This is a genomic window from Kribbella ginsengisoli, from assembly GCF_039537185.1.
Lineage (GTDB): Bacteria > Actinomycetota > Actinomycetes > Propionibacteriales > Kribbellaceae > Kribbella > Kribbella koreensis.
Window position 1 is genome coordinate 1 of sequence record NZ_BAABAA010000012.1, and the last position, 115,343, is coordinate 115,343.

103 protein-coding genes and 2 pseudogenes (1 of these 105 running past the window's edge) are annotated in these 115,343 nt (G+C 68.3%); 49 read left to right on the forward strand and 56 right to left on the reverse strand.

Features of this window, described 5'->3' with window-relative positions:
• The 4 genes from ABD768_RS32395 to ABD768_RS32410 form a co-directional block, all read right to left on the reverse strand.
• The coding region (locus ABD768_RS32395) for a glycoside hydrolase family 19 (RefSeq protein ID WP_344846969.1) at window positions 1–621 on the reverse strand (621 nt) is incomplete at its 3' end.
• A gap of 316 nt (window positions 622–937) precedes the next feature.
• Window positions 938–2,746, reverse strand: coding sequence for an aspartate--tRNA ligase (gene aspS, locus ABD768_RS32400; protein WP_344846971.1), 1,809 nt, complete (start codon window positions 2,744–2,746; stop codon window positions 938–940).
• The gene (hisS, locus tag ABD768_RS32405) at window positions 2,743–4,101 is read right to left on the reverse strand and encodes a histidine--tRNA ligase (RefSeq protein ID WP_344846972.1); all 1,359 of its coding nucleotides are present in this window, start codon (window positions 4,099–4,101) and stop codon (window positions 2,743–2,745) included. Before hisS ends, aspS begins: the two co-directional genes overlap by 4 nt.
• Window positions 4,102–4,105: 4 nt before the next feature.
• Window positions 4,106–4,786 carry an MBL fold metallo-hydrolase gene (locus ABD768_RS32410; protein WP_343966013.1) on the reverse strand — a complete coding sequence of 227 codons (681 nt, stop codon included), beginning with the start codon at window positions 4,784–4,786 and terminating at the stop codon, window positions 4,106–4,108.
• Window positions 4,787–5,048: 262 nt separating this feature from the next.
• Between ABD768_RS32410 and ABD768_RS32415 the strand changes: the two genes are divergently transcribed.
• Both ABD768_RS32415 and ABD768_RS32420 read left to right on the forward strand, forming a co-directional pair.
• Window positions 5,049–6,275 (forward strand): DUF349 domain-containing protein, encoded by a 1,227-nt coding sequence (locus ABD768_RS32415; RefSeq protein WP_344846974.1) that lies wholly within the window; start codon window positions 5,049–5,051, stop codon window positions 6,273–6,275.
• Window positions 6,276–6,327: 52 nt separating this feature from the next.
• Window positions 6,328–7,179: a hypothetical protein gene (locus ABD768_RS32420; protein WP_344846976.1), complete on the forward strand. Its 852-nt coding sequence runs from the start codon at window positions 6,328–6,330 to the stop codon at window positions 7,177–7,179.
• Here the strand turns inward: ABD768_RS32420 and ABD768_RS32425 are convergent.
• Window positions 7,162–8,028 carry an MBL fold metallo-hydrolase gene (locus tag ABD768_RS32425; RefSeq protein WP_344846978.1) on the reverse strand — a complete coding sequence of 289 codons (867 nt, stop codon included), beginning with the start codon at window positions 8,026–8,028 and terminating at the stop codon, window positions 7,162–7,164. The two genes, ABD768_RS32420 and ABD768_RS32425, sit on opposite strands and share 18 nt — an antisense overlap.
• A gap of 93 nt (window positions 8,029–8,121) precedes the next feature.
• Between ABD768_RS32425 and ABD768_RS32430 the strand changes: the two genes are divergently transcribed.
• Entirely contained in the window at window positions 8,122–8,703 is a 582-nt protein-coding gene (locus ABD768_RS32430) for a TetR/AcrR family transcriptional regulator (protein ID WP_344846980.1), read from the forward strand.
• 46 nt (window positions 8,704–8,749) lie between these two features.
• On the opposite strand, the gene infA is transcribed toward ABD768_RS32430, so the two are convergent.
• From infA to ABD768_RS32525, 19 genes are all read right to left on the reverse strand, one after another.
• On the reverse strand, window positions 8,750–8,974 hold the full coding sequence (gene infA / locus ABD768_RS32435; RefSeq protein ID WP_343966023.1) for a translation initiation factor IF-1: 225 nt from the start codon (window positions 8,972–8,974) through the stop codon (window positions 8,750–8,752).
• Between the two features lie 2 nt (window positions 8,975–8,976).
• The gene (locus ABD768_RS32440; protein ID WP_344846982.1) at window positions 8,977–9,765 is read right to left on the reverse strand and encodes a GNAT family N-acetyltransferase; all 789 of its coding nucleotides are present in this window, start codon (window positions 9,763–9,765) and stop codon (window positions 8,977–8,979) included.
• Between the two features lie 204 nt (window positions 9,766–9,969).
• Complete coding sequence (locus ABD768_RS32445; RefSeq protein WP_344846984.1) at window positions 9,970–13,824, reverse strand: hypothetical protein; 3,855 nt, start codon at window positions 13,822–13,824, stop codon at window positions 9,970–9,972.
• Window positions 13,825–13,940: 116 nt separating this feature from the next.
• Window positions 13,941–14,915: a hypothetical protein gene (locus tag ABD768_RS32450; protein ID WP_344846986.1), complete on the reverse strand. Its 975-nt coding sequence runs from the start codon at window positions 14,913–14,915 to the stop codon at window positions 13,941–13,943.
• Window positions 14,890–17,280, reverse strand: a complete 2,391-nt coding sequence (locus ABD768_RS32455; protein WP_425552055.1) for a RelA/SpoT family protein — start codon at window positions 17,278–17,280, stop codon at window positions 14,890–14,892. Before ABD768_RS32455 ends, ABD768_RS32450 begins: the two co-directional genes overlap by 26 nt.
• Window positions 17,281–17,399: 119 nt before the next feature.
• Window positions 17,400–17,939 carry an adenine phosphoribosyltransferase gene (locus ABD768_RS32460; RefSeq protein WP_344847375.1) on the reverse strand — a complete coding sequence of 180 codons (540 nt, stop codon included), beginning with the start codon at window positions 17,937–17,939 and terminating at the stop codon, window positions 17,400–17,402.
• 10 nt (window positions 17,940–17,949) lie between these two features.
• Entirely contained in the window at window positions 17,950–19,137 is a 1,188-nt protein-coding gene (secF, locus tag ABD768_RS32465; protein WP_343966031.1) for a protein translocase subunit SecF, read from the reverse strand.
• Entirely contained in the window at window positions 19,137–20,906 is a 1,770-nt protein-coding gene (secD, locus tag ABD768_RS32470; RefSeq protein ID WP_344846988.1) for a protein translocase subunit SecD, read from the reverse strand. The genes secF and secD overlap by 1 nt, the downstream gene beginning before the upstream one ends.
• A gap of 82 nt (window positions 20,907–20,988) precedes the next feature.
• Complete coding sequence (gene yajC / locus ABD768_RS32475) at window positions 20,989–21,438, reverse strand: preprotein translocase subunit YajC (protein ID WP_344846990.1); 450 nt, start codon at window positions 21,436–21,438, stop codon at window positions 20,989–20,991.
• A gap of 197 nt (window positions 21,439–21,635) precedes the next feature.
• Window positions 21,636–22,688 carry a Holliday junction branch migration DNA helicase RuvB gene (gene ruvB / locus ABD768_RS32480; protein ID WP_343966038.1) on the reverse strand — a complete coding sequence of 351 codons (1,053 nt, stop codon included), beginning with the start codon at window positions 22,686–22,688 and terminating at the stop codon, window positions 21,636–21,638.
• A gap of 48 nt (window positions 22,689–22,736) precedes the next feature.
• The gene (gene ruvA / locus ABD768_RS32485; RefSeq protein ID WP_344846992.1) at window positions 22,737–23,339 is read right to left on the reverse strand and encodes a Holliday junction branch migration protein RuvA; all 603 of its coding nucleotides are present in this window, start codon (window positions 23,337–23,339) and stop codon (window positions 22,737–22,739) included.
• Between the two features lie 16 nt (window positions 23,340–23,355).
• Window positions 23,356–23,952 carry a crossover junction endodeoxyribonuclease RuvC gene (gene ruvC, locus ABD768_RS32490; RefSeq protein WP_343966041.1) on the reverse strand — a complete coding sequence of 199 codons (597 nt, stop codon included), beginning with the start codon at window positions 23,950–23,952 and terminating at the stop codon, window positions 23,356–23,358.
• A 76-nt stretch (window positions 23,953–24,028) separates the two neighbouring features.
• Entirely contained in the window at window positions 24,029–25,198 is a 1,170-nt protein-coding gene (locus tag ABD768_RS32495) for a GNAT family N-acetyltransferase (RefSeq protein WP_344846994.1), read from the reverse strand.
• 40 nt (window positions 25,199–25,238) lie between these two features.
• On the reverse strand, window positions 25,239–25,700 hold the full coding sequence (locus ABD768_RS32500; protein ID WP_343966045.1) for a hotdog fold domain-containing protein: 462 nt from the start codon (window positions 25,698–25,700) through the stop codon (window positions 25,239–25,241).
• A 33-nt stretch (window positions 25,701–25,733) separates the two neighbouring features.
• Entirely contained in the window at window positions 25,734–26,495 is a 762-nt protein-coding gene (locus ABD768_RS32505) for a YebC/PmpR family DNA-binding transcriptional regulator (RefSeq protein ID WP_343966047.1), read from the reverse strand.
• A gap of 34 nt (window positions 26,496–26,529) precedes the next feature.
• Window positions 26,530–27,123, reverse strand: a complete 594-nt coding sequence (gene pdxT, locus ABD768_RS32510) for a pyridoxal 5'-phosphate synthase glutaminase subunit PdxT (RefSeq protein WP_344846997.1) — start codon at window positions 27,121–27,123, stop codon at window positions 26,530–26,532.
• Window positions 27,120–27,680 (reverse strand): DUF6891 domain-containing protein, encoded by a 561-nt coding sequence (locus ABD768_RS32515; protein WP_343966051.1) that lies wholly within the window; start codon window positions 27,678–27,680, stop codon window positions 27,120–27,122. The genes pdxT and ABD768_RS32515 overlap by 4 nt, the downstream gene beginning before the upstream one ends.
• A 9-nt stretch (window positions 27,681–27,689) precedes the next feature.
• Window positions 27,690–28,592 carry a pyridoxal 5'-phosphate synthase lyase subunit PdxS gene (gene pdxS, locus ABD768_RS32520; RefSeq protein WP_343966053.1) on the reverse strand — a complete coding sequence of 301 codons (903 nt, stop codon included), beginning with the start codon at window positions 28,590–28,592 and terminating at the stop codon, window positions 27,690–27,692.
• A gap of 75 nt (window positions 28,593–28,667) precedes the next feature.
• A complete protein-coding gene (locus ABD768_RS32525) occupies window positions 28,668–30,023 on the reverse strand; it encodes an aminotransferase-like domain-containing protein (RefSeq protein WP_344846999.1) in 1,356 nt (451 codons plus the stop codon).
• A 275-nt stretch (window positions 30,024–30,298) separates the two neighbouring features.
• Here ABD768_RS32525 and ABD768_RS32530 point away from each other — a divergent pair, with 275 nt between their 5' ends.
• On the forward strand, window positions 30,299–31,951 hold the full coding sequence (locus tag ABD768_RS32530) for a bifunctional 3'-5' exonuclease/DNA polymerase (protein WP_344847001.1): 1,653 nt from the start codon (window positions 30,299–30,301) through the stop codon (window positions 31,949–31,951).
• Here ABD768_RS32530 and ABD768_RS32535 read toward each other — a convergent pair.
• Together ABD768_RS32535 and ABD768_RS32540 are read right to left on the reverse strand one after the other, a co-directional pair.
• Window positions 31,933–32,919: a sigma-70 family RNA polymerase sigma factor gene (locus tag ABD768_RS32535; protein ID WP_344847003.1), complete on the reverse strand. Its 987-nt coding sequence runs from the start codon at window positions 32,917–32,919 to the stop codon at window positions 31,933–31,935. The genes ABD768_RS32530 and ABD768_RS32535 overlap by 19 nt on opposite strands.
• Window positions 32,919–33,404 carry a hypothetical protein gene (locus tag ABD768_RS32540; RefSeq protein WP_343966061.1) on the reverse strand — a complete coding sequence of 162 codons (486 nt, stop codon included), beginning with the start codon at window positions 33,402–33,404 and terminating at the stop codon, window positions 32,919–32,921. The genes ABD768_RS32535 and ABD768_RS32540 overlap by 1 nt, the downstream gene beginning before the upstream one ends.
• Before the next feature lie 118 nt (window positions 33,405–33,522).
• Here ABD768_RS32540 and ABD768_RS32545 point away from each other — a divergent pair, with 118 nt between their 5' ends.
• Both ABD768_RS32545 and ABD768_RS32550 read left to right on the forward strand, forming a co-directional pair.
• On the forward strand, window positions 33,523–34,314 hold the full coding sequence (locus ABD768_RS32545) for an S-methyl-5'-thioadenosine phosphorylase (protein WP_344847005.1): 792 nt from the start codon (window positions 33,523–33,525) through the stop codon (window positions 34,312–34,314).
• Window positions 34,311–35,333, forward strand: coding sequence for an NAD-dependent epimerase/dehydratase family protein (locus ABD768_RS32550; RefSeq protein WP_344847007.1), 1,023 nt, complete (start codon window positions 34,311–34,313; stop codon window positions 35,331–35,333). Before ABD768_RS32545 ends, ABD768_RS32550 begins: the two co-directional genes overlap by 4 nt.
• Window positions 35,334–35,409: 76 nt before the next feature.
• On the opposite strand, the gene ABD768_RS32555 is transcribed toward ABD768_RS32550, so the two are convergent.
• Together ABD768_RS32555 and ABD768_RS32560 are read right to left on the reverse strand one after the other, a co-directional pair.
• Window positions 35,410–36,369 carry a hypothetical protein gene (locus ABD768_RS32555; protein WP_344847009.1) on the reverse strand — a complete coding sequence of 320 codons (960 nt, stop codon included), beginning with the start codon at window positions 36,367–36,369 and terminating at the stop codon, window positions 35,410–35,412.
• Between the two features lie 125 nt (window positions 36,370–36,494).
• Complete coding sequence (locus ABD768_RS32560; RefSeq protein WP_344847011.1) at window positions 36,495–36,680, reverse strand: hypothetical protein; 186 nt, start codon at window positions 36,678–36,680, stop codon at window positions 36,495–36,497.
• A gap of 127 nt (window positions 36,681–36,807) precedes the next feature.
• Between ABD768_RS32560 and ABD768_RS32565 the strand changes: the two genes are divergently transcribed.
• Window positions 36,808–40,560 (forward strand): S8 family serine peptidase, encoded by a 3,753-nt coding sequence (locus tag ABD768_RS32565; RefSeq protein WP_344847013.1) that lies wholly within the window; start codon window positions 36,808–36,810, stop codon window positions 40,558–40,560.
• Window positions 40,561–40,620: 60 nt separating this feature from the next.
• Here the strand turns inward: ABD768_RS32565 and ABD768_RS32570 are convergent, their stop codons facing one another.
• Entirely contained in the window at window positions 40,621–41,376 is a 756-nt protein-coding gene (locus tag ABD768_RS32570) for a class I SAM-dependent methyltransferase (protein WP_344847015.1), read from the reverse strand.
• A gap of 71 nt (window positions 41,377–41,447) precedes the next feature.
• Here ABD768_RS32570 and ABD768_RS32575 point away from each other — a divergent pair, with 71 nt between their 5' ends.
• Window positions 41,448–41,636 (forward strand): MmyB family transcriptional regulator, encoded by a 189-nt coding sequence (locus ABD768_RS32575; protein ID WP_343966074.1) that lies wholly within the window; start codon window positions 41,448–41,450, stop codon window positions 41,634–41,636.
• A 28-nt stretch (window positions 41,637–41,664) separates the two neighbouring features.
• Here ABD768_RS32575 and ABD768_RS32580 read toward each other — a convergent pair whose 3' ends face one another.
• Together ABD768_RS32580 and ABD768_RS32585 are read right to left on the reverse strand one after the other, a co-directional pair.
• Window positions 41,665–42,111 carry an SDR family NAD(P)-dependent oxidoreductase gene (locus tag ABD768_RS32580; RefSeq protein WP_344847376.1) on the reverse strand — a complete coding sequence of 149 codons (447 nt, stop codon included), beginning with the start codon at window positions 42,109–42,111 and terminating at the stop codon, window positions 41,665–41,667.
• Window positions 42,042–42,371: an SDR family NAD(P)-dependent oxidoreductase gene (locus tag ABD768_RS32585; protein WP_344847017.1), complete on the reverse strand. Its 330-nt coding sequence runs from the start codon at window positions 42,369–42,371 to the stop codon at window positions 42,042–42,044. Before ABD768_RS32585 ends, ABD768_RS32580 begins: the two co-directional genes overlap by 70 nt.
• A gap of 113 nt (window positions 42,372–42,484) precedes the next feature.
• On the opposite strand from ABD768_RS32585, the gene ABD768_RS32590 reads away from it, so the two are divergent.
• The gene (locus ABD768_RS32590) at window positions 42,485–42,928 is read left to right on the forward strand and encodes a MerR family transcriptional regulator (RefSeq protein ID WP_344847019.1); all 444 of its coding nucleotides are present in this window, start codon (window positions 42,485–42,487) and stop codon (window positions 42,926–42,928) included.
• A gap of 71 nt (window positions 42,929–42,999) precedes the next feature.
• Here ABD768_RS32590 and ABD768_RS32595 read toward each other — a convergent pair whose 3' ends face one another.
• Together ABD768_RS32595 and ABD768_RS32600 are read right to left on the reverse strand one after the other, a co-directional pair.
• Window positions 43,000–44,166: a sensor histidine kinase gene (locus ABD768_RS32595; RefSeq protein ID WP_344847021.1), complete on the reverse strand. Its 1,167-nt coding sequence runs from the start codon at window positions 44,164–44,166 to the stop codon at window positions 43,000–43,002.
• On the reverse strand, window positions 44,163–44,861 hold the full coding sequence (locus ABD768_RS32600; RefSeq protein ID WP_344847023.1) for a response regulator transcription factor: 699 nt from the start codon (window positions 44,859–44,861) through the stop codon (window positions 44,163–44,165). The genes ABD768_RS32595 and ABD768_RS32600 overlap by 4 nt, the downstream gene beginning before the upstream one ends.
• Before the next feature lie 122 nt (window positions 44,862–44,983).
• Between ABD768_RS32600 and ABD768_RS32605 the strand changes: the two genes are divergently transcribed.
• From ABD768_RS32605 to ABD768_RS32625, 6 genes and pseudogenes are all read left to right on the forward strand, one after another.
• Window positions 44,984–45,649 (forward strand): glycosyltransferase family 2 protein, encoded by a 666-nt coding sequence (locus ABD768_RS32605; protein ID WP_344847025.1) that lies wholly within the window; start codon window positions 44,984–44,986, stop codon window positions 45,647–45,649.
• Window positions 45,646–46,926 carry a DUF2064 domain-containing protein gene (locus tag ABD768_RS32610; protein WP_344847027.1) on the forward strand — a complete coding sequence of 427 codons (1,281 nt, stop codon included), beginning with the start codon at window positions 45,646–45,648 and terminating at the stop codon, window positions 46,924–46,926. The genes ABD768_RS32605 and ABD768_RS32610 overlap by 4 nt, the downstream gene beginning before the upstream one ends.
• Window positions 46,923–47,258: pseudogene (locus ABD768_RS43275) on the forward strand (MptA/MptB family glycosyltransferase); the annotation flags it as partial. The gene ABD768_RS32610 and the pseudogene ABD768_RS43275, both read left to right, overlap by 4 nt.
• 168 nt (window positions 47,259–47,426) lie before the next feature.
• A complete protein-coding gene (locus tag ABD768_RS32615) occupies window positions 47,427–48,341 on the forward strand; it encodes a glycosyltransferase 87 family protein (RefSeq protein ID WP_343966089.1) in 915 nt (304 codons plus the stop codon).
• A gap of 5 nt (window positions 48,342–48,346) precedes the next feature.
• Window positions 48,347–49,204, forward strand: a complete 858-nt coding sequence (locus tag ABD768_RS32620) for an ATP-grasp domain-containing protein (RefSeq protein ID WP_343966091.1) — start codon at window positions 48,347–48,349, stop codon at window positions 49,202–49,204.
• A gap of 79 nt (window positions 49,205–49,283) precedes the next feature.
• Entirely contained in the window at window positions 49,284–49,562 is a 279-nt protein-coding gene (locus ABD768_RS32625) for a WhiB family transcriptional regulator (RefSeq protein ID WP_343966094.1), read from the forward strand.
• Here ABD768_RS32625 and ABD768_RS32630 read toward each other — a convergent pair.
• The gene (locus ABD768_RS32630) at window positions 49,555–50,016 is read right to left on the reverse strand and encodes a hypothetical protein (RefSeq protein ID WP_344847030.1); all 462 of its coding nucleotides are present in this window, start codon (window positions 50,014–50,016) and stop codon (window positions 49,555–49,557) included. The genes ABD768_RS32625 and ABD768_RS32630 overlap by 8 nt on opposite strands.
• A 43-nt stretch (window positions 50,017–50,059) precedes the next feature.
• On the opposite strand from ABD768_RS32630, the gene ABD768_RS32635 reads away from it, so the two are divergent.
• Window positions 50,060–50,989 carry a threonine ammonia-lyase gene (locus ABD768_RS32635; RefSeq protein WP_344847032.1) on the forward strand — a complete coding sequence of 310 codons (930 nt, stop codon included), beginning with the start codon at window positions 50,060–50,062 and terminating at the stop codon, window positions 50,987–50,989.
• A gap of 28 nt (window positions 50,990–51,017) precedes the next feature.
• On the opposite strand, the gene ABD768_RS32640 is transcribed toward ABD768_RS32635, so the two are convergent.
• The 11 genes from ABD768_RS32640 to ABD768_RS32690 form a co-directional block, all read right to left on the reverse strand.
• Window positions 51,018–52,472 carry a glycosyltransferase family 87 protein gene (locus tag ABD768_RS32640; RefSeq protein WP_343966100.1) on the reverse strand — a complete coding sequence of 485 codons (1,455 nt, stop codon included), beginning with the start codon at window positions 52,470–52,472 and terminating at the stop codon, window positions 51,018–51,020.
• Window positions 52,473–52,519: 47 nt separating this feature from the next.
• Window positions 52,520–53,356, reverse strand: a complete 837-nt coding sequence (locus ABD768_RS32645; RefSeq protein ID WP_344847034.1) for an alpha/beta fold hydrolase — start codon at window positions 53,354–53,356, stop codon at window positions 52,520–52,522.
• Window positions 53,357–53,418: 62 nt separating this feature from the next.
• On the reverse strand, window positions 53,419–56,163 hold the full coding sequence (locus ABD768_RS32650) for an ATP-binding protein (protein WP_344847036.1): 2,745 nt from the start codon (window positions 56,161–56,163) through the stop codon (window positions 53,419–53,421).
• Between the two features lie 75 nt (window positions 56,164–56,238).
• A complete protein-coding gene (locus tag ABD768_RS32655) occupies window positions 56,239–56,985 on the reverse strand; it encodes an AfsR/SARP family transcriptional regulator (protein ID WP_344847038.1) in 747 nt (248 codons plus the stop codon).
• Window positions 56,986–57,090: 105 nt separating this feature from the next.
• On the reverse strand, window positions 57,091–57,264 hold the full coding sequence (locus tag ABD768_RS32660; RefSeq protein WP_343966109.1) for a hypothetical protein: 174 nt from the start codon (window positions 57,262–57,264) through the stop codon (window positions 57,091–57,093).
• Between the two features lie 64 nt (window positions 57,265–57,328).
• On the reverse strand, window positions 57,329–58,150 hold the full coding sequence (locus ABD768_RS32665) for a bifunctional allantoicase/(S)-ureidoglycine aminohydrolase (RefSeq protein ID WP_344847040.1): 822 nt from the start codon (window positions 58,148–58,150) through the stop codon (window positions 57,329–57,331).
• Complete coding sequence (gene allB, locus ABD768_RS32670) at window positions 58,147–59,490, reverse strand: allantoinase AllB (protein WP_344847042.1); 1,344 nt, start codon at window positions 59,488–59,490, stop codon at window positions 58,147–58,149. Before allB ends, ABD768_RS32665 begins: the two co-directional genes overlap by 4 nt.
• Before the next feature lie 22 nt (window positions 59,491–59,512).
• Window positions 59,513–60,628, reverse strand: a complete 1,116-nt coding sequence (locus ABD768_RS32675; RefSeq protein WP_344847044.1) for a glycerate kinase — start codon at window positions 60,626–60,628, stop codon at window positions 59,513–59,515.
• Window positions 60,629–60,759: 131 nt separating this feature from the next.
• A complete protein-coding gene (gene gcl / locus ABD768_RS32680; protein ID WP_344847046.1) occupies window positions 60,760–62,580 on the reverse strand; it encodes a glyoxylate carboligase in 1,821 nt (606 codons plus the stop codon).
• Entirely contained in the window at window positions 62,580–63,464 is an 885-nt protein-coding gene (locus ABD768_RS32685; RefSeq protein ID WP_344847048.1) for a 2-hydroxy-3-oxopropionate reductase, read from the reverse strand. Before ABD768_RS32685 ends, gcl begins: the two co-directional genes overlap by 1 nt.
• 10 nt (window positions 63,465–63,474) lie before the next feature.
• Window positions 63,475–64,302, reverse strand: a complete 828-nt coding sequence (locus tag ABD768_RS32690) for a hydroxypyruvate isomerase family protein (protein WP_344847082.1) — start codon at window positions 64,300–64,302, stop codon at window positions 63,475–63,477.
• 209 nt (window positions 64,303–64,511) lie between these two features.
• Here ABD768_RS32690 and ABD768_RS32695 point away from each other — a divergent pair, with 209 nt between their 5' ends.
• The 12 genes from ABD768_RS32695 to ABD768_RS32750 all read left to right on the forward strand — a co-directional run bounded on the left by ABD768_RS32695 (window position 64,512) and on the right by ABD768_RS32750 (window position 79,243).
• Window positions 64,512–66,044, forward strand: a complete 1,533-nt coding sequence (locus ABD768_RS32695) for a PucR family transcriptional regulator (protein WP_344847084.1) — start codon at window positions 64,512–64,514, stop codon at window positions 66,042–66,044.
• 132 nt (window positions 66,045–66,176) lie between these two features.
• Window positions 66,177–68,102 (forward strand): 2-oxo-4-hydroxy-4-carboxy-5-ureidoimidazoline decarboxylase, encoded by a 1,926-nt coding sequence (gene uraD / locus ABD768_RS32700; protein WP_344847086.1) that lies wholly within the window; start codon window positions 66,177–66,179, stop codon window positions 68,100–68,102.
• Window positions 68,099–69,583 carry a xanthine dehydrogenase small subunit gene (locus tag ABD768_RS32705; protein ID WP_344847088.1) on the forward strand — a complete coding sequence of 495 codons (1,485 nt, stop codon included), beginning with the start codon at window positions 68,099–68,101 and terminating at the stop codon, window positions 69,581–69,583. The genes uraD (ABD768_RS32700) and ABD768_RS32705 overlap by 4 nt, the downstream gene beginning before the upstream one ends.
• Window positions 69,580–71,937 (forward strand): xanthine dehydrogenase molybdopterin binding subunit, encoded by a 2,358-nt coding sequence (xdhB, locus tag ABD768_RS32710; RefSeq protein WP_344847093.1) that lies wholly within the window; start codon window positions 69,580–69,582, stop codon window positions 71,935–71,937. Before ABD768_RS32705 ends, xdhB begins: the two co-directional genes overlap by 4 nt.
• Window positions 71,938–71,951: 14 nt before the next feature.
• Window positions 71,952–72,779 (forward strand): xanthine dehydrogenase accessory protein XdhC, encoded by an 828-nt coding sequence (gene xdhC / locus ABD768_RS32715; RefSeq protein WP_344847095.1) that lies wholly within the window; start codon window positions 71,952–71,954, stop codon window positions 72,777–72,779.
• Window positions 72,776–74,068, forward strand: a complete 1,293-nt coding sequence (gene guaD / locus ABD768_RS32720; protein ID WP_344847097.1) for a guanine deaminase — start codon at window positions 72,776–72,778, stop codon at window positions 74,066–74,068. Before xdhC ends, guaD begins: the two co-directional genes overlap by 4 nt.
• Window positions 74,065–74,556 (forward strand): 2-oxo-4-hydroxy-4-carboxy-5-ureidoimidazoline decarboxylase, encoded by a 492-nt coding sequence (uraD, locus tag ABD768_RS32725; protein ID WP_343966134.1) that lies wholly within the window; start codon window positions 74,065–74,067, stop codon window positions 74,554–74,556. Before guaD ends, uraD (ABD768_RS32725) begins: the two co-directional genes overlap by 4 nt.
• Entirely contained in the window at window positions 74,553–74,882 is a 330-nt protein-coding gene (gene uraH, locus ABD768_RS32730; protein WP_343966136.1) for a hydroxyisourate hydrolase, read from the forward strand. The genes uraD (ABD768_RS32725) and uraH overlap by 4 nt, the downstream gene beginning before the upstream one ends.
• A gap of 4 nt (window positions 74,883–74,886) precedes the next feature.
• Window positions 74,887–75,792 carry a factor-independent urate hydroxylase gene (gene pucL, locus ABD768_RS32735; RefSeq protein ID WP_344847101.1) on the forward strand — a complete coding sequence of 302 codons (906 nt, stop codon included), beginning with the start codon at window positions 74,887–74,889 and terminating at the stop codon, window positions 75,790–75,792.
• A complete protein-coding gene (locus ABD768_RS32740; RefSeq protein WP_344847103.1) occupies window positions 75,789–77,141 on the forward strand; it encodes an 8-oxoguanine deaminase in 1,353 nt (450 codons plus the stop codon). Before pucL ends, ABD768_RS32740 begins: the two co-directional genes overlap by 4 nt.
• Window positions 77,134–78,384, forward strand: coding sequence for a DUF6986 family protein (locus ABD768_RS32745; RefSeq protein WP_344847105.1), 1,251 nt, complete (start codon window positions 77,134–77,136; stop codon window positions 78,382–78,384). The genes ABD768_RS32740 and ABD768_RS32745 overlap by 8 nt, the downstream gene beginning before the upstream one ends.
• A gap of 133 nt (window positions 78,385–78,517) precedes the next feature.
• Complete coding sequence (locus tag ABD768_RS32750; protein WP_343966145.1) at window positions 78,518–79,243, forward strand: IclR family transcriptional regulator; 726 nt, start codon at window positions 78,518–78,520, stop codon at window positions 79,241–79,243.
• A gap of 11 nt (window positions 79,244–79,254) precedes the next feature.
• Here ABD768_RS32750 and ABD768_RS32755 read toward each other — a convergent pair whose 3' ends face one another.
• The 3 genes and pseudogenes from ABD768_RS32755 to lplAB form a co-directional block, all read right to left on the reverse strand.
• Complete coding sequence (locus tag ABD768_RS32755) at window positions 79,255–79,539, reverse strand: hypothetical protein (RefSeq protein ID WP_344847107.1); 285 nt, start codon at window positions 79,537–79,539, stop codon at window positions 79,255–79,257.
• 103 nt (window positions 79,540–79,642) lie between these two features.
• A pseudogene (locus ABD768_RS43170) lies at window positions 79,643–80,146 on the reverse strand (LLM class flavin-dependent oxidoreductase); the annotation flags it as partial.
• A gap of 229 nt (window positions 80,147–80,375) precedes the next feature.
• A complete protein-coding gene (lplAB, locus tag ABD768_RS32760) occupies window positions 80,376–81,425 on the reverse strand; it encodes a lipoate-protein ligase LplAB (protein ID WP_344847109.1) in 1,050 nt (349 codons plus the stop codon).
• Window positions 81,426–81,492: 67 nt separating this feature from the next.
• Here lplAB and ABD768_RS32765 point away from each other — a divergent pair, with 67 nt between their 5' ends.
• The 8 genes from ABD768_RS32765 (at window position 81,493) to ABD768_RS32800 (ending at window position 91,351) form a co-directional block, all read left to right on the forward strand.
• The gene (locus ABD768_RS32765; protein ID WP_344847111.1) at window positions 81,493–82,008 is read left to right on the forward strand and encodes a hypothetical protein; all 516 of its coding nucleotides are present in this window, start codon (window positions 81,493–81,495) and stop codon (window positions 82,006–82,008) included.
• A 70-nt stretch (window positions 82,009–82,078) separates the two neighbouring features.
• Window positions 82,079–83,386 carry a SidA/IucD/PvdA family monooxygenase gene (locus ABD768_RS32770; protein WP_344847114.1) on the forward strand — a complete coding sequence of 436 codons (1,308 nt, stop codon included), beginning with the start codon at window positions 82,079–82,081 and terminating at the stop codon, window positions 83,384–83,386.
• A 35-nt stretch (window positions 83,387–83,421) separates the two neighbouring features.
• On the forward strand, window positions 83,422–84,957 hold the full coding sequence (locus tag ABD768_RS32775) for a PqqD family protein (RefSeq protein ID WP_343966155.1): 1,536 nt from the start codon (window positions 83,422–83,424) through the stop codon (window positions 84,955–84,957).
• Between the two features lie 3 nt (window positions 84,958–84,960).
• Window positions 84,961–85,428: a cupin domain-containing protein gene (locus tag ABD768_RS32780; protein ID WP_343966157.1), complete on the forward strand. Its 468-nt coding sequence runs from the start codon at window positions 84,961–84,963 to the stop codon at window positions 85,426–85,428.
• A complete protein-coding gene (locus ABD768_RS32785; RefSeq protein WP_343966160.1) occupies window positions 85,425–87,113 on the forward strand; it encodes a class I tRNA ligase family protein in 1,689 nt (562 codons plus the stop codon). The genes ABD768_RS32780 and ABD768_RS32785 overlap by 4 nt, the downstream gene beginning before the upstream one ends.
• A gap of 6 nt (window positions 87,114–87,119) precedes the next feature.
• The gene (locus tag ABD768_RS32790; protein ID WP_344847121.1) at window positions 87,120–88,277 is read left to right on the forward strand and encodes an NAD(P)/FAD-dependent oxidoreductase; all 1,158 of its coding nucleotides are present in this window, start codon (window positions 87,120–87,122) and stop codon (window positions 88,275–88,277) included.
• Complete coding sequence (locus ABD768_RS32795) at window positions 88,274–89,530, forward strand: ATP-grasp domain-containing protein (protein WP_344847123.1); 1,257 nt, start codon at window positions 88,274–88,276, stop codon at window positions 89,528–89,530. The genes ABD768_RS32790 and ABD768_RS32795 overlap by 4 nt, the downstream gene beginning before the upstream one ends.
• A 30-nt stretch (window positions 89,531–89,560) precedes the next feature.
• Window positions 89,561–91,351 (forward strand): ABC transporter substrate-binding protein, encoded by a 1,791-nt coding sequence (locus ABD768_RS32800; protein ID WP_344847125.1) that lies wholly within the window; start codon window positions 89,561–89,563, stop codon window positions 91,349–91,351.
• A gap of 74 nt (window positions 91,352–91,425) precedes the next feature.
• Here ABD768_RS32800 and ABD768_RS32805 read toward each other — a convergent pair whose 3' ends face one another.
• A complete protein-coding gene (locus ABD768_RS32805; protein WP_344847129.1) occupies window positions 91,426–92,670 on the reverse strand; it encodes a cytochrome P450 family protein in 1,245 nt (414 codons plus the stop codon).
• A gap of 233 nt (window positions 92,671–92,903) precedes the next feature.
• Between ABD768_RS32805 and ABD768_RS32810 the strand changes: the two genes are divergently transcribed.
• The gene (locus tag ABD768_RS32810) at window positions 92,904–94,205 is read left to right on the forward strand and encodes an MFS transporter (RefSeq protein ID WP_343966169.1); all 1,302 of its coding nucleotides are present in this window, start codon (window positions 92,904–92,906) and stop codon (window positions 94,203–94,205) included.
• A gap of 160 nt (window positions 94,206–94,365) precedes the next feature.
• Here the strand turns inward: ABD768_RS32810 and ABD768_RS32815 are convergent, their stop codons facing one another.
• Window positions 94,366–95,760: a hypothetical protein gene (locus ABD768_RS32815; RefSeq protein ID WP_343966171.1), complete on the reverse strand. Its 1,395-nt coding sequence runs from the start codon at window positions 95,758–95,760 to the stop codon at window positions 94,366–94,368.
• A 139-nt stretch (window positions 95,761–95,899) separates the two neighbouring features.
• Here ABD768_RS32815 and ddaH point away from each other — a divergent pair, with 139 nt between their 5' ends.
• The 6 genes from ddaH to ABD768_RS32845 are packed head-to-tail and all read left to right on the forward strand — an operon-like array spanning window position 95,900 to window position 101,243.
• Window positions 95,900–96,721: a dimethylargininase gene (ddaH, locus tag ABD768_RS32820; RefSeq protein WP_343966173.1), complete on the forward strand. Its 822-nt coding sequence runs from the start codon at window positions 95,900–95,902 to the stop codon at window positions 96,719–96,721.
• Window positions 96,721–97,059: an avidin-fold protein gene (locus tag ABD768_RS32825; protein WP_344847225.1), complete on the forward strand. Its 339-nt coding sequence runs from the start codon at window positions 96,721–96,723 to the stop codon at window positions 97,057–97,059. The genes ddaH and ABD768_RS32825 overlap by 1 nt, the downstream gene beginning before the upstream one ends.
• Before the next feature lie 45 nt (window positions 97,060–97,104).
• Window positions 97,105–97,569 (forward strand): cobalamin B12-binding domain-containing protein, encoded by a 465-nt coding sequence (locus tag ABD768_RS32830; protein ID WP_343966176.1) that lies wholly within the window; start codon window positions 97,105–97,107, stop codon window positions 97,567–97,569.
• Window positions 97,566–98,909 carry a methylaspartate mutase gene (locus tag ABD768_RS32835; protein ID WP_344847230.1) on the forward strand — a complete coding sequence of 448 codons (1,344 nt, stop codon included), beginning with the start codon at window positions 97,566–97,568 and terminating at the stop codon, window positions 98,907–98,909. Before ABD768_RS32830 ends, ABD768_RS32835 begins: the two co-directional genes overlap by 4 nt.
• Window positions 98,906–99,919, forward strand: coding sequence for an asparagine synthetase A (locus ABD768_RS32840; RefSeq protein ID WP_344847233.1), 1,014 nt, complete (start codon window positions 98,906–98,908; stop codon window positions 99,917–99,919). Before ABD768_RS32835 ends, ABD768_RS32840 begins: the two co-directional genes overlap by 4 nt.
• Window positions 99,920–99,974: 55 nt before the next feature.
• The gene (locus tag ABD768_RS32845; protein ID WP_344847236.1) at window positions 99,975–101,243 is read left to right on the forward strand and encodes an amino acid permease; all 1,269 of its coding nucleotides are present in this window, start codon (window positions 99,975–99,977) and stop codon (window positions 101,241–101,243) included.
• Here the strand turns inward: ABD768_RS32845 and ABD768_RS32850 are convergent.
• Window positions 101,228–102,253: a matrixin family metalloprotease gene (locus tag ABD768_RS32850; RefSeq protein WP_344847239.1), complete on the reverse strand. Its 1,026-nt coding sequence runs from the start codon at window positions 102,251–102,253 to the stop codon at window positions 101,228–101,230. The two genes, ABD768_RS32845 and ABD768_RS32850, sit on opposite strands and share 16 nt — an antisense overlap.
• Before the next feature lie 170 nt (window positions 102,254–102,423).
• Between ABD768_RS32850 and ABD768_RS32855 the strand changes: the two genes are divergently transcribed.
• Window positions 102,424–103,704 (forward strand): glutamate synthase-related protein, encoded by a 1,281-nt coding sequence (locus ABD768_RS32855; protein WP_344847241.1) that lies wholly within the window; start codon window positions 102,424–102,426, stop codon window positions 103,702–103,704.
• Between the two features lie 25 nt (window positions 103,705–103,729).
• On the opposite strand, the gene ABD768_RS32860 is transcribed toward ABD768_RS32855, so the two are convergent.
• Complete coding sequence (locus ABD768_RS32860) at window positions 103,730–104,545, reverse strand: AfsR/SARP family transcriptional regulator (RefSeq protein WP_343966189.1); 816 nt, start codon at window positions 104,543–104,545, stop codon at window positions 103,730–103,732.
• A 311-nt stretch (window positions 104,546–104,856) separates the two neighbouring features.
• On the opposite strand from ABD768_RS32860, the gene ABD768_RS32865 reads away from it, so the two are divergent.
• The 5 genes from ABD768_RS32865 (at window position 104,857) to ABD768_RS32885 (ending at window position 111,257) form a co-directional block, all read left to right on the forward strand.
• The gene (locus ABD768_RS32865; protein WP_343966191.1) at window positions 104,857–106,143 is read left to right on the forward strand and encodes an ATP-grasp domain-containing protein; all 1,287 of its coding nucleotides are present in this window, start codon (window positions 104,857–104,859) and stop codon (window positions 106,141–106,143) included.
• A gap of 34 nt (window positions 106,144–106,177) precedes the next feature.
• Window positions 106,178–107,533, forward strand: a complete 1,356-nt coding sequence (locus ABD768_RS32870) for a SidA/IucD/PvdA family monooxygenase (RefSeq protein ID WP_343966193.1) — start codon at window positions 106,178–106,180, stop codon at window positions 107,531–107,533.
• A 28-nt stretch (window positions 107,534–107,561) separates the two neighbouring features.
• Window positions 107,562–109,028 (forward strand): cation:proton antiporter, encoded by a 1,467-nt coding sequence (locus tag ABD768_RS32875; protein WP_344847243.1) that lies wholly within the window; start codon window positions 107,562–107,564, stop codon window positions 109,026–109,028.
• Between the two features lie 248 nt (window positions 109,029–109,276).
• Window positions 109,277–109,900: an RNA polymerase sigma factor gene (locus ABD768_RS32880; RefSeq protein WP_343966197.1), complete on the forward strand. Its 624-nt coding sequence runs from the start codon at window positions 109,277–109,279 to the stop codon at window positions 109,898–109,900.
• A gap of 97 nt (window positions 109,901–109,997) precedes the next feature.
• Entirely contained in the window at window positions 109,998–111,257 is a 1,260-nt protein-coding gene (locus tag ABD768_RS32885) for a hypothetical protein (protein ID WP_344847248.1), read from the forward strand.
• 1,198 nt (window positions 111,258–112,455) lie between these two features.
• Here ABD768_RS32885 and ABD768_RS32890 read toward each other — a convergent pair.
• The 4 genes in view from ABD768_RS32890 to ABD768_RS32905 are tightly spaced (each overlapping or abutting the next) and all read right to left on the reverse strand, a layout consistent with a single transcriptional unit that may run on beyond the window.
• Complete coding sequence (locus ABD768_RS32890; RefSeq protein ID WP_344847249.1) at window positions 112,456–113,232, reverse strand: enoyl-CoA hydratase; 777 nt, start codon at window positions 113,230–113,232, stop codon at window positions 112,456–112,458.
• A complete protein-coding gene (gene mmsB, locus ABD768_RS32895; RefSeq protein WP_343966203.1) occupies window positions 113,229–114,128 on the reverse strand; it encodes a 3-hydroxyisobutyrate dehydrogenase in 900 nt (299 codons plus the stop codon). Before mmsB ends, ABD768_RS32890 begins: the two co-directional genes overlap by 4 nt.
• On the reverse strand, window positions 114,125–115,177 hold the full coding sequence (locus ABD768_RS32900) for an enoyl-CoA hydratase/isomerase family protein (protein WP_344847251.1): 1,053 nt from the start codon (window positions 115,175–115,177) through the stop codon (window positions 114,125–114,127). The genes mmsB and ABD768_RS32900 overlap by 4 nt, the downstream gene beginning before the upstream one ends.
• Window positions 115,174–115,343, reverse strand: partial view of an acyl-CoA dehydrogenase family protein gene (locus ABD768_RS32905; protein ID WP_344847253.1) — the end only. Its footprint extends 973 nt past the window's final position; only the last 170 of its 1,143 coding nucleotides appear in the window; the start codon falls outside the window, past its right edge; the stop codon is at window positions 115,174–115,176. Before ABD768_RS32905 ends, ABD768_RS32900 begins: the two co-directional genes overlap by 4 nt.

Sequence of the window (115,343 nt, forward strand, 5' to 3'; positions counted from 1 at the left end):
ACCGAAGTACCGGCCGGCCGGGCCGTAGTTGAAGTCACCGGTCAGCTGGATGTAGCCGCGGCCGCCGTACAGGCGGGTGTCGCCGATCTCGCGGATGTTGTACTCCAGCCGCGACTCATGCACGAGGGTGGCGAGGAAGGCGGCCTTGCGGCGGGGCGTATTGATGTTGGCGTCGCGCATTGCCTGGTTGAGGGACGGCAGGCCGGTCTGGACGATCGACGGGTTGGCGATCCGGGTGCCGAACATCGCCTGGACGTCGGCGAGGGTGACGTCACCGGCGGGCGGCGGTGGGTCGGCCGGACAGTCCGGTACGCCGGGAAGCTTCGTCTCCGTGGTGTTGATGTACCCGACCGTCGCGTACCCGCCATGCGCCGGCAGATGCGCCCACCAACTGGTCGCCGCCCGCCCCGGCACGGTCACCGGGTCCCCCAACTTCTGACAGTCGACATCAACCGCGGTCGGCCCGTTGAGCACCTTCACCACCGCAGCGGAGAGGTAGGGCTCGGACCGGATGTTGAGAGCACTGGCGGTGGTCTGGAAGGCGACCGCATGAGCCGGAGTGGCGGCAACCAGGCTGATTGCCACCAAGGCCACGGCAGAAGACAACACACGCTTGAACATGAGAACTCCCGGGCGGAAGGAGGATGAGGGCACAGTGAACAACTACTACGGACAGTCACTGCACGGTCACTTTCTCACCGCCCGATACCTGTTGCTCAAGTGCGCAACAGCCCTCACATCCGCCTCACGGCGCAAGCCGCCACCTGCCCCTCCCACCGCACACCATTTGAGGGGTTAACCCCTCAAATGGTGGGTTGCCTGCCCGGATTCTCAGGGGGCAACCCACAAGGTGAGGGGTTAACCCCTCAAATGGTGCGCCGCGGGAAAGGGAAGGGGCGCCGGTGAGGGGCGCCGGTGAGGGGCGCCCCTTTCCGGGCTACTTCTGCGGGTCGGCCGCCGGCGCGGCCTTTGCTTCGCCCTTGGGTTCGGGCTTGGCGTCTACGCCGGCTTCTTTGCGTTGGGCCGGGGTGATCGGGGCCGGCGCAGCGGTGAGGGGGTCGAAGCCGCCGCCGGACTTGGGGAAGGCGATGACGTCCCGGATCGACTCCGTGCCGGCGAGGAGGGCGGTGATCCGGTCCCAGCCGAAGGCGATGCCGCCGTGCGGGGGCGCGCCGAACTTGAACGCGTCGAGCAGGAAGCCGAACTTCTCGGTCGCCTCCTCGTCGGTCAGGCCCATCACCTTGAAGACCCGCTTCTGCACGTCCTCGCGATGGATACGGATCGACCCACCGCCGATCTCGTTGCCGTTGCAGACGATGTCGTACGCATAAGCCAGCGCGCTGCCCGGATCGGTGTCGAACGTCTCCAGCGAGTCCGGCTTCGGCGACGTGAACGCGTGGTGCACGGCCGTCCACGCCCCCGACCCGACAGCGACATCACCAGCAGCCGTCGCGTCGTCGGCCGGCTCGAACAGCGGCGCGTCGACGACCCACACGAACGACCAGGCCGACTCGTCGATCAGCCCGCCGCGCCGGCCGATCTCCAGCCGCGCAGCACCCAGCAGCGCCCGCGACGACTTCACCGCACCAGCAGCGAAGAAGATGCAGTCGCCAGGCTTGGCACCGACGTGATCGGCCAGGCCAGCGCGCTCCTCCTCGGACAGGTTCTTGGCGACCGGTCCGCCCAGCTCGCCGTCCTGACCGACCAGCACGTACGCGAGCCCGCGCGCCCCGCGCTGCTTGGCCCACTCCTGCCACGCGTCCAGCTGCTTGCGCGGCTGGTCGGCGCCACCCGGCATCACCACGGCGCCGACGTACTGCGCCTGGAAGACCCGGAACGGCGTGTTCTTGAAGTACTCCGTGCACTCGACCAGCTCGAGCCCCATCCGCAGATCGGGCTTGTCGCTGCCGAACCGCGCCATCGACTCGGCGTACGTCATCCGCTGGATCGGCGTCTGCACCTCGTGCCCGGCGAGCTTCCACAGCTCGACCAGGATCTCCTCGGACAGCGCGATGATGTCGTCCTGGTCGACGAAGCTCATCTCGATGTCGAGCTGGGTGAACTCCGGCTGCCGGTCGGCACGGAAGTCCTCGTCGCGGTAGCAGCGGGCGATCTGGAAGTACCGCTCCATCCCGGCCACCATCAGCAGCTGCTTGAACAGCTGCGGCGACTGCGGCAGCGCGTACCACGAGCCCGGCTGCAGGCGCGCCGGGACCAGGAAGTCGCGGGCGCCTTCCGGCGTCGACTTGGTCAGCGTCGGCGTCTCGATCTCGACGAAGTCGTGCTTGTCCAGGACCGCACGGGCCGCCTTGTTCACCTTGCTGCGCAGGCGAAGCGCCGAGCCCGGGCCCTGGCGGCGCAGGTCGAGGTAGCGGTACTTGAGCCGGACCTCTTCGTTCACCGGCGTCGCATGGTGCTCCTCGACCGGGAACGGCAGCGGCGCGGCCTCGTTGAGGACCTCGATCTCCTCGGTGATGATCTCGATCTCACCGGTCGGCAGGTCCGGGTTCGCGTTGCCCTCGGGGCGCGCGGCGACCGTACCGACGATCTTCAGGCAGTACTCCGAACGCAGCCCGCTGGCGGCCTCCTCGTCGCGGATGACGACCTGGACGGTGCCGCTGGAGTCGCGCAGGTCGATGAACGCCACGCCGCCGTGATCGCGTCGCCGCGCCACCCAGCCCGCCAGCGTGACGGTCTGTCCGGTGTTCTCGGCCCGCAGGGAGCCGGCGGAATGGGTACGGATCACGAGTTCTCCTGAGGGGTTTCGATGCTGGGTCGTACGTCCTGCGCGGGCGGTGCCCAGGTGGCCGGGTCGGCCGGTACCTGGTCACCGCTCCTGATGTCCTTCACCTCGGCGCCGTTCTCGGTGGTGAACCAGACGAACGGAATGCCGCGCCGGTCCGCGAACTTGATCTGCTTGCCGAACTTGGCCGCCGCCGGGGCGACCTCGACCGGAATGTTGCGCGCCCGCAACGCGGCGGCTGTGCGCATCGCGTCGGCCCGCTCGTCTTCGTTGTTCAAGGCAACCAGTACGGCGGTCGGCGTACTGCGGCTGCCCTTCACCAGGCCCTGGCTGAACAACCGGGCGATCAACCGGGACACCCCGATCGAGATGCCGACGCCCGGGTACGTCGTCTTGCCGTCGCTGGCGAGCGAGTCGTAGCGGCCGCCGGAGCAGATCGAGCCGTACGACTCGTGGCCGATCAGCTGGGTCTCGTAGACGGTGCCGGTGTAGTAGTCGAGGCCGCGGGCGATCTTGAGGTCGGCGACCAGCAGGCCGGGAGCGTGCTCGTTGGCCGCCGTCATGATCGCGGCCAGCCGCTCGAGGCCCTCGTCGAGGATCTCGTGCTGGACGCCGAGTGCCCGCACCTGCTCGACGAAGGACGCGTCGGTGCTGGAGATCTCGGCCAGGCGGAGCACCTGCTTGGCGGTCTCGGCCGACAGCTGAGGTCCGGTCGGTGCCGCCGTGTCTCCCCCGCCGGTCAACAGTTGGGTGACTTTGTCCGGGCCGATCTTGTCGAGCTTGTCGACGATACGGAGTACCGAGGTGACGTCCTCGATGCCCAGGCCGCGGTAGAAGCCCTCGGGGATCTGCCGGTTGTTGACCTGGATCCGGAACGGCGGGATCGGCAGCTTGCTGAACGCGTCGGCGATCACCAGCGGCAGCTCCACCTCGTAGTGGAACGGCAGCGTGCCGTCACCGACGATGTCGATGTCGGCCTGGGTGAATTCGCGGTAGCGGCCCTCCTGCGGGCGCTCTCCACGCCAGACCTTCTGGATCTGGTAGCGCCGGAAGGGGAAGGCCAGCTTGCCCGCGTGCTCCAGCACGTACCGGGCGAAGGGGACGGTGAGGTCGAAGTGCAGGCCGAGGTCCGACTTCTCCTCGACGGGCGCGCCGAGGCGGCGTACCGCGTAGATCTCCTTGTCCGCGTCCTCGCCCTGGTTCGAGAGCCGGTCGATCGGCTCGACGGCGCGCGTCTCGATCGAGGCGAAGCCGTGCAGCTCGAACGTCTCCCGGATCACGTCGAGGAACTGCTGCTCGACGATCCGGTCGCTCGGGAGGTACTCGGGGAACCCACTGATCGGGGTCACCTTGCTCATTTTCTTATGTCTCCAGGTCCTGCAGGTAAGGGTTGGTCGCCTTTTCCCGGCCGATCGTGGTCTGGCCGCCATGACCCGGCAGGACGACGATCTCGTCGCGCATCGGCAGGATCTTGGTGGCCAACGTATGCAGCATGGCCGGATGGTCGCCGCCGGGCAGATCCGTCCGGCCGATCGACCCCGCGAACAACACGTCCCCGGAGAACAGCACCGCCGGTACGTCCTCGGGACCCAGGTACGGGGTGGTGAAGGTGACCGAACCACGCGTGTGGCCCGGGGTGTGGTCGACGGTGAACTGAAGGCCCGCCAGCTCGAGCTGCTGGCCGTCCTTGAGCTCCTGGACGTCGTCGGGCTCGGCGAAGGTGTGATTGCCGCCGAGCAGCATCCGGGCGGTCTCCTGGCTGATGCCGGCCATCGGGTCGGCGAGCAGGTGCCGGTCGTCGGCGTGGATCCAGGCGGTGCTGTCGTAGGTGCCGCAGACCGGTAGTACCGAGAACATGTGGTCGATGTGGCCGTGCGTGAGCAGCACGGCGACCGGCTTCAGCTTGTTTTCCCGGACGACCTGCTCGACTCCGCTGGTGGCGTCCTGTCCGGGGTCGATGACGATGCACTCCGCGCCCTGGCCGGTGGCGACGACGTAGCAGTTCGTGCCCCACGAACCCGCGGGGAACCCGGCGATGAGCACGACAGACCTTCCTGGAACCGACAAGGGACCTGCCAAGGCTACCGGTGACGCTGTGCTGAGTACGAACCGCATTGTTGTCTGCTTGTTTTGTGCCCGATTGTGATGGCAACCCCGTTGCGTAGCGGCCGGGAGTTTGTGATTGTTCAGTGATACGCGTGGGGACAGCTCCCGACGCGCCCGACTGCACCCTGTCGACGGTGATGAACCGGCGACTGGACAGAATGGGAACGAGCGCAGTACATACCGCCGGAAGGGGCGAGTTGTGGCCGAGGAAAGCTGGGGCCGGGTAGCCGACGACGGAACGGTCTTCGTACGGACCAAGGACGGGGAGAGAGCGGTCGGCCAGTGGCCGGATGCGAACCCTGAGGAGGCGCTCGCCTTCTACACCCGCCGGTACGAAGCCCTGGCGTTCGAGGTGGACCTGCTGGAGAAGCGGGTCCAGGCGGGCACCGTCTCGCCCGACGACGCCCGCGCCGCGGTGAAGAAGGTGACCGGCGCGATCGACGAGGCCCAGGCCGTCGGCGATCTGGACGGCCTGCGGGCCCGGCTGGACGCGCTCACCCCGCTGGTCGCCCAGCAGCGCGAGAAGAAGAAGGCCGAGCGCGCCGCGAAGGTCGAGGAGGCCCGGGACGCGAAGACGAAGATCGCCACCGAGGCCGAGACGATCGCGGCCGGCACCGACTGGCGGCACGGCGTCACCCGGCTGCGCGAGCTGCTGGACGAGTGGAAGGCACTCCCCCGGCTCGACAAGTCCAGCGACGACGAGCTGTGGCATCGCTTCTCGTCCGCCCGGACGACGTACACCCGGCACCGCAAGCAGCACTTCGCCGAGCTGTCCTCCAAGCGTGACGAGGCAGCCGTGGTGAAGGAGCGGCTGGCCGCGGAGGCAGAGTCGTTGTCCTCCTCCACCGACTGGGGCCCGACCTCAGGCCGCTTCCGCGACCTGATGCGCCAGTGGAAGGCCGCCGGCCCGGCGCCCCGCGAGGTCGACGACAAGCTGTGGGCCCGCTTCCGCAGCGCCCAGGACGCCTTCTTCGGCGCCCGCGACGCCGAACAGGCCCAGGAGAACGAGGAGCAGGTAGCCAACCTCGCCGCCAAGGAATCGTTGCTGGTCGAGATCGAGGCCATCCTCCCGGTCAACGACGCCAAGGCCGCCCGCGACCAACTCCGCGACCTCCTCGACCGCTGGGACGCGATCGGCAAGGTCCCTCGCGACTCGATGCGCACCATCGACGGCCGGCTCCGCGCCGTAGAACAAGCCGTCAAGTCCGCCGAGGACGAGGTCTGGAACCGCAGCAACCCCGAGGCCCGCGCCCGCGCCGAGGCCACCGTCAAACAACTCCAGTCCCTCATCACGGACCTGGAGAAGCAGGCCGCCAAGCACGAGGCCCAGGGCAACACCCGCAAGGCCACCGAGGCCCGCGAAGCAATCGCCGCCCGCCGAGAATGGCTAACCCAAGCCCAAAACGCCCTGACCGACTTCAGCTAGCCCTGTGGACAACTGAAAGCACAGGATGTCTGCCCTCAGACATCCTGTGCCGATGTCCTTTCCACCCTTCTTCTGCGGCCTACCCTTCACCGGCCGCCAAGCCGGCAAAAAGCTGAACTGGCTGCTCGGCGGCGGCGAGATCCGCCAATTGCTCAAAGGCGTGTACGTCGCCACCGAGACGCCCGACAGCCCAGAACTGCGAGCGGCCGCCGCCGCACTCGTCATCCCCTCCGACGGCGTCGCACGCGCCGAAACCGCGGCCTGGATCCACGGCATCCCCACCGCTGCCCTCAGCGCAGACGAGCAGGTTCCGATCCGCTGGACGAGAACCCCGGCCGAAACCGTGAACCTGGCCGGACACAAGGTGACCAGTCCGGCGGCGACAGGCGTCGAACTCGCCCTCCACCTACCCCGGCCGTTCGCCCTGGCATCGATCGACGCCCTCCTCCGCTCCGGCCGAGCAGACCGAGCCACCCTCGAAGGTCTCCTCGACCAGTACGACACCCACCAAGCCCAGCTACGCGCCCGCAACATCCTCAAACACGCCGACCCCCGCGCCGAGTCCCCCGCCGAATCCTGGCTCCGCCTCCGCCTACTCGACGCGGGCTTCCCCAAGCCCGACCTGCAGGTCCGCGTCACCGGCCCAACCCGCGACTACCGCCTCGACCTCAGCTACCCCGACCCGATCGACGGCGTCCGCCTAGGCCTCGAATACGACTCCGACCGCTGGCACTCCAGCGATCGGGACCAGGTCCGCGACGAGGAACGCCGGACCGGGTTGAAGGCACTTGGCTGGCACATCATCCCTGTCCGGCGTACTGATCTGTGGGGTTCCTATCCAGCGCTGGAGCTTGCGGTGGGGGCGTTTCTTTGTCGGTGGCCTCGGCTACCGCGGCGTTGGTGAGCCTAGGCGGGCCATGGCGCCGGACCAGAGGGCGCCTGGGTTCAGGCGGTTGGGGTGGAGGTCGAGCATGGCGTGGAAGAAGTCGAGGGCTGAGCTCGGCTGAGCGAGGAGGCGCTTGGCATCGAGCAGGTACTGGCGTGTCTGGGCGATCGTCTCGGGGCTGTCGGCGTTGGCCCGGTTCTTGTGTCCGCTGACGACGCTGGCCGGTTGTAACGCCTCCACGGTCTCCAGTGCCGCGAGCCAGGCATCGATCCCCCCGTCGGCGGACTCGCTGAGGTACTGATGGACGCCGTTGTAGACAACGTCACCGGCGACGACCAGACCGATCGACGGGACATGCAGCACCGTGGTGTCGTCGGTGTCGGAGTGGCCCACCTCGACCGAGATCAACTCCTGCCCCTCGAGCTCGAACCGATCGTCCGGCGGAACCGTGGCCAGGATCGGGGACGCGGGAATCTGGCCGGGAAACAGCTTGTCCCACAACTTCGCCCGGAACTCAGGCGAGCCGTGCTGCCGCATCATCGCGATCGTGCCGGCCGACGCATAGGCCACCGCCCCCGGGAAGCGCTCCAGCAGCGGCGCCGTACCGAACCAGTGGTCACCGTGCCCGTGTGTCGCGTAGACGTATCGCAGGTTCTTCCCGCTCGCCTCGACCCAGTCGCCGACCCGCTCGGTCTGCTCGATCGTCATCGGCGGGTCCACCAGCACCGCGTCGTGTTCGCTGAAGATCAGCGTCGTCGACAACGGCGAGAACATCCGCCGATCCCCGTTGGGAACCAACTCCGCGACGTTCTGCGGGATCGGATCGGAGATGAAGACGTCGTACGCGAGCGTGCCACCGGGAGCCATCGTGCCATCCTTAGTAGGTAGACCAGTCGATCTACTATTTATTAGATAGACTGGTTGATCTACTGTCAAGCCAGAGAGAGCGTGTACCCGCAGATGAGCCCCGCGACCGGCCCAGGACCCCGTGAACGCCTTCTCGACGCCACCCGCCGGCTGACCTACGACAAGGGCGTCGGCATCGGCATGGACGCGATCCTGAGCGAGGCGGACGTGGCCCGCCGCTCGCTGTACCAGCACTTCGGCGGCAAGGACGGCCTGGTCGCCGAGACTCTGCGCACCACCCGCACGGCCGACCTGGAGCGATACCGCGCCATACTCGACTCGGCCGGCGACGATCCGCGCGAACGGCTCCTCGCGCTGTTCGACTTCTTCACCCAGGACACCGGCAATCGGGGATTCCGCGGCTGCCGCTACACCGCCGCGGATCTCGCCCTCCCCGACCCCGCACACCCCGCTCATGCCGAGACCAGCCAGTACTACGAGCACATCAACGAGTTGCTGCTGACGGAACTCCAAGCCCTCGGCCACCCCGAGGCACAGCAGGCAGCCGATCAGATCCAGCTCGTCATCGACGGCGCGCTGATCGAGCGAGCCACCCGGCCGGGCGCACGTCCCGCGGCCGCCGCGGCGCGACTCCTCCGGCACCTCGTGGACGACTGGCGGCAAGGCCCGAACTGACCCGCCCGCGCCTGGGAGTGGTTGCCAGGCGCGGGCGTTGGGTGGGTCAGTTGCGGTAGCGGAAGGTGATTCGGCCTCGGGTCAGGTCGTAGGGGCTGAGTTCTACCAGGACTCGGTCTTCGGGGAGGATTTTGATGTAGTTCTTGCGGATCTTGCCGGAGATGTGGGCGAGGACCTTGTGGCCGTTGGTGAGTTCGACCCGGAAGGTGGCATTGCGGAGGCATTCGACGATCGTGCCTTCGACCTCGATGCCGTTGACGTTTCTGGGCATGGTCAGGCCTTTCCTGGGTGGATGGAGAGTTCGAGGGTGGTACCGGTGCGCTGAGCGCCGAGGGACTCGAACAGGGCGAGGGCGGGTGTGTTGGATTCGTCGACCTCGGCCGTGACGGCTTCGAAGCCGGCACGGTGGAGACCCTGCAGTACTCGAGTGAGAAGGGCGCGACCGATGCCGTGGCGTCGATCAGCAGCGAGAACGGCGACCAATCCGATTCGAGGACGCCGGGTTCTCGTCGCGACCCGGACAATTCCGACATACCGGCCGTCTCGGATCGCGACCGTGTACTTCGCAGGATCCATCGGTCTCGTACCGCCCTGCCAAGGCAATACCTCGGCGGGCATCGTATGCCAGCCGACGGCAGCCTCGACCTCAGCCCGAATCGCCTTGTCCACAAGGCGAAGCGGCCCTTCGTCGGCAGCGGCGATGACCACGTCCGGAGGAGCTGACCTGGCCGACAGCTCAGTCGGTACCACGAACTCGTACTCGCGACGCGACATCGTGAACCCGGCCCGCTCCCAACCAGCCAGCAGCTCGCGATCGTTCTCGTCGACAACCGTGTGCAAAAGCTCCGACCGATCGGCCACCATCGCGGCGGCGAGCCGGTCGAAGATGTCGTCGCGCCAGGTGTCGATGCTGACGAAGGTACGGCCGTCGAGCCGGCGTGAGGCGTGGGCGCGGCCGGCCACCAGGTCGTTCTCGATCGCGTGCCACTGGTTATCAGCGACTCGCGAGATCGTGACCGCGTGGGAGCCGACGCCCTGCGGTGGGAAAGGCGAAGTGTTCATAGGTGTGTTCCTTCCGGGAGTGCCGAAGATTTCTCGGGGCGCTCCCGGCGACACCTATGTCAGTCGCCCGCCCGTGACCACGAGAGGGGACGCACCCACTGCGCTACAGCGTTCATGGGTTCCCACCTCCAAGCGTGATGTCACGGACCACGGCACGGTATCAACCATGCCGTGGTCCGGCCACTTGTTTTCCCAGGCTCCGGGCTACGGACCGAAGAAGGTCATCGTCCTCCCGACCAAGCCGGACTTGTCGGCGGCGGTGCCGTAGGCCTCCAGCGGGAAGGCGAGGAAGACCACCTTGTATCCCCCGGCGAACGACAGACCGTCGGGCTGTGAGGTGTCGTCCGTGAAGGCCGCTGACGCCCCGCCGTTCGGGGTGACCTGGTCCTCGAACTCCGCGCCCAGCACCGAGTGGTCCAGCGGTACGGTGCCGATGCCGTCCGTCACCGGGTTGCCGGCGACGCCGTGGACCGCATCGGTGGCCTTGTCGTTCTGGACTTCGGTGCCGTCCCAGGTGATGTGCAGGTAGTCGTGCACGAACGCGGTCGTACCGGCCGCCTGGTCGAGGATGTCCTGGCCGGACATCAGCAGCCGCCCTGCCCCGTCCAGGAATGCCTGCAGGCGTGTCTCGTACGGCGTGATCGGCGCCGGGTACGTGTTGCCGGTGAACCATACGACGTTCCGGTGCGCCAGCAGGTAGTTCGCCGGAAGGTTGCTGTCGGCATCCAGATCCCAGGTGTCGAACGAGACACCCGCGCCGGTCAGCGCGGCGGCGTACACGGCCTGTACGTCGGGCGCGTTGCCGTCCTCGTCCACCAGCAGGGTGTCGACGGTGACCGCGATGGTCTTGAGCGTCGCGCTCGCCGAGACTCCTGGACTGCCGACCGACGTCGCCGTGACCGTCGCCGTGTTGGTACCGGTGGCTCCGGCAGGTACGGCCACCTTCACGCAGAACGTCGCGGTCGCGCCCGGCGCCACGGTGGGTGTGGACGACTGCGGCGTCGTGCAGGTGGGGTCGAAGAAGCTGACCGGATCAGTGCCGCCGGTACTCGCCAAGGTGTAGGAGTCGGGGGTGAACCCAAGGTTTCTCACCGTCTCGGTGTAGGAGACCGAGGTGCCAGGCCGGCCGCCATCGGTCTGCGTGGCCGGGGTGAGGCTCACGCCGTACGCCGGCGCGATGGGTGTGATCACCGGCGATCCGGTCGTGAACGGCCCTTGCGCCGATTCGGCCCGGATACCGTCGTTGACGATCGCCGTCGTCACGCCGGATCCGATCTTCACACTCAGGTGCACGGTGGTACTGCCACCGGCCGGAACGGTCAGACCGGTCCAGGTCGCGACACCGCGGACGTTGCTCCCGCCGCTGTCGGCGGACACGAAGGTCGTGTTCTTCGGTATCGGGTCGGTGAGCTTGACCCCGGTCGCGGCGGCGTTGCCGACGTTCGCGAGCGTGATCGTGTAGTCGAGCGTGCTCGACGGTCCGACCGGAACGTCGGCGGCCGTCTTCGTGACGACCAGAGCGGGCACGGCCGCCGAAGTGTCCGTACTCCGGAACGCTCCACGCCCGTGCGTTCCCGCGACGAGCACTCGGTGCGACGGGTCGAGGTCGAGCTGCCAGATCGCGATCTCGGGGATCCCGGAGCCGAGCGGGGCCCAGTGCCTGCCGCCGTCATGGGTGACGAACGGGCCCACATCGGTGCCGGCGTACAGCGTGTCCGCGTACGACGGGTCGAGGATGATCGAGTTGACCGGGCTGTCCGGCAGGTTGAAGCTGATGTTCGTCCAGTCCTTGCCACCGTTCGTCGTCTTGAAGAGGTGACCTGGATGGGCCGGCGTGGCGGCGCTGAATCCGGCGAACGCCGCGTAGGCGATCCGGTAGTTGCTGCGGTCGACTGCGAACTGGGTGACCGGCCGCTTCGGCAGTTGCCCCTTGTCCACCCGGGTCCACGACGGCGTGTCGCTGACCTGCGCGTCCGGACTCACGTAGACATAGCCGTCTTCCGCGCCGGTGTACGCCGCGTCGCCGCCGCCCATCCCCACCGCGGAGATGACACAGCCCCGGCCGCCGTTCGGCGCCTCGCCGGTACAGCCGCTGGTCAGGTCGCCGCTGATGGGCTTCCACCGGACGTCACCGGCCGACGATGCCTTCGCGTTGTCAGTCCGGTAGAGCCGATAGGTGCCGAGCATCAGCTGGTTGGTCTTGCGCTGGTTCTGTACCCACGGGACGTAGAAGTCGGAGCGGTCGGTCAGGTCGATCCCGGTCCTGATGTACTGGTTGCTGAAGAAGGTGAGGCCGCCGTCGGTGTACCGGTACGGCGAGATGCCGAAGTAGGTGCCGAAGACGTAGTTCGCGTCGGTCGGATCGACCAGCACCTGTCCACCATCGCCGCTGGCGACGTCGAACCAGCTGGCCGAGGCGGTCGACTTGCGGTCCGTGCCGTTGTCCTGCGTGCCACCCCAGACCCGGCCGGGGACGGTCGGCGCGTTCGCGACCGAGGTGAACTGGCCCAGCTGAAGTCCGGTCCGATGGGTGACGGCCGCGGTCGCCGGATCGACCGTCCCGTTGAGGTTCTGCCACGTCACCGCGCTGAGCGGATCGGTCGCGTTCGGGCGGCCGCCGCGGTCGCCGGAGTACCAGACGCCGCCGTCGGAGCCGATCAGGACGTGCTCCGGATGCGCCGGGTCGTAGGCGAGGGCGTGGAAGTCGGGGTGCTGGTCCCAGCCGAGGTTCTTCCAGGTCTGGCCGCCGTCGTCGGACCGGAAGATGCCGCCCGAGCCGATCGCGTAGTTGAACTGTCCGGCCGCATAGACGATGTCGGGGTTGACCGGATCGGCGACGATGACGTTGTCGTACGAGCACTGCTCGGCGCAGTAGTCCTCGACGGTGTCGTCCCCGGTGCCCGGCTGCGTGATCGACCAGCTCGCGCCCTCGTTGGTGGACTTGAAGACTCGCGCGGGCTGGTCGGTCCAGGTGAAGCCGGCGTACAGGACCGCGCCGTGACCCGCGGGATGGGAGATTCCGAGCGAGAACCGGGTGGCGGTCGAGGCATAGTCGACCGCCGGCAGGCCCGTCATGATCGGTGACCAGTGCCGGCCGGCGTCGGTGCTCTTGTAGATCGCGTCGCCCCAGAACGAGCTGTACAGGACATTCGGGTTCTGCGGGTCGATCTCGAGGTCGGTGGCCCCGTTGGACGCCGACTTCGCCACCTTGAGGATCCGCCAGCTCGTACCGCCGTCGGTGGACTCCCAGACGCCGTACCGCGAGTGGTCCGGCGGGGTGGTCCTGCGGGCGCCACCGCGGCCGCGCAGGATCGCGGCGTACAGGTGACTGGCGTTCCGTGGGTCGACGACCAGCGCCGAGGTCGAGACACCTTCGAAGAAGTCGCCCGACACGTGCGTCCAGTGCTGGCCCCCGTCGGTGGACTTCAGTACGCCGTTGCCGAAGTAGCTGTCACCGGACAACGCGCCCTCGCCGGTACCGGCGTACACGATCGCGTCGTTCGACGGTGCGACGGCCAGCGCTCCGATGGCCAGCGACGGCAGGTCGTCGGTCTTGGTGGACCACGTGCCGCTCGCCTGGTCGTACAGCCAGATGCCACCTTGGGCACCGCCCAGGATGAACTGACCGGTGCTCGGCCGGATCGCGAGGGCGCCGATGCGGCCGCTCATCGCGGTGAAGATCGGCGTGCTCCGGGTCACCTGGACGATCGGATCGGGACCCAGACCGGTCCACTGGCCGGTGAAGGTCGCCGGGCCCGGGCTCTTCGTGCGCTGCCTTCGCTGTTCCCCGGCGTTGAGGGCCGCGACAGCGCGCAGTGCGCCCGCGCGCTGGTTGTCGAGCTTCTGATCGCCTGCGGTCCGCCGGCTCATGAAGAAGAAGTCCCGCTCGAGGAACGCCTGTTCGTCCTTCTCACTCACCCGGGGCGGTCTGGTGCCCGGGATCAGCGTCGGGGTGTCGTCGACCGGCGGCGCGCCGGTCGCCCCCACTGGCGCCAGCAACAGACCGGCGACGAGTACCGCCGACCCGAGTGTTCCTACTGCGACCTGCTTCCGCCCCATAGCCATAGTGCACTCCCATTGCCGTTCCCCCGAGAGCGCGCGCAGGCGAATTTGCCTGCCTCCGACAGTTGGCACCCGGTGCGATGGGTTGTCAAGAGCACGGTGCCGGGTTCGGCTCAGCCGGAGAAGCCGGCGTGGACGTGGTCGTGGTGGGTTCGGTCGGAGAAGTAGGCGGGGCCGGAGAGTCGGTAAGGGCCGCCTACGTTGTAGGAGCCGAGGGCCTCGGCTGCCCGCATGTAGTTGGTGATGAGGGCGCGTGGGGTGGAGGGATTCACGACAGCCTGGCCGTTGATCTGCCACGTGTCGAAGGCTCGGCCTCGGGGGTGGTCGCTGGGCCGGGTGGTGCCGAAGACGTTGAGGGGGTGGCCGGAGCGGAGGACGCTGATGCCGATTCGGTAGGTCTTCGCGAGGGTGAGCATCGCGGTGAGGACGGTGTCGTGGATGTTGCCGGAGCGGATGTCGGCAGCTGAGGCGGGCGGGAGGATGATGCGGTCGTTCGCCAGGACGTGGCGGGCGGCTGCAGTGAGAGTGCGTGCCGGTGGGCCGGGTTGGGCTGGGTGTTGGGAGGTCACCCGCCAGGTGCGGCCCGATCTGGTCAGTCGTACGTCGACCGTGGTGCCGGCGGTCGTTAGCTTGCCGTTGGCAACTGAGTACGTGCGGCAGGGGACGAGGACGCTGGCGGTGTCGGCCAGCAGGCCGCCGTACTGGGCGTCGATGATCTCGACGACCGTGTTCGGGCGGGCCAGGAGCTTCTGGACGGCTTGGACGGCGGTGAGTTTGGCTTCGGGGACGAGCTCGCCGCGGCCCGGGGTCCAGGGTTTGACGGAGGGAAGGGAGGCAGGGGGCGAGCTGGGCGTCGATGCCGAGGGAGGCGCAGAAATCGAGGACGCAGGAGGTGAAGGACTCGAGGACGTCGTTGAGGACCCAGGAGGCGTCGGCGCAGGTGGTGTAGGCGCCGGAGTGGAGCTGCTGGACGGCTTGTCGGCGCTGCAGCCGGCCAGCGTGCCTGCGCCGAGGATCAGCAGGCCGCGGCGGGTGAGCTGCGGCCTGCTGAGGAAAGACCAGCTACTGGGTGACCCGGTAGACGTCAAAAACACCCTCGACCGAACGGACCGCCTTCAACACGTGCCCCAGGTGGGTCGGATCGCCCATCTCGAAGGTGAACCGGGACTTGGCGATCCGGTCGCGCGTCGTCGTCAGCGCCGCCGACAGGATGTTCACGTGGTAGTCCGAGAGGACCCGCGTGATGTCGGACAGCAGACGGGCCCGGTCCAGAGCCTCGACCTGGATCGCGACCAGGAAGACGGACTGAGCCGTCGGGGCCCACTCGACCTCGACGATGCGCTCGGGCTGGGTCTGCAGGTTCTCCACGTTGGCGCAGTCGGCCCGGTGCACCGAGACGCCGGCACCGCGGGTGACCCAACCGATGATCTCGTCGCCCGGCACCGGAGTACAGCAGCGAGCAAGCTTCGACAGCACGTCCGTGGCGCCCTTGACGATGACGCCGGCATCGCCGCGTGCGGTCCGTTTGCGCCGCTCGCGAGTAGCCGGCAACCGCAGGCCCTCGGCGAGATCCTCGGCCGCACCCTCTTCGCCGCCGTAGGTCTCGATCAGGCGCCGTACTACGGCCTGCGCGCTCACGTGACTCTCCCCGACCGCGGCGTACAGGCCGGTCACGTCGGGGTAGCGCAGTGAGTTGGCGACTGCCGTCAGCGTCTCGTGCGACAGCAGGCGCTGCAGCGGCAGGCCCTCCTTGCGCAGCTGCTTGGCGATCGCGTCCTTGCCGTGCTCGATCGCCTCGTCGCGGCGCTCCTTGGAGAACCAGTGCTTGATCTTGTTGCGGGCGCGCGGGCTCTTGACGAACATCAGCCAGTCGCGCGACGGTCCGGCGCCCTGAGCCTTCGAGGTGAAGACCTCGACGACGTCGCCGTTCTCCAGCGTGCTCTCCAGCGGCACGAGCCGCCCGTTGACGCGGGCGCCGATACATCGGTGCCCGACCTCGGTATGGATCGCGTAGGCGAAGTCGACCGGTGACGACCCGGTCGGCAGCGACATCACGTCGCCGCGCGGGGTGAAGACGTAGACCTCGGAGTTGTTGATCTCGAACCGCAGCGAGTCGAGGAACTCCGACGGGTCGGAGGTCTCCCGCTGCCAGTCGACGAGCTGCCGCACCCAGGGCATCTCGTTCGGGGCGCCGATCTCGGTGGTCGGCGGCGCGCCCACCTCGGGAGCAGGCGCGTTCGGATCTTCCTTGTACTTCCAGTGCGCGGCGATACCGTACTCAGCTCGCCGGTGCATCGAGAACGACCGGATCTGCAGCTCGACCGGCTTGCCCTGCGGGCCGATCACCGTCGTGTGCAGCGACTGGTACATGTTGAACTTCGGCATCGCGATGTAGTCCTTGAACCGCCCGGGCACCGGATTCCACCGGGCGTGCAGGACGCCGAGCGCCGCATAACAGTCGCGGACCGACTCGACCAGCACGCGGATGCCGACCAGGTCGTAGATGTCGCCGAACTCGCGGCCGCGGACGATCATCTTCTGGTAGATCGAGTAGTAGTGCTTCGGCCGGCCGGTGACGGTCGCCTTCACCTTGGCCGCGCGCAGGTCCTCGTGCACCTGGTCGATCACGGAGGCCAGGTACTCGTCGCGCGACGGAGCTCGCTCGGCCACCAGCCGGACGATCTCGTCGTACACCTTCGGGTGCAGGGTCGAGAAGGACAGGTCCTCGAGCTCCCACTTGATCGTGTTCATACCGAGCCGGTGCGCCAGCGGGGCGTAGATCTCCAGGGTCTCGCGGGCGATCCGCTCCTGCTTCTCCTGCCGCAGGAAGCCCAGGGTGCGCATGTTGTGCAGCCGGTCGGCGAGCTTGATCACCAGCACCCGGATGTCCTTGGCCATCGCGACGACCATCTTGCGGATCGTCTCGGCCTGCGCGGACTCGCCGTACTTGACCTTGTCCAGCTTGGTGACGCCGTCGACCAGCATCGCGATCTCTTCGCTGAAGTCCTTGGTCAGCTCGGCGATCGTGTAGTCGGTGTCCTCGACCGTGTCGTGCAGCAGGGCGGCGCACAGCGTCGGCGCGGTCATGCCCAGCTCGGCCAGGATGGTGGCCACCGCGAGCGGGTGCGTGATGTACGCGTCACCGCTCTTGCGGAGCTGGCCGGTGTGGTGCTTCTCGGCCGTGCGGTACGCCCGCTCGATCATCGCCAGGTCGGCCTTGGGGTGAGTCGCCCGGACGACCCGGAACAGCGGCTCGAGCATCGGCGCCCGGTTCGGGTGCCGGGTGCCGCCGAGGCGGGCCAGCCGGGCGCGAACCCGGGCCGGCGCGATCCGGGGCGGCTGCGCCGAGGGGGGCGCCGCGGGGGCTGGAGACGGCGATGCGGCGGCCACCGGGCGGCTCGCGGGAGCGCGCGGAGGATCGAGCGGCACCACGTCAGGTACCGCTGAAGTCATCGCCGGGTCTTCACCCACGTTGTTTCCCTCCGCCGACAGAGCACCAGTCTAGAGGGAAGGAACCAACGGGGCCGACACGGCCTGTGGACAACACGCCGATTTGATGTAGCCGATTGACTTCAGACAGTGACGAGCGTGTCCACGCGCTCCCCTGCCAGGCGCTCGCGCCACGGCAGGAACGACAGGTCGATCAGTACCGAGGTGGCGACCACTTCGGCACCGCAGCGGCATACCAGGCGCAGGCAGGCCTCGACCGTGCCGCCGGTGGCGAGCACGTCGTCGATCACCAGCACCCGATCACCGGGCGCGAAAGCGTCCTGGTGGACCTCGATGGTCGCCTCGCCGTACTCCAGCGCGTAGGACTCCTCGAAGGTCGCTGACGGCAGCTTGCCCTTCTTGCGGACCGGGACGAAGCCCGTGCCGAGGGCCAGTGCGACCGGGGCGGCCAGGATGAAGCCACGCGCTTCGATCCCGACCACCTTGTCGACGACGACGTTGCCGTCGGCATCGCGACCGGAGGCGGCCAGTGCCTCCACCACCTGGGTGAATCCACTGTGGTCCGCCAGCAGCGGGGTGATGTCCTTGAACACCACCCCCGCCTGCGGGTAGTCCTGGATATCGCGAATGCCGTCCTGCAGTACCTGATCCAGCGAACGCATCAGCAGCCTGTCACTTGCCACGCTTGGAGCGAGGCTTGCGGGCCGGCTGCGGGCGTCCTGCACCGCTCGTCGGCCGCACCGGGCGGCTCGAGGCAGTCGGTACGCCGGCAGTCGCGCTGGCCGCCTTGGGCCGGTCCTGCACCCGGGTGGTGTCCGCCGCGCTGGCAGCACCCGCCACCGCGCCGGCGGCGACCGGAGTACCGGCTGTCACGCCTGCTTGGGCCCGCTTGGCGAGCACCCGGCGGCTCAGGGCCTGCATGCCCGGCTCACGTTCCTTGAACATGGCCAGCAGGGCCGGAGCGATGAAGATCGACGAGTACGCACCGACGGCGATACCGACGAAGAGCGCCAGCGACAGGTCCTTCAGCGGACCGGTGCCCAGGACGACGGTACCGACGACCAGGATCGACCCGACCGGCATCAGCGCGATCAGCGTGGTGTTGATCGAGCGGACGATGGTCTGGTTGACGGCCAGGTTGGTCGCGTCGCTGTAGGTGTAGCGGTTCGACCCGGTGATGCCCCGGGTGTTCTCCCGCACCTTGTCGAACACCACGACGGTGTCGTACAGCGAGTAACCGAGGATCGTCAGTACGCCGATCACGGTGGCCGGCGTGACGTCGAAGCCGATCAGCGCGTAGACGCCGACGGTGATGAACACGTCGTGGATCAGCGCGATGATCGCCGCCATCGACGCCTTCGGCTCCCGGAAGTACGCCCAGATCACGCCGAACACGAGGATCAGGAAGACGATCAGCGCGAGGATCGCCTTGTTCGCGATCTGCGAGCCCCAGGAGGCGCCGATCTGCTGGTTGCTGACCTGGTCGGTCGGAACCCCGACCTCCTTGCCGATCGCCTCGCGGACCTTGACGATGTCGTCCTGGCTCAGCGGCTTGGTCTGCACCCGCACCTGGTTGGCGCCGATCGTGGTGACCACCGGGTCGCCGAGATCCTTGGCGTTGGTCGACTTCACCGCCGACGTGACGTCGTCGACGGTGTTGTGGGTGACCTTGACCTTCGCCTGGTACTCGACGCCGCCCTTGAACTCGATGCCCAGCGCCAGCCCCTTGGCCAGCAGCGAGCCGAGCGAGATGACGACCAGCGCGATCGAGACCGCGAACCAGATCTTGCGCTTGCCGATGAAGTCGTAGGAGACCTCGCCGCGGTGCAACCGGGCACCGATGCTTCCGAGCTTCGACATCAGACCTCGCCTCCGACGGGCTTGGGCGTGGACTTCTTCGCGGCCGGGCGGGCCGATGGTTTCATCTGACCGGGCAGCCGTTCGACGCCGAGATGCTCGGGGTCGAGACCGGACAGCTTGTGGCCGTGGCCGAAGAAGTCGGTCCGGGCCAGCAGCGTCACGATCGGCTTGGTGAAGACGAACACGACGAACAGGTCGATCAGGGTGGTCAGGCCGAGCGTGAACGCGAAGCCCTTCACGCTGCCGACCGCGAGGACGTACAGCACCACGGCCGCGAGCAGCGAGATCGAGTCGGCCGCGATGATGGTGTGCTTGGCGCGGGCCCAGCCGGTCTCCACCGACGAGCGCAGGCTGCGGCCCTCACGGACCTCGTCGCGCAGTCGTTCGAAGTAGATGACGAACGAGTCCGCGGTGATACCGATCGCCACGATCAGACCGGCGATTCCGGACAGCGTCAGGGCGAAGCCCATCGACTTGCCCAGCAGCACCACGGCCGCGTAGGTCAGCGCCGCGGCGACCATCAGCGACATCACGACGACGATGCCCAGGCCGCGGTAGTACAGGAACGAGAAGAGCACGACCAGCGCGAGGCCGATCAGGCCGGCGGTGATACCGGCGGAGAGCTGGTCGCCACCGAGCTGGGCCGAGATCGTCTCGACCGACGAGGTGTCGAACTGCACCGGCAGCGCGCCGTACTTGAGCACGTTGCCCAGGTCGCGGGCCTCGGTCTCGGTGAACGAACCGGTGATCTGCGCCTGGCCACCGGGGATCGGCTGGCTCACGGTCGGGGTGGAGATCGTCACGCCGTCGAGCACGATCGCGAACAGGTTCGACGGCGGGGGGAGCTTGGAGATCGCGGTAGTGGCCTTGAGGAACTTGTCGCCGCCCTCACCGGTGAACTTCAGGTTGACCTGCCAGTTGACACCGTTCTGCGGGATCGCCGCGGAGGCGTCGGACAGGTCGGTGCCCTTCAGGATCGCCGGACCGAGCAGGTACTTGGTCGAGAAGTCCTGGCTGCAGGAGAACAGCGGCTTCTTCTCCTCGTCCTTCGGCTTCGGCTTGTCCTTGTCGCAGGTGAACGTCGCGAAAGCGGCGGTGGTGGCCGCGTCCGGCTTCCACGCCAGCGGATCGCCGGTGACCTCGGCGCCCGGGATCGTCGACGGCGTCGGGGTGGCCGGTGTGCTCGGCTTCGCGCTCGGGGTCGACGGCTTGGGCGTCGGCGTCGGGGTGGCGGCGTGGCCCAGCACGCTGCTCCAGGCCCGGCCGTTCGGCGTGGCGGTGCTCGACGGCTTGATCGTGCTGGCCGGCTTCGGCGTCGTGCTCGGCTTCGGCGTGGCCGACGGCTTGCCGGTCGGCGTGGCCGACGGCGGCGCGGGCGGCAGCGGCTGGCCGGCCTGCTGGTCGTAGACGATCCGGAAGTTCAGCAGCGCGGTCTGGCCGATCTGCTTGACCAGCGCGTCCTGGTTGGCGCCCGGCACGGAGACGGTGATGTGGTTCTTGCCGGAGGTGGCGACCTCGGCCTCACCGACACCGGCGCCGTTCACCCGCTGGGAGATGATGTTCTTCGCCTCGGACAGCTGTTCGGCCGTCGGGTCGCCGCCACCGCCGACATTGCTGGCCGTCAGCGTGACGGTGGTGCCACCGCGCAGATCCAGGCCGAGCTTGGGTCCCCAGGTCTTGGCGATCGCCATGATCCCGAACAACAGGACCAGGATGACTGCCAGGACGATCAGGTTCCTGCCGGGGCGGGATGTCGTCGTCGTTGCCACGTCAAATTCTTCCTTGCGCTACTGGGCGCGCCCGGGCATCACCGTGATGCCCGTGCGCCGCACGCCGATAGGACGGGGTGGATCAGTTCTCGGTGTGCGTAGGGGGCAGCTTGGGCTTGTCCTGGACCTTGTCGGCGCCGGCGTCCGGCACCTCCACGGACTCCTTGACGTCAGCCGGCTCCGTCGCGGTCTCGCCGTCGGCCTCATCCGCCGGCTCGTCCGCCGCCACATCCTCGGTCTCCTCCGGGATGACCCGGCCGATCGCTGCCTTCACGAACTGGACCAGCACGCCGTCGGAGATCTCCAGCGTCACGTACTCGTCGTCGACCTCTTCGACGATGCCGACCTGGCCGCTGGTGGTGATCACCTTGGTACCCGGTTGCAGCGCGGCGACCGTCTCGGCCTGCCTGGCCTTCTGCTTGCGCTGGGTACGGCTCATGAACCAGATCATCCCGACGATCAGGATCAGCGGGAGCAGGAGCGTGATGCCCCCACCGCCGGAGGAGGCCATCGGTGCGGCGATCAATACCATCGGGACTCAGAATCCTTCGTCGAGAGTACGGGTGCCCCGCACGCTCTGCTCGAGCGCGCCGGGTCATTGCGGGATGGCCCGGGTACGGGCCACCGGGGAGTCTAACGCGTGGGCGGCAACAAGTACCTCATGACTGCGGGTCACGTTTGAGTTACTCGTTACCGGTACAACGTCGCCGGCTGCCGGATGGTGCCCGGCTACTCGTCCTCGGCGTCGAAAAGCGTGTCGGCGAAGCTCGCGCCCTTCGGCACCGCCAGGCCGAGGTGGCGCCAGGCGGCCGGGGTGGCGACGCGGCCGCGCGGAGTACGGGCCAGGTAGCCGGAGCGGACCAGGAAGGGCTCGGCCACCTCTTCCACGGTTTCGCGCTCCTCACCGACGGCGACCGCGAGCGTGGACAGGCCGACCGGTCCCCCGCCGAACCGGCGGCAGAGCGCGTCGAGGACCGAGCGGTCGAGCCGGTCGAGGCCCATCCGGTCCACCTCGTACAGCTCCAGCGCGGCCTTCGACAGCGCGATCGTGATGATGCCGTCGGCTCGTACCTCTGCGTAGTCGCGGACCCGGCGGAGCAGCCGGTTCGCGATCCGGGGTGTACCGCGGGAGCGGGAGGCGATCTCGGCGGCCGCCTCCTTGGTGATGTCGACGTCCAGCAGCGTCGCCGAGCGGTTGATGATCTTCTCCAGCTCGGCCGACTCATAGAACTCCAGATGGCCGGTGAACCCGAACCGGTCCCGCAGCGGTCCCGGCAGCAGTCCGGCCCGGGTGGTCGCGCCGACCAGCGTGAACGGCGGGATCTCCAGCGGGATCGCGGTGGCGCCGGGGCCCTTGCCGACGATCACGTCGACCCGGAAGTCCTCCATCGCCATGTAGAGCAGCTCTTCGGCCGGGCGGGACATCCGGTGGATCTCGTCGAGGAACAGGACCTCGCCCTCGTTCAGCCCGGACAGGATCGCGGCCAGGTCGCCGGCGTGCTGGATCGCCGGGCCGCTGGTGATCCGCAGTGGGGCGGAGAGCTCAGCGGCGATGATCATCGCCAGCGTGGTCTTGCCCAGGCCGGGTGGGCCGGACAGCAGTACGTGATCGGGCGCGCGGTTGCGGCCGCGGGCAGCGTGCAGGACCAGCTCGAGCTGCTCGCTGACCCGGCGCTGCCCGCCGAACTCGGCCAGCGTGCGCGGCCGCAGCGCGGACTCGATCTTGCGTTCCTCGATGTCCATCGCATCCGCGGACACCAGTGGGCGAACGTTGTCGTCCATCCGCTACGCCCCCACGATCTGGCCGGACGGCTGTGCTGACTTCATCGGCTACGCCTTCGAGAGGGCGCGGAGTGCGGCGCGGAGGAGATCGGGAACGGAAGGTTCTGTTTCACCCTGGGCCAGCGGTGAGACGGCGATGACCGCGTCGTCGGCGTCGCGGGCCGACCAGCCGAGGCCGACCAGACCGGCGTGGACCTGCTCGCGCCAGACCTCGGTGGTCGCCAGCGGACGGCCGGCGACCGTGCGGGAGGGGGCGCCGATCTTGTCCTTCAGCTCCAGGACCAGGCGTTGGGCGACCTTCTTGCCGACGCCGGGGATCTTCACCAGCATCGCGAGGTCTTCGGCGGCGACGGCTTGCCGGAGTTGGTCCGGGCTCAGCACCGCGAGGGCCGCCTGGGCCAGCTTCGGGCCGACGCCCGAGGCGGTCTGCAGCAGCTCGAACAGTTCCTTCTCGTCGGAGTCCGAGAAGCCGTACAGGGTCAGGGAGTCCTCGCGCACCACCATCGAGGTGGCGAGCTTGAACTCCTGGCCGGGGCGCAGCGTCGCCAGGGTGCCGGGGTGGCAGTAGAGCTGCAGCCCGACTCCCCCGACCTCGATCACACAACTGTCCAGCCCGATCGCGGCCACCGGGCCACGCACGAACGCGATCATCGCTTCCCTCCGAGAGTCATCGTCGGCCTTCTTGTGCGGCCACTGCGGCGCGCAGTCTTGCTACCTGCAGGCGGGATTGGGCTTGGGCCAGGGCTTCGAGGTTGGCTCGGCTGCCTGCTGCCTCCTCCAGGCGGCTGGTCACTCCACCTCGCCAGACATGGCAGATCGCCAGTGCCAGCGCGTCCGCCGCGTCGGCCGGGGTGGGTCGCTCGGCCAGCTTGAGGATGCGGGTCACCATCGTGGTCACCTGCTCCTTGCCGGCCCGGCCCGACCCGGTGACCGCCGCCTTCACCTCGCTCGGCGTATGCAGTGCCACCGGCAACCCCCGCCGGGCAGCGACCACCATCGCCACCCCGGACGCCTGCGCCGTGCCCATCACCGTCCGCACGTTCTGCTGGGCGAACACCCGCTCGACCGCGACCGCGTCCGGCCGGTGCTCGACGATCCACTCCTCCAGCTCGGCCTCGATCCGGACGAGCCGCTTGGCGACGTCCAGATCGGCCGGTGTCCGGATCACTCCGACGGCGATCATCTTCGGCGGCCGCCCAGGGCTGCCTTCGACGACACCGAGACCACACCGGGTCAGTCCCGGGTCGACACCGAGCACGCGCACTGGATCACCTCCGAACGTTTGTTCGACAACCCTAGACGTCCGGCTGGAGGCGACGAAATCGACTCGCTGAAGGAGATCAGAAGTAGTCGAGCATGTACGACGTAGCGCCCGAGAAGGCGGTGTCGATCGCCCCGTCGTCGGCGGCCGCGCCACCCCACGCCAGCCCGGCCTTGCGCACGGCAGGCAGTGGCGTACCGGCGTACAGGGCGGTCAGGCCGCGGGAGCCGAGGCGTAGGGCGTCACCACTGGAGGTACTAGGTGTCAGGGAGCCGGAGCCGTCGGAGACGGACAGGTGCCAGCGGCCGGTGTTGGCGCCCAGCTCGGAGTCGTCGAGGTCCAGGTCGACCTCCAGGGAGGCTCCTGGCGCGAAGCCGCGGGCGGAGATGGCGGCCGGCGCGTCCAGCACCCGCAGCATCCAGCGCTCGATCAGCGCGTTCTTGTCCGCTTCTGTGGGGACCAGGAGATGTGCAGGGTCGTCCGGCGACAGGTAAGCGTCCACATCGGTCGAGATGGAGGACCCCGAGCCGACCACCGCCCACAGGGCGCGCGCAGTGGCTTCAGAACCCGCAATCAGCTCCTCCACGCGCAGCTTGCCGCTCTGCCAGCCATAGACGACGAACCCGTCCTCTGCCAGGTAGCAGAAGCTGTTGTCCTCCCCCAGCCACTCGGCCACCTTCGCCTCAGGCCAGACAATCGGTCCGTTGCTCCGCCCACTGCTGTGCAGCTGCCCAGCCAACTCCAGGAAGCGGCCTGCGTCGGCAGGACCGGCTCGGCGGACACTGACCTCCTTGCCGCCCAGCGAACGCAGGTCTGCCGCCGGGAACGTGTACCGGTACCGCCCACCACCGAACTCGTACCCCAGGTGCCGGTAGATCACAGTGGTAGCCGGGTAGAGCGCCGACAACGGGTACCCGTGCTCAACAGCCCGGGCGAGGATCCCCCGCATCACCATGCTGCCGACCCCACGCCCCCGGTACTCCGGTGCGACGACAACCCCGGCGACCCCGGCCATCGGCACCTTGCGCCCGCTCCACCACTGCTCGAACGGCCAGTACCGGGCGGAGGCGACCACCTCGTCACCATCCATCACACCGACTATCCGGCGGCCGGCGATCCAGGCCTGCGCATCCGCTTTCCACTCCTCGCGACGCCCGGCCTCCAGCAACCCGAAGGAGCGGGAGCGCACGCGCAGTACGTCGTCCAAGTGCTCGGTCTGGACATCCACCAACCGCAAGTCGTCAGCCACGCTCAGACCCTACGACGCGGGCGGCCCGGAGTACCTGGGGTTATTTCTTGTCCGTCACCCAGAGGTTGATCGTGCCCTGCACCACGACCGTCCCGTCGGTGCGGGTCGCCTTGACCTGGACAGGGACGTCGGGGCCGGCCGTCCACGCGTCCGGGTCGGTCTCGGCGGAGCAGGTGAGGTCCGAGGTGGACTTGGCGAGGTACTCGACCTCCATCCCCTTCGGCAGCCAGCGCTTGCCGGAAGGGATGGTCGCCTCGGCCAGGGCGCCCATCGCCGCCTCCAGGCCGTTGCAGACGGCGATCGCGTGCACGGTGCCGATGTGGTTCTGCACTGCCCGGCGCTTCGGTAGTACCAGGGAGGCGTAGTTCGGGCTCACCTGGACGAAGCGCGGGCGGACCGAGCGGAAGTACGGCGCCTTCAGCGTGAAAGCCAGCGAGAACAGCCGCGAACCGCCCGGAACCCCACGGAACTTCTCCCACATGCGCAGCACGTCGTTGGCCATGCCGCACATGTTACCCACGGGTAAGGCGAAATGTCAGCCGACCTCGGCCATGACCTCGTCGGAGACGTCGAAGTTGGCGTAGACGTTCTGCACGTCGTCGCTGTCCTCGAGGGCGTCGATCAGACGGAAGATCTTGCCGGCGCCCTCGGCGTCCAGCTCCACCGTCATCGACGGGACGAAGGACGCGTCGGCCGACTCGTAGTCGATGCCGGCCTCCTGCAGCGCGGTCCGGACCTTGACCAGGTCGCTGGACTCGGAGATCACCTCGAAGGACTCACCCAGGTCGTTGACCTCGTCGGCGCCCGCCTCGAGCACGGCCTCCATCACGTCGTCCTCGGAGTAGGTCTTGCCGTCCTGCTCCTTGTTCACCACGATGACGCCCTTGCGGTTGAACAGGTACGCGACGCTGCCCGGGTCGGCCAGCGAACCGCCGTTGCGGGTCATCGCGGTCCGGACATCGGCCGCCGCGCGGTTGCGGTTGTCGGTCAGGCACTCGATCAGCATCGCGACGCCGTTCGGCCCGTAGCCCTCGTACGTGATCGACTGCCAGTCCGCGCCACCCGCCTCGGCGCCGGAGCCGCGCTTGACGGCGCGGTCGATGTTGTCGTTCGGGACAGAGGACTTCTTCGCCTTCTGGACCGCGTCGTACAGGGTCGGGTTGCCCGCGAGGTCGCCACCGCCCGTCCGGGCGGCCACCTCGATGTTCTTGATCAGCTTCGCGAAGAGCTTGGCGCGCCTCGAGTCGATGACCGCTTTCTTGTGCTTGGTGGTGGCCCATTTGGAGTGGCCTGACATCGCGAACCCAACCCTTCTACCGCCTGCAACTGACCTAGAGGTCGCGCACCAGATCGGCGAAGTAGCCGTGCAGCCGAGCGTCACCCGTCATCTCGGGGTGGAACGACGTGGCCAGCAGCCGATCGTGGCGAACCGCGACGATCCTACCTGCGCCCGCGCCCGACCTCACCGTCGACAGTACTTCGACGTCGCGCCCGACGCGTTCCACCCAGGGTGCCCGGATGAACACCGCGTGGTACGGCGTGTCGAAGGCCGCGAAGTCGAGATCGGCCTCGAACGAGTCGACCTGCCGCCCGAACGCGTTCCGGCGGACCGTCACGTCCAGGCCGCCGAGCGTCTCCTGGCCGTCGATCCCGCCGGTGATCTCGTTGGCCAGCATGATCATGCCGGCACACGTCCCGAAGGTCGGCATGCCGTCCGCGATCCGCTTCTGCAGCGGCTCGAACAGCTCGAAGGTCCGGGCCAGCTTGTCCATCGTGGTCGACTCGCCACCGGGCAGCACCAGCCCGTCGACCTCGGCAAGCTCGGACGGCCGGCGTACCGGGCGTGCCTCGACGCCTACCTGGGCCAGCATGGCCAGGTGCTCACGCACGTTGCCCTGCAGCGCGAACACGCCGATAACCGTCACAGCTGAACCCTTCGTTGCCAGTCGATGGTCACTTCGATGCGGCCCTCGTCGAAGACCGCCGGTAGGTCCCGCTCGTGCAGCAGAGCCAGTACGTCGTCCAGCAGCGACTCCCCCGGCGCGACGTTGGCCGTGTCGGGGTGCCAGACCTTCAGCTCGAGCATGCCGAAGTCCACCGCGTGCCAGACGTCCGTGTCGGTGAAGAAGACCAGACCCTTCGGATCCGCGGCCGACTCCAGCACGGCACGCGCAGCGTGGTGATCCGACGTGTAGCGGACCACTACGACGCCCAGCGACCCCAGCTCGGCCAGTACTGCGTCCAGCCGGTCCGGGTCGGTCGTCTCCGGCCAGTCGGCCGCATCGGCCGCCACCGCAGCCACTGCCTCGTCGACCAGCTCGGGCACGAGCACTGCCGGGTCTGCCGCCGGCGCATCCTCCTGCACGGCCTCGGTCAAGGCAGCCGTGACAGCAGCGCGATCGGCGTACCCGGAACGGACCAGGACGCGAGCAAGACCGCGCAACTCGCGCGCGGTCCGCTCACCTACTGCTTGCTCTGCCACCGGTGTTGCTTACCAGCCGCGCTCGGCGAGGCGGTGGGGCTGGGGGATCTCGTCGACGTTGATGCCGACCATGGCCTCGCCCAGGCCGCGGGAGACCTTGGCGAGGACGTCCGGGTCGTCGTAGAAGGTGGTGGCCTTGACGATCGCCTCGGCGCGCTGGGCCGGGTTGCCGGACTTGAAGATGCCGGAGCCGACGAACACGCCTTCGGCGCCGAGCTGCATCATCATGGCCGCGTCGGCCGGGGTGGCGATGCCACCGGCGGTGAACAGCACGACCGGGAGCTTGCCGGCCAGTGCGACCTCCTTGACCAGCTCGTACGGCGCCTGCAGCTCCTTCGCCGCGACGTACAGCTCGTCCTCGGGCAGGTTCTGCAGCTTGCGCAGCTCCTGGCGGATCTGGCGCATGTGGGTGGTCGCGTTGGACACGTCACCGGTGCCGGCCTCGCCCTTGGAGCGGATCATCGCCGCGCCCTCGGTGATCCGGCGCAGCGCCTCGCCCAGGTTGGTCGCGCCGCAGACGAACGGAACGGTGAAGTTCCACTTGTCGATGTGGTTGGCGTAGTCGGCCGGGGTGAGCACCTCGGACTCGTCGATGTAGTCGACCCCGAGGCTCTGCAGGATCTGCGCCTCGACGAAGTGACCGATCCGGGCCTTGGCCATCACCGGGATCGACACGGTGTTGATGATGGATTCGATCATGTCCGGGTCGCTCATCCGGGAGACGCCGCCCTGGGCGCGGATGTCGGCCGGGACCCGCTCGAGCGCCATCACCGCGACGGCTCCGGCGTCCTCGGCGATCTTGGCCTGCTCGGCGGTGACGACGTCCATGATCACGCCGCCCTTGAGCATCTCGGCCATCCCGCGCTTGACCTTGGCGGTACCGGTCTGCGGGGTGTTCTGGGTCTCGGTCACTGCATCCTCCTGGTCGCGGTCTGGCACGAGTCCAGCCTAGGACGAGTGGCCTGCTGACCTTCAGTCCACTCTGAATCAACTGGACTGCTTCAGTGCCTCTCCCAGCCGGGCGACGACGAGCCGCAGAGTGGCCGGCGGTGCGGTGAACGGGATCCGGATGTGCCGTCGGTCGGTGCCGTCCGGCGTGAACAGATCCCCCGCGCCCAGTAGCAACCCCTGCTCGCGTGCAGCCTCCAGCACCTTTCTGGCCCGTACTTCGGTGAGCTCGAGCCACAGCGTCATGCCACCGGTCGGCGTCGGCCAGGCCACGCCGTCGAGTGTCTTGAGCCCGGTCTCCAAGGCCGCCAGGTTGGACCTCAGGCGTGTCTTGCGCCGGGAGATCACCCGGTCGAGCCTGCCGAGGATCGCCTGGGCCAATAGGTCGTCCAGCGCACTAGGGGACGTCACGCTGAGCTGTGCCGACGTGTTGATCCGCCGCCTGAGCTGCCGGCCGGTACGGACCCAGCCGACCCGCAGTCCGCCCCAGACGGTCTTGCTGAGTGAGCCGACACTGACAGTGCGCGGGTATCGGCTCAGCGGCTCGGCCTGCTCTCCACTGGCGAGCCAGAGCGGCCGCATGGTCTCGTCGCTGATCAGTGCGGCGTCGTAGCGCCGGGCGATCTCCACTACGGCCGTACGCCGGTCCGCTGGGAGGCTGAGGCCGGTCGGGTTGTGGTTGTCCGCCTGGAGGTAGATCATCTTGGGCTTGTGGCGCCTACAGAGATGGGCGAGCTGGTCGGTGTCCCAGACGCCTGCGGGCCAGCCCACTACGTCCAGTCGGTGTCTTCTCAGTAGGTCGAAGGCTGCTGGGTAGGTGGGCGACTCGGTGATTGCAACGCCGGGTCCCAGGTCCAGGCCGGCTAGGGCCGCGTTGAGGCCGGCTGCGGCGCCTACGGTCAGGGTCAACTGGCCTGGTTCGGTGGGGACGCCTTCGAGGGTGAGACGCTCGGCTAGCGCAGTACGGAGGTCCAGTGAGCCGCCAGATGGTGGGCCGTCGCCGCCCATGGCCTGCGGGAGGCCCTCGGCGATGATCTGCGCGGCCACCTCAGCCACGTCGTGTGGAGCGGCCGTGGTGGCGAAGCGGAGGTCGAGCAAGGGCTGGTCACCCGCCGACACCGTCGAGGCGGGGGCAATGGGGTCCAGCAGGCGGTCGAGCGGCCTTACGTGCGTACCGGAGCCTCGCTTTGTCTCCAGTACGCCGTCCGCGCGCAGTTGATCGAGCGCGCGCACTACGGTCACTCGGCTCAGGCCGAGGCGCTCGGCGAGCACTCGCTCCGACGGGAGGCGGGACCCGATCGACAGGTCGCCGCGCTCGATCCGGCGCAGCACCAGGGCCTCGACCTGTTCGGTCTTGGTCCCGTCCGCTGGATCCAGATCGCTCCCCCGCCACATAAGTCCAGTGTCACACGATTGGCCTCACTCCACCCTCCACCTCCCACCCCCAGCCGCCTCCGACGAGCGCCGGCTGGGTGGGCATTTGAGGGGTTACCCCCTCAAATGGTGGGTTGTCACCCCTGGCTCAGGGGTGACAACCCACAACCTCGGGGGTTAACCACCCAGATGGCGGGCGTCGAGGGGCGGGCTTGGGGTTGGGCCGGTGGAAGGCGGGTGAGGTAGTCGTCGTGGTGGGATGGGGAAATGTCGGTGCCAGGTGTGAGGATCAGCGCATGGATGAGCGGTGGGCGATCGCGCCGGTTGAGGGTGGTGGGGCGCTGCTGGTCGCCCTCCACCCGGACGGCCAGCCCGCCGGTCCGGTGCTCCGTGAGCCGGACCTGGCCGCCGCTGTCGGGTCTCGGCCGGAGGTGACTCGCTGGGTCTGGCGGTCATCGCCGGAGATCTACCCGCGGTTGCTGGCGGCCGGCGTACGGGTCGAGCGGTGTTATGACATTGAGTCGGCCGAGTTGTTGTTGCTCGGGCATGAGGGGCGGTGGGGTGAGCCGCGGTCCGCGGCGGCGGCTTGGGCACGGTTGAGTGGGAAGCCGGTGCCTGCTGATCCGCCGTTGCGCTCGACGACGCCTGGCGAGCAGTCGTCGCTGTTCGAGATCCAAGAAGAGCCGATCGGGTTCGAGGCGCTGCTGCGCGTCTATGCGGAGCAACTCCGTCGGCATCAGCAGGCGGAGTATCCGGAGCGGATGCGGTTGCTGACGGCCTCCGAGTCGTCGGGGATGCTCGTGGCCGCCGAGATGGATCGCGCTGGGCTGCCGTGGAGCGCTTCGCGGCATCGCGCTTTGCTGACCGAGCTGTTGGGGGAACGGTTCGCGGGGTCCGGGGAACCGCGGCGGTTGACCGAGTTGGCGGATCAGATCTCGGAGGCGTTCGGGCGGCGGGTGCGGCCGGAGTTGCCGGCGGATGTGCTGAAGGCTTTCAAGCAGGCTGGGTTCCAGGTCACGTCGACGCGCAAGTGGGAGCTGGAGCGGATCGAGCATCCGGCGGTGGCGCCACTGCTCGAGTACAAGACGCTCTATCGGATCTATACGGCCAACGGATGGTCGTGGCTGAGCGACTGGGTGCATGACGGGCGGTTCCGGCCTGGGTTCATTCCGGGTGGCACGGTGTCCGGGCGGTGGGTGACCAACGGCGGCGGTGGACTGCAGATTCCGAAGGTGATCCGGAAGGCCGTGGTGGCGGATCCGGGGTGGCGGCTGGTGGTGGCCGACGCGTCGCAACTGGAGCCTCGGGTGCTGGCGGCGATCTCGCGTGATCCTGGGTTGATGGAGGTCGCCGGTGACTCGGGAGATCTGTACAAAGCTGTTTCGGACAAGGCGTTCTCGGGTGACCGTGGGATGGCGAAGCTGGCCGTGCTGGGTTCGATCTACGGGCAGACGTCCGGTGACGGGCTGAAGAATCTGGCGATGCTGCGGAAGCGGTTCCCGAAGGCGGTCGCGTATGTGGACGATGCGGCTCGGGCCGGGGAGGAAGGCCGGTTGGTGCGGACCTGGCTCGGGCGGACCTGTCCGCCGTCGGGGTCGCCGATCGACGACGCGCTGCTGGAGGGGCCGTCGGAGGAGCGGCAGACCGATGCACGGCATGCTCGGGCTCGTGGACGGTTCACGCGGAACTTCGTCGTCCAGGGGTCGGCCGCGGACTGGGCCTTGTTGATGATGGCTGCGTTGCGACAATCCATCGTTGATCTCAAAGCCGAGTTGGTGTTCTTCCAGCACGACGAGGTGATCGTGCATTGCCCTGCTGATGAAGCCGACGAGGTGGCTGCGGCTGTTCAGGCCGCGGGCGATCTGGCGGGCCGGATCACTTTTGGGGAGACGCCGACCCGCTTTCCCTTCACCACGGCCATCGTGGAGTGTTATGCCGACGCGAAATGAGTAGGTAGCTCGAGGCGTTCGAAGTCGGTGAGCTCGAAGGCGGTCATCTCGGCGATCAGGCCGTCCTCGATCCGGAAGACATCGATGCCGAACGGGCGATAGAGGTCGTCGCCGGGCACCCGGAGGTATGTGGCCAGGGCCGGCTGGCGGTTCACGCTGATGGGGATGAACCGCCAGTCGCCGCGGTTGGCGTCGCCGTCGGGGTCGAGGTTGGCGGCCATGATCCGCTGAGCGTCCGTGCGGCCTTCGAACCAGAACGGGTACGGCGGCATGGTGATGCGGATGTCCTCGTGCATCAGCTGGGCGATGCCGGCTGAGTCGGCTCGCTCCCAGGCGTCCATGTACTTCTTGAGCAGCGCCTGCTCCTCGGCCGACGGGTCACCGGTGGGGGCCCACTCGGCGCGTCGGGGTGGCAGCTGCTCACGGAGTACCGGGCGGGCTCGCTGGAGGGCGCTGTTGACCGAGGCGACGGTGGAGTCGAGGAGGTCGGCGGTTTCCTTGGCGGACCAGCCGAGTACGTCTCTCAGGATCAGTACTGCGCGCTGGCGCGCCGGGAGGTGCTGGATCGCGATGAGGAAGGCCAGCTCGATCGTCTCGCGGCGCACGACGGCTGCGTCGGGCTCTTCGGCTCGGTCCAGGAGGACATCGGGGTAGGGCTGCAGCCAAGGGAGGTCGGTGCGGGCGATGGCTTCGCCGGTTGGCCAGGAGGCGGGTTCCAGTTGGTGCGGGAGGACGCGTTGCGGGCGGCGTACGTCGTCGATGCAGGCGTTGGTGGCGATCTTGTACAGCCAAGCGCGGAAGGACGAGCGGCCTTCGAAGTCAGTGCGTTTGCGCCAGGCGCGGAGGAAGGTCTCCTGGACCATGTCCTCGGCGTCGTCGTAGGAGCCGAGCATGCGGTAGCAGTGGACGCGTAGCTCGTGGCGGTACTGCTCTGCCTGGGCAGCGAAGGTTTCCTCGGTGACAGTCATCAGCTGCCGTCTTCCAGTTCGATGGTGGCGGGCATGGGGGCATGGCCCGCTAGGCGGAACCAGGTGACGATGCGGCGGCTCCGGAGTACGCGGGTGGAGACCACGATGTCGTTGTGGAATCGCCTGGCCAGTTGGACCCGGCGTACCGCAGTACCGAGCTCTGTTGCCCAGGGCTCGACGTCTGTGCCGGTTGCTCCGATTGCTCGGGTCAAGGCCGACTCGGCTCGCTCGCGGGTGTCGCTGGTCGCAGTACGGGCGCGGTGGGCTGCATCCAGCAAGAGTAGGGAGGAGGCGGGGTCTAGTGCGCCGCTGCCGGCTAGCTCGGCTACTAGGGCCGAGCGGCGGGCTAGTTCGGTCTCCAGCGAGGCGCGGGCGGTGGCGACGCGGTGGTGGAGGCGGTCGAGGCGGCCGGCGGTCCAGCTGCAGTAGCCACCGAGCAGGAGCAGCAGGACTCCCACCAGGATCAGCACGACAGAGACCTTCACGGGGACATTCGACCATCAATCACTCGGCTGCCGGCTCCACCTCCCCCGCCGATTACGGAGCGCTGACGGTCCGGGCGGATCGGGTAGTTGCCGGGCCGCGGGATTCTAGGGTCGGGGCATGGCGGAAATCGGTGTGATCGGTGGGTCTGGCTTCTACTCGTTCCTGTCCGGGGCGCGGACGGTGGAGGTGACGACGCCGTTCGGGGCACCCAGTGAGATGCCGGTGGTCGGGGTTGTCGGTGGGCGGGAGGTCGCGTTCATTCCGCGCCATGGCGGGGATCATCGGTTCCCGGCTCATCGGGTCAACTACCGCGCGAACCTGTTCGCCCTGCACCGGCTTGGCGTCCGGCAAGTGCTGGCGCCCTGCGCTGTCGGCTCTCTGCGCGAGTCGCTGACGCCAGGGACTTTGGTGGTGCCCGACCAGTTCGTCGATCGGACCTGGGGGCGGGAACATACCGTCTACGACGGCACCGGGCCGGTTGTACATGTCTCGGTGGCGGATCCGTACTGTCCGGCCGGACGGGCCGCAGTGATTGCCGCGGGCAACGGGTCGGTGGTTGCCGAGGGCACCATGGTGGTGATCAACGGGCCGCGATTCTCGACCCGTGCGGAGTCGCAGTGGCATGCGGCGCAGGGGTGGTCGGTGGTCGGAATGACCGGCGCTCCGGAGGCGTCGATCGCCCGGGAGCTGGCTCTGTGCTACACGTCGGTCGCTGTCGTCACCGACCACGATGCGGGGGTCTCGGTGGGTGGTGGCGTTACCCAGGCGGAGGTGTTCGAGGTCTTCGGCCGGAGCATCGAACGGTTGAAGGGCCTGCTGACCGAGGTGATCGGACAGCTGCCCAAGGTGGACGAGGATTGCACCTGCCGGCACGCGTTGGACGGTACGGCCGGAGAGGACCTCTGGTGAAGATCCTGCTGACGGGCGGGGCCGGTTTCATCGGCCGGCACGTCCACGCGCAACTCCTCGCCGACGGGCACTCAGTGCGTGTGCTCGACTCGCTCCGCCCGGACGTGCACGACGTCCCGCCTGTCATCGACGGCCTGATCGTCGGGGACATCCGCGATGCCTCGGTGGTCTCGGAGGCGTTGCAGGGCGTGGATTCGGTCGTGCATCTCGCCGCGAAGGTCGGCCTCGGCGTCGATCTCGACGACATGGACGACTACGTCAGTACCAACAGCCTCGGTACCGCCGTACTGCTGCGCGCTCTCGGGCGGCAGGGTGTGCAGCGACTCGTCTATGCCAGCTCGATGGTCGTCTACGGCGAAGGCCACTACGAATGCGACCGCCACGGCCCCGTCGCCCCTGGCCCGCGCCGAGTCGAAGACCTCGACTCCGGCCGTTTCGAACCACCCTGCCCGGTCTGTTCTGAACCCCTGCGGCCGGGCCTGGTGAGTGAGGACGCTCCCACTGACCCTCGGAACACGTACGCCGCCACCAAACTCCACGGCGAACACCTGGCCGCCACCTGGTCCCGCGAGACCGGTGCCCACGCAACCGCCCTCCGCTTCCACAACGTCTACGGCCCCGGCATGCCCCGCAACACCCCGTACGCCGGAGTGGCCGCGATCTTCCGCTCCATGCTGGAACGAGGCGAGGCGCCGAAGGTCTATGAGGACGGCGGCCAGCGCCGCGACTTCATCCACGTCGCCGACATCGCCTCCGCAGTAGTGGCCGCCGTCAACGCCCCCACTCCCCCACCGTTCGTCGCATACAACGTAGGCAGCGGCACTGTCCGCACAATCGGCGACCTGGCCTCTGAACTGGCCCGCGCCTACGACGGCCCGGCCCCCGTAATCACCGGCGCCTACCGCCTCGGCGACGTCCGCCACATCACCGCATCATCCGACCGCCTACGCGAGCACCTCCAGTGGAAATCCGACTACGACCTCCGCACCGGCATCGCAGACCTCATCCACAACGGCTGAACGGAAAAGCCCAGGTCGGGGGACCTGGGCTTCTGCCGGTACTACGAGATCGTGGTGCTCAGCGCATCGGGCGAGCTCACTCGCCGATGAGGTTGGTGTTGGTGATGTAGCGGAAGTGGACGGTGCCGTTCTGCGGCAGAGCGACGCTGCCGATGGTGTTGACGACCGTCTGCGAGCCCTTGGCTTTGCTGAGGGCGTACACGGTGGCGGTGTGGGCTGTGTTGTTGAAGCCGGTGAGTAGCGTGCCGCCGCTGTTGCCGCAGCGCTCGGCGACCAGCTGCTGGTAGGCGCCGAAGCCGGTGGTGCGGACCGCCTTGAGGGTGCCCTTCAGCGTCGTCGTCTTGGGCAGGTGGATGGTGTAGATCCCGCCGGCCTTGGTAACTCCCAGAAGCGTGTCGTAGGTCGCGGCCTCGGCGATCGTGGTGATCGACCTGAACGACTTGTAGCCGACCGCGCTGCCGGCGGCCGAGACCGGACCGGTCGGGCCGTTGATGCTGTAGCGGTACAGCGAACCGTTCGTGCTCAAGCCGTAGAGGTACGAGCGTTCCGCGACGTTTTGTCCGTTGACGTAGCGCGAGCTCGCAATGGAGGTGAAGCTGGCCCAGCCGGTACCGAGCCGCTTCCAGCTGACCACCGGAGTCGTGGTCGTCGGAGTCTTGTACGACTCGACGGCGGTGTACAGGCTGCCGCCCACCAGGAGCATTCCGGTGAAGTACTTCGTGGTGCCTGAGCCTGCCCAGGCGAACCAGGTGGAGCTCGCGCGGACAGCGAACATCTTGTACGACCCGGCCTCCTCCTCGGTCACCGGCCTGGTCGCGGTGATCCGGTAGCCACCGTTCTGACCGGCGGCGGTCACGGCGCCGACAACGACCGAGCAAGCCCCGGTTGCGGCCTTCGCCCTGACGATCGGCTCTGCTCCGGTCGCAGCCCGCGGCTGGGGTTTGCCCTGCACCTCTGCGCCGGCCGGGTTGGCCGCCACAGCCCCCGTGACCAGGCTCAGCCCGGCCACAGCAAGAGCAAAACGACGAATTCTCATCTGCAAGTTCTCCCTGTAGTACTCGATGCCCCCCGAGGGCTTCACGAACCCACAAATGTCCGCTCACCCTAGCCACTCGAACCCCCCACCAGAACGTCATTGCAGCAAGCTGCAACCAGCCCGAGTCATTTCGTTGGCCTGAGCCGTGTCCACTGGACGCGGGTCAGCCAGGAGAGCGTGTACTCCGGAGCGGTGAGGTGTGACGACATGGCGAGCGGGAACCCGAAGTCTTGAGGCCAGATGGGGGCGAGGAGCTCTTCGACGGCGGCGATGGAGGGGACGACCGGTCCCTCGGCAACGTTCCACGTCACCACGAGGGTGCTGACTGCGTGCCCATTTTTGCCAAAATTGGGGTGTTGCTGGCGGAAACGGGCAATTCGTTTACTCCTGTCCCCGGTGCTGATCAGATTCGGTCACCCCTGATCACCGGAGGACTCCATGCATTCTTCTGCCCGTCGGCTGCTCGCGCCGGCCGCAGCGCTTCTCCTCGTCGCCGGTCTCGCAACTCCGACGACGGCTGGCGCTGCACCTCCCCCAGCACTCCCCACCGCCGGCGGCGCGACCGCAGGGACACCCCTCGACCTCACGCTCATCACCGGCGACAAGGTCACGGTCGCGCCCGGTCCCGGGCGGGCTGTGTCGGTGCAGGCCGTCGTACGCGCTCCGCGATCGACCGGACCGGTACGGGTCAGCGTCGAGAACGGCGACACGTTCGTCTACCCCGGTGCCGCGATGCCGTACCTGGCGACCGGGCAGCTCGACAAGCAGCTGTTCAACGTCAGCGAACTGGTGGCCCAGGGGTACGACAACGCCCGGAGCAAGGACCTCCCGCTGGTCCTCACCGGTTCGCCCGGTGTGGCCGCCAAGTCCGCGCGCCGCTCGGCGCTGCCGGGCACGACCACCACGCTGGACCTGCCGTCGGTCGACGGCGCGGCCGTCAAGGCCGAGAAGGCGGAAGCGGCCGTGCTCTGGTCGGCGCTGACCGGGCAGAGCGGCGTACAGGCAAAGGCGGTCGCCGCTGCCGCGCCCTCGTTCGCAGCGGGAATCGGCAAGGTCTGGCTGGACAGCAAGGCGCGGACGATGCTCGCGGACACCACCGCACAGATCGGCGCGCCCGCGGCGTGGGCGGCGGGAGTGACCGGTACGGGCGTACGGGTCGCGGTACTGGACTCCGGCGTAGACCTGGGGCACCCGGACCTGGCACCGCGGATCGTGGCGACCAAGAGCTTCGTGGCCGGTGAGGACGTCGTCGACCGCAACGGTCACGGCACGCACACCGCGTCGACTGTCGCCGGTACCGGCGCGGCCTCGGACGGCAAGGAGCGTGGCGTCGCACCGGACGCCGATCTCATCGTGGGCAAGGTGCTCGGCGACAGCGGCTCCGGCCCGATCTCCGGCATCATCGCCGGGATGGAGTGGGCGGCGCGGACCGAGCACGCCAAGGTGATCAACATGAGCCTGGGTACGCCGGCCTGGCACACCCAGGACGATCCGCTGAGCCAAGCCGTGAACCAGCTGAGCGCCGAGACCGGTGCCCTGTTCGTGATCGCCGCGGGCAACTCGGGAAGCAACCCGTACAGCGTCAGCTCCCCCGGTACGGCGGACGCCGCCCTGACCGTCGGCGCGGTGGACGGCTCGGACCAACTGGCCGACTTCTCCAGCGTCGGCCCGCGGCTGATGGACGACGGACTCAAGCCTGACCTGACCGCACCCGGTGTCGACGTACTGGCCGCGCGGTCGCAGTACACGAACGACGGCGGCGAGGGCTACTACCGGACCGACAGCGGTACGTCGATGGCGGCTCCCCACGTCGCCGGCGCGGCCGTCCTGCTCGCCGCGCAGCACCCGGACTGGACCGGGCAGCAGCTCAAGGACGCGCTGATGAGCACCAGCAAGCTGACGCCCGCGTACACGGCGTACCAGGCGGGGACCGGACGCGTAGACGTCGCGGCAGCCTCGCTGCACGGCCAGCTCATCGCCACCGGCTCGGTCGACGCCGGGCTCGTCCCCTGGTCGCCGAAGCCGGCCCGGACGCCGGTGAAGCGGCAGATCAGCTACCACAACACCACGGAGCTGCCGATCACCCTGCGGCTGTCCACTGACCACGCCGGGATCTTCGGCCTCGCAGCTACCCAGGTGACAGTGCCTGCGCGAGGCACCGCCTCAGTCGGTTTCACTGCAGACCCGAACGGACTGGCTCCCGGTCAGTACGCCGCCCAGGTCATCGCGACTTCAGCGACCGGCACTGTCCACACGGCCGTCGGACTGGCCGTCGAGCCGAAGAAGTACAACCTCACCGTCCATCTGAAGGACCAGGCCGGCAAGCCGGTCAGCGGTGAGGTCGAGGTCACCGGCGCGGACGGGAAGTCCACCGTGCTGTGGGCGGCCGATGGCAAGCTCACCAGCCGCTGGGCGCCCGGCTCGTACACGATCATCTCGACCCTGGACGTGCCTGGCAGCAACGGCCCGCACTCGCTCGGCCTGGCCTTCCTGACCGCTCCAGAGGTCGACCTGACCGGGGACCGGGACGTCGTCCTGGACGCGTCGCGGAGCCGTCCGATCAAGGTCGACACGCCCAAGCCGACGACCGTCACCACGAGCAGGTTCGACCTCTTCCGGTCGTTCACCTCGGCGCAGCCGACCCCCGACGACACGGCGGCGCTGCACGAGATCTACATGCCGCCGCCGGAGTACGACAGCTTCTGGGCGCTGCCGACGAAGAACAAGGTCCGCACCGGCAGCTTCGTGCTGACCACCCGGTTCCGGGCCGAGCAGACGCCGCTGACGATCAGCTACAGCGGTCACAGCCTCGACGACTCGCTGCTCGTCCAGCCCGGCTCCCCGGCGTTCCGCGCCGGCACGACGCGCGTCACGGCCGTCTTCGCCGGTACCGGCACACCTGCCGAGTACGCCGGCCTGGCCGCGCGCGGCAAGGCGGTCGTCGTTCGCAACAGCATCGACGTACCGCCCGCTGACCGGGCCGCCGCGGCGCACGCTGCCGGCGCGGCCATGCTGCTCGTGGTCAACGACGGCATCGGCCGCTACAACGACTGGTACGGCGAAGCCGACGGCCGGACCCTCGGGCCGATCGCGACGGCGTCGCTCACCCTCGACGACGGCGAGGCCCTGATCAAGAAGCTCGCCACGCGTCGTACCGAGCTGACCGTCGCGGCCAATCCGGTGCCGTCGTACCTGTATGACCTGGTCGACTACCACCAGGGCAAGGTCCCGGACGACCCGTCGGCGGCCACGGACCCCGGCAGCCTCGCCCGGATCGACAACGACTTCGCGCCCCCGAACGGTCAGCAGGTCGTGGAGAGCCGCGAGGACAGCCCGGCGTACGAGCACTGGCCGGCGGCCTTCCCGTACGCCGTCTTCGGGTCGGTCCGGGTACCGCGGTTCCCGGCGAAGCCCGCGGTCGGGCACCGGACGGACTGGGTGTCGGCGGGCGCGAAGTGGCAGCAGTACGCCTCGATCAACGGCTGGTCGACGTTCACCGACATCACCAGCTACCAGCCGCGCAGCGTGCAGAGCCAGCGCTGGTTCGGCCCGATCGTGCGGCCGCGGATGCTCGAGTTCGAGCTCCCGCACCGGGTCGGCAACGCGATGGGCGGCATGATCGCCGGCTTCGGTGACGGCGGGTCCGCGCACAGCGGCGACTCGCTGATGACACGCAGCTTCGCCCTGTACCAGGGTGAGGAGAAGCTGGTCGGCAACGGCCCGCGGCCGGACTTCGGCGTGGGCGACCTGGCGCCCGAGAAGCGCCCGTACCGGCTGGTGGCCGACACGATCGGAAACGCCGAGCTGACGCCGTACTCGACGACCACGCACACCGAGTGGAGCTTCACCTCCAGCGAGGCGGAGAACCAGCCGCTACCACTGGCCCAACTCGACTACGCCGTCGACGTCGACGCAACCGGCCGCGCAAAGCGAAACTCGCTCTTCGCCATCAAGCCGGTGGTCCTGGGCAGCAGTGCCCGGCAGGACGAGGTGGTCTCGGTCGGGCTGGAGGTCTCGTACGACGACGGCACAACCTGGCAACGCCTACAACTGAAGGAGACCAAGGGCAGCTGGGAGACGCACCTGCAAGCGCCACCGCGCGCCGGACAGGTGTCGATCCGAGTCACCGCCAGACAACGCAACGCCGGCGGCATCACCCAAACAATCACCCGAGCCTTCGGCCTCAGATAACCCAGGCGGGCGACCGGCGACACCGGTCGCCCGCACTTCCTCGGACTGTCAGCTCGTTGGCTATGCCTTGCTCGCCACGACCGTGTAGTTCTCGGCCTCGGGGTTGTACGTGCTGCGTTCCGTGCGGAGTCCGGCCTGGTGCAGCTCGGCTGTGAGTTCGTCGTGGCGGTAGGGCCAGCACGACAGCAGTTCCGAGCGGACGAGAACCGGCCCGGCCGCATCGACTTGTGCGATCGCGATCTCGATGTGGTGCTCCTCTTCCCACTGCGACGCAATGTCCCAGCGGTAGATCACGACGGCATCGCGCCCGTTCCGGCGGACAAGATGATCGCTGATATCCAGCCGGGAACCTCTGGACCGCACGAGTTCCCAGTTGCGGGAGGTAAGTACCAAGCGGCCGCCGGGGCGCAGAAGCCGTGACATCGACTCCAGAGCAGCATCCCTGCCTCTCGCGCCCTCGGCGTGGTGCAGCGAGTTGCCGACACAGAACACCATGTCGAAGGTCTCGTCGTCGAAATGGTCGGGCAACTCTTCCCAGTTCGCCCGCTCGGCCCGGACGGGTGCCCCGAACTCTTCAGCCAACTCCGCAGTACGACGAACCATCGCTTCGCTGGCGTCAGTTGCGGCCACCTGCATGCCACGACCGGCGAGGCCGACCGCCAACTGTCCGGTTCCGCACGAACAGTCGAGGACACGAGCGTTCGACGGCAGCAGACTGATGACGTCGTCGAACGACGCAGCGAACTCGGCCGGGGTCAGCTTCGCATCCGAGATGAGCCACTCGTACACCTCGGCAAGCTCGTTGTAGCTCGTCACAACAACTACCTCCACACGGGGCTGGCTCACGGTCGGACGTCAGTACATCAGCGGAGCAAGACGGACCACCAATGGTTTTGCAAGGGGGCCGCCCACAGAACAGCGGCAACCTCCATCCAGTACTGGGGGAACTCGAGCTGTACGCCCAGCGCCTGGTGGATCCCGACGAGGGGCAGGAGCTGCTGGTCTTCGTGGCAGAACCCGGCACGCCGAGCGCCGAGAAGCTGCAGTCGCTGGAAACCGTGACCGCAGCACCCTGACCTCGACGGGATCGGGATCCAGGGGCTGTCAGGCGAGCTGCTGGTAGAACAGGGCCGGGTCGCCGGCGAGTGAGGACTTCACCATTGCCGTCCAGTCGTCGACGACGACCTCGATCGAACCGGCGGACAGGCCGTCGAGCGCACGGCGCGTCACCTCGCGCGGATCGACCTTGGGTCCGTCGTACCCGGCCATCATGTCCGTGTCGGCGGCGCCGAGGTGAACGCCCTGGACGAGCGTGCCCTGGTCGGCGAGCTCGAGGCGTACGGCGTTGGTCATGTTCCACTCCGCTGCCTTGGCGACGGCGTATGCTCCGGCACCCGGGGCGGCGAACCACGACAGCGCCGAGAGAACGTTCACGACAGCGCCCCCGCCGTTGGCGGCGAGGATCGGACTGAACACCCGGATCACGTCGAGCGTGCCCCAGAAGTGTGTGTCCAGCTCACGCCGGATCTCGGCGAGCTCGCCGGTGACCAGGCGGGCGCCGGTCGTATGCCGGCGTTGTTCACCAGCAGGCTGACATCCCCCGCGGCGGCCGCCGCCGCGACGACGGACTCGTGATCGAGCAGGTCGAGCCGCAACGGCACCACCCGGGGATCGTCGAAGTCGAGTGTCTCGGGACGACGAGCGGTCGCGTAGACCTTGCTCGCCCCCCGTTCGAGAAGTTCGAGGACGAACTGACGGCCGATGCCGCGGTTGGCGCCGGTGACGAGGGCGATCTGGTCGGTGACGTTCATGGGTTTCCAGTCTCTTGTCTAGAGGTCGGGGCCGGGCCGTACCCGGCACTGGCTACGCTAGAACCTGACGTTGACGTGAAGGTCAAGCCGGATCAGTTCACCGAGAGGAAAAGATGCGGATCGGCGAGCTCGCGGATCGAGCCGGAGTCAGCACCAGGGCACTGCGGTACTACGAGGAGCAGGGCCTGCTCACCTCCGAACGCACCGCCAGCGGCCAGCGCGTCTACGCCGAGGCGGCCGTTGAGCGGGTCCAGCTGATCCAGCAGCTGTTCACCGCCGGCCTACCCAGCCGGACCATCGTTCGGCTGCTGCCCTACATCGACGCCGGGCACGCCACACCCGAGTCCTTCGAACTCCTCGCCGCCGAACGCGACCGCATCACCACCGCGATGACGGAACTCGCCGCCGCCCGCGACGCGCTGGACCGCATGATCCACATCGCGAATCACCCAACCCCCGAACACTGCCCCGCCCTCCGAGAGCCCGCCTGGGCGCCGTACGTCGAGGCGGGCATAGATCCGACCCCCGTGGATGAAGCCGCTGCCGTCACCGTCTGACCAGCACTAGGTCTCCACCCGGCGACAGTCCACCAGCCCCACCACCGACCCAACCCCGGCGCGTTGGGGTTTTAGGAGGGGGTGGTTACGGGTGGGAGTTCTATTTTGAAGGTGCAGCCGCCGGGGATGTTGGTGACTGCGATCTCGCCGTCGTGGGATTCGACTACGCCTCGGGCGATGGCGAGGCCCAGGCCACCGCCGCTGCTGGTGGTGCTGCTGGTGGTTGCCAGGCCGTTGGCGGGGGTGCGTTGTTCGTCGCCTCGCCAGCCGATGTCGAAGACTCGGTCGAGGTCGTCGTCGGGTATGCCGCCGCAGCCGTCGGTGACGGCCAGGCGGACCCGGCCGTCGTCCTCGCGGGCGACCATGACCTTGACGGTGCCGCCGTGTTCGGTGTGGCGGATCGCGTTTCCGACGAGGTTCGTGACCGCGCGGGTCAGCTCGTCCGCGTCGCCGTGGACCGCGAGACGGTCGTCGTCGGACGGTGTCGACACCGTCAGCGACACGCCTTCCGAGCGGGCGTGCTCGCAGCTCTCCCCCACCACGTCCTCGGCCAGTTCGCGCAGGCTCACGGACGACCGTCGACGCGGTGGCGGCGCGGCGGACAGGCGGGACAGTTCGAAGAGGTCGTCGACCAGCCCGGTCATCCGGTCCACCGTCGCGCGCATCTGCCGCAGAGCGCCCGGTACGTCGTCGATCACCCCATCCTCCAGCCCCTCCGACACAGCCCGCAGCCCAGCCAGCGGCGTACGGAGGTCGTGGGACATGAAGGCGACCAGCTCGCGCCGACTCGCCTCCAACGCGCGCTCGCGCTCGTTCGACGCAGCAAGCTTCTGACGAGTCATCTCCAACTCGTCCGTGATCGCCGCCAACTCGGCAGGCACGTTCGCGAGGCCTTCGACCGGCTCGTACGACGTACCGAGGTGCCGCAGCCGTCGTCCGACGTCACGTGAGCCGGTACTGATCCAGTGCCCGAGCAGCACCGACATCGCCAGCCCCAGCAACCCGGAGAACGCCAGCGTCCACAGCACCACCAGCGAGTCGTGGGCCGAGATGAACATCGCCTGCACGCTCTGCGTCACCGCAGCAAGCGCACCGAGCATCGGCACCAGCCCGGCGACGATGATCGTGATCCGCAGCGACTTGCGCCGGAACCGCCACAGCACCGCCGCACCGAGCAGCGCGACGATCAGCGTCCAGCCCGCGGTGAGCGCGAGGATCGTGAACTGGTCGCGGTTCATTCGGCCTCACCCGCGAAGCGGTATCCCGTCCGGGGCACGGTCAGCACCAACTGCGGATCCGACGGATCCACCTCGATCTTCTCGCGCAGCCGGCGTACGTGCACGGTCACGGTCGACGAGTCACCGAAGTCCCAGCCCCACACCCGCCGCAGCAGCTCCGCCTTCGTATACGCCTTGCCCGGATGCGACACCAGGAACGCCAGCAGATCGAACTCGCGATGCGTCAACGACAACGCGACACCGTCGAGCGTGGCGATCCGGGCAGCGGTATCGACCGTGATCGGCCCGGCGCGGAGCTTGGTCGGCGTCAGGTCCAGCCCAGCCAGCCGTTCCTCCCGCCGCAGCATCGCCTGCACCCGCAGTGTCAGTTCGCGCGGGCTGAACGGCTTGACCACGTAGTCGTCCGCGCCGAACTCCAGCCCGACCAGGCGGTCCTCTTCCTCACCCCGGGCCGACAGCATGATCACGGCGGCGCCGTCGTCGGCGGCACGCATCCGGCGCAGTACCTCCAGACCGGACAGTCCGGGCAGCATGACGTCCAGTACTACGACCGACGGCTTCCACTGCTGCCACACCTCGACCGCCATCACGCCGTCGGCGACCACGCGGGCGTCGTACCCGGCCTTGGTCAGGTACGCCGAGACGACGTTCGACACGGTCGGGTCGTCGTCCACCACGAGCACACGAGTAGCCACTGGTCGAGCGTAGATCGTCCATCTGGCCGAATGCGCCACCTGGCCCGCTACGGAGTGGGACGTAAGCGACCCGTATCCGGTACTGGCCCCTGAAACCGGCCGATGCTCCCTACGGTCGAAGAGTGCAGCCAGTAGACGCCGAAGTCGATCTCATCCTCCCGTGCCTCAACGAGGCCGCCGCCCTGCCTTGGGTGCTCACCCGGCTGCCGGCCGGAGTACGGGCCGTTGTCGTCGACAACGGCTCCACCGACGGGTCCGCGGAGATCGCTGCCCGGCTGGGAGCGCTAGTGGTGCCGTGCGAGGCCCGCGGGTACGGCGCCGCTTGCCATGCGGGTCTAGAGGCCAGTACTGCGCCAGTGGTCGCCTTCCTCGATGCGGACGCCTCCCTGGATCCGCGGCAGCTCGTCCGGGTGACTGCACCCGTGCTGTCCGGGCAGCTCGACCTCATGCTCGGCAGGAGGCGGCCGGTGTCGCGCAACGTGTGGCCGTGGCATCTGCGGCTGGCGAATGCGGAGCTGTCGAGGCGGGTGCGTCGGCGTACCGGCGTACAGCTCAGGGATCTTGGGCCGATGCGGGCAGCGCGGCGGGAGGCCTTACTGGGGTTGGATCTGCTCGACCGGCGGTCGGGGTATCCGCTGGAGACGGTCGTGAAGGCGGCAGACGCGGGGTGGCGGATCGCGGAGGTCGATGTGGACTACCTGCCGCGCTCTGGGCGCTCCAAGGTGACCGGTACGCCGCTGGGCGCCGCGCGGGCCGTGCTGGACATGTCGAAGGTGCTGTCGGCGTGAAGGCGGACACGCTGATCGTGATCGCCAAGGAGCCGGTCGCGGGGCGAGTGAAGACGCGTCTGCAGACCGAGTTCACCCCTGCGGAGGCGGCAGCGCTTGCCCGGGCCTCGCTGGCCGACACCCTTGCAGCGGTCCGCAATACGCCGGTACGCCGGTACGTGCTCGCCCTGGACGGGCAGAGCGGACCGTGGTTGCCCAGCGGCTTCGAGGTAGTCGAGCAGCGGGGTGATGGGCTGGCAGAGCGGCTCGCAGAGGCGTTCGAGGACGCGTACGCCGGTGGGCCGATGCTGCTGGTCGGTATGGACACCCCTCAGATCACCCGGGAGCTGCTGGACGTCGACTGGGCCGATCACGACGCTGTGCTGGGGTTGACCGAGGACGGTGGCTACTGGGCTCTCGGGTTGCGTCAACCGGACCGGCGGGCGCTGGTCGGCGTACCGATGTCCACTGATCACACCGGGGCGGATCAGCTGGCTCGGTTGCGGTTGCTCGGGTACAAGGTGTTGTTGCTGCCGATGTTGCGGGACATGGATACGCCGGAGGATGCGGCGGTGTTGGCGGCGTGCTTCCCGGCGCTGCGGATGTCGCGGTTGCATGGGCGGTTGCAGCATTCGGCGTCGCCGGGGTTGTTGTTCGAGAAGGCGCTCTCTGGGGCGCGGGTGGTTGCCACTGGCATCGATGGGCAGCAGGTGCCGTCGCTGTGCGAGGTGGATCGCTGGCAGGCGCCGGCGGATGAGGTGGATCGGTTGGCGCTGAGTCGGTGTGAGGGGCCGGTGCTCGATATCGGGTGCGGGCCGGGGCGGATCGTCACGGCGCTGGCGGAGCGCGGGATTCCGGCGCTCGGGGTCGATATCTCGGCGGAGGCTGTCCTGCTGACCACCAACCGAGGTGCTCCTGCGCTCCGGCGTCCGGTGCAGGAACCGCTGCCGGGCGAGGGGCGCTGGGGAAGCGTTCTCTTGATGGACGGCAACATCGGCATCGGTGGAGCGCCCGCGCTGCTGCTTCGCCGTTGCGCGGAGCTGGTCCGGCCCGACGGTCTGGTGCTGGTTGAAGTCGATCCCGACGACAACCTCGATGACACCGCTCCGATCATCCTGCACGCTGACGGCGGCCGTCGCTCAAGACCTTTGCCCTGGGCAAGGGTCGGCACCCGGGCAGTACTGCGCCACGCCCTCGCCGCAGACCTCCTAGCCACTGAAGACTGGCGCACCCCGCACCGAGCCTTCCTGGCCTTCCGCCGAGCCCCCGCAACCCTCCGCCAGGCGTCCTACCGATGAAGGCGAACGAGGCGCCCAGAGATCGCCGAGGCGGGGTGGGGCTGGCAGCTGGCGGGGCTGTTGCGGTTGCTGTGTCGGTTGGCGTTCTAGCGGCGGAGGCTGCTGGATGGTGGCCGAATCTGGGGCTGGTCGCTGGATGTCTGGTGGTGTTTGGTGTCGGGTGGCTGGTGACCAGGCGGCCGGCTGGGGCGCGCGTAGTACTGGCTGTGGTTGCGGTGGCGGCGCTGTGTCAGGTGCCTGGGTTGTTCAGAGCACCGATCACTAGCACCGACGCCTACCGGTATGTGTGGGATGGGCGGGTGCAGTTGGCTGGCAGCTCGCCCTACAGTCACGTGCCGCTGGCTGACGAGTTGGCTCGCCTGAGGGACCCCGTGCTGTTCCCAGGGCTCTCCCCTGCCGATCGGTCCGGGGTGACCGGCCCACCGAGGGTCCCCCGGGACCCAGCAGCGCTAGCGGCCGCATCCGAGGATGATCCGCGGACGAAGATCAACCGGCCGCGCGTGCCGACCATTTACCCGCCAGTGGCTCAGGCCTACTTCGCCGCAGTCGCCCTGGTCACCCCCTGGTCGGCAGGCACGTTCGGACTCCAGGTAGCGGCTGCAGCACTCGCCGTCGCCCTGACCGCGCTCCTGGCTAGCCAACTCAAGCGCACCAACCGCGATCCACGCTGGGCTCTCCTGTGGGGTTGGTCACCGATAGTGGTCCTGGAGGCAGGCAGCGCAGCCCACGTCGACGTGCTCTCGGCCCTCCTCATCGCAGCCGCAGTAGCCGTAGCAGCCCGCCGCCGACCGATCCTCGCAGGACTACTCCTCGGCGCCGCCGCGGCCACCAAACTCCTGCCCCTCCTCCTGCTCCCAGCCTTCACCGCAATCAAGAAGAGAGACCTCCGTACGCCGCTGGTTGCCATCGGCACCTTCGTCGCCAGCTACATCCCCCACCTGCTCGCCGCAGGCACCCTGGTGATCGGCTTCCTCCCCGGCTACCTCACCCAGGAAGGCTTCGACGACGGCAGCTCCCGCTCGGCGATTCTCGCGCTGCTGTTGCCTCCTGAGGCCCGCCAGCTCGCCGCCGGCCTACTCGCGGTGACGCTCGCCATCGTCGCCCTGCAGCGCCAGGGCCGCGAGCCGATCGCCGTCACCTGCTGCTGGCTGTACGGCGCCGCGCTGCTCGTCACCACACCGACCTACCCCTGGTACGGACTCCCCTTGATCGCCCTCGCCGTACTGGCCAACAGGTTCGAGTGGCTCGTCGTACCGGTCGCGGCCTACCTCGCCTACGCCAGCTTCGGCCACGACCAGCGCCAGGGCCTGATCTACGCGGCGGCCCTTGTCATCGTTGTCATCGCGATCACGCTGCGTCAGCGAAGCGCCACACCAATCCGGTTTGACGAACCGATCGGGGCACGCCAACACTGAGCGACGTGAGAATCGCTCTGGTTAATTCGGCCGACCACGCCGAGCTGCACCCGCACGACCTGCCGCTCGCGGCCGCCCTCCGCGACGCCGGGCTCGACCCGGTGGCCGAGGTGTGGACCGATCCGTCGGTCGACTGGTCCTCGTACGACGCGGTGCTGCTGCGCGCCGTCTGGGACTACCACCGGCGCTACCTCGAGTTCACCGAGTGGCTCGGCCAGCTCGACAAGGCCGGCGTCCCGCTCCTCAACGAGGCCGGCCTGGTCCGCTGGAACGCCGACAAGCGCTACTTGCTCGAGCTGCGCGAGCGCGGCGTCGCGATCGTGCCGTCGCAGGTTGCGGCCGGCGCCTGCCTGCGCGAGGTCGTCGGCGGGCTGGACGGCCAGGAGATCGTGATCAAGCCGACCGTCAGCGCGACGGCCCACAACACGATCCGCGGCACGGCGGGCTCGACCGCGCTCAGCGACGCGATCGAGGACCTGCCCGACGACGTCTACCTCGTGCAGCCGTTCCAGCCGGAGATCCAGAGCGAGGGCGAGTGGTCGCTGATCTTCTTCGGCGGCGAGTTCAGCCACGCGGTCCTGAAGCGCCCGGCAGCTGGTGACTACCGGGTGCAGCACGACTTCGGCGGTACGGCTGAGCTGCTCGACCCGCCCGCGGCCGTCCTCGACGGCTCGATCGCGGCCATCGCGGCGGCCAAGAGCCGCAAGGCCCCCGTCTACGCCCGCGTCGACGGCATCGTCAGCAACGGCCGCTACCTGCTGATGGAGCTCGAGCTGATCGAGCCGTACCTGTTCCTCCCGGAGGCACCCGACGCGACCACCCGCTTCGCCACCGCGGTCGCCGACCGGCTCAGGCCCGCTTAAGTAGAGTATTCGAGTGGACTAACTCTCATATAGTAAGACGCGCTCCGGAACCCTGCCGGGCGGGCCTAGCGTTTGCGTCATGAGGCCGACCCTGACAGTGATCGCAGACCCCGCGGACCGCTGGATGACCAAGGCAGCCTGCGTCGGACAAGCATCCTTGTACGACGAGACTGCATCGCCTTGGGAACAGCGCAAGGCGCGCGAGCTCTGCCTGAGCAGCTGCCCCGTGATCGACGAGTGCCACGCCTGGGCGCGCCGGGAGAAGTTCACCGGTACCGCCGCCGGCCAGCGCCTGCTCTACGGCCGCCGGCGTGGGCACCCGGAGACAGCGGCCGCTCCGGAGAGCGCGGTCAGCTGAGGCCGAGGTTGACGCTGAGGTAGCCGTCGTAGTCCGGGTCGTGCGGCCGAGAGAGCACATGCGCGACCCAGGACTGGCGTTCCTGGTCCACTACGAGCAGCTCCCACGCACACGCGGTCGGACCGTCCGGCGGCACCAGGTGGAAGTCCGTAGTACCGAGGTCTGCGCGCAGGGAGCGCACGTACAGGATGTCGAGCTCCCACCAGCCGAGGATGCCCCACAGCGCCTCGGTGCCGGTGTGGACGATCAGGAACGCCATGCCGGGTCGCTCAGCCGTCACTGGTGGGAGGAGCTTGTCCGCTGCGTCCAGGGCCGCCTCCTGGGCGGCAGCATCCGGCAGTACTCCGGTAGCCGAGATGCCGGTCACCCTGACCCGCCAGTCGCCGCGCTGCTCGACGCCAAGCGTGCGGGTGAGACGTGGACGGTAGGCCGGCATGGGCAGTGGCGCGGTCATGGGCCAATCATCTCGCGGCCCAGGTCCAGTTAATGTCTGCGGTATGCCGACCATCGAGGACGTTCGTACTGCCGCTGCGGGACTGCACGGGCGGATTCATCGCACGCCGATGGTCGAGTCGTCGGCGCTCGATGAGCTGTTCGGTGGACGACTCACGCTGAAGGCTGAGCTGTTCCAGAAGACGGGCAGCTTCAAGGTGCGCGGACTGCTCAACAAGACGCTCAAGCTGACCGCGGAGGAACGCGAACGTGGCGTCATCACCGTCTCGGCGGGCAACGCGGCCGGGGCGCTGGCGTGGGCGGCGCGGGATGCGGGAGTGCCGGCGACGGTGGTGATGGCCAAGACGGCGGTGCCGGCGAAGATCGCGGCGGCACGGGCGTACGGGGCTCAGGTCGAGCTGGTCGAGGGCGATCTGATGGGTGCCTACGAGTCGATCCGGGACGAACGGAAGCTGACCGGCGTCCACCCGTTCGACGATCTCGATGTCATCGCCGGGCATGGCAGCCTCGCGCTGGAACTCCTCGACGATCGTCCTGAGGTGGATACCGTGCTCGTGCCGGTCGGTGGCGGCGGACTGATCTCGGGGGTGGCGCTCGCGCTCAAGCTGATCCGGCCGAGCATCCGGGTGATCGGGATCGAGCCGGAGAACGCCGACGTCGTCAGCCGCAGCCTCGCCGCCGGATCACCGCAGAAGCTGCCAACCGCCAAGAGCGTCGCCGACGGCCTCGCCGCTCCCGTCTGCGGCACCCACAACTACGCGATCATCGCCCAGTACGTCGACCAGATGGTCCGCGTCAGCGAAGAGTCGATCATCGAGGCGACTCGATTGGTCATGTCCCGCACGAAGCTCGCCCTCGAACCTGCCGCGGCAGCACCCTTCGCAGCCTTGCTGGAAGGCAAGGTCGAGCTGGGCACGCTGACTGCCGGCGTCGTCAGCGGAGGGAACCTCGACGTCGCGAAGCTCGCCCTCTGACTGATCCGCCAGCGAGCCGGCTGCGTTGCTACGCGTGGACGGGGTCTAGCTGGCGTGGTGGGGCGTCGGGGATTACGCCGTCGCCGGGGTCGTTGACCAGGTCGCCTTGGCGGACTGGGTCGTTTTCTGGGAGGAGGATGTCGCGGGCTACTACCAGCATCAGCCAGAGGGTGCCGGCCATGCGGAGTACAACGGACAGCCAGTAGATCTTGTCCGGCTGGTTCGGGTCTCCGGGCGCCAGGTACTGGGCCAGATGCAGCCAGACCATCATCCAGTAGAACGATTCGCACGCCTGCCAGATCAGCCAGTCGCGCAGCTTCGGGCGGGCCAGGGCGACCAGCGGCAGCAGCCAGAGCACGTACTGCGGTGAGTACACCTTGTTGACCAGCAGGAACGCGGCCACCACCAGGAACGCCAGTTGCGCGAACCGCGGCGGCCGCGGCGCCATCAGCCCGAGGATCGCGATCGAGAGACACAGCCCGGCGAAGATGACGATGTTGAGCTGGTTGACGTCGGCGACCTCGTGCTTGGCCAGCTTCAGGACGTACCAGATCGAGCCGTAGTCGCTCTCGCGCTCGTCGTTGAAGACCCAGAACGACAGCCACTCGTTCTTCGCCAGCAGGTAGATCGGCGCGTTGACCAGCCCCCAGCTGAACCCCGTCGCCACCAGCGCGAGGAACCACTGCCACAGCTTCCGCCCGCGCAGGCACACGATCAGCAGCGGCCCGAGCAGCAGGAACGGGTAGAACTTCGCCGCCGTCCCCAGCCCGAGCAGGATGCCGAACCAGATCGGCTTACCCCGCGACCACGCATACATCGCGCCCGCAGTCAGTACGACCGCGAACAGGTCCCAGTTGATCGTGGAGGTGAAGGCCAGTACCGGCGCAGCGGCGACGTACAGGGCGATCATCGGCTGCCCGCGAGCCCCGCCCTGGCGTTTGGCCACCCCGCGCGCCGTCGCCACCGTCAGGCCGACCAGGATCAGCGCGCAGAGGAAGAGCATCGCGACGTTGACGACGAAGAAGACGCCGGCCGTGTCGCGTTTCTGCGCCTCGGTCACGTCCTTCTTCGGGTCGCCGGTGAAGACCCAGGTGATCTTGGCCGCGACCTCCATGAAGCCGCCGGTGAGCACCGGGTACTCCAGCACCGGGTAGTTGCCGGTGTCGAGGAACGGCCGGTTGCCCTCGGCGAACCCGCGCTCCTGGTAGAGGTAGCCGATGTCGGAGTAGCACAGCGCCTGGAACGGCCGCCAGCTCTGCCGGTTCCAGCCGTCCTCCATGCAGGGCGCCTTCTGCAGGACGCCCAGCGCGAAGGTGATGCAGCACACCGCGAGCGCGATCCGCAGCGGCGTCCACCAGGACGAGCTGAGCCGGGCGAACTTGCCGGTGGGACCGCCGAGGCCGACAGTCAGACGCGCGACGGCCGGTTCGACCTCAGGCCGTCGTTGCGAGTCCTGGGCACTAGGTGGCGTCACGGTGGCCATACTCTCCTATCCGTCGGCCGCCCGGCAGGCGGCGCCCGCCAGGTTACCTAGGTTGTCCACCCCCGTGCGTCATTGCGGTCAGCCGCGCGTCTCTCCAACTGGGTCAGGGCGGCAGCGGCACGGGCGGGGTCCTCCCACCAGAACAGGTGCCCGGCGCCGTCGAACAGCTCCAACTGAGCGCCTGGGATCAAGCCGGCCAGTCGGTGCCCGTTCACTACTGGGATGCCGGCGTCCGCAGTACCGTGCAGGACCGTGGTCGGCCTGGTGACGGTACCGAGCCTGTCGCCGGTGTCATGGGCGAGTGCTGCCTGCCACTGCATCTGTATGACCGGTACCGGGACCTTCACCGAGAGTGCGCGGCTCTGGTAGGTCTCGAGCAGTCCCGGTGTCTCTGCCGCGAACCGCCGGGAGAAGTTGGCCTCGAAGCTCGTCTTGGTCGCATGGTCCGGGTCCCTGGTCGCGAAGGCCTCGACCATGCGCCGGGATGTCTCGGACATCACCCCATCCGGCCCGCCTGCCCAGGTACAGCCGATCGCCAGCGCCCTGACCAGCTCCGGGTGGCGCAGGACGAGTTCCTGCGCCACCATCCCTCCGAGCGAGATCCCGAACACCAGTGCGTCACTCCACCCGACCGACGCGATCACTGCGGCCGCATCCTCGGCCAGGTCGGCCGTACTGAACGCCTCGTCCGCCCGGTCGCCGCGCCCGACCCCCCGATGGTCGTACGCGACGATGTCGAATTCCGGCTCCAGCAGCGACAGCAACTCCTCGCCCCACATCGCGTGATGGGCACCCATCCCCTGGATCAGCAACAGCGGCGCACCCCGCCCACGCCGTACGTAGTCCAGCCGGCGACCGCCGGTGCCTGTCAGATAGTCGAGCATCGTCCCTCCGGGTTCCCTGTCTCGGGCAACTGTCTCCGGAGGTCCTTGCAGCCCGCTTGCAGTCAGTCGCCGGCGAGCAGAGCCAACATGGCGCTCCAGGACAGCTCAAGGCCCTCCGGCACCGCGATGCCTTCGAAGGCGTCCTCGACCCACGGCTCAGCCGGGTTGACCAGTCCCCTGGTACGCAGGCCGAGCAAAGCCGCATGAGTCTGTACCGCCGCCAGCAACCGTCCTGCGTCCTCAGCAGGCCGCCCGACCCGTACCATCGCCAGCGCGCCGATCCGCAGCACGTTCAAGGCGTACGGGTAGTCCTCATGCTCGAGGAACTTGGCCAGCGAGACGCGCACCTTCTCCATCGCCCGCTCAGGCGACGCCACCTCGGGGTGGAGCAGGAACGCCTCCGCGACCGCGAGCGTGGCCCAGGCACGCATGAAGCCGCGCCCCGTCTCCTCGATGAAGTCCGCCTGCGCCAGGATGCCGTCGCCGTCCCCACCGGCCGCCTTCAACAGGGCGACGGCGTAGACAGCACGCGCGGCGGATACCAGTCCTGTCAGGCCGTACTCGTCGCTGATCTCCTCCACCCGTCCGGCGATGTCAGCGGTCAACTCGGTCCGGCCGCCGACCGCGCAACCGACAGCGAGGAACAGGCACAACTCCGCGTAGTCCCGAGGCGATTCCTTCGACACCTCCGGGAGCAGTGCGACCACCTGGTCGACCAACTCGTCGACGCCGCGCAGATCGCCGGAGTAGTAGGTCAGCGCGGTCAGCGAGTTGAGCGCCCGGCCACGGTCGATCGCTGGGCCGTCCGGCGCGGCATCCAGCGCGTCCCGAAGCATCCGGATCGCCTCGGCATGGTGCACGCTCCGGTACAGGTAGACGCCCAGGCCGACGGCCGTGGTCAGCGCCGCCGCCGGATCACGGGCGAGGTCGTGGGCGAATCCGGCCCGGACGTTCGGCAGCTCGCGGTTCATCCGCCGGATGAACCAGCCGCCCCGGTGCTCACGGATCGCGACAGCGCAGCGCGCGGTCAGCAGATGCACCCAGCGGGCCTGCAGTCTCAGCGTCTCGTCGGGGTCTGGATCGAGCTTGCGGCTGTAGGCGCGGATGCTCTCCAACATCAGGTACCTGGTCGGTTCAGCCGTCGTGTCGGCGACCACGACGGATCGAGTCACCAACGCCGACAGCGACTCCAGTACCTCCACCTCGGTACTACGAACGCCCAGGCTCTCCGCCGCTTCGAGCGTGAACCCGCCCTCGAACGCCCACAGCTTGACCAGCAACTCCCGATCCGCGGGATCCAGTAGGTCGACACTCCAGCCGATCGCGGCTTCGAGCGTCTCGTGGCTGGCCAGCGAGCCCTGCGGCACTGCCCCGAGCAAAGCGAACCGGTCGTCAAGGCGGTCGGCGATCTCACCCAGGCCGAGCACCCTCGCCCTGGCGGCGGCCAGCTCGATCGCCAGCGGCAGACCATCGAGCGCGGCCGCGATCCGGCGGGCGGCGGGCAACTCGGTGGCCGATGGCGTCCACCCCGGGCGGACCGACTGGACCCGATCGACGAGCAGGTCCACGGCCGCGTCCGTGTCGGTTGCCCAGGGCAAGGGGTTGACCGGCAGGGTGAGCTCGCCTTCGACGCCTAGTGGTTCGCGGCTCGTTGCGAGGATCCGTAGCTGGGGGCAGCCGTGGATCAGGTCGGAGACCAAGCAGGCGGCCGCTGCGACGAGGTGTTCGCAGTTGTCCAGTACGAGGAGGCCTGGGCCGGCTCCGATGGTGCGGATGAGCAAAGCGGTCGGGTCGTCTCCACTGGCGACCAGGCCGAATGCGTCCACCACGGTTGCCGGTAGTGCGGTGGGGTCCGAGACATCGGCCAGCTTGGCGAACCAGAGGTCGTCCGGGGTGTTCCTTGACACATACTCGACGGCCAGGCGGGTCTTGCCCACGCCGGCCGGGCCGATCAGGGTGACCAGGCGGTGGCGGGTCAGGCGGTCCGTGAGTTGCTTGAGGTCGGCGGTGCGCCCCAGGAAGGAGGTGAGCGGGCGTAGTACCGGCTGGATCGGGGTGGCAAGGGTCGGCTCGGCTAGGCGCAGTCTGGGGTCTTGGGCGAGGATCTGCTGCTCTAGGGCCTGCAGCTCGGGGCCGGGGTCGACGCCTAGCTGGTCGGCGAGCAGGTCGCGGACCTTGCGCAGGGTCGCGAGTGCGTCTCCTTGGCGGTCGGCTCGGTAGAGGCCCAGCACGAGGAGGGCCCAGCGGCGTTCGCGCAGCGGCTGCTCTCGGACCAGTTGCTCCAGCTGGACGACCGCGCCGATCGCGTCCCCGTCGTCCAGCCTTGCCGCAGTGAGTTCTTCCGCTGCCACCTCACGGAGTTCCTGGAGGCGGCTGCGGTCGGCTGCTGTGGAGTCTTCGGGGAGTTCGGGGTAGGGGTCGCCTCGCCAGAGGGCGAGGGCTTCGGTGAGTTGGCGGCGGGCAGTCGGCGGCTTGCTCGATCTCGCCGATTCGATCAGGGCGGCGAAGCGGCGTACGTCCAGCTCGTCGATGGTGAGGCGGTAGCCGGTCGGCGTACGGTCCAGACGATCCCGGTACTCCGGTCCGAGGGCCGCCCGCAGTCTCGAGACGTACGCCTGCATGGCCGCGGCTGCTTTCGGCGGCGGACTGTCGTCCCACATGGCCGCCGCGAGCCGGTCGTTGGACACGGCTGAGCCACCGGCCGCCGCCAGCGCGGCAACCAGCCGACGAGGCAACGCGCCCCCGACATCGATCTGAACCCCGTCAACCAATACTTCGACCGGCCCCAGAACCCGGCACTCGAACACCCCCAGACCATACGCCGCCCCACCGCGCACCGCCCGCCCATTAGCCGTGCCGCCCCTCGACGCCGGGGGCTGGGGTCAGCGCCAGCGGCCGCTTCTCACCGGGACTCGGTGGCGGGGTGTGAGGCGGTGTTCCAAGGCGCAGAGGGATGGGCCGGGGTCGAGGCCGACGCCGTCGGCGAGGAGGCTGCGGACCCGGTGGAGTTCGGCGATTGCCCTTTCGGGCCGACCTGCTTGACAGAGCCCCAGCACGAGGAGTTCCCATCGCCGCTCGCGATAGGGGCTCTCAGCAACGGCCTGCTGTAGTGCAGGAACAGCCCTCGCGACATCACCCAGCGTCAGCCGAGCCGCCTGCAACTCCTCCACGGCGACCTGCCGCAACTCCTCCAACCGCGCTCGCGATCCCACGACCAACGGCGAGTCCCCCAGATCCGCCCACGGCGTACCGCGCCACAGCGCCAACGCCGACTCCAGACTCCCCTCAGCCCGGACCGCGTCATTGCCCCTCAGCTGCTGCAACCCACGATTCACCGCGGCGACGAACTGCCCATGATCCGTCTGCTCAACCGGTACTGCGAGCGCGTACCCAGCTGGCGTCCGGCGAATCCACTCCCCGATCCCCGTACTCCGCAACCGCCACACCATCACCCGCAACGCCCGTACGGCGGCCGCCGGCTGCTCGTCCCGCCAGACGTACTCGGCCAGCACCTCATCGGGCACCGCAAACCCGTCCCCCGTAGCCAGCCCGGCCACCAACCGCCGCGACAATCCCCCACCCAACGGGACCCCAACCCCGTCGACCTCGACCGCCAGCTCCCCCAACACCCGACACACCACCCCGGCTCCCATGCCCCCACGTTCCCGCCGAGACCTTGCAAGCACCTTGCAGTCACCCGCCGCAGTGGTCAGCGGCGGGTGACTGGTGGGCGGTTACCCGGCGCCGTAGCGCAGGATGAAGTCGATGTCGGGGTCCCGGCCCAGGTTCGGGGCAGGCGGGTCTTCGGGGTCGTGGGTGGCGATGGTGTCTTCCAGTTTCACCGCGGGCGGAAGGTGCTTGAACCTGTCGGCGTCCGCTTTCGCCGCGGCGGGGATCTCGTCAGTCATCTCGTGCTCCCTCGAGTCGGCCTACGAGCTGTTAGATGCTCCAAACGACCGTTTGGTTCCGGGGTCAGCTCAGCCGGGGCAGCTTGGCGTGGCGGTTCACGTCCTTGTAGATGAGGTAGCGGAAAGGCCCAGGACCGCCGGCGTAGCAGGCCTGCGGGCAGAAGGCGCGGAGCCAGAGGAAGTCGCCCTCCTGGACCTCGACCCAGTCCTTGTTGAGCAGATACACGGCCTTGCCTTCGAGGATGTAGATGCCGTGTTCCATCACGTGCGTCTCCGGGAACGGGATCACCCCACCCGGCTCGAAGCTGACGATGTTGACATGGAAGTCGTACCGGACGTCCAGCGGATCGACGAACCGTTGCGTCCGCCACCGCCCCTCGGTCCCGGGCATCTCGATGCCCTCGACCTCAGCCTCGTTCGTCACGAAAGCGGCCGGTACGTCGATCCCGTCGACCGCCTCGTAGGCCTTCCGCACGAAGTGGAAGGTCGCGAGCTCGTCGCTGGTGTTGCGCAGCGTCCAGTCCGAGCTCGGCGGTAGGAACGCATAACCACCCGGCGCCAGCTCATGCTTCTCCCCGCCGACCGTCAGCACCAGGTTGCCCGAGACGACGAACAGCACGGCCGAGGCGCCCGGATCCGTCTCCGGCTTGTCGCTGCCCCCGCCCGGCGAGACCTCGACGATGTACTGCGAGAACGTCTCCGCGAACCCCGACAGCGGACGCGCGATCACCCAGAGCCTGGTGTTGTCCCAGAACGGCAGCTGGCTGGTGACGATGTCGCGCATCGTGCCGCGCGGCAGTACGGCGTACGACTCGGTGAAGACCGCGCGATCGGTGGTCAGCTCCGTCTGCGCGGGGTGCCCGCCCTTCGGGGAGTAATAGGTCATGCGTCGTCTCCTCGGGTCAGCAGCCGGCCACGAGGGTCGGCGTGGATGTCGATCGGGCGGCCGCGCAGCCAGGTGCTGCGCACCACGCCGGCGAGCGGGCGTCCGGCGTACGGGGTGATCGCGTTCTTGTGATGGAGCGCGGCGACGTCCACGACGAAGGACTCGTCGGGGGCGAAGACGCAGAAGTCCGCGTCGTACCCGACCTCGAGCCGGCCCTTGTGCGCCAGACCGACTTGCGCGGCCGGTGCCTGGCACATCCAGCGGGCGACGTCGGTGAGCGTGAATCCGCGCTCTCGCGCGCCGGTCCAGACGGCGGGCAGGCCGACTTGCAGCGACGCGATGCCGCCCCAGGCCGCGCCGAAGTCGCCGGTGTCGAGTCGCTTGAGGTCGATGGTCGACGGCGAGTGGTCGGACACGACGAGGTCGATCACTCCGTCGCGGAGTCCTTGCCAAAGCAGCTCGCGGTTGGCCGCCTCGCGGATGGGTGGGCAGCACTTGTACTGCGTCGCGCCGTCGGGGATCTCCTCGGCGGAGAAGGTGAGGTAGTGCGGGCAGGTCTCCGCCGTGATCGGCACGCCGTCGCGCCGGGCTTCGGCCAACAGCGGCAGGACGTCGGCGCTGGAGACGTGCAATATGTGCACTCGGCAACCAGTTTGGCGGGCGAGGTCGATCACCTCAGCCACTGCCTTGTTCTCCGCCTCGCGTGGGCGGGAGTGCAGGAAGCGCAGATAGCTCGCACCGTCCGGCGCGGGAGCGTGGTCGATCTGGTGAGCATCCTCGGCGTGCACGATCAGCAGCCCGTCGAAGGAGCTGATCTCCCGCATCGCCTGCTCGAGTTGCGCGTGGTCGAGCGGCGGGAACTCATCCACCCCCGAATGCAGCAGAAAACACTTGAACCCGAACGTCCCAGCCTCGTGCAGCGGCCTCAACTGCTCGGCATTCCCCGGGATCGCGCCACCCCAGAACCCGACGTCCACGAACGCCTGACTCTGGGCCGTCTTCCGCTTGAGCTCCAGCGACGGTACGTCGCAGGTCGGCGGGATGCTGTTGAGCGGCATGTCGATGATCGTCGTCACGCCACCGGCCGCGGCGGCCCGGGTCGCACTGGTGAACCCTTCCCAGTCGGTACGCCCCGGGTCGTTCACATGCACATGCGAGTCGACCAGCCCCGGAAACAACACCTCATCCTCAGCCAACTCAACCGCCTCGGAAGCGTTGAGGTCAGTGTCATATGGCTCGATGCTGACGATCCGGCCGTCCTTCACGCCCACGGCGGCGGGCACCAGGCCCGTAGTACTGACCATCCGGCGGGCCCGGATGACGAGGTCCATCGCGGTCATGCGGTCCCCTCTCGGTTGAAACTCATCGTAGGTCGGCCGCGATCCGTTCACCGAGCATTCGCAGCAACGGCACCGGATCGGCGATACACCGCTGCACATCAGGCTCCAAGTCGTTCAGCGCATACGCCTTCGCAACCCCCACCTCCCTCAACTGCTCCCCCTCCAGCGTGTTAACCCCACAAACAGCCACCACCGGTACGCCGGCAGCCACCCCAGCCGCTGCCACCCCCACCACCGCCTTCCCCCGCAACGTCTGCTCGTCCAACTTCCCCTCCCCCGTCACCAGCAAGTCAGCCCCACGCACCCGCTCGTCGAACCCCGCCAGTTCCAGCATCAACCCGATCCCCGCCCGCAACTCCGCCCCCAACACAGCCACCCCCACAAACCCCACACCACCAGCAGCCCCGGCCCCCGCCGCTTCACGTTCATCCCGACCGACTGAGGAGGTGACCAAGTCGGCCCAGTGAGCCATCGCCTTGTCCAACTCTTCGACATCGCCCGGGGTGGCGCCCTTCTGGGGGCCGTATGTCGCTGCGGCCCCGGTTGGGCCGGTTAGGGGGTTGTCGACGTCGCAGGCGATGACCAGATCGACTCCCTGTAGGCGTTCGCGGATTGCGGCTAGCTCCAGCGACTCCGCGGCGAGCAACCCGGCACCACCCTCCGGTACCTCTTCACCGCGGGCGTCGAGCACCTGGGCGCCCAGTGCGCGGATCAGCCCGGCCCCTCCGTCCGTACTCGCACTACCGCCGATCCCAAGAATCACCCGGCTACAGCCGTCCGCGATCGCCGCAGCCAGCACCTCACCCACACCCCGCGAGGAGGCCGTCATCGGAGCCGGCCGACCGCCAGGCAGCCGCACCAACCCACACACGTCAGCCAACTCGACCACCGCCGTGTCCCCGCGCCGCGCATACCCACTCAACACCGGCTCCCCAGTAGGCCCAGCAGCTGTAACCGGCACCAACTCAAACCCCGCAGCAACAACAGCGGCCAGCGTCCCATCCCCACCATCAGCCACCGGCACCCAGTCGACCTCGACCTCCGGCCGTCCCAGCCGCAGCCCGTCGCCGACCGCAGCAGCAACCTCGTCGCTACCCACCGACCCCTTGAACTTGTCCGAAGCAACAACCACCAACACCAAGCCACTCCTTCACTCATGCCGACCGCGTTCCACCGGACCCGCCAGCTGTCGGCTGGCGGGTTGTTCGTCGGCTGGCGACCTATAGCGGGCCAGCCGCCGAACAAACACCGTTCGTCCGCTCGGGTCCGTCAGCCGGCCGGTGCGGGGAGGGCGGAGGTGGGGTGGTCGGTCAGGTGTGGGGTGCGGAGGATTGCTGTGGGGGCATCGCCGGGGGCAGTGGCCAGGTCCTCGAACTCGGTGATGTTGTTGAGTTCTGTACCCATGGAGACGTTGGTGACTCGTTCGAGGATGACCTCGACTACGACCGGGACCTGGTACTCGGCGATCAGTTTCTTCGCCTGTTCCAGGGCGGGCAGGATCTCGTCCGGTTCGGAGACCCGGAGGGCCTTGCAGCCCAGGCCCTCGGCGACCTTCACGTGGTCGACCCCGTAGCCGTTGAGTTCGGGGCTGTTGAGGTTTTCGAAGGAGAGCTGGACGCAGTAGTCCATCTCCAGGCCACGCTGGGCTTGGCGGATCAGGCCCAGGTAGGAGTTGTTCACGACCACGTGGATGTAGGGGATGTTGAACTGCGCCCCCACCGCCAGCTCCTCGATCAGGAACTGGAAGTCGTAGTCGCCGGACAACGCGACGACAGTCGAGTCCGGGTCGGCGACGGCGACACCCAGGGCGGCCGGGACGGTCCAACCCAGCGGACCGGCCTGGCCGGCGTTGATCCAGTGCCGCGGCCGGTAGACATGCAACAACTGCGCCGCCTGGATCTGGGACAGGCCGATCGTGCTGACGTAGCGCGTCTCCGGACCGAAAGCCCGGTTCATCTCTTCGTAGACGCGCTGCGGCTTCACCGGCACCACGTCGAAGTGCGTCTTCCGCTGCAAGGTCGCCCGCCGTTCGCGGCACTCCTCACCCCAGCTGAAGCGCCCGGCCAGCTTCCCCTCGAGCGCCCATTCCCGGGCAACCTCGACGAAGACCTCCAGCGCGGCCCGCGCATCCGAGACGATCGAGTAGTCCGGCGCCAGCACCCGCCCGATCTGCGTCGGCTCGATGTCGACGTGCACGATCGTGCGGCCCTCGGTGTAGGTCGCGACCGACCCGGTGTGCCGGTTCGCCCACCGATTGCCGATCCCCAGCACGAAGTCCGACGCCAGCAACGTCGCGTTCCCGTACCGATGCGACGTCTGCAACCCGACCATGCCGGCCGCCAGCGGATGATCGTCCGGAATCGAACCCCACCCCATCAACGTCGGCACAACCGGTACGCCGACCAGCTCGGCGAACTCGACAAGCAACGAAGCGGCGTCCGCATTGATCACCCCTCCACCCGCAACGATCAGCGGCCGCTCGGCGGCGTTGAGCATTCCCAGCGCCTTCTCCGCCTGCGCCCGGGTCGCGGCAGGCCGTAGTACCGGCAGCGGCTCGTACGTGTCGATGTCGAACTCGATCTCCGCCAACTGCACGTCGATCGGCAGGTCGACCAGCACCGGCCCCGGCCGCCCCTCGCGCATCAACCAGAACGCGCGCTGGAACGTCCCCGGCACCTGCGCCGCCTCCATCACGGTCACCGCCCACTTGGCGACCGGCCCGGCGATCGAGGCGATGTCGACGGCCTGGAAGTCCTCCTTGTGCAGCTTGGCCACCGGCGCCTGCCCGGTGATGCACAGGATCGGGATCGAGTCGGCCGAAGCGGAGTACAGGCCGGTGATCATGTCGGTGCCGGCGGGACCCGACGTACCGATGCAGACGCCGATGTTCCCGTAAGCGGCCCGCGTGTACCCCTCAGCCATGTGTGATGCAGCCTCGACGTGACGCGCCAGGACGTGCTTGACCCCACCATGCTTCTTCAGAGCGCTGTAGAACGGATTGATCGCGGCACCAGGCAGCCCGAACGCCTGCGTCGCACCTTCCTTCTCCAGGATCAGTACTGCGGCATCGACCGCGCGCATGCGAGCCATCAGGCCACGTCCTTCCCGGACAGCCGCTCCACGCCACGCAACAGAGCAGAGTGGTCCAGCCCGCCGTCGCCATTGGCCCGAGCCGACGCAACCAGCTGAGCCACCAGCGCACCCAGCGGTACGACGACGCCGGCCTCGCGAGCCGCGGCCGTCACGATGCCCATGTCCTTGTGATGCAGATCGATCCGGAACCCGGGCTGGAAGGAGCGCGACAACATGTTCTCCTTCTTCTGCTGCAACACCGCCGACCCCGCGAGCCCACCCCCGAGTACCTCCAGCGCGGCCTTCGTGTCGACGCCGTACGCCTCCAGGAACACCAGCGCCTCGGACACCGCCTGGATATTGGCGGCAACGATCAACTGGTTAGCGGCCTTAACCGTCTGTCCCGAACCACTCGGCCCGACATGCACGACGGTCTTCCCCACGGCGTCGAACAGCGGCTTGGCGATGGCGAAGTCATCCGCCTCCCCGCCGACCATGATCGACAACGCCGCGTTCCGGGCACCCGCCTCACCGCCGGACACCGGTGCGTCGAGCAACCGGAACCCGACGGCCCGCGCCTGCTCGGCAAGCCGCTGGGTGACGTCCGGGCGGATGGACGAGAAGTCGATGATCAGCGTGCCGGTCTCGGCCAGCTGGAAGACGCCCTCCTCGCCGGTCAGCACGGCCTCGACGTCGGGCGAGTCCGGCACCATCACGCAGACCACGTCGGCACCCTTGACCGCGTCGGCCAGCGACTCGGCCGCCCGGCCACCGGCCTCGACCAGCGCGACCGCCCGCTCCGGGCTCCGGTCGAACCCGGCCACCACGTGTCCGGCGTTGGCCAGATGGACAGCCATCGGGTTGCCCATGATGCCCAGCCCGATGAAAGCAATGTTCGTCATCTCGAATCTCCTAAGAAGTAGCCAGGCCGCGGCGTTGGAGCGGCAACCAGCTGAAGCTGTCGTTGGTGGAAGTGGCCGGCTTGTACTCCAGCGAGACCCACCCGGAATACCCGTTGGCCTCGAGCGCGGCGAGCTGAGCCTCGAGCGGTAGCGATCCGGTGCCGGGCTCGTTGCGCCCGGGCGCATCCGCGATCTGCACATGCGCGATCCGGTCGGTGTGCTCGGCGATCACCCGATCGACGTCGTCACCGTTGACCGCGAGGTGGTACAGATCCGCCAGCAGCCCGAGATTCTGTACGCCGTACGCCGCCCGCGCCCGATCGATGACACCGAGCACATCGGCGGCCGTCCGCAGCGGATACCGCTCGGCCCCGCTGACCGGCTCGACCAGCACCGTCGCACCGATCCGCTCCGCAGCCCGAGCCGCCAACGCCAAGTTCTCGACGGCGAGCTCATCCTGCTCCCGGGCCTCCACTCCGTCCTCGCGGTTGCCGTAGAGCGCGTTGAACGCCCGGCACCCGAGCCGCTCCCCGATCCCGACCGTCACGTCGACGTTGTCCCGGAACTCCCCCGACCGCTTGGGCGACGACGCCAGCCCGCGGTCGCCACCCGGCATGTCCCCGGCGAAGAAGTTGAGCCCGACCAGCTGCACCTCGGCGTCCCGGATCGCCGCCACAAACCCGTCGACCGAGGCATCCCCCGGTACCGCCTCGGCGAACGGCCACCAGAACTCGACCGCCCCGAACCCGGCCTCCCGGGCAGCCGCCGGCCGCTCCAGCAGCGGCAGCTCGGTGAACAGGATCGAGCAGTTCACGGCATGACGCAGCGCGTGGCTCATGGAGTCCTTCTCTCGTTTTCCGCATTGTGGAAACTTGCTTCTGCTATGCGAAATGACCATAGGATGCCGATCAACGGCCCGTCAAGCACCGCCGCCCAAGCCCGAAGAGGCCTGTTCAAGGTCCGGACGGGCCGTCTTCCGGAAAAGCACTCCTTTCGCGCGCGCGTACCCGCGTTGTACGTTCCTCCAAAGGGATGAAAGAGGCGCAGATGCTGCTCTCCGAACTGTTCGAGCCGCCAGAACTGCGGCTCCGGCTGCTCCACGCGGCCCGCGGCGCCTACGACCGACCGATCGGCCGGATCATCACCACCGACCTGCTCGAGCCCGGCACCTACCTCAACGGCGGCGAACTCGTCCTCACCGGCCTGGTCTGGCGCCGCAGCCCCAAAGACAGCGAAACCTTCGTCGCATCGGTAGCAGGCCGCGGCGCGACCACGATCCTGGCGGGCGCAGCGCTCCTCGGCGAGGTCCCCGACGACCTCCTCGAGGCCTGCCGCCGCCACCAGGTCACGCTCGTCGAGGTCCCCACCGAGATCGCCTTCGCCGACGTCACCGAGTACGTCGCGGCCGCCGGCTCAGCCGGAACCGGCGCCCGTCTGTCCGCAAGCCTCGTCCGCCAACGCCAGCTCCTCTCGGCCATCGCCTCCGGCCGCAGCCTCGACGAGCTGACCGCCCGGATCTCGACCGAGATCGGCCACGACTGCCGCGTCATCACGTCCACCGGCCGTCACGTAGTACCGGGCCCCGGACCGCTCGACGAGGAGACCCTCGACGCGATCACCAGGCGCTTCCTGACAGCGGATCGCACGCCCGCGGTCGCCGACGCGGCCGGTACGTCGTACAGCCTGTTCCCCATCGGATCGGGGCTCGGCAACCGCCTCACCGCCTGGCTGCTCGTCGTCGACGGCGACCACACGCAATGGGCCCGCGCCCACGTCGAAGCGATCCAGGAACTGTGCGCGATCGCCGCTCTGGACCGCGTACGCCGCGACGAGGGCCGCCTCGCGCTACGCCCGCTGGTGGAGGACGCGCTGAGCCTGGTCGAATCCGGCGGCCCGCAAGCCGAGGTCGCGACCCGCCTCCGTCAGGCCGGAGTACAGGTCGATCGCCCGATGGCCGTCGCCGTGGCCGAGCTCAGGGACGACGGCCCGGTCGAGATAGCGCACTCGCTGATCGAGGATGTCGCCCTCACCGTCGGACCGGCTGTCGTCGCGGCCGGGCGGGACGGTTTGCTGGTCGCGTTGCTGCCCTGGTCTGCCGAGCTTCCCGACCTACTCCGGAGCGCATTCGGCCGGCTCGATCCCGGCCTGTCGCGGGCCAGACTCGCGGTCGGCGTCAGCGGCGAGACGACCGTCGACGCGCTGACCGGAGCGCTGGAGGAGGCACGGTTCGCGCAACGGGCGGCGCTGTCCGGGCGGACCAGGGTCTCGGTCGTCACCTCCGACGAGGTCGCCTCGCACGTCCTGCTGCTGGCGACCGTGCCCGACGACGTCCGGCGTACCTACGCGCACCGCGTCCTGGGCCCGGTGCTCGAGCACGATCGCCGGACCCGCGCCGATCTGCTGGCCACGCTGACGGAGTTCCTGGCGTGGTCAGGCTCCTGGTCGCGGACCGCGGAGTCGCTGCACCTGCACGTCAACACCGTTCGCTACCGGATCGAACGCGTCGAGCAACTGACCGGTCGCGATCTGTCGAACTTCGAGGACCGGGTGGACGTGTTCCTGGCCCTCAAGTCGCTCTGATTGGAGGATCCTCCAAAAGCGATCGATCCGATACCCCGCAAGTTCGGAGGTTTATCGGGTGCAATCAATCGCCGCCTGAGCCCAAGCTGTCGTGCAGGTCAGATCCGCCGCGACCCCTTGGAAGGTGCCGAAATGAAGGCAGAAACGCGACCGAGCCGCGCGAACCGTCATCCCGTCGACGAAGTCCTGTCGCCGGGCAAGCTCGCCGTCTACGGCACCCAGCACGTGCTGGCCTTCTACGCCGGCGCGGTGATCGTCCCGATCCTGCTGGCGAACTCGATCGGCCTGACCACGGCGCAGCTCGTGCACCTGATCAACGCCGACCTGTTCACCTGCGGGATCGCCTCGATCATCCAGTCGGTCGGCTTCTGGAAGGTCGGCGTCCGGCTGCCGCTGCTGCAGGGGGTGACGTTCACGGCCGTGTCGCCGATGATCGCGATCGGGCTCGCGGCCGGCGGTGGTACCAACGGCCTGCTGGTGATCTACGGCGCCGTCCTGGTCGCCGGGTTGGCCACCTTCTTCATCGCGCCGTTCTTCAGCAGGCTGATCCGGTACTTCCCTCCCGTCGTCACCGGCTCGGTGATCACGATCATCGGCCTGGCCCTGCTGCCGGTGGCCGCCGGCGACGCGACGGGTGGCGCTGGACCGACGTCGGACCCGACGAGCGGCAAGAACCTCGCCTACGCACTCGGCACGCTCGCGCTGATCGTCTTGATCCAGCGGGTCTTCAAGGGCTTCATGGCCACCGTCGCAGTACTGGTTGGCCTGGTCGTCGGCACGCTGGTCGCCTGGGCCTTCGGTGACGCGCACTTCGGTGCGGTCGGTGACGCGGCCTGGGTCGGTGTCACGCAGCCCTTCTACTTCGGCTGGCCCAAGTTCTCGATCGCCGCGATCATCTCGATGGTCGTCGTCATGCTGATCACCGCGGTGGAGACCACCGGGGACGTGTTCGCGACCGGTGAGATCGTGCAGAAGCGGATCAGCCGCGACGACATCGCCCGGGCGCTGCGGGCCGACGGCTTGGCGACCACCATCGGTGGCGTCTTCAACTCCTTCCCCTACACCTGCTTCGCCGAGAACGTCGGTCTGGTTCGGCTGACCCGGGTGAAGAGCCGGTGGGTGGTCGCGTCGGCGGGCGGGATCATGATCCTGCTCGGGCTGATCCCCAAGGCCGGTGCGATCGTGGCCGGCATTCCGCACCCCGTACTGGGTGGTGCCGCCCTGGCGATGTTCGCCACCGTCGCGGTCGTCGGCTTCCAGACCCTGGCCAAGGTCGACTTCCACGACCACCGCAATGTCGTGATCGTGGCGACCAGTGTGGGTCTGGCGATGTACGTCACCGCGCAACCGCAGATCTCCCAGGCGGTGCCGGGCTGGGCCGAGATCATCTTCGGCAGCGGCATCACGCTGGGCAGCCTGACCGCCATCGGGCTGAACCTGCTCTTCCACCACGTCGGCAAGGACTTCGGGCCCGCTGTGGCCGGCCAGCCGACCGGGAGCGGACTGATCCGGCTCGACCAGGTGAACAAGATGAGCCGCGACGAGTTCGTGCAGACCTTCTCCGGACTGTTCCAGGGACCGACCTGGATGGTGGAGCGCGCTTGGGAGATGCGGCCCTTCAACGACACCCACGCGCTGCGGCGGTCGTTCCAGGAGGCGCTCTTCTCCGGGTCTGCTGAGGAGCAGCGTGAGTTGATCGGGTCGTATCCGCAGCTCGGGTCGCAGTTCGTTGCCGACGGGCTGAGTGGTGAGGCTTCACTGCGGGATCAGGCGACGCGTGGGCTGACCTTCCTCCCCGAGCAGGACCGGGACGAGTTGGCGGCGATCACCGCGGAGTACAAGGAGCGCTTCGGCTTTCCGCTCGTTATCTCGGTCAGGGATGCGGAGTCGTTCGACCGGATCGTCGAGCAGGGCCGGGCGCGGCTCGGCAACTGCGAGAACCAGGAACACGCCGCCGCGCTGCTGGAGATCGCGAAGATCGCCGGCTACCGCTTCGACGACTTCCTGCAGGACGCGAACCCCATCCACAGTGCAAGGACCCGCTGGAGCCGACCATGACGACGATCAAGGTGAACGGCCGGGACGCCGGCCTCGACGGCGTACCAGTCCACACCACCGTGCTGGACTGGCTGCGCGACCGCGGGCTGACCGGCGCCAAGGAAGGCTGTGCCGAGGGTGAGTGCGGCGCTTGCTCCGTACTGGTCGCCCGCCCCGGCATCGACACCCCCACCCAGTGGACCGCCATCAACGCCTGCCTACTCCCCGCCGCCTCCCTGGACGGCCAGGAGATCATCACCTCCGAAGGCCTGGGTAAGAGCGCTGCCCTGCACCCCGTCCAACAAGAGATGGCCGTCCGGGGAGGCTCCCAATGCGGCTTCTGCACCCCCGGCTTCGTCTGCAGCATGGCCGCCGAGTACTACCGCCCGGACCGTACCGCCGCCACTGCAGACGCTGACCGTACTGCCGATGCTGACCGAACTGCCGCCGCTGACGGTGCCTGCGCCCACGAACACGGCCCCAACGGCTTCGACCTCCACGCCCTCAGCGGCAACCTCTGCCGCTGCACCGGCTACCGCCCCATCCGAGACGCCGCCTACGCCCTGGGCGAGCCCGCAGCCGACGACACCTTGGCGGCTCGTCGCTCATCGCCACCCCCTCCCCCGGTCGCCACCCAACTGTCGGTCAACGGCTCAGAGTTCCTCCGCCCTTCCACGCTGACCGAGGTACTAGACCTCCTCGCCAACCGCCCCGAGGCGCAGCTCGTGGCCGGCTCGACCGACGCCGGCGTCGAGGTCAACATCCGAGGCCAGCGCCCACCCCTGGTCATCGCCATCGACCGCCTACCCGAACTCCGCGAGTTCGACTTCGGGGTCAACGAGGTGCGGATCGGGGCGGCGTTGACGTTGAGCGAGATCGAGCGGTTGCTGGGTGGGCGGGTCCCGTTGCTGGCACAGCTCTTCCCTCAGTTCGCCTCTCGATTGATCCGCAACGGTGCGACGATCGGCGGCAACCTCGGGACCGGGTCGCCGATCGGCGATACACCGCCGGCCCTCCTCGCCCTCGACGCATCGCTCGTCTTGGCGTCGAGGCGCGGTGAGCGCGTCGTGGCCTTGGCCGACTACTTCACGGGCTACCGGCAGACGCTCAAGGCGCCGGACGAGCTGATCCGCAGCATCGTGGTTCCGTTGCCATTGGCACCTATGACTGCTTTCCACAAGATCGCCAAACGGCGGTTCGATGACATCTCGAGTGTTGCTGTCGGGTACGCGGTGGAGGTTGTCGACGGAGTGGTCGAGCAGGCGCGGATCGGTCTGGGTGGGGTGGCGGCTACGCCGTTGCGGGCGCGGGCTACCGAGGACGCGTTGGTCGGACGGCCGTGGACCGAGCGGACCGTTCGGGAAGCGTCCGAAGTGCTCGCCGGGGAGGGGACTCCGATGGACGATCACCGGGCCAGTTCGGCGTACCGGTCGGCGATGCTCGGGCAGTCGCTGCTCAGGTTCTTCGCTCAGCATCTCGCAGCAGAGGGGGTCAGCGCATGAGCTCGCTGTCGCTTCGTCCTGAGAACTCGGTCGTCGGGCTGCCGTTGCCGCACGAGAGTGCCGCGTTGCATGTGACCGGCGAGGCCCTCTACACCGACGACCTGGTCATCCGCACCCACGACGTACTGCACGCGTGGCCGGTCCAGTCGCCGCATGCTCATGCGCGGATCCTCGACCTGCGGGTGAAGCCGGCGTACGACGTACCGGGCGTCGTCCGCGTCCTGACGTCCGAGGATGTGCCTGGCGTCAACGACGCCGGCGTCAAGCATGATGAGCCGCTGTTCCCGTCGGAGGCGATGTTCCACGGACACGCGATCTGCTGGGTGCTCGGTGAGACGCTGGAGGCTGCCCGGCTGGGTGCTTTGGCAGTCGAGGTCGAGTACGAGGAACTTCCTTCCTTGGTAACCGTCCGCGAAGCGATTGCCGCGGGCAACTTCCAGGGGATCGGCCGGCACCTGGAGAGCGGCGATGTCGAGGCAGCGCTTGCATCGGCACCGCATGTCTTCGAGGGCGAGTTCGAGTTCGCCGGCCAGGAACACTTCTACCTGGAGACGAACTCCGCCCTGGCGCTCATCGACGAGGGCGGCCAGATCTTCGTCCAGAGCAGCACGCAGCACCCGTCGGAGACGCAGGAGATCATCGCCCACGTGCTCGGCGTCGCCAACCACGCGGTGACCGTCCAGTGCCTGCGGATGGGCGGCGGCTTCGGCGGCAAGGAGATGCAGCCACACGGCTTCGCGGCCATCGCGGCGCTCGGTGCGACGCTGACCGGCCGACCCGTACGGCTGCGGCTCAACCGCACCCAGGACGTCACGATGACCGGCAAGCGGCATGGCTTCCACAGCTCCTGGCGAGTCGGCTTCGACGACGACGGTCATCTGGTCGCGCTGGACGCAACGCTCACAGCCGACGGTGGCTGGAGTCTCGACCTGTCCGAGCCGGTGCTCGCCCGCGCGATGTGCCACATCGACAACGGGTACTCGATCCCCAACGTCCGCGTCGACGGCCGGATCGCCAAGACGAACAAGACGTCGCAGACCGCCTTCCGCGGCTTCGGCGGGCCGCAGGGCATGCTCGTCATCGAGGACATCCTCGGGCGGTGCGCGCCGAAGCTCGGGTACGACGCGATGGAGCTGCGGCGGCGCAACTTCTACCAGCCACTCGACAGCACGCCGTACGGGATGCCGGTCCGGCACGCCGAGCGGCTCGAGGCGTGCTGGAGCGAAGTACTGGAGACCGCGGACGTCGAGCGACGCAAGGTGGAGATCGAGGAGTTCAACGCCTCGCATCCGCATCTCAAGCGGGCGATCGCGATGACGCCGGTGAAGTTCGGGATCTCCTTCAACCTGACCGCGTTCAACCAGGCGGGCGCGCTGGTGCACGTCTACAAGGACGGCTCGGTGCTGATCAACCACGGCGGCACGGAGATGGGCCAGGGCCTGCACACGAAGATGCTGCAGGTGGCGGCGACCTCACTGGGCATTCCGCTGTCGCGGGTGCGGCTGGCGCCGACGCGGACCGACAAGGTGCCCAACACGTCGGCGACGGCAGCGAGCTCGGGGGCCGATCTCAACGGAGCGGCGATCAAGAACGCGTGTGAGCAGATCCGCACGCGCCTCGAACAAGTTGCCGGGGGCAAGCTCGGGATCGGCGCGCATGATGTGCGCTTCGCCGACGGTGTCGTCCGCGGGCTGACCTTCGACAGTCCGACGCTCAGCTGGGAAGAGGTCGTCCACGCGGCGTACTTCCAGCGGGTGCAGCTGTGGGCGGCCGGCTTCTACCGGACCGAGGGCCTGCACTGGGATGCGAACGCGATGCGCGGCGAGCCGTTCAAGTACTTCGCGTACGGCGTGGCCGCCTCCGAGGTCGAGGTCGACGGCTTCACCGGTTCCTACACCCTGCGTCAGGTCGACATCGTCCACGACGTCGGCGACAGCCTCAGCCCGCTGATCGACATCGGCCAGATCGAAGGCGGCTTCGTCCAGGGCGCCGGCTGGCTGACCCTCGAAGACCTCCGCTGGGACGAAAGCACCGGCCCGAACCGCGGCCGGCTGGCCACCCAGGCAGCCAGCACCTACAAACTCCCCAGCTTCTCCGAGATGCCAGAAGTCTTCAACGTCCGCCTCCTCGAGAAGGCCCACGAAGACGGCGCGGTCTACGGCTCGAAGGCTGTCGGAGAACCCCCGCTGATGCTCGCCTTCTCCGTCCGCGAAGCGCTCCGCCAGGCAGCAGCTGCCTTCGGCCCGGCTGGAACGAGTGTGGATCTCGGCTGCCCCGCCACGCCGGAGGCGGTGTACTGGGGGCTGGACAAAGCCCGGGCGTGCTCCGCCTCTCCCAGTACGGGTGGGGCGTGATCGAGATGGAGTGGATGCGAGCGGTTCAGCGGCTGCGTGAGCAGCGCCAACCCGGAGTGCTGGTCACCGTGATGTCTGTTCGTGGGCACTCGCCTCGGGATGCCGGCGCCAAGATGGTCGTCTCCACGGACGAGGTCTGGGCGACCGTGGGCGGCGGCAACTTGGAAGCCGTTGCCATCGAGCGGGCGCGGGTGTTGCTTGCAGCGGGTGCGGGCGAGCCCGAGGTACTGGAGTTTTCGTTGTCGGACAAGGCGCCGTTTCAGCAGGCGGTGCAGTGTTGTGGGGGTGAGGTGAAGTTGTTGCTGGAGCCGTTGCCGGTGGTTCCGTCGGTGGCGATCTTCGGGGTCGGTCATGTCGGGCTCGAACTGGCCCGCATCCTGGCACGGCACGACCTTGAGCTGCACCTCATCGACTCCCGCCCAGAGCAGCTCGTACCGGAAAGACTCTCAGTCCTGGACGACGCCGTGGCAGGCGTGCACGTGCACCACGTACCGGTCCTGCCCGAACTCGTGGTCGGCGAGCTCCCACCAGGCACGCACGCACTGGTGATGACCCACGACCACGCCGAGGACGCCGCCCTCTGCGACGCCGCGCTGCGCAACGGGCAGCTGGCGACGATCGGCCTGATCGGCTCGCGCGCCAAGTGGGCCCGATTCCGGCAGAAGCTCGCCGACGACGGCAACCCGGCCGAGGCGATCGACTCGATCACCACGCCGATCGGGCTGTCCGACCTGCCCGGCAAGGAGCCGGCCGTGATCGCGGTCAGCATGGCCGCCTGGCTGCTCCAACTGTTTGCTGCCGAGCGCAACTCCGCGCCGGTTCACCGTGAGGCGAAAGCATGACGCTCTTCAGAGGAACCTTCCTCGACACACCCGAGAACCCGTTCACCGGTGGCACGCTCCGAGTCGCCACCGACGCAGCACTGCTCGTCGAGGACGGCCTGATCACCGCCCGCGGCAGCTACGCGGACCTGCGCGACGCCCACCCGGCCGAGCGCGTCGTCGACCTGACCGGCGGGCTCGTACTGCCCGGCTTCGTCGACACCCACGTCCACTTCCCGCAGATCCGCGCGGTCGGCGGGATGGGCATGCCCCTGCTCGAGTGGCTCGACCGCTACGCGCTCCCCGAGGAAGCCCGGATGGCCGACGACGCCTACGCCCCAGGCGTTGCCAACGAGTTCGTCCGCGGCCTCGCGGCAGCCGGTACGACGAGCGCACTGGTCTTCGGCGCCCATTTCGCCTCCGCCGTCGACACTCTCTTCACCGCCGCCTCCCGCGTCGGCCTCCGGATCACGAGCGGCCTGGTCGTCAGCGACCGCATCATCCGCGCCGACCTACTCACCACTCCGGAGCGCGCGTACGCCGAGTCGCTCGCGCTGGCCGCCCGCTGGCACGGCGTCGGCCGCAACCGGTACGCCGTGACGCCCCGCTTCTCCCTCTCCTGCACCGACGACCTCCTCGCAACCTGCCACACGATCCTCGAGGAGATCCCCGGCGCCCTCTTCACCTCGCACCTCAACGAGAACGAGGCCGAGATCGCCACCGTGACCGAGCTCTTCGGCGGCAGCGACTACGTCAGTACCTACGACAAGCACGGCCTGGTCGACCACCGCAGCGTGCTGGCCCACAACGTCCACCCGACCGACGTCGAGCTCAAGCTGCTCGGCGACAGCGGCGCGACGGTCGCCCACTGCCCGACGAGCAACGCGGCGCTCGGGAGCGGGCTGTTCCCGCTCACCCGGCACCTCGATCACGGCGTACGGGTCGCGCTCGGGTCCGATGTCGGCGCTGGTACCGGCTTCTCGTTGTTGAAGGAAGGGCTGCAGGCGTACTTCTGCCAGCAACTGATGGGCGACCGCGGCCTGGCCCTCAACTCCGCCCACTTGTTGCACTTGGCAACGACTGCCGGAGCATCGGCGCTGGGCCTGGACGATGTCGGCGAGCTGAGTGTCGGCAAGCGCTTCGATGCGCAGCTGCTGCGGCCAGCCGACGGCTCGCCGCTGGCGATCGGCCTCGAGCACGCCGAGGATGCCGAGGACGCGCTGGCCCGGGCCTTCACCCTCGGTACGCCGGCCGACGTCCGTGCCGTCTGGATCGACGGTCAACTGGTCAACGACGTGGAGGTCGGATGAACCTGCAGGAATTCGACCTCGCGCCGGCCGACGAGCTGCGCCCGCTGCTCGCCGCCTGCTGCGACGTCCCGCGCTGGGTCGACCGCATCCTCGAGGCCCGACCGTACGCCGATCTCGCCGCCCTCACCAAGGTCGCCGACGAAGCGTCCCGCTCCCTCACCTCCGACGAGGTCGCCCAGGCACTCGCCGCCCACCCCCGGATCGGCGACCGCGCCGAAGGCTCGAGCACCGAAGCCGCCTGGTCCCGCAAGGAACAGTCCGGCGTCGGCGACGACCCCGCTGTCCGCTCGGCCTTGGCCGATGGCAACCGCGCCTACGAGGAACGCTTCAACCGCGTCTTCCTCATCTGCGCCACCGGCCTGTCGGCGACCGAGATGCTCACCGCGCTGCGCGAACGCCTCACGAACGACGACGCGACCGAAGCGGCCGTAGTACAAGAAGAACTCCGCAAGATAGCCCACCTCCGCCTAGCGAAGGCGATCACATGACCACCCTCTCCACCCACGTCCTCGACACCGCCCTGGGCAAGCCGGCCCAAGGCGTCCCGGTCACTCTCAGCCGTCTCGAACCGGCCGTCCTGACACTCGGCACCGCAACCACCGATCAAGACGGGCGGATCGGCAGCCTGACCACCAAGGAACTCTCAGCCGGCACCTATCAACTGAGGTTCGACACCGCCGCCTACGCGCGGGCGACCAAGCAGGACATCTTCTTTCCCGAGGTCGTCGTGACCTTTCTGATCTCCGATGAGCGGCACTACCACGTTCCGCTGCTGCTCAGTCCGTTCGCCTTTTCCACTTATCGAGGGAGCTGATCCGATGGCGATCCACCTGGGAGCCAATCAGTACGGCAAGGCCGAGAGCCGCGTCGTCCGCATCTACCGCGACACGCCCCGGCACCAGATCCGCGACCTCAACGTCTCGTCGGCCTTGCGCGGCCGGTTCGAGGACGCCCACATCACCGGCGACCAGTCCGCGGTCCTGCCGACCGACACCCAGAAGAACACCGCCTTCGCCTTCGCCAAGGAGAAGGGCATCGACTCGATCGAGGAGTTCGCGCTCACCCTGGCCGATCACTTCCTCGAAGCCTCGGCCGCCGCCGACGGCGCCCGGGTCGAGATCGAGGAGTACAACTGGGAACGCATCTCCGTCGACGGCGCCGGCCACGACCACTCGTTCGTCCGCAGCGGCGCGGGCATCCGTACTACGGTCGTCAACGTCGACGGTCGAGGCGACGACCGCAAGGCGCACGTCGTCTCGGGGATCCGCGACCTGACCGTGCTCAAGTCGACCGGCTCGGAGTTCCACGGCTTCCTCAAGGACAAGTACACGACCTTGAAGGAGACCGACGACCGCATCCTCGCCACCTCGCTCGTCGCCCGCTGGCGCTACGACCACACGGACGTCGACTGGGACAAGTCGTACGACGAGATCAAGAGCCTGCTGCTGGAGAAGTTCGCGACGATCCACAGTCTCGCGCTGCAGCAGACCCTGTACGGGATGGGCGAGGCGGTCCTGGAGCGCCACCCGGAGGTCGCGGAGATCAAGTTCTCGGCGCCCAACAAGCATCATTTCCTGGTCGACCTGAGCCCGTTCGAGGTGGAGAACCCCGGTGAGGTCTTCATCGCGGCCGACCGTCCGTACGGCCTGATCGAGGCGTCCGTCGTCCGTGACGACGCAACGGACGCGGGGTCGGCCTGGCACGCAGTACCAGGTTTCTGTTGATCGTCATCGAGGGCGCGGCCGTGGTCACGCTCGACCGGGAACGCCGGGAGCTGACCACCGGCCATGTCGTTGTCGACGGCAACCGGATCGTGGCGGTCGGGTCGGGGCCGGCGCCGGCCCTTGGCGCAGCACGGGTGATCGACGGACGCGGGTGTCTGGTGACGCCCGGGTTCGTCAACACCCATCAGCATCTGTACCAATGGGTGACGCGTGGACTCGCAGTCGACTCAACTCTCTTCGGCTGGCTCAACACTCTGTACCCCGTCTGGGCCGGCATCGACGAGGAGTCGGTGCACGTCGCAGCACAAGGCGCGCTGGCCCAACTGGCGCGCACCGGCTGCACAACGGCCTCGGACCACCACTACGTCTTTCCCCGGCGAGGGGGTGATGTCCTGGAAGCCGAGATCACCGCGGCCTCTGAGGTCGGACTGCGGTTCCACCCGGCCCGCGGCTCGATGGACCTCAGCCAGAAGGACGGCGGGTTGCCGCCTGACTCGGTGGTCGAGGACCGCGACGAGATCCTGCTCGCGACCGAGGCCGCGATCGACCGGTGGCATGACCCTTCGCCGGATTCGATGCTGCAGGTCGTGGTCGCTCCCTGCTCGCCGTTCAGCGTCACCGGCGACCTCATGCGGGAGTCGGCAGAGCTGGCTCGGCGCAAGGGCGTTCGGTTGCATACGCATCTGGCCGAGACGACTGATGAGGCGGAGTGGTGCGACGAGCGGTTCGGCTGTACGCCGTCGGAGTACGCGGCTGAGCTGGGCTGGACCGGCTCGGACGTGTGGTTCGCGCACGGCATCCACTTCGACGACGCGGAGATCAAGCGGCTGGGCTCGACGGCCACGGGAGTCGCGCATTGCCCCAGCTCGAATGCTCGCCTCGGCGCCGGGATCGCTCGTGTCGCCGATCTGCGAGCGGCCGGTTGTCCGGTCGGGCTCGGGGTGGATGGTGCTGCCAGCAATGAGGCCGGCAGTCTGCTCGAGGAGTTGCGCCATGCGTTGCTGTTCGCGCGCGCTCGTGGTGGGCCGCAGGCTCTCGACGTACGGACAGCCTTGGAGTTGGCGACTCTGGATGGAGCGCGGATCCTGGGTCGCTCGGACGAGATCGGCTCGCTGGAGGTCGGGAAGTTGGCCGACCTCGCCGTCTGGCGACTCGACACCCTCGCCCACGCGGGCATTGACGACCCCGTTGCCGCCTTGGTCCTGGGCGCTCCCCCGCCCCTGGAGCTGCTCCTCGTCAACGGCCGTCCCGTCGTTGAGCACGACACGGTCGTCACCGTCGACGAACCGATCCTGGCCGAGCAGGTGGCCAGGACCCAGCGCACACTTCTGAGGAGCATCAGTGGATGAACAGCTGTTTGCCGAACTCGACCGACGGCTGGCCGACGCCGATGCAGCTCTGGCGACGCTCTACCCGGGTGATCGCGGAGTACGGCAACCGATCCACACCGTCTACGTGCCGGCCGATCGGTTCTTGGTCGGCACCGTCGACGAGTGGGCGGAACAGGCTCGGGCTGTACTACGGGAGCACGGTGGGTCGGTCGCTGAGCTGACCGAAGTACTGGGTTTGCCTGCTGATCATGCTGTCGAGGTCTACGACCGTGTTCGCGCCAAGCTGGCGCGGGAGCCGATCGAGGACCTGCGGATCGACTTCGAGGACGGTTACGGCGTCAGGCCGGACGAGCAGGAGGACACGGCTGCGGTCAGCGCCGGCCAGGCGTTGGCGTCGCTGGTCAACGCGGGCACGGCTCCGCCGTACCACGGGCTCCGGATCAAGTCGCTCGAGGCTGTCAGCCGTCGGCGTGGGGTCCGAACGCTGACGCTGTTCGTCGGTGAGCTGGCCGAGGCCGGTGCGTTGACGGACGGGTTCGTGATCACGCTCGCGAAGGTCACGTCGGTCGCGCAGATCTCGGCGATGGTGGTGGTGCTGGATTCGGTTGAGCGATCGCTCGGGTTGGCTCCGGGGTCGTTGCGGTTCGAGATCCAGGTGGAGACGCCGCAGGCGATTCTCGGGGCGGACGGTACGACGCCGCTGCCGGCGATGATCCGGGCGGGTGCGGGGCGAGTGACTGGGCTGCACTACGGCACCTATGACTACTCAGCTTCGCTTGGCGTCGCAGCGGCGTACCAGAGCATGGAGCATCCGGTCGCCGACCACGCGAAGGACGTCATGCAGTTGGCTGCGGCCGGTACCGGCGTCTTCGTCTGCGACGGCTCCACCAACGTGCTGCCCGTCGGCTCCCGCGAGCAGGTCCACGCCGCATGGCGTCTCCACCAACGCCTGGTCCGCCGCTCCCTCGAACGCGGCATCTACCAAGGCTGGGACATGCATCCCGCGCAACTACCAAGCCGCTACCTCGCGACCTACCTCTTCTACCGCGAAGGCCTTGGTACTGCGGCCGCCCGGCTGCGCGCCTACGTCGAAGGAGGCACCTCCGGCTACCTGGACGAGCCCGCCACAGCCGCCGCCCTGGCCGGCTTCGTCCTCCGCGGTCTCGAGTGCGGCGCCCTCGATCCCACAGAACTCGACAAGCTGATCGGTGTAGACCCCGCCGGCCTCTCGAAACTCGCTCGCCGCCCCCTCCGCTCCTGAAATCCCTCGGTACTTCCGCCATCTGTGGTTAAACTTCCATAATCCGGAAGTACCGAGGAGATCGGAGCCCCACATGGCGGAGCCGGCTGGGACAGTGCCAGATGGTGCTGGGCCGAAGAGTCGCACTGGGAGCGTGCAGTCTATTGAGCGGGCGTTCGCTCTGCTCGAGATGATGGCTGATGCGGGTGGGATGGTGCCGTTGTCGCAGCTCGCGACCAGCTCCGGGCTTCCACTGCCGACGATCCACCGGCTGGTCCGGACGCTGGTCGATCTCGGGTACGTCCGGCAGGAGCCGTCTCGCCAGTACGTCCTCGGCCCCCGGCTGATCCGGCTCGGCGAGGCGTCCTCGCACATGCTCAGCATCTGGGCCCGCCCGCACCTGGCCCAACTGGTCGACCAGGTCGGTGAGTCGGCCAACATGGCGATGCTCGACGGGGATCAGATCGTGTACCTGGCCCAGGTACAGTCCCGCCACTCCATGCGCATGTTCACCGAGGTCGGCCGCCGCGTCCTCCCGCACTGCACAGCGGTCGGAAAAGCCATCCTCTCCAAGCTCCCCGAGCCAGAGGTCCGCGACCTCCTCCACCGCACCGGCATGCCGCAACACACCTCCACCACCATCACCAACCCCGACGAGTTCATCGCCCAACTCCACAAGGCCGAATCAGATGGCTACGCCCTGGACGAGGGCGAACAGGAGCAAGGCGTCCGCTGCATCGCAGTACCAGTCCCCGACGCCCCGTCCCGCCTAGCCCTCTCCCTCTCCGGCCCCGCCGGACGAATGACCGAAGACCTCCTCCACCAAGCAGTCCCCCTCCTGACCCAAGCCGCCAAGTCCCTCTCCGACGACCTCCGCTAGCCATTCCCCCCTCACCCACCTCGTACTGCGGGAGCTACCTCGTGGGCGAACAGGTTGACCTGGTCGAGAGTCAGGGTCTCCGGCCAGAGGACGAAGCCGCGGAACGGCGTGTTGGTGGCCAGTTCCGACAACAGCGTCACCCATTGGTCGACGGAGCCTCGGAGTGGGCGGTCGCCGACCAGGTCGGTGCCGTTGGCAACGTTCTCGGGGGTGATGGTTCCGACTACTTGAGCGATCCGTAGGACATCGCCGGGATCGCGCCCGGCCTCGCGGGCACCCCGCGTCGATGGCTGCATGAGCGTCCGCCCAGCTCTCGTACGGCAGATACGACGGAATCGGCGCGGCCCACCCATCAGCGATCCGGCCGGTCAACCGATTGGCGCGCGGCCCAACGGACCCGAACCAGATGCCGATCGAGTGCGCGGGCGCCGGTCCAGCGTGCACACCGCGGACGTGATGAAACTCCCCGTCCACCCGCGCCGTCTCGCCCGCACGCCACAACGCCCGGATGACCTCGACGCCTTCCTCGAGCGCCTTGAGCGCCTCCCCGGGCTTCAATTCGCCGCCACCCATGGCCGCGACCGCGTGCCACGCAGCCCCGCTCCCCAGGCCGAGTTCGAAACGTCCACCAGACAGCAGATCCAGCGTCGCCGCGGCCTTGGCCAGCATCGCCGGCGGTCGCAGCGGAAGATTCGCGACGTCCGGGAACACCCGGATCCTGGAGGTCTTGTCGAGCAGGTGACCCATCAGAGTGAACGTATCCAGGAACTCCCCCACATACGGATGATCCTGTACGCCGAACAGCTCCAGCCCACCCTCATCCGCCGCCCGCGCGACCTCGACCGTGAACTCCACCGCCCCGGCCCGCGGCGGCGCCTGCACCCCGAACAGCAACTCAGTCATCCGCGAACCCTCCAGGCTCGGTCACTCTCACCACAAGTATCGCCCGACAAGGAGGTGGCACCGGCCCTCGGCGCGGACCTCCGTGCATACCTAACTCCGGCGTTCGAACCTTTCCCCAGCGTGCCGGGCCTGTCCGGCCGGGGGTTGTGCGTGCGTGGCGCTCCGCCCGATGCGGGCTACGGCTACGGCTACGGCTCCAATCGGGCACCGGCCCCGACCCGGACAACGCTTACGGCACGCGGGCGAGCCAGTCCTCGGTCCCGAACTTCGAGTCAACGCGACGCTGCGCCTCGGCCACCGTCTCGTCGTCGATGGTTGCGGCAGCGAGGCCGTAGCGGTTGGCGAAGGTGCCTACCAGGCGGTTGATCACCTCGGCCCGCTCCAACCCGGTCTGACTCCGCAACGGGTCGACTCGCTTGTTGGCGCTCTTGGTGCCCTTGTCGGACATCTTCTCGCGGCCGATCCGCAGGACCTCGACCATCTTCGCGGCGTCCATGTCGTACGCCATCGTCACGTGATGCAGCACCGCCCCACCGGCGAAGCGTTTCTGGGCGGCGCCGGCGATCTTGCCGGCCGGTGAGGTGATGTCGTTGATCGGCTGGTACGTCGCGGCGATGCCGAGCTCGTTCAGCGCGCCGACCACCCAGTCGTCGAGGAAGGCGTACGAGTCGACGAAGGACAGCCCGGAGACGAGCGACTCGGGCACGTACAGCGAGTACGTGATCGTGTTGCCCGGTTCGACGAACATCGCGCCGCCGCCGCTGATCCGGCGTACCACCGTCACGTCATGTTTCGCCGCCCCGCCCAGATCCACCTCGTTGGCCAGCGACTGGAAGCTGCCGATGATGACCGCGTTCGACGCCCACTCCCAGATCCGCAACGTCGGCGGCCGCTCCCCCGACCCGACCTGCTCGGCCAGTACCTCGTCCAGCGCCATTTGCAGCGCCGGCTCCCGCGGTACGTCGTGCACGAACTCCCAAGCGTGATCCGTCCAAGCCGTAGCCCCCGTCAACGCCCGCCGCACCGCGACAGCCACAGCCTCAGGCGAGAACCCGATCATCTCGACCCCATCGCCGAGCACCCCGCGAACCCGGGCCGCGATCTGCGCCACCGGCATCTCGACCGGTACTCCGGTCAGCGCCCCGTTGATCCGCTCCAGCGCATCATCCGGCTCCAGGAAGAAGTCCCCGCTGATCCGCCCCCGCCGCACCACCTCGTCGACGACGTCGAGATCGGCGACGACCAACTTCCCACCAGGCACCTTGTATTCACCATGCACACCACTACCCAACCACCCACCCCCCAGAGATGTTCCTCAAGACCCCCTCCCCAAGCGATCATCAGCCATGCGCGAACGCCTGAACTCGACCCCCACCTGGGCCCTGCTCCTGATCCTCTGGCTCGCCTGGACCGCGGTGACGTTCGCGATCGGCATCATCGAGACCAGAGACCTGTTCTGGTCCCTCATCTTCGGCACCGCGGTCTCACTCATGGTGGCCGTCGGCATGACCTTTGCGATCAAGGCCAGGCTGCGCTGGGAGAACGGCGCACTGGGCGATGCCCCGAAGGACGCCCGGCGGCTGGCCCTGAAGGCTGCCTGGAAGGGCCCGCTCCCCACCGACCCCGAGCTCCGCGCGACAACCCTCGCCGTCGCCCAGGAACAACTCCGCCAGATGCGCCGAGGCCGCCCGCTCCAGATCGTCGCCGTCTCCCTGGTCACCGTCTCTGCCATCGGTCTGGCCTTCACCGACTCCCCCTGGCAACTCCTCATGTTGGTCTTCTACGTCCCTCTCGCAGTCACCTTCCTCTACGCGCCCACCCGCCTCCGCAAACGCATCGCTCAGCTGTCCGAAGCGGAGTAGGTGTATCAGCGGGCCGCTGCCGAGTGCTCTCGAAGGGAGGTGATCACACCCCGAGACGAGGGCGGCACAGATGTCGGAACTGAGCGTGGACGTGGAACTGCTGGCCATCGGCGCCGGGCCGTCGAACCTGGGGCTCGCGGTGGCGCTCGAAGAGCTGGCCCCGGAGCTGGCGGAGAACAGCCTGCTGATCGACCGGAACACGGAGATCGCCTGGCAGCAGGGCATGTTGATGCCGTGGGCCACCAGCCAGGTGTCGTTCCTGAAGGATCTGGTCACCCAGCGGGACCCCACCAGCAAGTTCTCCTTCCTCAACCACCTGTTCGAGACCGGGCGGATGGACGAGTTCGTCAACATGAGCACCTTCACGCCGTACCGGGTGGAGTTCACCGAGTACCTGCGCTGGGTCGCCGCGTCGCTGGAGAAGGTGAAGATCGAGCTCGGCCGTGAGGTTGTCTCGATGCAAGCCCAGAAGGACGAGACCGGATCGGTGACCGGCTGGGTCACCACGCTGGCCGACGGCAGCACGATCAACAGCCGCTACCTCGTGTACGGCGGGAGTCGCGAGGCCAACATCCCCCCGGTGCTGGCCGATCTGCCACCCAACCGGGTCGTGCACAGCACGGCGTACCGGCAGCGGGTTGCCCAGTTCGATGGCGAGCTGCCGTACCGCGTGGCCGTCGTCGGCAGCTCCCAGAGCGCCGCGGAGATGTTCCGCGCATTGCGTGACGACCTGCCCGACAGTGACGTCGCCTGGCTGATGCGGTCCATCGGCCTCAGCTCCGACGCCTCCAGCAAGTTCACCAACGAGCTGTACTACCCCGGCTTCGTCGACGAGTTCTACGACGCCCGGCCGGCCGCGCGCGAGCAGATCCTGCAGGAGATGTACCGGACCAACTACTCCGTCGTCACTCCCCCGATGCTCGAGCACCTGTACGCCGACCTCTACCTCGACCGCTTCAACGGCCGTACCGAGCGCCGCCTGATCCCGATGGTCGACATCACCGCCGCCCGCGACACCGGCGACGAGCTCGTACTCGAGCTGACCGACCGCCGCACCGGCGTGGTCACCGAGCTGCACCGCGACGTCGTCTTCCTCGGCACCGGTTTCGACACCCGGATGCCGCGCCTGGTCCGCGAGCTGGCCGCCAGCCTCGACCTCGACCAGATCGACGTCACCCGTCAGTACCAGCTGGAGCTCGGCGTACCGAGCGCTGCGGCCGTCTATCTGCAAGGCGTCAACGAGCAGACCCACGGCATCTCCGACACCCTGCTCAGCGTGCTGGCCCAGCGCGCCGAGGAGATCTGCCGCGACATCATCGCGCACCGCGAGCGGATCCCGGCGGCGGCTGTATCAGGCGAGGAGGCCTCCGCGCTCTAACGGGTGGCAGAACGGCGACCCCGAGGAGACCCAGGATGGCAATGGTCGAACTGGAACGGACCCCACTCGACGAGGTGGCCCGGGCCCGTGAGCAGGCCTTCGCCGGCCTGCAGGCAGCGATGCCACCGGCCATCCTGGCCGAGGCGTTGCAGTGCACCGTCAAGCTGCAGGCTGAGTTGCCCTACCGCGAGGAGCTGGAGAAGAACCTCGTCATGGTGGCGTTCGGCGGCGGCAAGGACAGCTCGTACACGCTGGCCTTCGTCCGTGCGATGCAGCTGATCCTGTACCGCGTCCATGGCCGGACGTTCCGGATGCGGGTCGCCACCAACCGGCACGCGGGCATGCCGCGGCCGGTGATGGAGAACATCGATCGCGAGTACGTCGCCCTGCGGCTGTTCGACGACCCGGACTGCGAGCTACTGCTGGTCGACGGTGACGAGGTGTCGGAGTTCTACGTGGACTCGCCGCAACGCGAGCACGTGATCCGGCGCAACCGGCTGGACATCCTGATGACCGGCCACCGCACCTTCGCAGACGGCCGCCCGACGTTCTGCAACTCCTGCAATCTGAGCGTCTTCAACGCCTTCGGGGTGGCCGCGGCGTACGGCGACGGCGCCGACATCATCATCACCGGCGACTCCCCGCGCGAGCAGCGGCAGTACACCGCCTGGGTCGGCCGGCTGGCCCGCCAGATCCGCGCGACCGACCCCGGCACGATCCGCGAGCACGCCAGCACCGAGAACGGCTTCGGCAAGGTGCTCGGCCAGCTCGACGACATCGCCGGCGCCTACTTCACCGACATCCTCGGCCCCGACGCGACCACCGCGATCGCCGAGCGGCAGGTCAGTACGGCCGTGCCGGACCGGCTGAAGTTCTTCTCGATCTACGACGAGACCGACTACGCGGCCGGCGACCACTTCGAGCTGCTGACCGGCTTCCTCGGCTTCCAGTTCGACGACCTGGCGTTCAGCTTCACCGAGTCCGACTGCGCGAACCCGGCCCTGATGGCGCATCTGCGCGGGATCAAGGCCGAGCACCTGTTCCAGCGCTCCTACGACGAGGGGATGGCCGAGTACGTCCAGTTCGCCCTCGGCCTGATGCGCAAGAAGGACATCCCGGCCGGCCTGATCGAGACGATGCGGGCCCGGTACGACACCCCGGACGCGCTGAAGCGGATGCGGCTGCTGGCCGAGGAGTACGCGCTGGAGACCTTCGCTCTCACCGAGAGCCACCTGGTCTGCATGACGTACTCCCCGTTCGCCGGCCAGGGCGCCGGGCTCGAGCAGTTCATCGAGCGCGAGCACCCCGAGCTGGCCGACCGGGTCGCGGACATGCACAGCCTGCTGGCCGGCGTGACCAACGACGTCGAGCTGGCCGCCGAGCTCGAGCGGATCAGCGGCCTCGAGCCGAGCCAGCTGCGGGTGCTCTACAGCCGGTCGGTGCAGACCCCCGGCGGCGGTGGCGCGCCGGTGATCGACCTGATTCTGCAGGGCGATCCGCACAAGGCGGTCATCGAGACCAAGCACTCCCAGAACGGTCCGAACACCTTCGAGCAGATTTCGGGACGGTAAGCCATGGTCGTACACATCTCCCGGCTGGATCGTGACAATCTCGTGCACGAGTACAGCGTCGACACCCAGCGGCTGATGCCGTGGGCGGTGCTGAACGCGCCGTTCGAGGTCTCGTACGCCGTCTGCCGGGCGAACACGGTCTCCAAGCTGCACACCCACCACGAGCAGGAGATCTTCGTCGCGGTCTCCGGCGAGGTCGAGGTCGAGTGCGGTGGCGAGCGGCAGCCCTTCCGGGCCGGCGACGTCTGCTACTTCACGCCTGGCCAGCTGCACCGGGTGCACAACCACAACGACGAGGACTTCGTCTTCACCAGCATCTGGTGGGACCCGGAGATGTCGCACCGGTTCCTGGCCGCGCACGCCGGGTCGGAGACCGAGAAGCTCGCCGCCGAGGCGCGCGAGAAGGAAGCAGAGAACGCCGCGACCGCCGCGGCGATCGAGAACTCCGAGCGTGAAGGAGCCACCGCGTGACCGGCGTACTGCCCAAGGACGACGACCGTCCCGTCCTGGTCCTCGGCCCGAACCCGACTCCCAACGGTGGCATGCATCTGGGCCACATCGCCGGTCCGTACCTGGCCGGTGACGTGTACGCGCGCTACCAGCGGGCCCGCGGCCGCAACGTCATCTTCACCACCGAGACAGACGACAGCCAGACCTACGTGGTCGCGTCGGCCGCCCGCGAGGGAATCACCTCGGAGGCGCTCTGCAAGCGCTCGACGGGCCAGATCCAGGAAGCCCTGCAGGCGATCGGCATCTCGTACGACGGCTTCGGACCGTTCGACTCGACGTACAAGGCCACTGTGCTGCAGTACTTCCACGCGCTGCACTCGGCGGGAGTCTTCAAGCTCAAGACCGTCCGGCTGCCGTACCTGGAGCGGACCGGCGAGTTCATGGTCGAGGGCCTGATCGAGGGCGACTGCCCGGTCTGCCTGAGCAGCAGTCGCGGCGGCCTGTGCGAGACCTGTTGCCACCCGAACAACTTCGACCAGCTGCTCAACCCGCACTCGACGATCAACCCGGACGACAAGCTCACCTACCGCGAAGCCACCATCATGGTGCTGCCGCTGGAGGAGTACCGCGACCGGCTGACGAAATACCACGAATCGCTGGCGACCCACCGGCGCCCGCACGTGCGGCAGATGATCGCCGAACTGCTGGCCCGCCCGTTGCAGGACGTGCCGATCACCTTCCCGCTCGGCTGGGGTATCGACGCGCAGTTCCCGGAGGTGCCCGGCCAGGTGCTCAACGCCTGGCTCGAGCTGATCCCGGCCGGGATGTTCACCACCTCGTACGCCGCGAGCAAGCTCGGCCGCGACACGGTCCCCGGCGAGCTGTGGAAGAAGGCCGAGAACCTGCGGATCGTGCACTTCCTCGGCTTCGACAACGCGTACTACTTCTGCCTGCCGCACATCGCGATGCTGATGGCGCACGGCGACAAGTACGTCTGGCCGGAATCCATCATCAACAACGAGTTCTACGAGCTGGAGAGCTCGAAGTTCTCGACCAGCAAGCGGCACGTGCTGACGCCGCAGGAGTTGCTGAAGGAGGTACCGCGGGACGTCGCCCGGCTCTACCTGGCGCTGACGGCCCCGGAGTACCAGCGGTCGACCTTCAGCCGGGCGGGGCTGGACAAGATGGCCGAGGACCGGCTGATCGGTCCCTGGAACCAGCTCGCCGGCACGCTCGCCAAGGCGGTCGCCAACGCCGGCGACGACAGCGCCCGGCTGCCGGTCACCCCGGGCGGTCGCGGCCGAATCGTCCTCATGCTTGAGCGATTCGACCTGTTCTACGAGATGCCGACGTTCAACCTGAACCGCGCGGCCGACACCGTGCTCACCCAGCTTGAGCGACTGCGCGGCCGGGCAGCAGCTCTCGACGGCATCGGCCTGGACGAGCAGCCGGAAGCCTGGGGCGACCTGTTCGCCGAGGTCAAAGCCCTGCTGGCGTTGGCATCCCCGCTGCTGATCGACCTCGTCACAGCAGCCAAGGAAGCCGGCGTCTTCGACGGTACTTCGAACGCTCTGCTGGCGAACGGAGTCTTCGACGGCGCCGACGTCAAGCCGTTCGCCCCGCCGCTCCTGTCTGCCGAGCCGGCCGCTGCGGGCAACCCCGCCGAAGCCGTTGAGCCGGCCGGCGCGCTCGCCGGAGGTGGGTGATCCCGGATGCGGATCACGGTGGTAGGTGGTGGCGTGATCGGGCTGCTCACCGCGATCGAGTGCGTCCGCGCGTCCGGCGCCCACCAGGTCGATCTGGTGGACGCCGGTCCGATCCCGTCACCGCTGGCCACGTCGAACGACCGGCTCCGGGTGACCCGCGCGCTGCACCGGGGCGACCCGGTGCTGACGGCTGCGGCCGCGGGCGCGCATTCCGCCTGGCTGGATGTCGAGCGGCTGCTCGGTACGCGGTTCTATCACCCGACCGGTGCCCTCACGGCGATGCCGGCTGAGCAAGCCAACATCGAGTTGGCCGAGCTCACCGCCGACGGCGCGAAAGCCTGGGCGCTGTCACCGAAGGACCTGGCCAACTGGTATCCGCGCGTCAACTTCCCGCTCGGAAGCGCCGCCGTACTAGAGGCGACGGCCGGTGTGCTGCTGGCAGACCATGCCCTGGTGGCCATGGCCCGCTGGCTTGCCGAGCATCCTCGGGTGCGACTGCTCCCCCACCGCCAGGTCGTTGCGGTGTCCGAGGTCGAGGGGGACGGCGTGGTCCGATTCGCCGACGGCGCGACGCAGTCGGCAGATCGAGTCGTCATCGCTGCCGGACCGTGGTCACGCGAGCTGTTGGCCAGCTCGGTCGGACCGGATCTGACCTTGTACCGGCAGAGCGTGCTGTCCTATCGGCCACCGACCTGTCGCCGGAACTGGGCCGAGATGCCGGTCGTACTCGGCCTCGGCCCGAACCGCGATGCGTGGTTCATGCCGACGGTGGCGCAGTCGGAGGCGCCGATGCGATTGAGCGCGGCAAGCGCGTGCAGACCGGTCGAAGAGATGACCGATCGCGGTACGCCGGACCAGTGGCGTCATCACCTCGTCGACCTGTTCACTCAGCTGATCGACGGGTTCGACCCGGCCGGGGTGGTCGGGGCCAACGACGGCTACTACCTGGCCGAGCGCACGCAAGGCGGGCCGCTGCTCGCGGCGTACGGAGCAGGCACTATCTGGGCCTTTGCCGCGTGCGGCGGGATGTCCTTCAAGTTCGCACCCCAGATCGCCCGGGCGATCGCCGATCGTGCGGTGGGTGACTCGCCCCGCGCGACCGGTCTCGAGTCGATCGACAGGCCGCGCCAGCTCGCCGCGGTCGGTGAGGAGTTGACCCTATGAAGCTGCTCGCTCTGGAGGCCGTGCAGAACGCCGGCTACTACCAGTCCCGCTACCAGCAGATCGAGGAGTTCGGCGGCACGCTGTACGTGCTGAACGGCCTCGGCCAGGAAGGCTATTGGCCGGCCGACCGGTACCGGATCGCCGGCTCCAAGCACATCGACGACATCATCAAGGCCGCCCAGGAATGGCACGCCGACGAAGCATTCGACGGCGTCCTCACCTTCTCCGAGTCCGGGGTGCTGACGGTCGCCGCGGTGGCCGAGGCGCTCGGGCTGCCTGGCGTCGGTCTGGATGCCGCGCGGATCAGCCGGAACAAGCTGCTGATGCGGGAGGCGCAGGAACGCGGTGGCGCGCCGGTGCCGAGGTACCGGCTGGTGCCCGATGTCGACGCGGCGCTGAAGGCGGCCGAGGAGTTCGGGTATCCGATCATCCTCAAGCCGACGTTGGGGGCCGCGAGCAACTTCGTGTTCAAGGTGGACAGCGCCGGCGAGCTGCGGACCCGGTTCCCGCAGGCGCTCGAGGGCATGGCCGGGATGTCGTGGTTCCAGATGGAGCCCGACGGGCTCGACCTCGGACCGTACGGACTGCTGGTCGAGTCGTTCCTGGACGGCCGGGAGATGCAGATCGAGGCGCTCGCCTGGGACGGCGAGGTGTATCTCGGCTCGATCGTCGACCGGATCACGATCGAGGGCAACACCTTCGACGACGACGCGCACCAGGCGCCGACCACCCTCGACGCGGACCAGCTGGCCGCCGTCCACGACGTTGTCACCAAGGCTGCCCACGCACAGGGACTGAAGCGCAGCGTGATGCACGCCGAAGTCCGTTTCCATCAAGGCAGACCGCACATGCTGGAGATCGCCGTACGACCGGGCGGTGGCGGGCTGGACTACTTCGCCCGCCTGAGCACCGGGTACTGCCCGATCCGCGCCACCATGGCGGTCGCTGCCGGGGTGAAGCCCGAGGTCCAGCACTACCACCCGACCGGAGTCCATCTCGCCGGTACCTGCTTGATCAGCGCGCCCGGCCGGATCGAGCAGATCACCGTGCCGCCGGCGGTGGCCGAGTCGGACCGGGTGTTCTTCCTCAAGATCACCGCCAAGCCCGGTGACCTGGTCCGGCGGCCGCCGGACGGCAACAACATCCTCGGCTTCCTCTGCACCAGCGGCGCGACCTTCGACGAGGCGATCGCGACGGCGTACGAGTTCGCCGCGCAGATCGACGTACGGCTGGCCTTGCCGGCGACGGCCTGACAGACCCTGAACAAGAAGAAAGGTGACCTGATGTCCACAACGTTGACCACGCAGGATTCCGGCCAGCCGTCCGAGGCGGGCCGGCCAGTCAAGGGTGGCATCGTCACCTGGGCCTGCAACCCCGGCTTCCCGCCGGCCGCGATCTTCCCGTTCACGCCGCGGGAGCGGATCGGGATCCGGAACCTGTACGAGTTCCAGATCCTGATGTTCCGCCCGCTGTACTGGCTGGGCAAGGACGGCGCGGCCGGCGTCGACTACGACCGCAGCCTGGCGCATCCGCCGGAGTGGAGCGACGACGGCCTGAGCGTCACCGTCACGCTGAAGGACTGGCAGTGGTCCAACGGCGAGCCGATCTGCGCCGACAACGTGATGTTCTGGGTGAACATGATGGCGGTCAAGGGCGACCGGCTCGGCTACTACGTGCCCGGCTACTTCCCCGACAACCTGTCGTCGTACGAGAAGATCGCCGAGGACAAGGTCCGGTTCACCTTCAACGAGGTCTACTCCAAGACCTGGGTGGAGATGAACCAGCTGACCCTGATCACCCCGATGCCGAAGGCCTGGGACCGCACCGCGGACGGACCCGCGCGGGCGTCGTTCGACAAGGACGACATCCCCGCCGTCTACGACTACCTGGTGTCGGAGAACGGCGAGTGGACCGAGGAGGCCAACCTGCACCGCGGCGGCTGGGCCGACAGCCCGGTCTGGAGTGTCGTCAGCGGCCCGTGGAAGCTGAAGAGCTACGACCTCGACGGGCTGGTCACCTTCGTACCGAACGAGAACTACTCCGGCCCGCACAAGCCCCAGCTGGCCGAGTTCCGCCAGGTGCAGAACGACACCGACGAGCTGATGTACAAGCGGCTGCTGGCCGGGCCGGACGCCGAGGACGGCATCCAGATCGGCTATCTGCCACCCGGGATGGAGATCACCGACGGCAGCCCTGACCCGCTGGCGGACAAGTACCGGGTGGTGCCGCAGGACGTGTTCGTGCTCCGGTACATGCCGTTCAACTTCGACAACGACTCCGACACCGCGGCGATCTACAAGCACGCGTACGTCCGGCAGGCGCTGCAGATGTGCCTGGACCAGGACCGGATCATCGCCGAGGTCTTCAACGGCAACGCCTACCGGATGGACGGGCCGATCCCGCCCTCGCCGCCGAACCCGCACGTCTCCCCCAAGCAGCGCAACGACCCGATGCCGTTCGACCCCGAGGCGGCCAACGAACTGCTCCGGGCACACGGCTGGGACACCAGCACGCTGCCGGCCGGCTGCGTCCAGCCCGGCGAGGTCGCCGGGTGTGCGGGTGAGGGTGTGGAGATCGGCGCCCACATGTCCTTCACGATCCGGTACGTCGAGGGCAAGGACGCGCTGCTGAAGCTGCTGGAGATCTTCAAGGAGGACGCGGCCAAGGCCGGCATCGAGCTCAAGCTGGAGCCCGTCTACGGCTCGGTGATGGTGGCCGAGGACCACAGCCCGAACGTGCCGAGCAAGCGGCTGTGGGAGATCAACACCTGGAACGGCGGCTGGTCGTTCTACGGTCACCTGACCGGCGAGATGCTGTTCGCCACCGGTGGCGGCAGCAACTTCGGCGACTACTCCGACCCGACCGCGGACAAGCTGATCGACGCGACCGTGCACAGCGACGACCCGGAGGCGATGTACGCCTACCAGGACTACATCGCCGAGCAGGTCCCGACGATCTGGTCACCGGGCTTCCCGAACCGGATGTTCGAGGTGGCGAAGAACCTGCGCGGCGTCGAGCCCTGCAACCCGTACGGCCTGATCAACCCCGAGGACTGGTACTACGTCGAGGACTGATCCCAGGACGAACAAGAAGCCGCCCCAGCCGGAGCTGGGGCGGCTTTCTTGTTGCCTGGGGTCAGCGCCTCAGCTCAGTGCTTCAGCGGGGTGGTTGCCGCCGGCAAGTGGTGCATGCCGCGCAGCAGCGTGCTCGGCTCCCACTCCAGGAACTTCGGGTCGGCGGTCATCCGCAGATCCGGGAACCGCTCCAGCAGCCGGGTCAGCGCGATGTTCGTCTGCATCTTGGCCAGCGGCTGGCCGATGCAGAAGTGCGGACCGTGACCGAACCCGAGCACGCCCTTGGGCTTGCGGTCCAGATCCAGCTTGTTCGCGTTCTCGTACTGCTCCTCGTCGCGGTGCGCCGACAGGATCGACAGCGCCATGATGCTGTTCTTCGGCACCACGGTGTCGCCGATCTCGATGTCTTCCAGCGAGAACCGGAAGGTGGCCACGCCGACGCCGCCGTCGTAGCGCATCAGCTCGTCGATCGCCTGCGACATGATCCCCAGGTCGCCGCGCAGCCGCTCCATCGCGTCCGGGTTGGTGAGCAGGCTGAGGATCGCGTTCGACAGCGTGTGCTGCGAGGTGATGTGGCCGGCCACGGTGTAGAGGAAGATCATCGCGACCAGCTCGTCGTCGGTCAGCCGGTCGCCGTCGGGGTTGCCCTCGATCATCGCGCTGACCATGTCGTCACCGGGGTTCTTGCGCTTCATCTCGATGATCGCCTGGCCGTACTCCTGGACGTTCTTCGACGCCTGCTCGACCACCTCCGGCGGGTGCCCCGCGCCGACCAGCTCGACCGCCCACTGCTGGAACCGCTCGCGGTCCTCGAACGGGATGCCGAGCACGTCGCAGATGATCACGATCGGCAGCGGCTGGGCGAACTCGGTCACCAGGTCGACGTCGTCGCGACCCTCGAGCTTGTCCAGGTACTGGCCGACCAGCTCCTCGATCCGGTCGCGGAAGTTCTCCATCCGCTTCAGCGTGAAGGCCTTGCTGACCAGTGAGCGCAGCCGGGTGTGCCGGGGCGCGTCGGTGTTCAGCATGTGCTGGGACAGCTCGTCGTCGAAGCCGACATCGGGCTTGTCGGTCTCGACGTAGGTGCCCGTGTGCCGGGCGAACATCTCGTTCATCCGGGTCCCGTCCTTGCTCACCCGGGGGTCCTGCAGCAGCGTCCGCACGTCGGCGTACCGAGTGACGAGCCAGACGTCGGCTCCGTGCGGGAAGACCACGTGATGGACGCGGCCCGCCTTCCGGTACGGCTCGAGAATCTCGTACGGCCTCTGCATGAAGTCGTCCGGGATTCGATCGAGGTCCCGGTGGATTTCGATGGTCATATTGGTCCGATCCTCCTGCCAGCGGGGCATGACGACGCGGGGGCACACGCGGTCCGCGATGTGTCGCCGTCACCCCACCAGAGGCAGCCCGGACGCGCCGCTGATACACGTGTTTTAGTTGCCTGCAAACCCTGTCGGACGGGCGTTCGGCGCGGTAGCGTGCGGGACCAAATGTCCGCAGGCAGACCTGCCCGGACAACTCGCCTGCCCGGAACCAAGGGGTGAAGTAACCGATGAGTGAAGAAGTCGACCGCGATCCGGCACCGGCCGAACAACCCGGCACCGGGCTCGGTGCGATCGCGACCTGGCGGCAGACATCGCTGACGTCCAAGGCGCTGCTGTTCGGCGTGTTCGTCAACCGGCTGGGCGCCTTCCTGCAGATCTTCCTGGTGCTGTTCATGACGCACAAGGGCTTCTCGGCCGGTGAGGCCGGCTTCGCGCTGGGCGTCTACGGCGCCGGCCACGTGCTCGGCTCGTTCGTCGGTGGCTGGCTCACCGACCGGCTGAGCGCCCGGGCCGCGACGCTGATCAGCATGCTCGGCTCGGCCGCGTTGATCGTCTCGATCCTGTACATCAAGCCGTACTGGCTGATCCTGCTCGCGATCCTGGTGGTCAGCACGGTCAGCATGCTGAACCGGCCGGCCGCGCAGGCGATGCTGGCGGAGCTGACCAAGCCCGGCCAGCTCGTGATGACGATGGCGATGTACCGGCTGGCGATCAACCTCGGTACGGCCGTCACGCCGATCGTGGGTGTCGCGCTGGTCTCGGTGTCGTACAACCTGCTGTTCTGGGCCGAGGCGTTCGCGGCGGTCCTCTACAGCGCGATCGCCTGGAAGTTCCTTCCTGGCAAGCCGAGTGCGGCCGAGCAGGCTGAGAAGGCCGCGGCGAAGGCGGCCGACAAGAAGCAGGGCTATCGGGCTGTTCTGGCCGACTGGCGCTATGACTTCTACCTGGCCGCCGTGTTCCTGGTGACCATCGTCTACTGCCAGTACCTCGCGGTACTTCCGCTGGCGATCGTGGACGACGGGATGAGCCTGTGGTGGTACAGCCTGGTGGTCTCGGCGAACGCGGTCGTCGTCGCGGTCTGCGAGGTACCCGCGACGAAGTACGTGCAAACCTGGCCTTTGCGTATCACCGCCATCGCGGGCTTCGGCCTGGTCGCGGTCGGCTACGGCATGTACGCCATCGCCCTGATCCCAGCCCTGCTGATCGTCGGCACGATCATCTGGACCGCCTCCGAAATCATCGGCGCCCCCACCACCTTCGCCTACCCCGGCATGGTCGCTCCCCCACACCTGATGGGCCGCTACTCCGGCGCCATGCTGACGGTCTTCGGCCTGGGCAACGCCATCGGCCCCGCAGTAGGCGTCTGGGCCTGGTCCCACCTGGGCCAGACCTTCTGGATCTGGGCCGCCGGCGTAGCAGTCCTCTCCGCAGTCTGCGCCCGCATAGGCATGCGCCGCCCAGACGGCGAGCCGTCAAAGATCCCAGCCCCCACCCCCACCACCGACCCCAGCACCGAACCCGCCACCTAAACACCAACTGCTCGGCGGCCCGCTGCGCGGGCCGCCGAGCAGCAAAAGCAGGAGCACGCGCGGAGCGCCGTGCGTGGCGCAGCCGGCCGGGCGCCCCGCCTCCTGCAACTGCCAACAAAAACCGCGCCGCGGCCCCAGGGCCGTGGCGCGGTTTTGTTGGTTACTTGACCGGAAGCGCAGTGCCAGGTTCGACGTCTGAGTCTTCTGGGAGGACGTGCATGCCGGTACCAACCGAGGCGCCGGCCTTCAGGCGGATGACCTCGAGGTCCGACTCCACCGTCGCAGCGCGGGCGAAGACGCCGCCGAAGCCGTTGACTACGGTGAAAACGCCCCAGTTGACCAGCCAGGGCACGGGATCGCCTTCTGGCATCGGGAAGTACTCCACCACCGGCCGGATCCGGCGCTGGACGATCCATGACCCGCCGACGGCCGACCGGACCCGCTCCTCCCACTCCTCCGCGCTGGTTTCCGCACGCCAGCCGAGCAGTACCCCGTCGCCGCCGTGCAGCTGGGTCGGCTTGAGCACCAGGTCGTCCTGGTGCGAGAGCACGTAGTCGATCAGGTCGACGCGGCTGCCATCCTCCAGCGTCACCTGCTCCGACCGCACCGCCCGGGTCCACGGCAGGATCCGGTCCAGGCTGGCCAGCGTCTCCGCATCGAAGTGCTTCCGGTTCGCCTCGTCCGACAGCATCGCCAGCGCGCTCTTGCTCGCGAACATCTCCGAGTCCAGCGGGGTGAAGATCTTCACCTCACCGCGGGCCGCCGCGTCCAGGATCGGCTCGGCCAGCGCGAACGACTCCGGGTCCTCCAGGTCCTCCAGCATGAACAGCCGCTGGATGATGTCGAGCTTCACGTCCCCCAGCCAGACCCCACCGTCGCGCACCTCGAGCTGCCCGATGTGACCGAAGACGGTGTCGATGCCCATCTCGGTCAGCCGGCCGGAGAAGTGCTGCATGTAGGGCTCGAGCGTCTCGTAGCTGCTCGGCCAGTCGACGGTCGCCATCTTCGGCCGCGAGCCGGGCGCGAACCCGCTCTCGACCAGCATGTCGTTGACCTGCTCGCGCATCGTGTCGACGAAGGTCAGCCGGTGCTTCTGTGCGAACTCCAGCATCACCGGCTGGTCCAGCAACGCGGTGGCCATGTCGGAGTGGTCGATGCCACCGAGCGCGCTGCCCATGTTGAACTCGAGCAACTTGAACCCGTCCTCCGACAGGTACAGGTCACCGCGGCTCTGCTTGGTGACGGTCGTGCCGCGGCTGCGCAGGACCGCCGAGACCTGCGCCTCACTCAGTCCGACGGCCCGGCCGAAGGCGCCGAAGTCACCGCCGTACAGCTTGTCGGGCAGGCTGACCAGGGCGGCGTGCATGTTCAGCATGTCGTGCGCCAGTTGCTCGGTCTCCTCGGCACCGAGGAACAACGGCCGCGACAGGTACCGGCCGCCGTAGAAGGACTGCAGGCCGACGGACTCGGGCTGGGTGCTGGTGAGTTCGGTGGCCGAGATCCCTCGTCGCTTGACCTCGTCGAGATACAGCGCAGTGAGTTCAGCTCGGCTCAAGCCGGTAACCATATGTCGGACCTCCGAGTGGGCTGGGCGGAGCAGAGCCGCTCCTACTCGCAAGAGACCTCGACCTGCCCCCGGAAATACACCCATGGGGGGAGGTATCTGACGGTACCCCCGGCCTCCTCTGGTGGGCATGGAAACCACTGCTCGGCAGGCCACAGCCCGCCACTACCTGATGTGCCCGCCGACCCACTTCGACGTCACCTACTCCATCAACCCATGGATGGATCCCGGCAAACCGACCGACCAGTCGATCGCCATGGACCAGTGGCAGCGGATCCACGACCAGCTGATCGACCTCGGCCACACCGTCGACGTGATCCCGCCACTGGAGGGATTGCCCGACATGGTCTTCGCCGCGAACGGCGCCACCGTGTACGGCGACCGCGCGCTGGTCGCCCGATTCCGGTTCCCCGAGCGGGACGCGGAGTCGGCCGGCTACCTCGACTGGTTCGCCGCCAAGGGACTCAAGGTCCGCCAGGCGGCGCTAGAGAACGAGGGCGAGGGCGACTACCTGGCCGCCGGACCGTGGATCCTGGCAGGCAACGGCTTCCGTACCGACCGCCGCAGCCACGTGGAGACCGAGGAGTACTTCGGCCGCCCGGTGATCGGCCTGACCCTGGTGAACGACAAGTTCTACCACCTGGACACCGCGCTGTCGGCGCTCGACGACCGCACGATCATGTACTACCCGGCGGCCTTCACCCCCGGCAGCCAGGGCATCCTGCGCGAGCTCTTCCCGGACGCGATCATCGCCGACCACGACGACGCCGAGGCGTTCGGACTCAATGCGGTCTCCGACGGCAAGCACGTCCTCATGCCCGAGGGCGCCGCCAACCTGGTCGCCCAGCTGCGCGCAGCAGGCTTCGAGTCCTTCGGCATGGACGTCTCCGAACTGCTCCGGGCCGGCGGCGGCGTCAAGTGCTGCATCCTCGAGCTGCACAACCAGGTCTGATGATCGATTACGACGGCAGGAGGTTCCGCGATGTCGCGCACGCCGAGGGCGATGGCCCGTCGGCCGTGTACCGGCAGCGCGGAGACCTTCTGTGGGCTGACTTCAGCGGCGGCAAGGTACGGCGTGGGTCGCTGACCGGCCTCTGCCGGCCCGACGGGTCCATCGAGTTCACGTACACGATGGCGCTGGCCGACGGGACCGTACTGGCCGGGCATTGCGAGAGCACGCCCGAGATGCTGCCTGACGGCCGCATCCGGCTGCACGAGCGCTGGGAGCGGTACGGGCCGCAGGCGGCCAGTGGCGTCTCCCAGCTGGACGAGATCGCCCCACCACTCTGAGCAGGCCCGTGTATCAGGGCGTGAGCGACTGATGCTCTGGTTGTCATGGATCATGTCGCCGCCGTCCCGGCCGGCAGAGCCGCCGGGAACGGCGACCTCACCGTGCTGCTGACCAGCGTCTCCTCGGACTCGCACACCTGGAACCTGGTGTTCCTGCAGCTCGTGCTGGAAGAGCTGGGCCACCAGGTACACAACCTCGGCGCCTGTGTGCCGGACGACCTGCTGATCGCCGAGACGGAGCGCATCCGCCCGGACCTGATCGTGGTCAGCACCGTCAACGGGCACGGCTTCCACGACGGGCTGCGGGTGATCAGCCAGCTCCGCGACCGGCCGGGCCTGAGCCAGGTACCGGCGGTGATCGGCGGCAAGCTCGGCATCGACGGACCGGGCTCCGACGGCTCCCGCGCCAGGCTGATGTCCGCCGGGTTCGACGCGGTCTTCGACGACGGGACCGGGCTGACCGCCTTCCAGTCGTTCGTCCGTCAGCTGACCACCGGCGTCGCTTCGTGAGCCTCCCGTCCACCGGCTCGTTCGGTGACTTCGTCACGGGCGCGCACCAGGCCGGCCGGCTCGTGGTCCAGCCCCGGATGGGGGTCAGCGAGGCCGCCTCGATGCGCCTGGGGTTGCAGCTCACCAAGGCGGCAGCCGCAACGACCGTGGGTACGATCACGCTCGACAGCTACACCCGGGTCGGCGACCACGACAGCGCCGGCGCGGCGCTGGCGGCCGGTATCGAGCTGAACGGCTACCCGATCGTCGCGCAGGACGTGTCCACCACCCGTGCGGTCCTGGACGGCGTCGTCGGCGTCGACTTCCCGGTCCAGGTCCGGCACGGCTCACCGTTGCCTGCGGCAATCATTCGCTCGCTGGTGGCGGCCGGTCTGCACGCCACCGAGGGCGGCCCGGTCTCGTACTGCCTGCCGTACAGCCGCGCTCCGCTGACCGAGTCGATCCCGAACTGGGCGCTCAGTTGCGAGTTGCTGTCGGAGGTACGGGAGACCGGCGTCGAACCGCATCTGGAGAGCTTCGGCGGCTGCATGATGGGCCAGCTCTGCCCGCCCGGCCTGCTCGTCGCGCTGAGCGTGCTCGAGTGCATGTTCTTCCGCCAGCACGGCATCCGCAGCGTCTCCCTGAGCTACGCCCAGCAGACCGATCCGGACCAGGACGCCGAGGCGATCCTCGCCATGCGCCGGCTGGCTGCGCAGTGGTTGCCGGACATCGACTGGCACGTCGTCATCTACACCTACATGGGCGTCTATCCGCGCACGCCCGAGGGCGCCTCGCGCCTGCTCGAAGAGGCCGCGCGGCTGGCAGTCCGTACGTCGTCCGCCCGGCTGATCGTCAAGACCGTTGCGGAGGGCTATCGGATCCCCACCTTCGCCGAGAACGTCGACGCGCTGGAGACTGCCGCGGCCGCTGCCGCGCGGTGCACCAGGATCATCGGCGACATCGACGACACCGGCATCCACGCCGAGGCGAGCGCGTTGATCGATGCCGTGGTCAACCTCGACCCGGACCTCGGTACCGCGCTCGAACTCGCCTTCCGCCGCGGCTACCTCGACGTCCCGTACTGCCTGCACCCGGACAACGCCGGCAAGGCTCGCAGCTATCTCGACGACACCGGCCGGCTGCAGTGGTCGTCGGTCGGCTCGATGCCGATCCGCGAGTCGGTCCGGCGGACCGGCGCGGGCAAGCTGACCGCGATGGGGCTGCTGTCGACGCTGTCGTACATCGAGCGGAAGTTCGACAGCGCGAGTCTCGAGCAGGAGTACCAGGCCGCACCCGCGGCCGAGCAGCTGCCGGACTCCAAACCACCGCCCCGTGACGAACTGACAGGGAGCAACTTATGACCGAGACCCGGATCCCACCCGCGCAGGCCGCGGCCTCGCTGCCGCCGAGTCCCCGTGAGCACCTGACCTCACCGGTCACCCGGGCGGTCCTCGTGATCCAGAACAAGATGCTGTCCGCGAGCCGCGAGTACCTCACCGGCCGTGGATTCATGGAACTGCTGCCACCGATCATCGGACCGGTCACCGACCCGGGCGCCCGGGGCGCCAAGCAGGTCGACGTCGACTACTACGGCCACCGGTACAAGCTGATGACGAGCGCGATCCTCTACAAGCAGGCGGCGCTGACCTCGTTCGACAAGATCTTCTTCATCGCCCCGAACGTTCGGCTGGAGCCGCTGGAGACGACGTCGACCAGTCGGCACCTGGCCGAGTTCCACCAGATCGACTGCGAGATGGCCGATGCCGGCCGCGACGACGCGCTCGAGCTGGCCGAGGGCCTGGTCCGGTACGTCGTCGAGCGCGTGCTGAGCGACCTGCCGAGCGAACTGCACACGCTCGGCCGGGACGCCGGCGCGCTGGCCGAAGTACTGACCGGGCACTTCGGCCGACGTACGCACTCGCAGGCCGTCGCCGATCTGCATGCCATCGACCACGACCAGAGCCCGGACGCGGAGATCGACTGGGTCGGCGAGGCGAAGCTGTCACAGCAGGTGGACCGGCCGTTCTTCGTCACCGACTACCCCAAGGGGTCCCGCGGCTTCTACGACAAGGAGAGCCCGGACCAGCCCGGCATGCTGCGCAACTTCGACCTGATCGCGGCCGAGGGGTACGGCGAGCTGTGCAGCGGCTCCGAGCGCGAGCAGGACTACGCGACCATCGTCGCCCGGATGCGGGAGACGGCCGAGAACCCGGCGAAGTACGCGTGGTACCTGGAAATGCTCAAGCAGGGCGTGCCACCGAGCGCGGGCTTCGGCTTGGGGCTGGAACGCTTCACCCGCTACGTGGCCGGACTCGACTCGGTCTGGCAGGCGAGCGCGTTCCCGAAGGTGCCGGGTATCCCCTCCCCGTGACCGCCTCGCCGTGCCCAAGCGCCCTGGTGGCCGGTTTCCGGCGAAGATGTCCCGCATGACGGAAGCAACCACAGAGCCGAGGGGCACGCTCAGCCTGGGCCAGGGCACGGCCTTGTACGTCGGGGCCGTGCTGGCCACCGGCGTGATCGCACTGCCGGCTCTGGCCGCCGAGGTGGCCGGGCCGGCGTCGTTGCTGGCCTGGCTCGGCCTGGCGATCGTCTCCGCTCCCCTGGCGGCGACGTTCGCCGCGCTGGGTGCGCGCTATCCGGACTCCGGTGGCGTAGCGACGTACGCGCGCCTGGCCTTCGGCGACAAGGCGGCCGCCGTGGTCGGCTGGTGCTTCTACCTGTCTGTGCCCGTCGGTGGCCCCGCTGCCGCCTTGTGGGCCGGTGGCTACGTCGAAGCCGGCATCGGTGGTGGTGAGAAGACGGTATTGATCACCATGCTGCTCCTGATCCTCGCTGTACCGGCCACCAACGCCTTCGGGATCCAGGTGACCGGCCGGGTGCAGATCGCCCTGGCTGCGCTGCTTGCCGTCTTCCTGGTACTAGCGGTCGCGCTGTCGCTGCCACACGCGGACCTGGCCAACCTGCAGCCGTTCGCACCGCATGGCTGGAAGGCGATCGGCCCGGCGGCCGCACTGCTCGTCTGGAGCTTCGTCGGCTGGGAGGCGGTCACTCACCTGACTGCGGAGTTCCGTAGGCCGGACCGCGACGTACCGCGGGCCACTGCGATCGCAGTGGTGGTCGTCGGCGTGCTCTACCTCAGCGTCGCCTTCGCCACCATCACAGTGCTCGGCCCTGGTGCGGCAGAGACCGATGCGCCACTGGGCGACCTGTTAGCGATCGGCCTCGGCGGCAACTCCCGCATCCTGGCCGCCTGTGCCGCGCTACTGCTCAGCTTCGGCGCCATGAACGCGTACTACGCGGGCGCGTCGAAACTCGGCGCCGCCCTGGCCCGCGACGGCTCGCTGCCCCAATGGCTGACCCAGGGCAGTGCTGCCGGCGAGATCCCGCGCCGTAGCCTCACGTTGCTCGGTGGCATGTCCACAGTGACCGCCTTGATCGTGGTTGCAGCAGGCATCACGCCGTCGTCGTTGGTACTGCTCACCACCGGCCTGTTCGTCACTGTGTACGCCGTCGGTGTCGCGGCCGCCGTCAAGCTGCTGCCACGGGGCAGCAAGGGTCGCCTTGCTGCCCTCGTGGCACAGGGTGCTGTCGTAGTCCTGCTAGTGATGGCTGGGCCCTACTTGCTCTGGGCCTTGATCGTCACAGTGGCCGCACTCGGCTATCGCTGGCTGACCCGCGGTCAGCGGAGTCCGTAGAGGGCTTGCATCCCGAGGACGTCGCCCCGGCCGAGCGTGCGCATGTGTCCGGTACAGCGCCGGACACCCGGGTACATCGTGAGGTTGAGGTCCTCGTCGGCACTGAGGTTCACCAGGCCGTAGACGTGGCCCATCTCGTGGGTCAGGACCGACTCCACGTCGTACCGCCAGCGGTCCTTGTCCGGCGGCAACTCGGGCTTGCACTTGGGGTCGTTGACCGGGTCGTAGGTCCAGTTGTAGTCGGCACTGTTCATCCTGATGTCGGCCTCGACGGCTCGGGTCCGGCCGTGTCTGGTCTCGGACCAGGTGCAGGTCCAGGCCAGGGTCGCCTCGAACGAGCCGCCGGGCAGGTCGCCTTCGTCGATCACGCTGTGGTGATCGCGGTCGCCGCAGGTCGTCGCGCCGTCGACGTACACGAAGTTTCCCTGCCTGGCGGTATGGCCGAGGAGAGCGCCGGACGCGCCGTTCCGGCCGCGCATGCCGCAGGTGTTGCGGCCCTGGGTCATGTTGGCGAGGGACCGCCGGACAGCCGCGTCGAAGTCGGACTGCCGGTTGGTGGCGAGCTTGGTGCCCCACGTCGTACGGAACAACCAGGGTGAGTGCCACTTGTAGTCGCGGAGTGCGTAGGTGTCGCGGTCGCAGGCACCGGGCTGTCCGGCCAGGTCAGGGAACTGGTTGTCCGGCTCGTGCTTGGCGGGAGCCGAACCGGTACTCACCCGCCCCTGCTCGTCGGTGGTCAGGCTGTAGGTGCGGGCGCCGGACGGGTAGAGCAGGTCCATCGTGACGCTGTCGCCTGGCTGCGGGACGGTGAGTGCGACGCCGTCGCCGGCGTCGATGAGTCTGCCGACGGCTCCGCAGGCGACTGCGGAGCGTGCGGCGAGGGCGGTGGAGTGCAGGACGCCTTCCGGCAACCGGCAGGGATTCGTGACGGCGGCAGCGCCGCCGACGGGCAACGTACTGACAGCCAGCGTAAAGGCGGCCAGCACAGTGGTCAGGCGTGCGAACTTCATGGTTTGTGCCCCCCGGCCCAATTGAGAGTGAAACCCCTTACAGAGAAATTGAGGGAGCGGCCCGGCGCGGCTGATACGGGTGTCCGCGAGTCGGTCGGCCGCGGTCCCCGTATTTTCACCGCTCGCTCACCGCCTCTGTCGGTGCAAGAGCTTGCTGCGATCCGATTGAGGTGGCCATCCTGCACGCCGAGACGTTCCCCGAGGCAGCAGTCCGAAGCCGGGCCAAGACCGGTGCTGCCGACGCGTTCCCGCCCGCGGACCAGTACGGGCACGCGCTGTTCGGCGCCGAGACCGGCGGGCCGGAGCCGACCTGCCCGATCGACCGGCACCGGCTCGTACCTCCGGTCTTCGTCCCGCAACGCTTCGCGAAGCTGGTCGAACTGACCCGCGAGCCGGTCTATCGCGACGTCGTGCTCGAGACGACGATCGGCGGGTTCCGGTCCGCGCTGCCGTTGTATGTCTCGGCGTTCGGCTCGACGGAGGCAGCCAGCGTCGCGCTCGGCATCTCCGCCAGCCGGCAGGCCGGACGGCTCGGCATCCCCATGGTCGTCGGCGAGAACGTGATGCCGATGAACAGCTACGGCCGGCTGGAGGAGGACGCCGAACGCTCCCTGCTCGGCCGGATCAGCGCGTACCAGGCCGAGGCGCTCGACGGGTACGGCGGTGTCGTCGTCCAGCAGAGCACCGAGGACGCGGACGCCGAGGTGTGGAACCTGGTCTACAGCGACCCGAACGCCTTGTCGCTCCTGGAGTCGGGCCGGCTGGCCTTCGAACTCAAGGTCGGCCAAGGCGCCAAGCCGGGGCTGGGCGGGATGACGCTGATGGGCGCCGAGTCGGCCGAGCGACTGGCCGATGCCTACCTCCTCGACCCCGTCGTCGGCAACGGCCAGGTCCTGCGCAGCAGCAGCCCGGGCAGCTTCACCGCGGAGATCCTGAAGCAGCAGATCCGGCTCATGCGCAACAACTATCCGCGAGCCCGGATCTGGGTGAAGTTGCCACCGGCACGAGATGTCGCCGCCGCTGCCCGCGTGGCCTGGGAGGCCGGCGCCGATGCGGTGACCGTCGACGGCGCCGAAGGCGGCACGGGCTGGGCGCCTCGCGCGTTCCTCGACCAGGTCGGCCTGCCCCTCGGCGAGTGCCTGCGCCGGATCGGCGAGGAGCGGGCCGGTCGCGAGCAACCCGGCCTCGAACTGGCCGGCGCGACGCCGACCTGCCTGCTGGTGTCCGGGCGGATGTGGGAAGGCGCGCGGATCGCCAAGTCGCTTGCCCTCGGCGCCAACGCGGCCGGCCTGGGCCGGGCCGCGTTGATCGCCGTCGACACCGACCCGGACAACGGCCTGGTCAACCTGGTCGAGTGCCTGGCGCTCGAACTGCAGTTGATCGTGAGCGCCCTGGGCAAGTACCACGTGGAGGCACTCGACCGGGAAGACGTGTGGAGCCCAGTTGGATAAGCCGGCTGGGTAGGCCGGTCGGGTACTAGGCCAGGTGGCGGTTCCGGCGGAGCATGTCGGGCACATCCCGGCGGGCGTGCGCGACGGTCTGCCGGCTGCGGACCAGATCCACCAGTTCCGCGGTCGGCTCGACCCCGAGCTCGGTGGCCAGGCTCTTGCGGAAGAACTCCAGCCGCCGGATCGCCTCCACCACGTTGTCCTCGGCCAGATGCACCTCGATCAGCACCCTGGTCGCGCTCTCCCGCAACGGCTCCAGCCGTACCGCTGCCATCGCCGCCTCGATCGCCTCGGCGTACCGGCCGTCGCAGGTCAGCGCCTGGGCGGTCAGCTCGAGCGCGTGCAGCTGCAATTGGCGCAGCCGCTCCCGTCCCAGCAGGACCCAGTCGTCGTACCAGCCCGGAAGCAGCTCCCCCATCGTGGCCAGCGTCGGCAGCAACCCCTGATCGGCGCCGCACTCGCCGTCGTTGATCACCCGGCGGATGGCGGTGACCAGCGTGCTGACGTCTACATCAAGCGATTCATCCAAACGCAGCGTCTCGTCGCCGGTGACCAGCGGGTGCTCGCTCAACTGCCGCAGCCGCCACAGAGCGGTCCGCAGACAGGCCTGCGCCTTCGAGTCGGACACCTCCGGCCAGAGCGTGCCAGCCACCTCCGCACGGCTGGACCGGCCGCGGAGCGCGACGTACGCGACCACCCGCCGGGCGCTCAGCGGAATGGACAGCGTCTGCTGGTCCACCACCGCCCGGAAACCGTCGAGCAGCCGGAGTTTCGGTACGTCCGGATTTTCTTCGGGCACAAAATCCGGCGTCGGCTCACCGACTAGACCGGATTCATTCGTCATATGTCCCCCCACAGGCATGAATTCCCACTTCCTGTGATTACTGGGCGACGCTCCGTTACGGCGAAGACTTTCGCCGGATCCGTCTCCCGATATGGGCATCGGCGACCTCCTCATCAGTGACCCCTGCGTTACCTGCGGTGAAGTCTGAATCCTCAGCTAATCGAGTACAAGGCATTGGCCCGGCAGATATCAGACATTTCCCCGGCAGTTCCCGAACGAACCCCTGAACCGGCGCTCGCCGACAGTCTCTGTATCACCCGTGGCGCCCGGCCCCCTCTCGTTGGGTAGTGCTCAGCCCGGGAGGCAAACGCGTGGACGACGACAACACCGACGGTGTCGTGCTGCAGTTCGGTAGCGGTTTCCAGCCCTACCGCCAGTACCTGCTGGAGGGCGCGGCGAAACGCCGGCCGCTGTGGCTGATCGACGACGAACCGGTCGGCTGGCAACAGCCCTACCTGGCCGGCAGCAGCGTCGTCGTTCCCTTGCAGGGATCCGGTCTGGTCCTTGATCACGACGCTCTGCTCGCCGCGGCCGAGGCGGTCGCGCAGACCCACCGGGTCCGCGGCGTCTTCACCTACGACGAACCATCGGTGATCATCACCGCCCTGGTGGCCGACCGGCTCGGGCTCACCGGCCTGACGCCCGCGGGCGCCGAAGGATGCCGCAACAAGGTCAAGAGCCGAGAGGCACTGACCGCTGCCGGACTTCCGCAACCACGGTTCGCGGTAGTCACGACGGCCGAAGCCGCCGCTACCGCGGCCGCGGAGATCGGGTACCCAGTGGTGGTCAAGCCGCGCGGGATGGCGGCCAGCATCGGCGTCGCGCTGGTGAACGGCCCCGACGACATCGCCGCTGCCTTCGAGCGGGCCGACGACTCCAGCCGGAGCGGACCGGTCGCGTACCACGGTGGCGCCCTGATCGAGGAGCTCGTCGACGGGCCGGAGATCAGCGTCGACGGCGCCGTGGTCGACGGCGTCTACACGCCCTTCTGCATCGCGCACAAGCAACTCGGGCCGCCGCCGTACTTCGAGGAGATCGGCCACATCGTCGACGGCAACGACCCGTTGCTGACCGATCCCGAGCTGCGCGAACTCCTCCGCTCGGCCCACGCGGCCCTCGGCGTGCCGTACGGGATCACCCACACCGAGATCCGGTTCAGCTCCCGCGGCCCGACGATCATCGAGGTCAACGGGCGGCTCGGCGGCGACCTGATCCCGTACGTCGGAAAGCTTGCCACCGGCATCGATCCGGGCGCCGTGCTGGTCGACGTGGCCGAAGGCGTCCAGCCCGACCTGACGATGGATCACCGCAGCTGCGTCGGGATCCGGTTCTGCTACCCGCCCGAGGACGCCCGCGTGGTGGAGATCACGGTGCCGGAGCCGGGCGCCGTACCGGGCCTGATCGAGGCGCACCCGATGGTGCCCGCCGGAGCGACCGTACGGCTGCCGCCACGCGCGCACATCGGCCGGCACGCCTACGTCATCTGTACCGCCGACGACCCCGGCACCTGCGCCGACCGGCTGACCGCCGCGGCGGAGCTGGTCGAGCTGAAGTACGAAGCGCTGAACGAGACCGAGTTCTCCGGCCGGCCATGGTGAGCCGAGTCCCGAGCCACAACAACTGGGAGCCCGCATGACAAACCGTGAGGTCGAGTTACTCGCAGTCGGTGGAGGTCCGGCGAACCTGGCCCTGGCCGTCGCGGTCGAGGAGCTCGGGATCGACGGCCTGGCAGAGAACTCGCTGGTGATCGAGCGCGGCCACACGGTCGAGTGGCAGCGCGGTCTGCTGCTGCCGTGGACGAAGAGCCAGGTGGCCTTCGCCAAGGACCTGGTGACGCTGCGGAACCCGCGCAGCAAGTTCACCTTCCTCAACTACCTGCGCAGCGTCGGCCGGCTCGACGACTTCATCAACATGGGCAGCTTCACGCCGTACCGGGTGGAGATCTCCGGCTACCTCAGCTGGGTGGCGCAGTCGCTGCAGAAGGTGAAGTTCGAGCTCGGCTGCGAGTGCACGTCGATCGCGCCGGTCCGGGACGCGTCCGGCACCCTGACCGGCTGGCTGACCAAGCTCGCGGACGGCAGCACGATCTCCAGCCGGTACCTCGTGATCGGCGCCGGTCGCGATGCGTACGTGCCGCCGGTTCTCGCCGGGCTGCCCGCCGACCGGCTGGTGCACAGTACGCAGTACCGGTACCGGATCGCGGAGCTGGCCAAGGACAAGCCGCATCGCGTGGCCGTCATCGGCGCGGCGCAGAGCGCGGCCGAGATGTTCCGGGCGCTGCAGAACGACCTGCCGACCGGCGACGTGAACTGGGTGATGCGGTCGATCGGGCTGCGCGCGTACGACACCAACAAGTTCATCAACGAGCTGTACTACCCGTCGTTCATCGACAAGGTCTGGGACGCGCGGCCGGAGGGCCGCGAGCAGATCCTGCGCGAGATGCACCTGACGAACTACTCCGGCGTCGAGACCGACCTGCTGCAGGACCTCTACACCGGGATGTACCTGGACAAGCTGCACGGCGTCGACCGGCGCCGCCTCATCACGATGACCGACATCACCGGCGCCCGCGAGGAAGGCGACGAGGTCGTCCTCGAGCTGACCGACCGGCGCAGCGACAAGGTCACCGAGTTGCGGCTCGACTACGTCTTCCTCGGCACCGGCTTCGTCCGCGAGATGCCTGCGATGGTTCGCGATCTCAGCGCGGCGATCGGGCTGGACCAGATCGGCGTCACCCGCAAGTACCGGCTGGAGCTGAACGAGGAGTCGGACGCGGCCTGCTACCTGCAGGGGGTGAACGAGGCGACGCACGGTATCGCCGACTCACTGCTCAGCGTGCTCGGCAACCGGGCCGGCGACATCATGAGCGACCTGCTCGCCCGCCGGTCCGGCCAGACCGACGGGTCCGGCCGGACCAACGGGACGCACCGGACCGTGGACGAGCTCGCCGCGGTACCGCTGTCGGCCGACGGCGCGCTGCACAGCTGAACCCTTACACCTGAACAGAGAGGCCGCCATGTCCGCAACAGACAGTTCCCTGCTGCCCAAACCCGGCCGTGGACTGGCGGTCGCCGGCGGTCTCGTCGCCGCTGCCGGCGTCGTGCTCGGCATCGCGTACGCCGTCGGCTGGCTCGATCCGGATCACCATGCAGCCGCGGCCGGTCCGGTCGCACCGGCCGCGGCGTCGCCGGCCCAGCTGATGTGGCGGTCGCTGGTCGCGGTCGCCGTCGTCTGCGCGCTGGCGACCGTCTTCGGCAAGCTCGCGAAGATGATCGGCCAGCCGCCGGTGGTCGGCGAGATCATCGCGGGGCTGATCCTGGGCCCGTCGGTGATCGGATCATTGGCGCCCGGGCTGTTCAACGCGATCGTGCCTTCGGCGGTACTGCCCAACCTGAATCTGCTCGCCCAGGCCGGGCTGGCGATCTTCATGTTCACCGTCGGCGCCGAGTTCGGGCGGGACAAGCTCGGCCGGGATCGAGGGGCGATCGCCGGTGCCAGTCTCGCGATCATGGCCGTACCGTTCGCGCTCGGTGTGATCGCGGCGCTGCCGCTGTACTCGACGCTGGCCGGCCCGTCGGTCGGGCGGCTGCCGTTCGTCATCTTCATCGGTACCGCCCTCGCGATCACCGCATTCCCGGTGCTGGCGCGGATCGTGCAGGACTTCGGCCTGGTCGGTACCCGGCTCGGCTCGCTGGCCATGCTGTGCGCGGCCGTCGCCGACGTACTCGCCTGGTGCGCGCTGGCGATCGTGCTCGCGATGATCAAGTCCTCCGACCTCACGACGGCTCTGGTCGCCCTGGTCCTGACCATCCTGGTCGGCGTCGGCTGCGTGTTCGTCCTCAAGCCCGTACTGCGCTGGGCCGCCGATCGGTACGCCGCTGCGCTGCCCACCCCGATCCTGGTGCTCGCGGTTCTCGCGCTGATCCTCGGCCTGGCCGCGGCGACCGACGCGATCGGCGTGCACGCGATCTTCGGCGGCTTCCTGGCCGGGCTGGTGGTACCGAAGGAGATCCTGCCGGTGAAGCAGGTGTCCGAGCAGATCTGCGGGCTGAACCGGGCGCTGCTGGTGCCGGTGTTCTTCGCCTCGATCGGCCTGAAGACCGACGTCAACGCGGCGATCTCGCATCCTCAGGTCCTCGCGGCCGGTGCCTTGCTGCTGGTGGTCGCGGTGGCCGGCAAGTTCCTCGGCGCGACTCCGGTCGCTCGAGCCGGCGGTCTGCCGGTCCGGTCGGCGATCGGGCTCGGCGTACTGATGAACGCCAGAGGCATCACCGAGATCGTCGTGCTGTCCGCCGGCCTCAGCGCCGGGCTGATCAACCAGGGCGCTTTCACGGTGATGGTGATGATGGCGCTGATCACCACGATGATGGCGCTGCCATTGCTCCGGCTGCTCGGATCGTCGCTTCGCGAACCCAGCGCGACCGAACAATCACCCATTGCTGATACGTATGCCAGCGGTGACGCCAAGACCGTCGTTCCGTGACGCCATCACTACGCCTGCGTGACGGCGCCAGTGATCGAATAGTCACCGAAGGCAGCACTGACGACGGCCGCTGGGGGCGCGTGAGGCACAGGTCGCTTCAAAGGTAATGCCGAGTGAGGTTTCATCCAGCCCACAGTTCCCTGCGGGCTGCCTGCTGACGTCCGCCAGCGTCGGCAGGACACACCTGTGCCTTTTTGCCCCCGCCGCCGGTCGCTCATTCTGCGTGAATCAGCGAAAGGACGTGGAACGTGTCGACGATCTCGCCACGCAAAACCGAACGGACGCCCGAGGGAAATCGCCACCACACCGATTCCGGACCTTCGTTGGAGGTCCTCCTCGGCCGGGCCCTGGACTCCGATTGGTCGGCGTGGAAGGAGCTGGAGGGCCGCTACGCCCACCTGCTCACCCACGCGGCCCGCGGCGTCGGTCTCAGCCACAGCGACGCAGCGGATGTCGCCCAACTCACCTGGCTGCGCCTGTGGCAGCACGGACGCCAGATTCGCGACCCCGAGTGCCTGCCGGCCTGGCTGGCCGCGACGGCCCGGCGCGAGGGACTGCGGCTGGCGATCAGCCGGAAGCGGTACCTCCTGTACGCCGACCCGACCGCGGAGCACAGCGACGGCCAGCGGACCGCGGTCCTCGACGTCTACCCGGTCGACGGGGAGTACGAGCCCTCTACGGAACAGGCCCTGCGGCGGCTGCCCGGCCGGTACCAGCGGCTGATCCGCCTGTTGATGTCGGACAGCTGCCCGTCGTACACCGAGATCGCGGAGATGCTGAACCTGCCGATCGGCAGCATCGGCCCGATGCGGATGCGAGCCCTGCAGATGCTCCGCCGGACGCCGGAACTGGCGGGCGCAATGGCCCATTGAGCCAGGCGGCGTGGTCGACGTTCTGTGCCGAAGTCATTGCATTCAGTGGCCGGTCGACTGCATTCTTGGGGCGCCCCGATCGATTGTGAGGAGATCGATGAGAATCCGCCCCAGCTCCGCCCTGCTCGCCACCCTGTCTTCGTTCGTCCTGACCGCCGCGGCCGCCGGTGGTGCCCTCGCGGCGATCCCGCCCGAAGCACCACCGGCCGCTGCCGGTCCGGCCGCCACCGGTCCGGCCGCCACCGGTCCGGCCGCCACCGGTCCGGCCGCCACTGGTCCGGCCGCCACTGGTCCGGCCGCCACCGGCCTGGTCGCCGCCCCCTCGGCGACCGACACCGACGGCGACTCGTTGCCCGACACCTGGGAGACCAACGGCTACGACGCCAACGGTGACGGTGTCATCGACGTGAACCTGCCCGCGATGGGCGCGACGGCGAACAAGAAGGACCTGTTCGTCGAGATGGACTACATGAGCGGCCGGCTCGCCACCACGGCCGCCTTCGACCGGATCAAGGCGGTCTTCGCCGCGGCGCCGGTCAGCAACCCCGACGGCAGCACCGGCATCCGGATCCACCTCGACGGCGGGCCGGCGGCCGGTTCGGCGTACAACCTCGGCGGCGGCAACCAGGTGCCGTACGACAGCAACCTGCAGCCCGCGGAGTCGCAGACCGACGCGATCAAGAACGCCAACTTCGCCCCGGCTCGCAAGGCCGTCTTCCACTACATGCTCTGGGCCGACGACTACGACAACACCTGCAGCAGCGGCAACGCGTTCGCCATCCCGAACGACACCTTCATCGTCACGATGGGCCCGAAGTGCAACTGGACCGTCACCGAGAACCGCAACGTGGGCACCTTCATCCACGAACTCGGCCACGACCTCGGCCTGACCCACGGCGGCACCGACCACGTGAACTACAAGCCGAACTACCTCAGCGTGATGAACTACTTCTTCCAGTTCGACGGCGTCCCCCGCACCAGCGGCGCCAACTGGTTCAGCTACTCGAACTTCGCCCCACCCGCCCTGAACGAGAACAGCCTGCGTGAGTCGGTAGGCCTCAACACCACCACCGCCTCCACCTGGAAGACCTACTGGAAGTGCCCCAACGGCACCACCCGCACCTCCGGCGCCGCCAACGCCCCCATCGACTGGAACTGCGACGGCGGCACCGCGGACACCGCCGCCACGAGCATCAACGGCGACTCCAGCCGCACCACCCTCACCGCCCAGAACAACTGGGCCAACATCCGCTTCGGCGGCGGCGACGTAGGCGGCGGCAGCCCCCAGTCCAAGACGGCCGCCAGCGAGCTTCGCGAACTGACCCAACAGGAGTACGAAAGCTTCAAGACCCGCTGACCCGAGGAACACTCGGGCTCTGTCGACGGCGCTTACAACACTTCGGGCTCGCAATGCCAGGGCTCGCGTGGATGCCGGGGTGCTGCTTCGAAGGAACCCTGGATCGCGTCACCGGGCTGCTTGAGTGTCCTAGTCGTTGTGGTGGGTATCAAGGGCGCTTCGCGTCCCTTCGGGATCGAACAAGTTCGACCCTTGACACCCACCACCACTACCAGGGAAAGACGCAGCTATCCCGGATCCGCTGACAAGACCGGCAACAAATGGCAGATTCACCACCAAAGCCCCACCAACCCGCCACGAAACGACCACGGCCAACCCCATCGAGCAGGCCACCACCGAGCCAACCCCGTCGAGCAGGCCACCACCGAGCCGCCCCCGCCGGGCGGGCCGCCACCGGGCGGGCCGCCACCCCCCGTCCGACCCTTGCCCGACCACCGGCTCGAAACACCCTCCGCCCCCAAAACCAGTTGCCCGAGGCACCTAGTACTCCACCCGAGCATCCCCCGGCAACGGATCCACTCACGTCGAGCACAAAGTCGCCAAACCCGCACCGCCACGCACGCACAACCCCCACCAACCACCCCGACACGCCGAGGGCAAGCGATTACCCACCGAGTTACGCATGCACCGACGACCGCTAGCTGTCGCTAGCAACCAACTCTGCCCGGCTGGCAGCCGTTCCCCGCAGACCAGACGGCCAGACCACCGACAGCTCAGCGCCCCCGCCACCCCCTTGATCCATTCCTCCGCCGCAACGATCTCGCTCCGCCGCCGTCACCCGCCGACCGAGGGCATCACCCGGACCGCCACGCATACACAACCCCCACCAACCACCCCGACACGCCGAGGGCAAGCGATTACCCACCGAGTTACGCATGCGCCGACGACCGCTAGCTGTCGCTAGCAACCAACTCTGCCCGGCTGGCAGCCGTTCCCCGCAGACCAGACGGCCAGACCACCGACAGCTCAGCGCTCACCACGGCAACCCCGCAGCCACAGCACCCTTGGCTCAGTACCGCGCAACCACAGCGCCCTCACCACTGCGCCCTCACCACAGCACCTCAACAACCCCGCGGCCCAGCGGCAACACCATGGCGACCGCGGTATGCGGGGAGGCCGGCCTCGGCCGGCGGGTGTTAGTGGTGGGTGAACTTCGGGGGGCGGGTGTCAGTGGTGGGTGAACTTCGGGGGGCGGGTGTCAGTGGTGGGTGAACTTCGGGGGGCGTTTTTCGGTGAAGGCGGTCATGCCTTCGGTGCGGTCGTCGAGGGCGAAGGTGGCGTGGAAGGTGCGGCGTTCGAAGAGGATGCCTTCGGTGAGGGTTGATTCGAAGGAGCGGTTGACGGCTTCCTTGGCTGCGTAGACGGCAGGCAGGGACATTTCGGCGATTTTGTGGGCGACCTCCGAGGCCTCGGCGAGCAGCGACGCGGCGGGGACGACGCGGGAGACCAGGCCCGCGCGTTCGGCTTCGTCGGCGGAGATCGTGCGGCCGGTGAGGATCAGATCCATCGCCTTCGCCTTGCCGATGGCGCGGGTGAGGCGTTGGGAGCCGCCGATGCCGGGGATGACGCCGAGGGTGATCTCCGGCTGGCCGAACTTCGCCGTGTCCGAAGCGATCAGGATGTCGCAGATCATCGCCAGCTCGCACCCACCACCCAGCGCGTACCCGCTCACCGCCGCGATCAACGGCGTACGAACCGCCGCCAGCCGATCCCAGGCCGTGAACCAGTCCGACAGATACATATCCTGGTACGACTGCGCAGCCATCTCCTTGATGTCGGCGCCGGCCGCGAACGCCCGCTCCGACCCAGTGATCACGATCGCACCCACCGAACGATCGGCGTCGAGCGTGGTAGCGGCCTCGACCACCTCCACCATCAGCGCCTCGTTCAGGGCGTTCAGCGCCTTCGGCCGGTTCAGCGTGATCGTCGCGGTCCGCCGGTCGCGGGTGACGATGATGTTCTCGTAGCTGGTCATGAGGCGTCCCGGATCTCGTTGATGATGGCGGAGAAGTCGAGTGCAGAACCGTTGCCAGCGGCAAATTCTTGGTAGAGCGCCGCGGCCAACGCGCCCAGGTTGCTCGCGGCGCCCACAGTCGAAGCCGCCTGGACAGCAAGTCCAAGGTCCTTCGCCATCAGCGGAGCAGCAAAACCAGGCTGGTACGACCGGTTGGCCGGACTGGTGGGCACCGGCCCCGGCACCGGGCAGTTGGTCGTCAACGCCCAGCACTGCCCAGAAGCAGTCGACGTCACATCGAACAGCGCCTGATGCGACAGCCCGAGCTTCTCGCCCAGCACAAAAGCTTCACTGACCCCGATCATCGAGATCCCGAGGATCAGGTTGTTGCAGATCTTCGCCGCCTGCCCAGCCCCTGGATCACCGCAGTGGACGATCCGCCCAGCCATCGGCTCGAGAACCGATCGCACGGCCGCCAGGTCCGCAGCCAGCGCCCCGACCATCAGAGTCAGCGTGCCGGCCGCAGCGCCGACCACCCCTCCGGACACAGGCGCGTCCACCGCGCGATGTCCCGCCGCGACGACCAGCGCGGCAGCCTCCCGGGCATCCGACACCGCGATCGTCGAGCAGTCGACGAACAGCGCTCCCGCAGGCGCCGACGCCAACAGACCCGGCACCTCAGCAGTCCCTTGGTAAAGGTCGAGAACATGCCGGCCACTCGGCAGCATCGTGATCACCACCTCGGCGCCCGCCACCGCCTCAGCAGCAGAAGCGGCCATCAGCACGCCCGCCTCGACTGCGGCAGAGCGAGCCGCGTCCGAAGGATCGAAGCCGGTCACCGCATACCCAGCCTTGACCAGGTTGGCCGCCATCGGCCCACCCATGTTGCCCAGCCCGATGAACCCAACCGTCTTCACGATGCACTCTCCTGACTCAGTCCAAGCTCATCAGCGCCCAGCCCGGCGAAGTACGAAGCAACAACCGACTCAGCGACATCGTCGAGCCGGGCAGGCATCCACTGCGGATTGCGATCCTTGTCGATCACCTGCGCCCGCACCCCCTCGAGGAAGTCGTGCGACCCCTGGAACCGCAACGACAGCCGATACTCCTGATCCAGCGCCTCCCGCAGCGACGACAGATCCGCCGCCTCCCGCAGCGCCCGCAACGTCACCCGTACCGAAGTCGGCGACTTCGAAGCCAGTACGTCGGCAGTCGACCGAGCCGCCCCCACCTCAGAACCCATCAACCGGGCCAGGATCTTCACCACGTCATCGCCCTCGTACGCCGCATCGATCCACTCACGATCCGCAAGCAACCCAGCAGCCGGAGCCTCCGCAACCACCGCGGCCAAGGCCTCCGCCGGTGCCACGCAAGCAAGCGAAGCGATCAAGCCGGGAAGCCGGTCACTCGGCACGTACCAATCGGCCAGCCCGACAGCGATCGCGTCACCCGCCCGCACCGACCCAGCGGTCAGCGCCAGATGCGTCCCCAGCTCCCCCGGCGCCCGCGACAACAACCAGGTCCCGCCGACATCAGGGAAGAACCCGATCCCCGTCTCCGGCATCCCGATCTTCGACCGCTCGGTCACGACCCGCACCGAGGCATGCGCCGACAACCCGATCCCGCCACCGAGCACGATCCCGTCCATGATCGCCACGAACGGCTTCGGGTACTCCGCGATCGTCGCATCCAGCCGGTACTCCGCGGCCCAGAACTCCACCGACGCCGTACCGCCGGCCAGCCCGTCCTGGTAGATCGACACGATGTCGCCCCCAGCACACAACCCACGCTCGCCGCTCCCGGTGAGCACCACCGTCTGCACCGACGGATCAACAGCCCACGACTCCAACGCCGCCTGGATCAGATCCACCATCTCGTGCGTCAACGCATTGATCGCCTGAGGCCGATTGAGCACGATGTGCCCCGCCTGCCCGTCCTGGCTGATCAGCACCACCGGCTCACTCATGCCGCCGCCTCGATCAGGGCCCGGCCGACGATCAGTCGCATGATCTCGTTGGTTCCTTCCAGGATCTGGTGGACGCGCAGGTCGCGGACCACCTTCTCGATGCCGTACTCGCTGAGGTACCCGTAGCCCCCGTGCAACTGCAAAGCCTTGTTCGCAACGGTGAACG

Bases quoted from the DNA above. Each gene is read 5' to 3' on its own strand.
- ABD768_RS32765 (WP_344847111.1), top strand. From the start codon at position 81,493: ATGCGCGAACGCCTGAACTCGACCCCCACCTGGGCCCTGCTCCTGATC.
- ABD768_RS32590 (WP_344847019.1), top strand. From the start codon at position 42,485: ATGCGGATCGGCGAGCTCGCGGATCGAGCCGGAGTCAGCACCAGGGCA.
- infA (WP_343966023.1), bottom strand. From the start codon at position 8,974: ATGCCCAGAAACGTCAACGGCATCGAGGTCGAAGGCACGATCGTCGAA.
- ABD768_RS32790 (WP_344847121.1), top strand. From the start codon at position 87,120: ATGCGGATCACGGTGGTAGGTGGTGGCGTGATCGGGCTGCTCACCGCG.
- ABD768_RS32890 (WP_344847249.1), bottom strand. From the start codon at position 113,232: ATGACCAGCTACGAGAACATCATCGTCACCCGCGACCGGCGGACCGCG.
- ABD768_RS32430 (WP_344846980.1), top strand. From the start codon at position 8,122: ATGAGCCCCGCGACCGGCCCAGGACCCCGTGAACGCCTTCTCGACGCC.
- ABD768_RS32845 (WP_344847236.1), top strand. From the start codon at position 99,975: ATGACGGAAGCAACCACAGAGCCGAGGGGCACGCTCAGCCTGGGCCAG.
- uraH (WP_343966136.1), top strand. From the start codon at position 74,553: ATGACCACCCTCTCCACCCACGTCCTCGACACCGCCCTGGGCAAGCCG.
- ABD768_RS32875 (WP_344847243.1), top strand. From the start codon at position 107,562: ATGTCCGCAACAGACAGTTCCCTGCTGCCCAAACCCGGCCGTGGACTG.
- ABD768_RS32585 (WP_344847017.1), bottom strand. From the start codon at position 42,371: ATGAACGTCACCGACCAGATCGCCCTCGTCACCGGCGCCAACCGCGGC.
- ABD768_RS32505 (WP_343966047.1), bottom strand. From the start codon at position 26,495: ATGTCAGGCCACTCCAAATGGGCCACCACCAAGCACAAGAAAGCGGTC.
- xdhB (WP_344847093.1), top strand. From the start codon at position 69,580: ATGAGCTCGCTGTCGCTTCGTCCTGAGAACTCGGTCGTCGGGCTGCCG.
- ABD768_RS32810 (WP_343966169.1), top strand. From the start codon at position 92,904: ATGAGTGAAGAAGTCGACCGCGATCCGGCACCGGCCGAACAACCCGGC.
- ABD768_RS32455 (WP_425552055.1), bottom strand. From the start codon at position 17,280: ATGACTTCAGCGGTACCTGACGTGGTGCCGCTCGATCCTCCGCGCGCT.
- ABD768_RS32870 (WP_343966193.1), top strand. From the start codon at position 106,178: ATGACAAACCGTGAGGTCGAGTTACTCGCAGTCGGTGGAGGTCCGGCG.
- ABD768_RS32555 (WP_344847009.1), bottom strand. From the start codon at position 36,369: ATGAGAATTCGTCGTTTTGCTCTTGCTGTGGCCGGGCTGAGCCTGGTC.
- ABD768_RS32775 (WP_343966155.1), top strand. From the start codon at position 83,422: ATGGCAATGGTCGAACTGGAACGGACCCCACTCGACGAGGTGGCCCGG.
- ABD768_RS32755 (WP_344847107.1), bottom strand. From the start codon at position 79,539: ATGCAGCCATCGACGCGGGGTGCCCGCGAGGCCGGGCGCGATCCCGGC.
- ABD768_RS32595 (WP_344847021.1), bottom strand. From the start codon at position 44,166: ATGAACCGCGACCAGTTCACGATCCTCGCGCTCACCGCGGGCTGGACG.
- secF (WP_343966031.1), bottom strand. From the start codon at position 19,137: ATGTCGAAGCTCGGAAGCATCGGTGCCCGGTTGCACCGCGGCGAGGTC.
- ABD768_RS32635 (WP_344847032.1), top strand. From the start codon at position 50,060: ATGCCGACCATCGAGGACGTTCGTACTGCCGCTGCGGGACTGCACGGG.
- allB (WP_344847042.1), bottom strand. From the start codon at position 59,490: ATGACCGCGATGGACCTCGTCATCCGGGCCCGCCGGATGGTCAGTACT.
- ABD768_RS32780 (WP_343966157.1), top strand. From the start codon at position 84,961: ATGGTCGTACACATCTCCCGGCTGGATCGTGACAATCTCGTGCACGAG.
- ABD768_RS32805 (WP_344847129.1), bottom strand. From the start codon at position 92,670: ATGACCATCGAAATCCACCGGGACCTCGATCGAATCCCGGACGACTTC.
- xdhC (WP_344847095.1), top strand. From the start codon at position 71,952: ATGCGAGCGGTTCAGCGGCTGCGTGAGCAGCGCCAACCCGGAGTGCTG.
- ABD768_RS32695 (WP_344847084.1), top strand. From the start codon at position 64,512: ATGCTGCTCTCCGAACTGTTCGAGCCGCCAGAACTGCGGCTCCGGCTG.
- ABD768_RS32530 (WP_344847001.1), top strand. From the start codon at position 30,299: ATGGATGAGCGGTGGGCGATCGCGCCGGTTGAGGGTGGTGGGGCGCTG.
- ABD768_RS32885 (WP_344847248.1), top strand. From the start codon at position 109,998: ATGAGAATCCGCCCCAGCTCCGCCCTGCTCGCCACCCTGTCTTCGTTC.
- ABD768_RS32425 (WP_344846978.1), bottom strand. From the start codon at position 8,028: ATGGCTCCCGGTGGCACGCTCGCGTACGACGTCTTCATCTCCGATCCG.
- ABD768_RS32440 (WP_344846982.1), bottom strand. From the start codon at position 9,765: ATGAACACTTCGCCTTTCCCACCGCAGGGCGTCGGCTCCCACGCGGTC.
- ABD768_RS32795 (WP_344847123.1), top strand. From the start codon at position 88,274: ATGAAGCTGCTCGCTCTGGAGGCCGTGCAGAACGCCGGCTACTACCAG.
- yajC (WP_344846990.1), bottom strand. From the start codon at position 21,438: ATGGTATTGATCGCCGCACCGATGGCCTCCTCCGGCGGTGGGGGCATC.
- ABD768_RS32630 (WP_344847030.1), bottom strand. From the start codon at position 50,016: ATGACCGCGCCACTGCCCATGCCGGCCTACCGTCCACGTCTCACCCGC.
- ABD768_RS32685 (WP_344847048.1), bottom strand. From the start codon at position 63,464: ATGACGAACATTGCTTTCATCGGGCTGGGCATCATGGGCAACCCGATG.
- ABD768_RS32420 (WP_344846976.1), top strand. From the start codon at position 6,328: ATGTCCTTTCCACCCTTCTTCTGCGGCCTACCCTTCACCGGCCGCCAA.
- ABD768_RS32825 (WP_344847225.1), top strand. From the start codon at position 96,721: ATGATCGATTACGACGGCAGGAGGTTCCGCGATGTCGCGCACGCCGAG.
- ruvA (WP_344846992.1), bottom strand. From the start codon at position 23,339: ATGATCGCGTTCGTGCGTGGCCCGGTGGCCGCGATCGGGCTGGACAGT.
- ABD768_RS32770 (WP_344847114.1), top strand. From the start codon at position 82,079: ATGTCGGAACTGAGCGTGGACGTGGAACTGCTGGCCATCGGCGCCGGG.
- ruvB (WP_343966038.1), bottom strand. From the start codon at position 22,688: ATGGACGACAACGTTCGCCCACTGGTGTCCGCGGATGCGATGGACATC.
- ABD768_RS32800 (WP_344847125.1), top strand. From the start codon at position 89,561: ATGTCCACAACGTTGACCACGCAGGATTCCGGCCAGCCGTCCGAGGCG.
- ABD768_RS32705 (WP_344847088.1), top strand. From the start codon at position 68,099: ATGACGACGATCAAGGTGAACGGCCGGGACGCCGGCCTCGACGGCGTA.
- ABD768_RS32900 (WP_344847251.1), bottom strand. From the start codon at position 115,177: ATGAGTGAGCCGGTGGTGCTGATCAGCCAGGACGGGCAGGCGGGGCAC.
- hisS (WP_344846972.1), bottom strand. From the start codon at position 4,101: ATGAGCAAGGTGACCCCGATCAGTGGGTTCCCCGAGTACCTCCCGAGC.
- ABD768_RS32645 (WP_344847034.1), bottom strand. From the start codon at position 53,356: ATGCTCGACTATCTGACAGGCACCGGCGGTCGCCGGCTGGACTACGTA.
- ABD768_RS32565 (WP_344847013.1), top strand. From the start codon at position 36,808: ATGCATTCTTCTGCCCGTCGGCTGCTCGCGCCGGCCGCAGCGCTTCTC.
- uraD (WP_344847086.1), top strand. From the start codon at position 66,177: ATGAAGGCAGAAACGCGACCGAGCCGCGCGAACCGTCATCCCGTCGAC.
- ABD768_RS32460 (WP_344847375.1), bottom strand. From the start codon at position 17,939: ATGCGTTCGCTGGATCAGGTACTGCAGGACGGCATTCGCGATATCCAG.
- ABD768_RS32640 (WP_343966100.1), bottom strand. From the start codon at position 52,472: ATGGCCACCGTGACGCCACCTAGTGCCCAGGACTCGCAACGACGGCCT.
- ABD768_RS32690 (WP_344847082.1), bottom strand. From the start codon at position 64,302: ATGAGCCACGCGCTGCGTCATGCCGTGAACTGCTCGATCCTGTTCACC.
- ABD768_RS32660 (WP_343966109.1), bottom strand. From the start codon at position 57,264: ATGACTGACGAGATCCCCGCCGCGGCGAAAGCGGACGCCGACAGGTTC.
- ABD768_RS32525 (WP_344846999.1), bottom strand. From the start codon at position 30,023: ATGTGGCGGGGGAGCGATCTGGATCCAGCGGACGGGACCAAGACCGAA.
- ABD768_RS32545 (WP_344847005.1), top strand. From the start codon at position 33,523: ATGGCGGAAATCGGTGTGATCGGTGGGTCTGGCTTCTACTCGTTCCTG.
- ABD768_RS32500 (WP_343966045.1), bottom strand. From the start codon at position 25,700: ATGGCCAACGACGTGCTGCGCATGTGGGAGAAGTTCCGTGGGGTTCCG.
- ABD768_RS32625 (WP_343966094.1), top strand. From the start codon at position 49,284: ATGAGGCCGACCCTGACAGTGATCGCAGACCCCGCGGACCGCTGGATG.
- gcl (WP_344847046.1), bottom strand. From the start codon at position 62,580: ATGGCTCGCATGCGCGCGGTCGATGCCGCAGTACTGATCCTGGAGAAG.
- ABD768_RS32535 (WP_344847003.1), bottom strand. From the start codon at position 32,919: ATGACTGTCACCGAGGAAACCTTCGCTGCCCAGGCAGAGCAGTACCGC.
- guaD (WP_344847097.1), top strand. From the start codon at position 72,776: ATGACGCTCTTCAGAGGAACCTTCCTCGACACACCCGAGAACCCGTTC.
- ABD768_RS32850 (WP_344847239.1), bottom strand. From the start codon at position 102,253: ATGAAGTTCGCACGCCTGACCACTGTGCTGGCCGCCTTTACGCTGGCT.
- ABD768_RS32575 (WP_343966074.1), top strand. From the start codon at position 41,448: ATGGTTTTGCAAGGGGGCCGCCCACAGAACAGCGGCAACCTCCATCCA.
- ABD768_RS32860 (WP_343966189.1), bottom strand. From the start codon at position 104,545: ATGACGAATGAATCCGGTCTAGTCGGTGAGCCGACGCCGGATTTTGTG.
- ABD768_RS32445 (WP_344846984.1), bottom strand. From the start codon at position 13,824: ATGGGGCGGAAGCAGGTCGCAGTAGGAACACTCGGGTCGGCGGTACTC.
- uraD (WP_343966134.1), top strand. From the start codon at position 74,065: ATGAACCTGCAGGAATTCGACCTCGCGCCGGCCGACGAGCTGCGCCCG.
- pucL (WP_344847101.1), top strand. From the start codon at position 74,887: ATGGCGATCCACCTGGGAGCCAATCAGTACGGCAAGGCCGAGAGCCGC.
- ABD768_RS32665 (WP_344847040.1), bottom strand. From the start codon at position 58,150: ATGACCTATTACTCCCCGAAGGGCGGGCACCCCGCGCAGACGGAGCTG.
- ddaH (WP_343966173.1), top strand. From the start codon at position 95,900: ATGGAAACCACTGCTCGGCAGGCCACAGCCCGCCACTACCTGATGTGC.
- ABD768_RS32830 (WP_343966176.1), top strand. From the start codon at position 97,105: ATGGATCATGTCGCCGCCGTCCCGGCCGGCAGAGCCGCCGGGAACGGC.
- ABD768_RS32840 (WP_344847233.1), top strand. From the start codon at position 98,906: ATGACCGAGACCCGGATCCCACCCGCGCAGGCCGCGGCCTCGCTGCCG.